The organism is Limnohabitans sp. 2KL-1, assembly GCF_003063435.1.
Classification (GTDB): domain Bacteria; phylum Pseudomonadota; class Gammaproteobacteria; order Burkholderiales; family Burkholderiaceae_C; genus Limnohabitans_A.
In genome coordinates this window covers 788,285-899,645 of the sequence record NZ_NESL01000001.1, presented here as the reverse complement: position 1 = coordinate 899,645, position 111,361 = coordinate 788,285, and the positions used below count along the sequence as shown (strand labels likewise).

111 protein-coding genes, 2 tRNA genes and 2 pseudogenes (2 of these 115 cut by a window edge) are annotated in these 111,361 nt (G+C 60.7%); 40 read left to right on the top strand and 75 right to left on the bottom strand.

Features of this window, described 5'->3' with window-relative positions:
- From B9Z47_RS04255 to B9Z47_RS04220, 8 genes are all read right to left on the bottom strand, one after another.
- Nucleotides 1-463, bottom strand: partial view of a DUF302 domain-containing protein gene (locus B9Z47_RS04255; protein WP_108329938.1) — the 5' portion only. The gene continues 110 nt to the left of window position 1, outside the view; only the first 463 of its 573 coding nucleotides appear in the window; it begins with the start codon at nt 461-463; its stop codon lies off the left edge, out of view.
- A 172-nt stretch (nt 464-635) separates the two neighbouring features.
- Nucleotides 636-959 (bottom strand): hypothetical protein, encoded by a 324-nt coding sequence (locus B9Z47_RS04250; protein ID WP_108329937.1) that lies wholly within the window; start codon nt 957-959, stop codon nt 636-638.
- 121 nt (nt 960-1,080) lie between these two features.
- Nucleotides 1,081-1,389: a c-type cytochrome gene (locus B9Z47_RS04245; RefSeq protein ID WP_108329936.1), complete on the bottom strand. Its 309-nt coding sequence runs from the start codon at nt 1,387-1,389 to the stop codon at nt 1,081-1,083.
- A 139-nt stretch (nt 1,390-1,528) separates the two neighbouring features.
- Nucleotides 1,529-1,909 (bottom strand): rhodanese-like domain-containing protein, encoded by a 381-nt coding sequence (locus tag B9Z47_RS04240; RefSeq protein WP_108329935.1) that lies wholly within the window; start codon nt 1,907-1,909, stop codon nt 1,529-1,531.
- Nucleotides 1,910-1,938: 29 nt separating this feature from the next.
- Complete coding sequence (locus tag B9Z47_RS04235; RefSeq protein ID WP_108329934.1) at nt 1,939-3,327, bottom strand: TolC family protein; 1,389 nt, start codon at nt 3,325-3,327, stop codon at nt 1,939-1,941.
- 18 nt (nt 3,328-3,345) lie between these two features.
- Nucleotides 3,346-3,555, bottom strand: a complete 210-nt coding sequence (locus B9Z47_RS04230) for a DUF2892 domain-containing protein (protein ID WP_108329933.1) — start codon at nt 3,553-3,555, stop codon at nt 3,346-3,348.
- Between the two features lie 43 nt (nt 3,556-3,598).
- Nucleotides 3,599-6,814, bottom strand: coding sequence for an efflux RND transporter permease subunit (locus B9Z47_RS04225; protein WP_108329932.1), 3,216 nt, complete (start codon nt 6,812-6,814; stop codon nt 3,599-3,601).
- A 10-nt stretch (nt 6,815-6,824) separates the two neighbouring features.
- Nucleotides 6,825-7,886 carry an efflux RND transporter periplasmic adaptor subunit gene (locus B9Z47_RS04220; RefSeq protein WP_108329931.1) on the bottom strand — a complete coding sequence of 354 codons (1,062 nt, stop codon included), beginning with the start codon at nt 7,884-7,886 and terminating at the stop codon, nt 6,825-6,827.
- A gap of 149 nt (nt 7,887-8,035) precedes the next feature.
- On the opposite strand from B9Z47_RS04220, the gene B9Z47_RS04215 reads away from it, so the two are divergent.
- Both B9Z47_RS04215 and B9Z47_RS04210 read left to right on the top strand, forming a co-directional pair.
- Nucleotides 8,036-8,371: a helix-turn-helix transcriptional regulator gene (locus B9Z47_RS04215; RefSeq protein WP_108330091.1), complete on the top strand. Its 336-nt coding sequence runs from the start codon at nt 8,036-8,038 to the stop codon at nt 8,369-8,371.
- 120 nt (nt 8,372-8,491) lie between these two features.
- Nucleotides 8,492-8,737 carry a metal-sensitive transcriptional regulator gene (locus B9Z47_RS04210; RefSeq protein ID WP_019430145.1) on the top strand — a complete coding sequence of 82 codons (246 nt, stop codon included), beginning with the start codon at nt 8,492-8,494 and terminating at the stop codon, nt 8,735-8,737.
- A 26-nt stretch (nt 8,738-8,763) separates the two neighbouring features.
- On the opposite strand, the gene B9Z47_RS04205 is transcribed toward B9Z47_RS04210, so the two are convergent.
- The 4 genes from B9Z47_RS04205 to B9Z47_RS04190 form a co-directional block, all read right to left on the bottom strand.
- The gene (locus B9Z47_RS04205; protein ID WP_233253639.1) at nt 8,764-9,735 is read right to left on the bottom strand and encodes an MBL fold metallo-hydrolase; all 972 of its coding nucleotides are present in this window, start codon (nt 9,733-9,735) and stop codon (nt 8,764-8,766) included.
- A 1-nt stretch (nt 9,736) separates the two neighbouring features.
- Nucleotides 9,737-10,186, bottom strand: coding sequence for an OsmC family protein (locus B9Z47_RS04200; RefSeq protein WP_108329930.1), 450 nt, complete (start codon nt 10,184-10,186; stop codon nt 9,737-9,739).
- A gap of 3 nt (nt 10,187-10,189) precedes the next feature.
- Entirely contained in the window at nt 10,190-10,543 is a 354-nt protein-coding gene (locus tag B9Z47_RS04195) for a carboxymuconolactone decarboxylase family protein (protein WP_108330089.1), read from the bottom strand.
- Nucleotides 10,544-10,720: 177 nt separating this feature from the next.
- Nucleotides 10,721-11,152, bottom strand: coding sequence for a rhodanese-like domain-containing protein (locus B9Z47_RS04190; RefSeq protein ID WP_108329929.1), 432 nt, complete (start codon nt 11,150-11,152; stop codon nt 10,721-10,723).
- A 209-nt stretch (nt 11,153-11,361) separates the two neighbouring features.
- Here B9Z47_RS04190 and B9Z47_RS04185 point away from each other — a divergent pair, with 209 nt between their 5' ends.
- Nucleotides 11,362-11,985 (top strand): cyclopropane-fatty-acyl-phospholipid synthase family protein, encoded by a 624-nt coding sequence (locus tag B9Z47_RS04185; RefSeq protein ID WP_108329928.1) that lies wholly within the window; start codon nt 11,362-11,364, stop codon nt 11,983-11,985.
- A 57-nt stretch (nt 11,986-12,042) separates the two neighbouring features.
- Here B9Z47_RS04185 and B9Z47_RS04180 read toward each other — a convergent pair whose 3' ends face one another.
- On the bottom strand, nt 12,043-13,320 hold the full coding sequence (locus B9Z47_RS04180; protein WP_108329927.1) for an NAD(P)/FAD-dependent oxidoreductase: 1,278 nt from the start codon (nt 13,318-13,320) through the stop codon (nt 12,043-12,045).
- Between the two features lie 149 nt (nt 13,321-13,469).
- Between B9Z47_RS04180 and B9Z47_RS04175 the strand changes: the two genes are divergently transcribed.
- Complete coding sequence (locus B9Z47_RS04175; protein ID WP_108329926.1) at nt 13,470-13,817, top strand: rhodanese-like domain-containing protein; 348 nt, start codon at nt 13,470-13,472, stop codon at nt 13,815-13,817.
- A 235-nt stretch (nt 13,818-14,052) separates the two neighbouring features.
- Here B9Z47_RS04175 and B9Z47_RS04170 read toward each other — a convergent pair whose 3' ends face one another.
- Both B9Z47_RS04170 and B9Z47_RS04165 read right to left on the bottom strand, forming a co-directional pair.
- Nucleotides 14,053-14,754 carry a Crp/Fnr family transcriptional regulator gene (locus B9Z47_RS04170; protein ID WP_108329925.1) on the bottom strand — a complete coding sequence of 234 codons (702 nt, stop codon included), beginning with the start codon at nt 14,752-14,754 and terminating at the stop codon, nt 14,053-14,055.
- A gap of 53 nt (nt 14,755-14,807) precedes the next feature.
- Nucleotides 14,808-15,305, bottom strand: a complete 498-nt coding sequence (locus B9Z47_RS04165) for a thioredoxin fold domain-containing protein (RefSeq protein WP_233253638.1) — start codon at nt 15,303-15,305, stop codon at nt 14,808-14,810.
- Between the two features lie 103 nt (nt 15,306-15,408).
- Between B9Z47_RS04165 and B9Z47_RS04160 the strand changes: the two genes are divergently transcribed.
- Both B9Z47_RS04160 and B9Z47_RS04155 read left to right on the top strand, forming a co-directional pair.
- A complete protein-coding gene (locus tag B9Z47_RS04160) occupies nt 15,409-16,473 on the top strand; it encodes a YeeE/YedE family protein (protein WP_233253637.1) in 1,065 nt (354 codons plus the stop codon).
- A 102-nt stretch (nt 16,474-16,575) separates the two neighbouring features.
- Complete coding sequence (locus B9Z47_RS04155; RefSeq protein WP_233253636.1) at nt 16,576-17,673, top strand: YeeE/YedE family protein; 1,098 nt, start codon at nt 16,576-16,578, stop codon at nt 17,671-17,673.
- Between the two features lie 30 nt (nt 17,674-17,703).
- Here B9Z47_RS04155 and B9Z47_RS04150 read toward each other — a convergent pair whose 3' ends face one another.
- From B9Z47_RS04150 to B9Z47_RS04125, 6 genes are all read right to left on the bottom strand, one after another.
- Nucleotides 17,704-18,324, bottom strand: coding sequence for a c-type cytochrome (locus tag B9Z47_RS04150; protein WP_233253635.1), 621 nt, complete (start codon nt 18,322-18,324; stop codon nt 17,704-17,706).
- 85 nt (nt 18,325-18,409) lie between these two features.
- On the bottom strand, nt 18,410-19,684 hold the full coding sequence (locus B9Z47_RS04145) for an FCSD flavin-binding domain-containing protein (RefSeq protein ID WP_108329922.1): 1,275 nt from the start codon (nt 19,682-19,684) through the stop codon (nt 18,410-18,412).
- 12 nt (nt 19,685-19,696) lie between these two features.
- Nucleotides 19,697-20,002, bottom strand: coding sequence for a c-type cytochrome (locus B9Z47_RS04140; RefSeq protein WP_108329921.1), 306 nt, complete (start codon nt 20,000-20,002; stop codon nt 19,697-19,699).
- Nucleotides 20,003-20,047: 45 nt separating this feature from the next.
- Nucleotides 20,048-20,458 (bottom strand): DsrE family protein, encoded by a 411-nt coding sequence (locus B9Z47_RS04135; RefSeq protein ID WP_108329920.1) that lies wholly within the window; start codon nt 20,456-20,458, stop codon nt 20,048-20,050.
- An 85-nt stretch (nt 20,459-20,543) separates the two neighbouring features.
- Nucleotides 20,544-20,876: a helix-turn-helix transcriptional regulator gene (locus B9Z47_RS04130; protein ID WP_108329919.1), complete on the bottom strand. Its 333-nt coding sequence runs from the start codon at nt 20,874-20,876 to the stop codon at nt 20,544-20,546.
- Nucleotides 20,877-21,130: 254 nt separating this feature from the next.
- A complete protein-coding gene (locus B9Z47_RS04125; RefSeq protein ID WP_108329918.1) occupies nt 21,131-22,015 on the bottom strand; it encodes an MBL fold metallo-hydrolase in 885 nt (294 codons plus the stop codon).
- A 168-nt stretch (nt 22,016-22,183) separates the two neighbouring features.
- On the opposite strand from B9Z47_RS04125, the gene B9Z47_RS04120 reads away from it, so the two are divergent.
- Nucleotides 22,184-22,259 (top strand) — tRNA-Lys (locus B9Z47_RS04120).
- A 206-nt stretch (nt 22,260-22,465) separates the two neighbouring features.
- Complete coding sequence (locus B9Z47_RS04115) at nt 22,466-23,980, top strand: acetyl-CoA hydrolase/transferase family protein (protein ID WP_108329917.1); 1,515 nt, start codon at nt 22,466-22,468, stop codon at nt 23,978-23,980.
- A gap of 45 nt (nt 23,981-24,025) precedes the next feature.
- Here the strand turns inward: B9Z47_RS04115 and B9Z47_RS04110 are convergent, their stop codons facing one another.
- Nucleotides 24,026-25,657, bottom strand: a complete 1,632-nt coding sequence (locus tag B9Z47_RS04110; protein ID WP_108329916.1) for an iron ABC transporter permease — start codon at nt 25,655-25,657, stop codon at nt 24,026-24,028.
- A gap of 136 nt (nt 25,658-25,793) precedes the next feature.
- On the opposite strand from B9Z47_RS04110, the gene B9Z47_RS04105 reads away from it, so the two are divergent.
- A complete protein-coding gene (locus tag B9Z47_RS04105) occupies nt 25,794-26,954 on the top strand; it encodes an ABC transporter ATP-binding protein (RefSeq protein ID WP_108330086.1) in 1,161 nt (386 codons plus the stop codon).
- A 137-nt stretch (nt 26,955-27,091) separates the two neighbouring features.
- Here B9Z47_RS04105 and B9Z47_RS04100 read toward each other — a convergent pair whose 3' ends face one another.
- The 6 genes from B9Z47_RS04100 to B9Z47_RS04075 all read right to left on the bottom strand — a co-directional run bounded on the left by B9Z47_RS04100 (nt 27,092) and on the right by B9Z47_RS04075 (nt 31,727).
- Nucleotides 27,092-27,829, bottom strand: coding sequence for a 1-acyl-sn-glycerol-3-phosphate acyltransferase (locus B9Z47_RS04100; protein ID WP_108329915.1), 738 nt, complete (start codon nt 27,827-27,829; stop codon nt 27,092-27,094).
- Nucleotides 27,830-27,929: 100 nt separating this feature from the next.
- Nucleotides 27,930-29,225 (bottom strand): dihydroorotase, encoded by a 1,296-nt coding sequence (locus B9Z47_RS04095; protein WP_108329914.1) that lies wholly within the window; start codon nt 29,223-29,225, stop codon nt 27,930-27,932.
- A gap of 10 nt (nt 29,226-29,235) precedes the next feature.
- Nucleotides 29,236-30,201, bottom strand: coding sequence for an aspartate carbamoyltransferase catalytic subunit (locus tag B9Z47_RS04090; RefSeq protein WP_108329913.1), 966 nt, complete (start codon nt 30,199-30,201; stop codon nt 29,236-29,238).
- 16 nt (nt 30,202-30,217) lie between these two features.
- Nucleotides 30,218-30,718, bottom strand: a complete 501-nt coding sequence (gene pyrR, locus B9Z47_RS04085; RefSeq protein WP_108329912.1) for a bifunctional pyr operon transcriptional regulator/uracil phosphoribosyltransferase PyrR — start codon at nt 30,716-30,718, stop codon at nt 30,218-30,220.
- Entirely contained in the window at nt 30,715-31,131 is a 417-nt protein-coding gene (gene ruvX / locus B9Z47_RS04080; protein WP_108329911.1) for a Holliday junction resolvase RuvX, read from the bottom strand. The genes pyrR and ruvX overlap by 4 nt, the downstream gene beginning before the upstream one ends.
- Nucleotides 31,128-31,727, bottom strand: a complete 600-nt coding sequence (locus B9Z47_RS04075) for a YqgE/AlgH family protein (RefSeq protein ID WP_108329910.1) — start codon at nt 31,725-31,727, stop codon at nt 31,128-31,130. Before B9Z47_RS04075 ends, ruvX begins: the two co-directional genes overlap by 4 nt.
- Nucleotides 31,728-31,801: 74 nt before the next feature.
- Between B9Z47_RS04075 and B9Z47_RS04070 the strand changes: the two genes are divergently transcribed.
- Entirely contained in the window at nt 31,802-33,280 is a 1,479-nt protein-coding gene (locus B9Z47_RS04070) for a deoxyribodipyrimidine photo-lyase (protein WP_108329909.1), read from the top strand.
- A gap of 37 nt (nt 33,281-33,317) precedes the next feature.
- Here the strand turns inward: B9Z47_RS04070 and B9Z47_RS04065 are convergent, their stop codons facing one another.
- The gene (locus B9Z47_RS04065) at nt 33,318-33,488 is read right to left on the bottom strand and encodes a rubredoxin (protein WP_108329908.1); all 171 of its coding nucleotides are present in this window, start codon (nt 33,486-33,488) and stop codon (nt 33,318-33,320) included.
- A gap of 102 nt (nt 33,489-33,590) precedes the next feature.
- Between B9Z47_RS04065 and B9Z47_RS04060 the strand changes: the two genes are divergently transcribed.
- The 3 genes from B9Z47_RS04060 to B9Z47_RS04050 are packed head-to-tail and all read left to right on the top strand — an operon-like array spanning nt 33,591 to nt 36,327.
- Nucleotides 33,591-34,535, top strand: a complete 945-nt coding sequence (locus B9Z47_RS04060; protein WP_108329907.1) for a bifunctional hydroxymethylpyrimidine kinase/phosphomethylpyrimidine kinase — start codon at nt 33,591-33,593, stop codon at nt 34,533-34,535.
- Nucleotides 34,536-34,552: 17 nt separating this feature from the next.
- Entirely contained in the window at nt 34,553-35,848 is a 1,296-nt protein-coding gene (hemL, locus tag B9Z47_RS04055) for a glutamate-1-semialdehyde 2,1-aminomutase (RefSeq protein WP_108329906.1), read from the top strand.
- A 5-nt stretch (nt 35,849-35,853) separates the two neighbouring features.
- A complete protein-coding gene (locus B9Z47_RS04050; protein WP_108329905.1) occupies nt 35,854-36,327 on the top strand; it encodes a hypothetical protein in 474 nt (157 codons plus the stop codon).
- Between the two features lie 19 nt (nt 36,328-36,346).
- Here B9Z47_RS04050 and B9Z47_RS04045 read toward each other — a convergent pair whose 3' ends face one another.
- The gene (locus B9Z47_RS04045) at nt 36,347-36,850 is read right to left on the bottom strand and encodes a TA system VapC family ribonuclease toxin (protein WP_108329904.1); all 504 of its coding nucleotides are present in this window, start codon (nt 36,848-36,850) and stop codon (nt 36,347-36,349) included.
- The gene (locus B9Z47_RS04040; protein WP_108329903.1) at nt 36,816-37,100 is read right to left on the bottom strand and encodes a hypothetical protein; all 285 of its coding nucleotides are present in this window, start codon (nt 37,098-37,100) and stop codon (nt 36,816-36,818) included. Before B9Z47_RS04040 ends, B9Z47_RS04045 begins: the two co-directional genes overlap by 35 nt.
- Before the next feature lie 137 nt (nt 37,101-37,237).
- Here B9Z47_RS04040 and B9Z47_RS04035 point away from each other — a divergent pair, with 137 nt between their 5' ends.
- The 5 genes from B9Z47_RS04035 (at nt 37,238) to B9Z47_RS04015 (ending at nt 42,432) form a co-directional block, all read left to right on the top strand.
- Nucleotides 37,238-37,564 (top strand): DUF6172 family protein, encoded by a 327-nt coding sequence (locus B9Z47_RS04035; protein ID WP_108329902.1) that lies wholly within the window; start codon nt 37,238-37,240, stop codon nt 37,562-37,564.
- Nucleotides 37,565-37,601: 37 nt separating this feature from the next.
- The gene (locus tag B9Z47_RS19180) at nt 37,602-39,575 is read left to right on the top strand and encodes a DNA methyltransferase (protein WP_108329901.1); all 1,974 of its coding nucleotides are present in this window, start codon (nt 37,602-37,604) and stop codon (nt 39,573-39,575) included.
- Between the two features lie 21 nt (nt 39,576-39,596).
- Nucleotides 39,597-41,429, top strand: coding sequence for a type IIL restriction-modification enzyme MmeI (locus B9Z47_RS19175; protein ID WP_108329900.1), 1,833 nt, complete (start codon nt 39,597-39,599; stop codon nt 41,427-41,429).
- Nucleotides 41,423-41,932, top strand: coding sequence for a hypothetical protein (locus B9Z47_RS04020; protein WP_108329899.1), 510 nt, complete (start codon nt 41,423-41,425; stop codon nt 41,930-41,932). The genes B9Z47_RS19175 and B9Z47_RS04020 overlap by 7 nt, the downstream gene beginning before the upstream one ends.
- A 287-nt stretch (nt 41,933-42,219) precedes the next feature.
- On the top strand, nt 42,220-42,432 hold the full coding sequence (locus tag B9Z47_RS04015; RefSeq protein WP_108329898.1) for a hypothetical protein: 213 nt from the start codon (nt 42,220-42,222) through the stop codon (nt 42,430-42,432).
- A gap of 359 nt (nt 42,433-42,791) precedes the next feature.
- On the opposite strand, the gene B9Z47_RS04010 is transcribed toward B9Z47_RS04015, so the two are convergent.
- Nucleotides 42,792-43,085 carry a hypothetical protein gene (locus B9Z47_RS04010; RefSeq protein ID WP_108329897.1) on the bottom strand — a complete coding sequence of 98 codons (294 nt, stop codon included), beginning with the start codon at nt 43,083-43,085 and terminating at the stop codon, nt 42,792-42,794.
- Nucleotides 43,086-43,279: 194 nt separating this feature from the next.
- Between B9Z47_RS04010 and B9Z47_RS04005 the strand changes: the two genes are divergently transcribed.
- Nucleotides 43,280-44,107, top strand: coding sequence for a symmetrical bis(5'-nucleosyl)-tetraphosphatase (locus B9Z47_RS04005; RefSeq protein ID WP_108329896.1), 828 nt, complete (start codon nt 43,280-43,282; stop codon nt 44,105-44,107).
- 40 nt (nt 44,108-44,147) lie between these two features.
- Here B9Z47_RS04005 and B9Z47_RS04000 read toward each other — a convergent pair whose 3' ends face one another.
- From B9Z47_RS04000 to B9Z47_RS03955, 10 genes are all read right to left on the bottom strand, one after another.
- Nucleotides 44,148-44,786: a Smr/MutS family protein gene (locus B9Z47_RS04000; protein ID WP_108329895.1), complete on the bottom strand. Its 639-nt coding sequence runs from the start codon at nt 44,784-44,786 to the stop codon at nt 44,148-44,150.
- 69 nt (nt 44,787-44,855) lie between these two features.
- The gene (locus B9Z47_RS03995; RefSeq protein ID WP_108329894.1) at nt 44,856-45,260 is read right to left on the bottom strand and encodes a group II truncated hemoglobin; all 405 of its coding nucleotides are present in this window, start codon (nt 45,258-45,260) and stop codon (nt 44,856-44,858) included.
- A 39-nt stretch (nt 45,261-45,299) separates the two neighbouring features.
- A complete protein-coding gene (locus B9Z47_RS03990) occupies nt 45,300-47,894 on the bottom strand; it encodes an ABC transporter permease (protein ID WP_108329893.1) in 2,595 nt (864 codons plus the stop codon).
- Nucleotides 47,895-48,055: 161 nt separating this feature from the next.
- Nucleotides 48,056-49,069 (bottom strand): inorganic phosphate transporter, encoded by a 1,014-nt coding sequence (locus B9Z47_RS03985; RefSeq protein WP_108329892.1) that lies wholly within the window; start codon nt 49,067-49,069, stop codon nt 48,056-48,058.
- Nucleotides 49,070-49,090: 21 nt separating this feature from the next.
- The gene (locus B9Z47_RS03980) at nt 49,091-49,738 is read right to left on the bottom strand and encodes a DUF47 domain-containing protein (RefSeq protein ID WP_108329891.1); all 648 of its coding nucleotides are present in this window, start codon (nt 49,736-49,738) and stop codon (nt 49,091-49,093) included.
- A 226-nt stretch (nt 49,739-49,964) separates the two neighbouring features.
- On the bottom strand, nt 49,965-50,453 hold the full coding sequence (gene folK / locus B9Z47_RS03975; RefSeq protein WP_108329890.1) for a 2-amino-4-hydroxy-6-hydroxymethyldihydropteridine diphosphokinase: 489 nt from the start codon (nt 50,451-50,453) through the stop codon (nt 49,965-49,967).
- Nucleotides 50,454-50,474: 21 nt separating this feature from the next.
- Nucleotides 50,475-52,040 (bottom strand): polynucleotide adenylyltransferase PcnB, encoded by a 1,566-nt coding sequence (gene pcnB / locus B9Z47_RS03970; protein WP_108329889.1) that lies wholly within the window; start codon nt 52,038-52,040, stop codon nt 50,475-50,477.
- Nucleotides 52,037-52,705 carry an HAD family phosphatase gene (locus B9Z47_RS03965; RefSeq protein ID WP_108329888.1) on the bottom strand — a complete coding sequence of 223 codons (669 nt, stop codon included), beginning with the start codon at nt 52,703-52,705 and terminating at the stop codon, nt 52,037-52,039. Before B9Z47_RS03965 ends, pcnB begins: the two co-directional genes overlap by 4 nt.
- Nucleotides 52,702-53,388 (bottom strand): DnaA regulatory inactivator Hda, encoded by a 687-nt coding sequence (gene hda, locus B9Z47_RS03960; RefSeq protein WP_108329887.1) that lies wholly within the window; start codon nt 53,386-53,388, stop codon nt 52,702-52,704. Before hda ends, B9Z47_RS03965 begins: the two co-directional genes overlap by 4 nt.
- Nucleotides 53,385-54,476 carry an AI-2E family transporter gene (locus B9Z47_RS03955; protein ID WP_108329886.1) on the bottom strand — a complete coding sequence of 364 codons (1,092 nt, stop codon included), beginning with the start codon at nt 54,474-54,476 and terminating at the stop codon, nt 53,385-53,387. The genes hda and B9Z47_RS03955 overlap by 4 nt, the downstream gene beginning before the upstream one ends.
- A 159-nt stretch (nt 54,477-54,635) precedes the next feature.
- Here B9Z47_RS03955 and purM point away from each other — a divergent pair, with 159 nt between their 5' ends.
- Nucleotides 54,636-55,691, top strand: a complete 1,056-nt coding sequence (purM, locus tag B9Z47_RS03950; RefSeq protein ID WP_108329885.1) for a phosphoribosylformylglycinamidine cyclo-ligase — start codon at nt 54,636-54,638, stop codon at nt 55,689-55,691.
- Between the two features lie 78 nt (nt 55,692-55,769).
- On the opposite strand, the gene B9Z47_RS03945 is transcribed toward purM, so the two are convergent.
- The gene (locus B9Z47_RS03945; protein WP_108329884.1) at nt 55,770-56,630 is read right to left on the bottom strand and encodes a SirB1 family protein; all 861 of its coding nucleotides are present in this window, start codon (nt 56,628-56,630) and stop codon (nt 55,770-55,772) included.
- 10 nt (nt 56,631-56,640) lie between these two features.
- Nucleotides 56,641-58,206: a murein biosynthesis integral membrane protein MurJ gene (gene murJ, locus B9Z47_RS03940; RefSeq protein ID WP_108329883.1), complete on the bottom strand. Its 1,566-nt coding sequence runs from the start codon at nt 58,204-58,206 to the stop codon at nt 56,641-56,643.
- Between the two features lie 172 nt (nt 58,207-58,378).
- On the opposite strand from murJ, the gene rpsT reads away from it, so the two are divergent.
- Nucleotides 58,379-58,687, top strand: coding sequence for a 30S ribosomal protein S20 (gene rpsT, locus B9Z47_RS03935; protein ID WP_108329882.1), 309 nt, complete (start codon nt 58,379-58,381; stop codon nt 58,685-58,687).
- 187 nt (nt 58,688-58,874) lie between these two features.
- Here rpsT and B9Z47_RS03930 read toward each other — a convergent pair.
- A tRNA-Met gene (locus tag B9Z47_RS03930) sits at nt 58,875-58,951 on the bottom strand.
- 125 nt (nt 58,952-59,076) lie between these two features.
- On the opposite strand from B9Z47_RS03930, the gene B9Z47_RS03925 reads away from it, so the two are divergent.
- Together B9Z47_RS03925 and B9Z47_RS03920 are read left to right on the top strand one after the other, a co-directional pair.
- The gene (locus B9Z47_RS03925; protein ID WP_108329881.1) at nt 59,077-59,868 is read left to right on the top strand and encodes a 2-keto-4-pentenoate hydratase; all 792 of its coding nucleotides are present in this window, start codon (nt 59,077-59,079) and stop codon (nt 59,866-59,868) included.
- Between the two features lie 3 nt (nt 59,869-59,871).
- A complete protein-coding gene (locus B9Z47_RS03920) occupies nt 59,872-60,885 on the top strand; it encodes an asparaginase (protein ID WP_108329880.1) in 1,014 nt (337 codons plus the stop codon).
- Nucleotides 60,886-60,895: 10 nt separating this feature from the next.
- Here the strand turns inward: B9Z47_RS03920 and B9Z47_RS03915 are convergent, their stop codons facing one another.
- The 3 genes from B9Z47_RS03915 to B9Z47_RS03905 form a co-directional block, all read right to left on the bottom strand.
- The gene (locus tag B9Z47_RS03915) at nt 60,896-62,077 is read right to left on the bottom strand and encodes an MFS transporter (RefSeq protein WP_233253634.1); all 1,182 of its coding nucleotides are present in this window, start codon (nt 62,075-62,077) and stop codon (nt 60,896-60,898) included.
- A 61-nt stretch (nt 62,078-62,138) separates the two neighbouring features.
- Nucleotides 62,139-63,116 (bottom strand): tripartite tricarboxylate transporter substrate-binding protein, encoded by a 978-nt coding sequence (locus B9Z47_RS03910; RefSeq protein WP_233253633.1) that lies wholly within the window; start codon nt 63,114-63,116, stop codon nt 62,139-62,141.
- Between the two features lie 36 nt (nt 63,117-63,152).
- Nucleotides 63,153-63,743, bottom strand: a complete 591-nt coding sequence (locus B9Z47_RS03905) for a carboxymuconolactone decarboxylase family protein (RefSeq protein ID WP_108330084.1) — start codon at nt 63,741-63,743, stop codon at nt 63,153-63,155.
- Nucleotides 63,744-63,975: 232 nt separating this feature from the next.
- Here B9Z47_RS03905 and B9Z47_RS03900 point away from each other — a divergent pair, with 232 nt between their 5' ends.
- Nucleotides 63,976-64,398 (top strand): cupin domain-containing protein, encoded by a 423-nt coding sequence (locus B9Z47_RS03900; protein ID WP_108329878.1) that lies wholly within the window; start codon nt 63,976-63,978, stop codon nt 64,396-64,398.
- Nucleotides 64,399-64,450: 52 nt separating this feature from the next.
- Here B9Z47_RS03900 and B9Z47_RS03895 read toward each other — a convergent pair whose 3' ends face one another.
- Nucleotides 64,451-65,107, bottom strand: coding sequence for a glutathione S-transferase (locus tag B9Z47_RS03895; protein WP_108330083.1), 657 nt, complete (start codon nt 65,105-65,107; stop codon nt 64,451-64,453).
- A 191-nt stretch (nt 65,108-65,298) separates the two neighbouring features.
- On the opposite strand from B9Z47_RS03895, the gene B9Z47_RS03890 reads away from it, so the two are divergent.
- Nucleotides 65,299-66,519, top strand: a complete 1,221-nt coding sequence (locus B9Z47_RS03890) for a polyhydroxyalkanoate depolymerase (protein WP_108329877.1) — start codon at nt 65,299-65,301, stop codon at nt 66,517-66,519.
- Between the two features lie 86 nt (nt 66,520-66,605).
- Here B9Z47_RS03890 and B9Z47_RS03885 read toward each other — a convergent pair whose 3' ends face one another.
- Entirely contained in the window at nt 66,606-67,670 is a 1,065-nt protein-coding gene (locus tag B9Z47_RS03885) for a VWA domain-containing protein (RefSeq protein WP_108329876.1), read from the bottom strand.
- Between the two features lie 55 nt (nt 67,671-67,725).
- On the opposite strand from B9Z47_RS03885, the gene B9Z47_RS03880 reads away from it, so the two are divergent.
- From B9Z47_RS03880 to B9Z47_RS03865, 4 genes are read left to right on the top strand one after another with little or no spacing between them, the layout of a single operon-like run.
- A complete protein-coding gene (locus B9Z47_RS03880; RefSeq protein WP_108329875.1) occupies nt 67,726-68,640 on the top strand; it encodes a S1C family serine protease in 915 nt (304 codons plus the stop codon).
- A gap of 35 nt (nt 68,641-68,675) precedes the next feature.
- The gene (locus B9Z47_RS03875; RefSeq protein ID WP_108329874.1) at nt 68,676-69,725 is read left to right on the top strand and encodes a MoxR family ATPase; all 1,050 of its coding nucleotides are present in this window, start codon (nt 68,676-68,678) and stop codon (nt 69,723-69,725) included.
- Nucleotides 69,694-70,773, top strand: a complete 1,080-nt coding sequence (locus tag B9Z47_RS03870; protein WP_108329873.1) for a DUF58 domain-containing protein — start codon at nt 69,694-69,696, stop codon at nt 70,771-70,773. Before B9Z47_RS03875 ends, B9Z47_RS03870 begins: the two co-directional genes overlap by 32 nt.
- Nucleotides 70,766-71,848, top strand: a complete 1,083-nt coding sequence (locus B9Z47_RS03865; protein WP_108329872.1) for a VWA domain-containing protein — start codon at nt 70,766-70,768, stop codon at nt 71,846-71,848. The genes B9Z47_RS03870 and B9Z47_RS03865 overlap by 8 nt, the downstream gene beginning before the upstream one ends.
- Nucleotides 71,849-71,906: 58 nt before the next feature.
- Here B9Z47_RS03865 and B9Z47_RS03860 read toward each other — a convergent pair whose 3' ends face one another.
- The 19 genes from B9Z47_RS03860 to B9Z47_RS03770 all read right to left on the bottom strand — a co-directional run bounded on the left by B9Z47_RS03860 (nt 71,907) and on the right by B9Z47_RS03770 (nt 92,503).
- A complete protein-coding gene (locus B9Z47_RS03860) occupies nt 71,907-73,163 on the bottom strand; it encodes a flavin-dependent oxidoreductase (protein ID WP_108329871.1) in 1,257 nt (418 codons plus the stop codon).
- Nucleotides 73,164-73,185: 22 nt separating this feature from the next.
- Nucleotides 73,186-74,166: a tripartite tricarboxylate transporter substrate binding protein gene (locus B9Z47_RS03855; protein ID WP_108329870.1), complete on the bottom strand. Its 981-nt coding sequence runs from the start codon at nt 74,164-74,166 to the stop codon at nt 73,186-73,188.
- A 29-nt stretch (nt 74,167-74,195) separates the two neighbouring features.
- Entirely contained in the window at nt 74,196-75,266 is a 1,071-nt protein-coding gene (locus B9Z47_RS03850) for an amidohydrolase family protein (protein WP_108329869.1), read from the bottom strand.
- Nucleotides 75,267-75,321: 55 nt separating this feature from the next.
- On the bottom strand, nt 75,322-75,807 hold the full coding sequence (locus B9Z47_RS03845) for a GNAT family N-acetyltransferase (RefSeq protein ID WP_108329868.1): 486 nt from the start codon (nt 75,805-75,807) through the stop codon (nt 75,322-75,324).
- On the bottom strand, nt 75,804-76,685 hold the full coding sequence (locus B9Z47_RS03840) for an oxaloacetate decarboxylase (protein WP_108329867.1): 882 nt from the start codon (nt 76,683-76,685) through the stop codon (nt 75,804-75,806). The genes B9Z47_RS03845 and B9Z47_RS03840 overlap by 4 nt, the downstream gene beginning before the upstream one ends.
- Nucleotides 76,682-78,109 (bottom strand): FAD-dependent oxidoreductase, encoded by a 1,428-nt coding sequence (locus B9Z47_RS03835; protein ID WP_108329866.1) that lies wholly within the window; start codon nt 78,107-78,109, stop codon nt 76,682-76,684. Before B9Z47_RS03835 ends, B9Z47_RS03840 begins: the two co-directional genes overlap by 4 nt.
- Nucleotides 78,110-78,113: 4 nt before the next feature.
- Nucleotides 78,114-78,716, bottom strand: a complete 603-nt coding sequence (locus tag B9Z47_RS03830; RefSeq protein ID WP_108329865.1) for a cysteine hydrolase family protein — start codon at nt 78,714-78,716, stop codon at nt 78,114-78,116.
- Entirely contained in the window at nt 78,713-80,785 is a 2,073-nt protein-coding gene (locus B9Z47_RS03825) for a hydantoinase/oxoprolinase family protein (RefSeq protein ID WP_108329864.1), read from the bottom strand. The genes B9Z47_RS03830 and B9Z47_RS03825 overlap by 4 nt, the downstream gene beginning before the upstream one ends.
- A complete protein-coding gene (locus tag B9Z47_RS03820) occupies nt 80,782-82,476 on the bottom strand; it encodes a hydantoinase B/oxoprolinase family protein (protein WP_233253632.1) in 1,695 nt (564 codons plus the stop codon). The genes B9Z47_RS03825 and B9Z47_RS03820 overlap by 4 nt, the downstream gene beginning before the upstream one ends.
- Nucleotides 82,477-82,481: 5 nt before the next feature.
- Nucleotides 82,482-82,985: a 3-isopropylmalate dehydratase gene (locus tag B9Z47_RS03815; RefSeq protein ID WP_108329863.1), complete on the bottom strand. Its 504-nt coding sequence runs from the start codon at nt 82,983-82,985 to the stop codon at nt 82,482-82,484.
- The gene (locus tag B9Z47_RS03810; RefSeq protein ID WP_108329862.1) at nt 82,982-84,262 is read right to left on the bottom strand and encodes a 3-isopropylmalate dehydratase large subunit; all 1,281 of its coding nucleotides are present in this window, start codon (nt 84,260-84,262) and stop codon (nt 82,982-82,984) included. Before B9Z47_RS03810 ends, B9Z47_RS03815 begins: the two co-directional genes overlap by 4 nt.
- Nucleotides 84,259-85,191 carry a tripartite tricarboxylate transporter substrate binding protein gene (locus tag B9Z47_RS03805; RefSeq protein WP_108329861.1) on the bottom strand — a complete coding sequence of 311 codons (933 nt, stop codon included), beginning with the start codon at nt 85,189-85,191 and terminating at the stop codon, nt 84,259-84,261. The genes B9Z47_RS03810 and B9Z47_RS03805 overlap by 4 nt, the downstream gene beginning before the upstream one ends.
- 108 nt (nt 85,192-85,299) lie before the next feature.
- Entirely contained in the window at nt 85,300-86,013 is a 714-nt protein-coding gene (locus tag B9Z47_RS03800; protein ID WP_108329860.1) for an ABC transporter ATP-binding protein, read from the bottom strand.
- Entirely contained in the window at nt 86,010-86,777 is a 768-nt protein-coding gene (locus B9Z47_RS03795) for an ABC transporter ATP-binding protein (protein WP_369911687.1), read from the bottom strand. Before B9Z47_RS03795 ends, B9Z47_RS03800 begins: the two co-directional genes overlap by 4 nt.
- On the bottom strand, nt 86,774-87,751 hold the full coding sequence (locus B9Z47_RS03790) for a branched-chain amino acid ABC transporter permease (RefSeq protein WP_108329858.1): 978 nt from the start codon (nt 87,749-87,751) through the stop codon (nt 86,774-86,776). The genes B9Z47_RS03795 and B9Z47_RS03790 overlap by 4 nt, the downstream gene beginning before the upstream one ends.
- Nucleotides 87,748-88,620, bottom strand: coding sequence for a branched-chain amino acid ABC transporter permease (locus tag B9Z47_RS03785; protein WP_108329857.1), 873 nt, complete (start codon nt 88,618-88,620; stop codon nt 87,748-87,750). The genes B9Z47_RS03790 and B9Z47_RS03785 overlap by 4 nt, the downstream gene beginning before the upstream one ends.
- Nucleotides 88,621-88,657: 37 nt before the next feature.
- A complete protein-coding gene (locus B9Z47_RS03780; protein ID WP_108329856.1) occupies nt 88,658-89,860 on the bottom strand; it encodes an ABC transporter substrate-binding protein in 1,203 nt (400 codons plus the stop codon).
- 20 nt (nt 89,861-89,880) lie between these two features.
- The gene (locus B9Z47_RS03775; RefSeq protein ID WP_199226256.1) at nt 89,881-90,684 is read right to left on the bottom strand and encodes a GntR family transcriptional regulator; all 804 of its coding nucleotides are present in this window, start codon (nt 90,682-90,684) and stop codon (nt 89,881-89,883) included.
- 259 nt (nt 90,685-90,943) lie between these two features.
- Nucleotides 90,944-92,503 carry an acyl-CoA synthetase gene (locus B9Z47_RS03770; RefSeq protein ID WP_199226241.1) on the bottom strand — a complete coding sequence of 520 codons (1,560 nt, stop codon included), beginning with the start codon at nt 92,501-92,503 and terminating at the stop codon, nt 90,944-90,946.
- A 108-nt stretch (nt 92,504-92,611) separates the two neighbouring features.
- On the opposite strand from B9Z47_RS03770, the gene B9Z47_RS03765 reads away from it, so the two are divergent.
- Nucleotides 92,612-93,151, top strand: coding sequence for a DUF2889 domain-containing protein (locus B9Z47_RS03765; protein ID WP_108329855.1), 540 nt, complete (start codon nt 92,612-92,614; stop codon nt 93,149-93,151).
- Between the two features lie 364 nt (nt 93,152-93,515).
- Here the strand turns inward: B9Z47_RS03765 and B9Z47_RS03755 are convergent, their stop codons facing one another.
- Together B9Z47_RS03755 and B9Z47_RS03750 are read right to left on the bottom strand one after the other, a co-directional pair.
- Nucleotides 93,516-94,208: an RloB family protein gene (locus B9Z47_RS03755; protein WP_108329853.1), complete on the bottom strand. Its 693-nt coding sequence runs from the start codon at nt 94,206-94,208 to the stop codon at nt 93,516-93,518.
- The gene (locus tag B9Z47_RS03750; protein WP_108329852.1) at nt 94,198-95,478 is read right to left on the bottom strand and encodes an ATP/GTP-binding protein; all 1,281 of its coding nucleotides are present in this window, start codon (nt 95,476-95,478) and stop codon (nt 94,198-94,200) included. The genes B9Z47_RS03755 and B9Z47_RS03750 overlap by 11 nt, the downstream gene beginning before the upstream one ends.
- A gap of 187 nt (nt 95,479-95,665) precedes the next feature.
- Between B9Z47_RS03750 and B9Z47_RS03745 the strand changes: the two genes are divergently transcribed.
- From B9Z47_RS03745 to miaB, 4 genes and pseudogenes are all read left to right on the top strand, one after another.
- On the top strand, nt 95,666-96,058 hold the full coding sequence (locus B9Z47_RS03745; protein ID WP_108329851.1) for a helix-turn-helix domain-containing protein: 393 nt from the start codon (nt 95,666-95,668) through the stop codon (nt 96,056-96,058).
- Nucleotides 96,040-97,302, top strand: a pseudogene (locus tag B9Z47_RS18830) (VIT and VWA domain-containing protein); the annotation flags it as partial. The gene B9Z47_RS03745 and the pseudogene B9Z47_RS18830, both read left to right, overlap by 19 nt.
- Before the next feature lie 576 nt (nt 97,303-97,878).
- Nucleotides 97,879-97,998: pseudogene (locus B9Z47_RS18825) on the top strand (cell division protein FtsZ); the annotation flags it as partial.
- A gap of 845 nt (nt 97,999-98,843) precedes the next feature.
- Nucleotides 98,844-100,181, top strand: coding sequence for a tRNA (N6-isopentenyl adenosine(37)-C2)-methylthiotransferase MiaB (gene miaB / locus B9Z47_RS03735; protein WP_108329849.1), 1,338 nt, complete (start codon nt 98,844-98,846; stop codon nt 100,179-100,181).
- 65 nt (nt 100,182-100,246) lie between these two features.
- Here miaB and ffh read toward each other — a convergent pair whose 3' ends face one another.
- Nucleotides 100,247-101,629, bottom strand: a complete 1,383-nt coding sequence (ffh, locus tag B9Z47_RS03730; RefSeq protein ID WP_108329848.1) for a signal recognition particle protein — start codon at nt 101,627-101,629, stop codon at nt 100,247-100,249.
- Between the two features lie 77 nt (nt 101,630-101,706).
- Between ffh and B9Z47_RS03725 the strand changes: the two genes are divergently transcribed.
- From B9Z47_RS03725 to B9Z47_RS03700, 6 genes are all read left to right on the top strand, one after another.
- Nucleotides 101,707-102,510: an inner membrane protein YpjD gene (locus B9Z47_RS03725; RefSeq protein WP_108329847.1), complete on the top strand. Its 804-nt coding sequence runs from the start codon at nt 101,707-101,709 to the stop codon at nt 102,508-102,510.
- Nucleotides 102,507-102,743 (top strand): PP0621 family protein, encoded by a 237-nt coding sequence (locus B9Z47_RS03720; protein WP_108329846.1) that lies wholly within the window; start codon nt 102,507-102,509, stop codon nt 102,741-102,743. The genes B9Z47_RS03725 and B9Z47_RS03720 overlap by 4 nt, the downstream gene beginning before the upstream one ends.
- Before the next feature lie 67 nt (nt 102,744-102,810).
- Nucleotides 102,811-103,410: a 1,6-anhydro-N-acetylmuramyl-L-alanine amidase AmpD gene (gene ampD, locus B9Z47_RS03715; RefSeq protein ID WP_108329845.1), complete on the top strand. Its 600-nt coding sequence runs from the start codon at nt 102,811-102,813 to the stop codon at nt 103,408-103,410.
- Nucleotides 103,411-103,845: 435 nt separating this feature from the next.
- Nucleotides 103,846-106,728: a ribonucleoside-diphosphate reductase subunit alpha gene (locus B9Z47_RS03710; RefSeq protein ID WP_233253657.1), complete on the top strand. Its 2,883-nt coding sequence runs from the start codon at nt 103,846-103,848 to the stop codon at nt 106,726-106,728.
- Nucleotides 106,729-106,869: 141 nt separating this feature from the next.
- The gene (locus B9Z47_RS03705) at nt 106,870-108,015 is read left to right on the top strand and encodes a ribonucleotide-diphosphate reductase subunit beta (RefSeq protein WP_108329843.1); all 1,146 of its coding nucleotides are present in this window, start codon (nt 106,870-106,872) and stop codon (nt 108,013-108,015) included.
- Between the two features lie 192 nt (nt 108,016-108,207).
- Nucleotides 108,208-108,708, top strand: coding sequence for a histone (locus B9Z47_RS03700; RefSeq protein ID WP_108330079.1), 501 nt, complete (start codon nt 108,208-108,210; stop codon nt 108,706-108,708).
- Nucleotides 108,709-108,801: 93 nt separating this feature from the next.
- On the opposite strand, the gene B9Z47_RS03695 is transcribed toward B9Z47_RS03700, so the two are convergent.
- The 3 genes in view from B9Z47_RS03695 to accC are tightly spaced (at most 30 nt apart) and all read right to left on the bottom strand, a layout consistent with a single transcriptional unit that may run on beyond the window.
- Nucleotides 108,802-109,653, bottom strand: coding sequence for a zinc-ribbon and DUF3426 domain-containing protein (locus B9Z47_RS03695; RefSeq protein ID WP_108330078.1), 852 nt, complete (start codon nt 109,651-109,653; stop codon nt 108,802-108,804).
- A 30-nt stretch (nt 109,654-109,683) separates the two neighbouring features.
- Nucleotides 109,684-110,571, bottom strand: coding sequence for a 50S ribosomal protein L11 methyltransferase (prmA, locus tag B9Z47_RS03690; RefSeq protein ID WP_108329842.1), 888 nt, complete (start codon nt 110,569-110,571; stop codon nt 109,684-109,686).
- Nucleotides 110,572-110,577: 6 nt separating this feature from the next.
- Nucleotides 110,578-111,361 carry the 3' portion of an acetyl-CoA carboxylase biotin carboxylase subunit gene (accC, locus tag B9Z47_RS03685; RefSeq protein ID WP_108329841.1) on the bottom strand. The gene runs 566 nt beyond the window's last position, so only the last 784 of its 1,350 coding nucleotides appear in the window; the start codon falls outside the window, past its right edge — the gene reads right to left on this strand; it ends in the stop codon at nt 110,578-110,580.

Here is a 111,361-nt window from a genome sequence, read left to right as displayed (position 1 = left end):
TGTCCATGTTGAGCGTGTACATCCAGAGACCGTCTTCTTTTTCAACCAACGAGATTCTGCAAGGGAGATATGCAGCCATGTGCGGGCTGAAGTCAACCATTCGACGCGCAGTTGTAGGCGTACAAAACGAATAAACCGTCAGAAGTTTTTGTTTCTGACCGGTCCGGGCTTCGAGTTCTTTGGACAAGGGCAAGGTGCCCACGTCTTTCATGTTGCGTTCGGTGGCCACTTGCTTGAGCACTTGCTCGACTTCACTGGCCGTGATGCCAGGCTTAACTTTGCGCTCCCATGTGGTGGCAATCGCGATATCACCCTCACCTTCGACCCACCTGTCCCACATGCGCCCGGCTTCGGCTGCTGCGCCGGCTTCGAGCTTGCCCATGGTGCTGATGGTGCCGCAGCCGGTCAGCCAAACTGAACTGGCCAAAACGGCCCATTTGATCCACGTGAAAGATTTGCGCATTGAATGTCTCCGGTCGTCATGCATTGATGTACTTTGGCTCGACACAAGCCTTGTGTCTTGCTGAGTTGATGCGCATCATCCATGACCCTGGAGAAATTAGGTATTGGCAGATACCCTATACCCTATGGGGTAAAGTATAAATTTGGCTCTTGCATGTAGAGACTGAAAGCATTCACTTGAACTTGTAATGATCCCGATTGAGCACGGCAGCCACCGCTTCCACCTCTTCAGGAAACATGCCCAAGTTCAATTCGGTGTTGCATTGCTCTACCATTCCTCGCAAAAATGCCGCCGTGTTGATGCGGCCTTGGGGTTTGTAAATGGCGCTGCCATTGCCCCCCACCTTGGAGACGTGACAGGCCACACATTGGTTGTCAGCAATCAACTTGACCCCCAACTGGAGGTCTGCGTTCTTGAAGATGTCCGGTTGAGCTTGCGCATGAAGCCCGACCAGAACCAGGGCCAGCATCAGGCCCGCAGCGTTGCGCAGTGTCATGGGGTTTTCCAGTCAAAAAAGCCGCTCAAAGGATCACCCTGGAGCGGCAAAAAAAGCCACGAGTACCCATCGTGCTTTCTACAAAATCATGTTTTCAAGCCCATCTACTCAGGCTTGGCATTTATTTGGCACCAGCCAAAATCCAGTTGGCCAAAGTCAAGGCGTCAGCATCGTTCAACGCGGCCTGGGCAGGCATGGGCACAGGACCCCACTTGCCAGCACCACCGGCCTTTATGCTCTTGGCCAAAGTGGCCGCAGCGTCTTTTTGCCCACTGTATTTTTTGGCAACGTCTTGGTAAGCCGGGCCCACCAGCTTCTTGTCCACAGCGTGGCACGCCATGCAGGCATTTTTCTTGGCCATGTCCAGGTTGGCAAAGGCTGGGGCACACGCCAAGGCCGAGACGGCAGCCACAGTCAGGATAAGTTTCATGAAGACTCCAAAGGGTTTTATATAATCGTTCGCTAATTTAACCTAAATCAAGCTGCTGTTCGTGCTACGGATAGCATTTGCGCATCAGGGATTTCACGGATAAACAGGGCGCGCGCAAGCCGTAGGAGTCCCCATGAGCTCATTCGAACGATGGTGACTCGGGCTTGACCACTGGCTTGCCTGCAGTGGCCCACGCATCATAGCCACCCGCAATCGACGTCACATTCAAATAACCCATGCTTTGCATGGCTTGCGCAGCCAAAGCTGCACGCCCGCTGGTTTTGCAGTAAACGACGACCTTCAGATCACGCGACGACAACGCAGGAGTGGCACTGAGCTTGAACTCCAGCAAGCCACGGGGGACCAGCACAGCACCGGGCAAGTGGCCTGCAGAAAATTCGTCGGCTTCGCGCACATCCATCAACACATCGGCTTGCTGAATGACCGCTTCTGCCTCATGCAAAGCCACTTCGCGGATGATGGATTTGGCTTGGGCGACCAGGTCGTGGGCTGTTTTCATGGTGGTCCTTGTGGTTCGAAAATGGGGTTTCAGGGGGTCAACTGGGCGTTCAAGGCCTGCAGGCTTTGGACCGACAAACTGCCAGTCAATGCATCCAATTGCAAGCGGGTGACCAGTAGCTCGGTCTGTGCGCGCAGCCAGGCCAGTTCAGCCTGGGCTGAGTCGTTTTCCGCTTGCAGCAACTCCAGCGTGGTGCGATCCCCCACTTGACGGCCCAAACGCGTGGCGTCCAGCCTGGCAGTGCTGGCTTTCCATGCGGCTTGCAAGGCCGACAAACGGGCGGGGCCGGTTTGCAAGGCCAACCAAACAGATCGGGCTTGCTGCTGGGTTTGCTGCATGGCCATCTCGTATTCGGCCTCGGCCTGCGCTTGCGCACTCACGGCCTCTTGCAGTTTGGCGCTGCGGTAGCCGCCTGTGTATAAGGGCACGTTCAGGCTCAGGCCCAGCATCTTCTGGTATTGCGTGTTGCTGGCAGGGCCAAAGTCGCCGTCGCCGCTCAGGCGTTCACGCCCGGCCTGGGCTACCAAATCAAGCGTGACACCCCCGCGGGCTTGGTGCTTGTTGACCTCTTGTCGAGCCACGTCCCACTGAGCTTTTTTCAATCGCAAGCCGGTGTTGGCTTCACGCACCCGGGCCAGCACCTGGTCCAAAGGGGGTGATGCAGTGACCGACACGGCGGATTGAGGAGCTTGGGGTTTGATGACCTCAGGCTGTATGCGTGTGGATTCGGCCAGCACCTGACGGGCCATTTGCAGTTCGCTCTCGGCCACCAGCAACTGCGCTTGCAAACCCGAGGCACGGGCCGCTGCTTCATGCGTGTCAGTCACCGGCAAATCGCCGATGGCAAAGCGGTCCTGGGCTTCAGCCAGAGAGCGCTGCACGGCAGCGTATTGGTTTTTCAAAACCTGTTGTTGTCGCTCGGTCAGTAAGACATTGAAGTAGCGCTGCACCGTCAGCAACATGAACTGCTGCTGAGCCTCATCGGCGCGCCATTCGGCCATGCCAGCAGATTGCTGCAGTTGCGTCTGCTGTGCCTGGCGTTCAGGGCTGTACAGGGGTTGTTTGGCTTGCAAGGACCAGCGCGTGGAGGTCGCGGCACTGGCCGAGGTGCCAAAAGACACGCCATTGGATTGGCCAAAACCGGGCGCAGAAAATTGGGCGCCTTGCATGCGGGTGTCTGCCGACATGGCCCCCACCGTGGCACTGCCCATCACAACGGGTCGCCACAGTGATTGGGCTTGCGCTTCGAAGGCTTGCACCGAGGAACGGGTGGCTTGCACCACCTGCATCTGCGGGTCATGCTGGCGCGCCTGCTCCCAAGTTTGCAGCAGGTCCAGCGCCTGCGCAGCGGGGGCGCAGAGCGCAGCGACCAATAGCGCGCCACTCAGGCGTTTAAGGTTCAATCGTGACGGGGTCATGTCGCGCTGGCCTTCTGATCAGCAGCCGCGCTCAACACCCAACTTGCTGAGGATCGTCTCCATCATGCACCACTTGGTCAGGGCACTTTGCAGCAAGTTGGCACCCACAAAAGCAGTGAAAGCCAACCACCATTCACTCACAAAGATGGGGCTACCCTGAATACCGAGTGCCAAAGACAACAAGATGAAGGTACCAGCGACCAAACGAACGATTTGCCAAGATTTCATGATGATTGACTCCTGTTGATGAAAAAGAAACGAAACAAGCTGGTCAAGCGCCGTACTTTTTGCGGTACGCCACGTAATACAAAGTCGGAATGACGACCAGCGTCAGCACAGTGGACACAAAAATGCCAAAGATCAGCGAGATGGCCAGACCATTGAAGATCGGGTCGTCCAGAATGAAGAAAGCACCGATCATGGCCGCTAGACCCGTCAGCATGATGGGCTGAGCGCGGGTGATGGCCGACTGCACGATGGCACGACCAAATGCCATGCCGCTTTGCACCTGCAGGTTGATGAAGTCCACCAGCAAGATCGAGTTGCGAACAATGATGCCGGCCAGCGCGATCATGCCGATCATGCTGGTGGCGGTGTACTGCGCGTGCAACAGTGCATGACCCGGCATGACCCCGATGATGGTCAACGGAATCGGCGCCATGATGATGAGCGGCGTGAGGTAAGAACCAAACTGAGCCACCACCAGCAAATAGATCAGGATCAGGCCCACACCGTAAGCCGCGCCCATGTCACGAAAGGTCTCGTAGGTGATCTGCGATTCGCCATCCCACTTGATGCTGTAGCCGCGCCATGCGTCGTCGGGCTGGTGGATGAAGTACTCCTCCACCTTTTGACCATCAGGTGCCTGGATCTGAGCCACATCGCCGCGCATTTTGAACAGGCCATACAAGGGGCTGTCCACCTTGCCTGCCATATCGGCCATGACAAAGTTCACCGGCAGCATGTCTTTGTGGATGATGGGCTGCTCGCGCAGCGTGTCGCTCACAGTGACCAACTCGCGCATGGCCACCACTTTGCCCGTGGCGCTTTTCACACCCAGCTGCAGCAAGGCGTCCAAGTCGCCATGCAGCTGAGCGGGCAACTGGATCAGCGCGGGCACCGGGTATTTGCTGCCATCGTGCAGATAGGTGGCGTCTTCGCCTGCCAAGCCCGAACGCAGAGTGGTCACGATGGCTTGCTGCGACACGCCGAGCACTGCGGCCTTGCGGCGGTCCACCAACAAGACTTTGCGCGGCGCATCGACAATCGCGCTTTCGTCCACATCGACCACGCCCTCGGTTTTCTCGAAAACAGCACGCACGGCCTTAGACACCTGGCGACGCCCTTCGGCGTCAGGCCCGTAAATCTCGGCCACGATGGGCGACATCACCGGTGGGCCTGGTGGCACTTCGACCACCTTGACGTTGGCGCCGTGCTTGCGGCCGATCTCTTGCAAAGCCGGCCGCACGCGGGTGGCGATCACATGGCTCTTGTCGCTGCGCTCGGACTTGCGCACCAAGTTGACCTGGATGTCCCCCAACTCAGAGCCTGCACGCAGGTAGTACTGGCGCACCAAACCGTTGAAGTTGATGGGCGAAGCGGTGCCGACATAGGCCTGGTAATGCGTGACCTCGGGCACGGTGGCCAGGTGACCGCCCAGCTCGCGCATGACGGCGGCTGTTTTTTCCAGCGGCGTGCCTGCGGGCATGTCCACCACCACCTGAAACTCCGACTTGTCGTCAAAGGGCAGCATCTTGAGCATGACCAAACCGGTGGCTGGCAAGACCAGCGACAAAGCGATCAAACCGGCAATGCCCAAACCCAGCAACTTGCGGTTGCGCCCGCCGAATTGGGGGTCAAGCAAGGGCTTGAAAACTTTCTCGAACAGCGGTTCGAGCTTGGCGCTCAGGCCGCTGTGGCCTCCAAGCGCGTCATGCGCATGACCGGTCAGGGGCTTCATCCACATGCCCGCCAACCAAGGCGTGATGACAAAAGCAATGGCCAGCGACAACAACATGCCCAAGCTCGCGTTGATCGGGATCGGGCTCATGTAAGGACCCATCAGGCCACTGACAAACGCCATGGGCAAAAGCGCCGCGATCACGGTGAAAGTGGCCAAAATGGTGGGACCACCCACTTCATCCACCGCACCAGGAATGATGTCACGCAAGGTTTTGCCGGGGTACAACTGCTGGTGGCGGTGGATGTTTTCCACCACCACGATCGCATCGTCCACCAAAATCCCGATGGAGAAAATCAGCGCAAACAGCGACACACGGTTGAGCGTGAAGCCCCAGGCCCAGGAAGCGAACAATGTCGCGGTCAGGGTCAAGATCACGGCCACGCCCACAATGGCGGCCTCGCGCCGACCCAGCGCCATGAACACCAGCGCCACCACCGACGCGGTGGCAAACAGCAATTTCTGAATCAACTTTTGCGCTTTGTCGTTGGCGGTTTCGCCGTAGTTGCGCGTCTCCACCACCTCGACGTTGTCGGGGATCACGGTGCCTTGCAGTTTGGCCACACGGTTTTTCACGCCATTGGCCACATCGATGGCGTTTTCGCCCGATTTTTTGGTAACGGACAGCGTGACGGCGGCGAACTCTTCACCCCCGTTTTTCGCGTTGTTGCCGTGCCAGACATAGCGTGCGGCGGGCATGGGTCCGTCCTGGACATCGGCCACGTCTTTCAAAAACACCGGCTTGCCCTGCACCACTTGGACCACCAGGTCGGCCACTTCAGAGGCCTGCGACAGGTGCGGCCCCGCGTCAATCGCCACGCTTTGGTTGCCACCCAACAAGTCGCCCACCGGCAAACCCAAGTTGGCCGACTGCAAAGCCATGCGCAGATCGTGCACCGTGACGCCCGAACCGTTCATGCGCTGCGGGTCTATTTGCACCAACACCGCACGGCGTGGTCCACCGATCGTCACCACATCGCGGGTGCCGGGCACACGCTTGATGTCGGCTTCGATGCTGTGCGCCACGCGCTCCAGATCAAAAGCGCTCACATCCGGTGTGCGGCCGTGCAGCGTCAGCGACACGATGGGCACATCGTCAATGCCCTTGGGCTTGATGAGCGGTTCGGGCAAGCCCAGGTTGCGCGGCAACCAGTCGGCGTTTTCTCGGATCGTGTCGTGCAACTTGACCAGCGCCTCGGTGCGCGGCACGCCCACCTTGAACTGCACCGTCATGATCGCTACACCGGGGCGAGAGACCGAGTACACATGTTCCACGCCCGCGATCTTGGACAGCACCTGCTCGGCCGGAATGGCCACCATTTGCTCCACGTCGCGCACCGACGCACCCGGGAAAGGCGCGATCACGTTGGCCATGGTCACGTTGATTTGCGGCTCTTCTTCGCGGGGGGTCACCATCACCGCAAACACGCCCAGCAAAAATGCCACCAGCGCCAACAAAGGCGTGATTTGTGCGCTTTGGAAAGCCGCTGCGATGCGGCCCGAAATGCCCATTTTTGGCTCGTTCATGGGGCTGCTTTCAAGGTTTGGTGGTGACCGTGGCGGGATCGGTCACGATTTTTTCACCCGTGCTCACGCCCGACAAAATTTCCACATTCTGGCCATTCACACGGCCCAAGCGCACCTGACGCAAGCGGGGCTTGCCTTGTGCGTCCATGACATACACCCCAGTCATTTCAGCGCGACGCACAATCGCCGACAGGGGCAAAAATACCGGTGTGACTTTTGCGTTCATTGCTGTGCTGGCTGTTTTGACGCCAGGCAGCCACACGCGGGCAAACATGCCGGGCACCAGGCCCTCGGTGCCAGCGGGCAGGTTCATCCGCAGTTGCGCAGTGTGCGTCACTGGGTCCACGGAAGGCAGCAGCTGAGCCGCGCCTGCAGCCGCTGGCTGGGCACTGTGGCCAGAAATCTCATAACGCACCACCGTCAACTGGTTGCGCACGCCCTCCAGCATCGATTGCGGCACAGACGCGCTCACACGCAAAGCCGACGGGTCATGCATGGTCAGCATGGGGCGGCCGGGCATGGCCATGTCACCCAAGGTCACGGCCACATCAGACACCACCCCGTTAAACGGGGCACGCACGCTGAAAAACCCGGTTTGTGTTTGCGCCGCGCGGGTCTGGGCCTGCTGGGCTTGCACCTGGGCACGAGCTGCTTCCCACTGGGCTTGGGCACGGTCGAGCGCACCTTGGCTGATGTATTGCTTTTGGAAGAGTTGCTTTTGACGATCCAGCTCTTTGCTGGCCACGTTCAGGTTGGCTTGCGCAGCTTCGAGTTGGGCGCTGCTGCCCGCCACCTGCTGCTGGGCGGCACTGGCGTCGATGCGCAGCAACTCTTGCCCGGCGCGCACGCGGTCACCGGCTTTGACATTCAGGCCCACGATGGTGCCCGCCACCTGGGTGGACAAAGTGGCTTGGCGGACTGCTTCGACCACGGCGTCTAGGCTGACCTCTGTGGCACCGGCCGTGTTGGTCGTGACTGCCACGATTTTGGGGGTGTCGGTGGTGGCCCACAGTGGCACCATCTGCAACGCAGCAAGGGTGAAGGCCGAGCCCAGAATTAAGCGTCTTTTCATCGAAATATCTCCGGCAAACCGTTGGTTGGCCAATGGCTGTCTAAATTTCAAATTTGCACAATTGCTTATTTGCATTATCACGCAATGATACAATCATTTCAAGCCTGGTGCTCTTCCATGGCAAAAATCCCTGTCTAATGGAGTTGACCATGAAAGACCTGCCAGACAAAGCCTTGGACCAGATCGCCGCCTATTTCCAGGCGTTGTCTGAGCCTACGCGCCTGAAAATTCTGAATTTGCTGCGCGAACATGAGCGCAATGTGGGCGATTTGGCCCAGCTAAGTGGCTATTCGGCAGCCAACGTCTCGCGGCACCTTTCTTACTTGGCGCAGCATGGCATGGTGGAACGCGAAAGCCGCGGCGTCAGTGTGTTCTACCGCGTAAGCGACCCCTCTATTTATGCACTGTGCGATTTGGTGTGCAGCAACATCGCCCGCCAGTACGCACAAACCTCCAGCGACCGCGCCGTGTTCACGCCCAGCTGATCCCCTCTGCGAGGGCTCCGCGCCCGCATCTTTCCCGCCACAAAACGGACAAAATCACAAAAAGCTATCATGGCCTTTGAAACGGTCCTCATTGTTGCCGAGGGCCTTCAGGAGACCTGCATGAGCCGCATCGTGAACGCCGAGAAAAAGAAAAACCTGTGTGCCCGCCTGGCCCGGATTGAGGGCCAGCTGCGTGGTTTGCAAAAACTGATCGAAGCCGATGCTGATTGCGAAAAAATTGCCCAGCAAATGGCCGCTGCACGCAAAGCACTGGACAAATCCTTTTTCTCCATGGTCGGCTGCATGATCGAGCAAGGCGATCAGTCACCGGAGCATGTGGCAGAAATGCTGACCAAATTCGCCTGATCTTTCACCCAGAAGACCAGCAGCTTCTAAGGGTTGGCCTCGAAATCCACAAAAACCCGGCTCATGTTGGCACGGTGGAGCTCGTCAAAGTTCTGCAAATGTAAAAAAGCGGGGGGCTGGGCCAGATTGTTCAAAGTCTCGCCCATGGGCTCCATGTCTCGTGCAGCGCTGCCCACTTTCTCAATCAGGAACGCGTAATAGTCCCCCGTCTCGCGCTTGGCCTGCGCCATGTCCGTCACGCGACCATGGCCGGGCACCAGATGCTGCGGCTGCAATGCCTGCAGCTTGGCAAAAGCAGCTTGTGCCAGGCGCACATTCGATTGCGGCAAGACACCCAACATCCGGTCCACGTACACCAAGTCACCCGCGAAGGTGAGCTTGTGTGCTGGCAAGTGGATCATCGTGTCGCCCGGGAAGTGGGCGTTGGTCGTGATCCACTGAATATGTACGCCATCGATTTCCAGCGTTTTTTCAGGACCGGGATGCACAGCGCTGGCATAACGGGGCACTGTGCCCTGCAGTTGATCTCCCAAAAAGCGCTGCAAACCTGTCACCTGTTGCGATGCAAAAGCCTGCTGAGTCTGAACCGTGCCCGCCAAGGCGTGGACCTCTGCCCCCTGTGCTGCAAAGTAGCCATTGCCCAACCAGCGGTGGTCTTGGGAACCCGTGTTCATCACCCATCGTATCGGTTTGGAGGTCACGGCCTTGACAGCCTGGGCCAGCAAAGCCGCACTGTGGGCACTGGCACCACTGTCGATCAGGATCACCCCATGGGTCGACACCACAAAACCGTAATTGGCATTGAGCCCAGCGTTGGCCGGACTGCGCTGCCCCAAAGGCCCCACGATGGCATAAACCGGACCCGTGACCTGCACAGCCCGAGGCACATAGAGCGTCTCACTGACCGGCTGAGCAAATGACTTCAAGGCCGCAAAACCCATCAGGCTCAAGGCCAACACACGGAAAATCTTTGAGCAGGATTTGTAAAAATTTTTCATATCAAGACTTGAGCAAGAGGCCATCGGCATCGAGCACACGAATCTGGATCGGGATGCCCTGCCCCACGCTTTGGGTCACAGTGCAAAAGTCCTCAAACTGACCCAGCACTCGCTCGATCTGATCGAGCTTGGCGGCACTCACGCCCAAGCGCAACGTGGCCACCATCGCCAGCACGCGCATGCGACCATCGGCGTTGCGGCCCACCTGGGCTTGCACCTCACAGCGCAAGGGCTCCGGTACTTGCTTGAATTTGCGCAAAGCAAACAACAGCGAATCGCTCAGGCAATTGCCAACGGCGGCACACAACAACTGCACAGGCGATGGCCCCAAGCCCGTGCCCAAAGGCGCAGGCTCGTCGCTGGTCAGCAACGGCATGCTGTCGTCAAAACGGATGTCGAAGCGGTAATCGTGCTGCTGGGTCAGCGTGACCGATATCAGTTTTTCGCTCATGACTCAATCCTGCGGCGCTTGCAAAGCATCCCAGGCCTTGACGGCCTCTGCGGCATACATCAAGGCCGGCCCGCCGCCCATGTACACACAGACCGCCAGCATTTCATCCAGCTCGGCCCGTGTGGTCCCGAGTTTGATCAAGGCTTTGACATGAAAACCAATGCAGCCTGAGCAGCGCTGCGTCACACCAATGGCCAAGGCCATCAGCTCCTTGTGTTTGGTGCTCAACGCCCCCTCGGCCATGGCCGCCTGGGCCAATTGGCCAAAGCCTTTCATCGCGTCGGGCTGGCTTTTGCGAAACGGCACCAAGCATTCGTTGATGTCTTGCATCAAGCCGGGATGATCAAAAGTGCTCATGGATTTCACCTTTCGTTTTGTGGCGACAAATTGGATGGGGCACAGACCCTGGTGACGCACAGGCCACACGGGTCATACATAAGCAAAAGTTTATAAGTACGCATTGACCACTGACTTGCCTTAGATCAAGACAAACACCTGAACAGATGCTGGATACCGCTCGTGATGCACCTCAGTTCAAAACTTGCCAGGAGCGAGCAAATTTTGTGGCTTGACCATGGGCCAGCCGCGCCGGGCCCACTCGCTCATGCCGCCGGCAACATAACGGACGTTGGTGAAACCTTGCTCGCGCAGCGCTTCGGTCACTGCCCGCGAACGGTTTTGGGTATTGCAGATCAGCAAAACCGGCTGGTCGGCTTGCTTGGGTATCTCGGCCATGCGCTGGGGCACCTGACTCATGGGCATCAAGCGCACGCCTTGGGCCACACCCGTGGCGTGCTCTTCGGATTCGCGAATGTCAATCATCAACACCCTTCCCGCCTCATGCTCGGCACGGGCCTGCTCCAGCGTGACCGCCTCTGCCATCACCTGCGGTGAGCAGGCCTGCACCCCCAGCACGCACGCGCCGATGAAAACAAAACGCCAAAATATGGATTGAGCAAACGACATGAAAACGCCTATAAAAACGGGTTAAAAACGGTGTGCTCTTCGCACAATGGTTCCACTCTTCAACGATTGAAATCAACGGTTCAGGACATCTTCACGACTACAGTCCGCAGGAGTTCCAAGGCACCGGGGTCAATGACGCCAATTTATAAGTCATTGCAAATATACTCACATTCACGGCCTCCTGGCCAACTCTTTTGAAGACCTCCAACATGACCACTTTCAACAACCCGCAAAACACCTGGAACCAGCGCTTTAACACCGAACACTATGTGTTTGGCGAAGCCCCCAACGCCTATTTGCAAGCGCAAGCGGCGCACCTGGTACCCGGTACGGCACTCGCACTGGCGGATGGTGAAGGTCGCAACGGCGTCTGGCTGGCCCGACAAGGCCTGCAGGTGGATGCATTTGATTTTTCAGACAACGCGCTGCGCAAGGCACAAGCCCTGGCCAGCAAGCACCAGGTCACGGTCAACATGGTTTGCAGCGACTGGCAGTCGTTTGACTGGCAAGCCGCCCATTACGACAACATCGTGGGCATTTTTTTCCAGTTTGCGACACCCGCCGAGCGAACCCAGTTGTTCCACCGCATGGACACGAGCCTGAAACCCGGCGGCACCCTGATCATTCAGGGCTACACCCCCAGGCAGCTGGACTTCAACACAGGCGGTCCCGGCAAACTGGCCCACATGTACGACGAGACCTTGATGCTGGACGCCTTTGGGCACCTGGACATCCTGGACCTGCGCACCTACGAGGCCGACATCACCGAAGGCACGGGCCACAAGGGCATGTCGGGCCTGCTGGGCTTGACAGCCCGCAAGCCTTTGGTTTGAACGCCTGAAACCCTTCAGTTCAAGCGTCGTGGCCTTGCAGGCGCCACGGCGAACGCCTCACTTTTTGTCCTTGAGCTTCACGATGCCCATCATGTCCATGACCATCTTTTCATAAAAAGGCTCTGAGGTGCCTTTTTGCATCTTGCGCATGAAGTATTTTTCGAAAGCCACTTTGGCGTAATGGACCCATTTGCCTTCGGCAAACCAGCTCACATTGCGGGGCGGGATTTGTGGCAGCGCCACAAAGGCTGCGCCCGTGTCGCCAAAATCGGCCAGACAAACCGTGTTCCATGTAGCCTTGTGACTCGGCTCACGACCGTCCAGCATGTCACGAATGTTGTGGGCGGCAGCGGTCACCATGGACTCGATCATGAAGCCCGTCTTGGGCGTGCCCACAGGAATCGGCGTGGGCTCCACAGGTGGAATCGCCACGCACACCCCCACGCTGAAAATGTTGGTGAATTTGACATTGCGCTGGTGTTCATCGATGGTGATGAAACCCCGCGGGTTGGTCAGACCTTCGATGCCAAACACCGCATCCACCCCTTTGAAGGCGGGCAGCATCATCGCGTGCTTGAACGGCAAGATGTGCTCTTTTTTGGGCTGACCATTCTCATCGTGCTCGGTCACGAACATCTGGCCCTCTTCAATCCTGGTGGTCTTGGCGTTGCAAATCCACTTGATGTGGCGCTCACGCATGGCCGATTCAAGCAAGCCCTTGGAATCGCCCACACCGCCCAAACCCAAATGACCGATGTAAGGCTCCGAGGTCACATAAGTCATGGGCACTTTGTCACGGATCTTGCGACGGCGCAGATCGGTGTCCATGATCATGGCGTACTCGTAAGCAGGCCCGTAACACGAAGCGCCTTGCACCGCCCCCACCACGATGGGGCCGGGATCGGCCGTGAAACGGTCCCAATTGAGCTTGGCCGTTTCGGCATGGGACACATGGCAAATCGATTGGGTAAAACCATCAGGCCCCAGACCCGGAATTTCATCAAACGCCAATTTAGGGCCTGTGGCAATCACCAGATAGTCGTAATCGACCTGGGTGCCATCAAGCAACTCGACCTGGTTGCTCTCTGGGTGGACACGCTTGGCCGCTTGCGCAATCAATTCAACGCCTTTGCGCTTGAGCGTCGGCTCAATCTCCATTTCAATGTCTTTGCGCTTGCGCCAATCGACCGCCACCCAGGGGTTCGAAGGCACGAAATGGAACCTGGACGATTCGCTGATCACCGTCACCCGGTCCTCGGGTCTTGCCTGCTCTTTCATTTCAAATGCCATGGGCATGCCGCCAATGCCTGCGCCAATGATCACGATGTGGGCCATGTCTGTCTCCTGTGAATGGAGGTGATCATGAAACAAGCACGCAAAATCAAATTGATGTGGATCAAATGCCCAATCAAATATTTACCATGGCTTATATTACACATTCAGACCCTTGAACATGCCGCCCACCAACTCACGCAAAAACACCCATGAAATTCATTCAGGACTATTGGCCCATGATGGCCTTGGCACTTTGGTTTGGCTACAAATGGTGGAATGCCCGGCGCGTCATGGCCATGCTGCCTCACCTGAAAAGCGAAGGGGCCATCTTGGTGGATGTGCGCTCTGAAGCCGAGTTCGCTGCGGGCAATGCGCCCGGCACCTGCAACATTCCCTTGAATGTATTGAGCCAGCGTTTGGGCGACATACCCACCTCTGCGCCCGTGGTGTTGGCCTGTGCCAGCGGCACACGCAGTGGCATGGCCAAATTGCTGCTGAAAAAGAACGGCTACAAGCAGGTTTACAACATTGGCACCTGGCGTAACTTCATGGCCTGACATTCATGCACAGCCACCAACAAGAGTTTCTACAAGCCACGACCTGGAATTCTGAAAGCCCCGAAGATCAGCCCAGCAACTGCGTGATCGCCTGCACATCTTCGGCAAACATCTGACCTTTTCAGCCAGCTGCAAACGGCCATCACGCCCAAGCAAAAGCGTGATCAGCAAGCCTTTGGGTTTGGGAAAAGCCTGACGCCATGCCGCCGGAAAAGGCTAGCCACGCTTAGCCAGGTCAGCGCAGCAAAATCCCTTCATTGGAAATTTCATACCGACGCCCTTGCTTGTCACATGGCTTCAAGGCACCGTCACGCACCAGGCTGCTGATTTCGCGACTCACGGTTTCCAGTTTGATGTCGAGCATGGCCCCCATGTCATCGCGGGCAAAGAACGAGGTGATGTTCGGCCGATCGGGGTCGCGCATCTTGAGCGCCAAAGCCGCCACGCGCTGGCGCGCTGAGCCGAAATTCAAATCAGCCAGCCAATCGTCGGCATCCTTCAATGCCTGCTGCCACTTTTGCATCAGGCGTTTGTGCAAGCGGGGCGAGTTCGCTGACAGATGGTGCAGCACCGTCAGTGGAATGCGGCACACATGGGCTTCCACCAGCGCGACGGCTTCGCTGTCATAGCGTGCGTTGGCCAATGCCTCCAGACCCACCACATCACCAGGGCGCAATACGCGCACGATGCGCTCACGACCGTCCGCAGTCGCACGCACCAGTTTGACCATGCCCTTGCGCAAGGTGAACACGCCCAAGGCCTTTTCACCTTCGGTGTACAGCGCCGCATCTGCGGCAAAAACCATGTCATCAATGGGTGTGTGAATCTCGTCAAAGTCCTGCTCATTCAGGTCGGCAAACAGCACCATGTCGCGAATGGCGCAGCTGCGGCAGTCCGAGGTGCCTTGCCAAGCCGAATCTATTTTGATGGGAATCATGCTTTTGAATTTAGCACGCGCGAGCCGGTCTTGACTGACGTGGCGTCATGGGCTCAAAAGGACTTGCGCGCCTGTGCCATGCGATCTTCCAGGTAGGGGCCATAAAAATCAGGCAGATAAGCGCCTTCCATGCGCTCGGCCACCTCTTTGCCACCGGGGCCAAAAAACAACAAGGTCGGCGTGATCGAGACCTTCCACAACCGACTCAGCTGGTCGTGGGTGGTGAGCTTGCCCGCAAAATCCAGCACCGGCTGCGGACTGCGCAAGTCCACTTGCACAATGACGGTACCGGCTTTGTCCATGGGCGAGAGGTGGCTTTGGCGGGCTTGCCGACAAAACACGCAACCTTCCAGGCTGACCATGACGATGAGCGGTTGTCTGTTTTTCAGGGCGCGTGCCAGCTCATCAGGCAGGGATTGGGCCGCAGGCAATGTGGCTGCGCCACCCGTCTGGGCCAGCGCATGAGGAACGCCCAAGGCCAGCCCCGCCAACAGCAACCACTCGCGACGACGCCATGCAGACGGGGGGATCAAAGTCGGGGAAGACACCATGGATAACAGACCGTGGACAATAGAGGGTTTTGCACCTGTCGGTGAACGATTCAAGTAGCACTGCTCTTGAATATAAGGAACCGATGAATTATTGGGGAAATCCGTGAATCTCGCAAGCTGGCTCGAAACCTGGGGTGACTCGAATGTTCTCGCCATGGCCGGTGCCTTGGTGGGCTTTATTTTTGGCATGGCGGCCCAACGCACCCGATTTTGCGCCCGCGCCGCCGTGATCGAATGCTGCGAGGGCCAGACTGGCGACCGCTTCAGCGTTTGGTGGCTGGCATTTGGTGCGTGTCTGGTGGGGGTGCAGGCGCTGGTGCTGGCGGGCTGGCTCAAGCCTTCGGATGCACGCTACATTGCCCAGCCCGGCAGTGTTTCGGGCGCGGTGCTGGGGGGCCTGTGTTTCGGTGCCGGCATGATCCTGACGCGCGGCTGTGCCAGCCGTTTGCTGATTTTGTCGGCCAATGGCAATTTGCGCGCCCTGCTTGCCGGACTGGTATTTGCGGTCACGGTGCAAGCCAGCATCGCCGGCTGGCTCGCACCCGCCCGACAAACCATGGCCTCCTGGTGGCCCATGGACGGCGGCCCTGCTCGCGATTTGCTACACGTGTCAGGCTTGGGCCCCGTCGGTGGATTGGTGCTGGCCCTGCTGGCCTTGCTGACCGGTTTTTATTTCTTTTTCAAAACCCACCAGCGCCGCTGGGGTCTGGCCCTGGGTGCGCTCACCACAGGGCTGACCATTGCGCTGGGCTGGGGGCTGACCCAGGCCATTGCAGCGCATTCTTTTGAGGCGGTGCAAATCCAGAGCCTGAGTTTCAGCAGCGCATCGGCCGAAATGCTGATGCGAGCCCTGTCAAGCGCCACCGCTCCCCGCTGGGGTTTTGATGCAGGCTTGTTGCCGGCCACCTTCCTGGGTTCTTTGCTCGGTGCGCTGGTGGGCGGCGAGTTCAAGTTCGAAGGCTTCAAGGAAGAAAACAAGCTGGGGCATTACCTCATCGGTGCCGTGCTGATGGGCTTTGGTGCCGTGCTGGCAGGTGGTTGCACCGTGGGTGCAGGCATGACAGGCGGCGCTGTGTTTTCGCTCACCGCCTGGCTGACGCTGATCGCCATCTGGCTGGGTGCGGGTCTTGCCTGGCGCATCAACCGCAGCATGGGCTGGCCCATCTGATGGTCAGGCTACAGCGCCGTCCTGCTTGATGTGCATCAATTCGAAGGTTTGGCAACAGCGTACCATTCATATCAGTAAACACTGATATGAATGGAGCTGGCCATGTCGATGGCGCATTGGTTGGAGAGTTACGGCAACGGCACCGTGCTGGCCGTCGGGGGCGGCCTGATTGGCTTGTCTTTCGGTTTTTTGGCTCAGCGATCCCGTTTTTGCCTGCGTGCGGCCGTGATCGAGTTCTGGCATCGCCGTTTTGGTGACAAGCTGTCGGTGTGGTTGCTGGCCTTTTCGTCGGCCGTCATCGGCGTGCAACTCATGGTCTTGATGGGCTGGCTGGACACGGGCACGGCTCGGCAAATTTCGGCCAAAGGCAGCATCTCCGGGGCCCTGATTGGTGGCTTGCTGTTCGGCGTGGGCATGGTCATGACACGCGGCTGCGCCGGCCGCTTGCTGGTGCTCTCAGCCAATGGCAATTTGCGCGCCCTGCTCTCGGGCTTGATCTTCGCCGTCACAGCCCAGGCCGCGCTGGCGGGGGCCTTGTCGCCCCTTCGAGCAGCCATCGGCAGCTGGTGGACCGTGGACGGTGGCCCCTCACGTGATTTGCTGGCCCTGACAGGCATGAACCACATGGCCGGCTTGGCCATGGGCGACGTCTGGCTGGCTGCGGCCTTGTTTTTTGCCCTGCGCAGCCCGCAACTCAACGTGTGGATGTGGCTGGGCGGTATTGGCAGCGGCCTCATGGTGGCAGCCGCCTGGGGCTTCAGCCAATGGGTGGCCAGCGAATCGTTTGACCCGGTACAAATTCAGGGCCTGACCTTCAGCGGCCCATCGGCCGAATGGTTAATGCGCGTTATGCACTGGCCTGCTCCAGCCATTGGCTTTGAATTCGGCCTGATGCCTGGTGTGTTTCTGGGCTCTCTGATCGGGGCCCTGATTGGGCGGGACTGGAAACTCGAAGGCTTTGGTGATGGCTACAGCATGCGCCGCTACATCGGGGGTGCGATGCTGATGGGCTTTGGCTCCATGCTGGCCGGTGGCTGTGCCGTGGGCGCGGGCGTGACCGGTGGTGCCATTTTTGCGCTGACGGCCTGGCTGAGTCTGGTGGGCATGTGGGTGGGTGCGGGCCTGGCCGACCGCTGGCTCGATGGGGGTGCTGCCCTGCTGGCCAACGTGCCGCATGCAGCGGGCTTCACACGGCCTTGAGGTGCTGCGCCCGTGCCGCATGGCCCATGGCTATTTGCCGCTCAAGTACTCGGCCACAGCGGCCATTTCAAGCGGTGACATCTTGCTGGCAATGGCGTGCATCACCGCGTTGTCGTTGGTGCGTTCACGCTGGTTGAACTGCTTGAGCTGGGTTTCAATGTAGCCCGCATATTGCCCCGCCAGACGCGGCAGTGCGTTGGTGCCCTTGGCCTCGGTGCCATGGCAGCTGGCGCATGCGGCCAGACCACTGAACTTGTTGCCGCTGTGGTAGATGTATTTGCCCACGGCGGCCAGACCGGCATCTTTGGGTGGCTCGGCTTCGACGGTTTTCTTTTCAAAAAATCGACCCAGCGCCACCATCTCGTCGGGCGTCAGTTTGGCCACCATGTCGGCCATGGCCGTGCTCTTGCGCTTGCCCGATTTGAAGTTTTCCAGCTGCTTGGCGGTGTATGCCCAGTGCTGGCCCGCCAAGCGGGGAAACACCTCGCTGGACGACTCGCCTTCGGCGCCATGGCACACAAAACAAACACCGCCCACAATTTTTTTGGCACGGGCTTCATCTGCTTGGGCCATAGCCGATGCAGCCATCCAGCCAGAGCACGCCACCAACGCCCATGACGCCAAGCGGCCTTTGGAAAAACCTGTCTTCATGATCACCCTCGGCATCTCAACACTGGAAAAATCAACGCGAAAAAACGCCGCAAGCCTGTCGGCTGCGGCGTTGAGAAAAATGGCCTCAGGCCAGCGTGTCGGCCCAGATGTTGCGCGCCCAAGCCAATGCGTAACGGCCTTCCAGCTCGTTGGCCGCGCTAGAGACACCGCCCGAACCTGGCACCGTCAGCATGGTCTTCTTCTCGGCGTCATAGCGGTGCACGCTGGCCACGTGGACCACGTCTTCCGAGCTGACAAAGCTGTAGCAGGTGTTGTTGTAGATGGGCATGGGGTTGACCTGCTTGCCCATCAACAACGCGATCACGGCCGCAGCACAGGTCTTGCCGTGCTGGTTGGCCATGTGACCGGATTTGGGCATGCCCGGGGCGATCTGGATCGCGTCGCCCAGCACATGCACATTCTTGGCCACCTTGGACTCGAACGTCAGGAAGTCCACATCGCACCAGCGCTTGTTGGCGGTGGCCAGGCCGGCATTGACGGCAACGTCACCGGCACGCATGTTCGGAATCACGTTGAGCACATCGGCCTTGATGTCGTCGTTGAATTCGAACTTGACGGTGTTGGTGGCCGCATCGACATCGGTCACGTTGTGCTTGTTGCGGTACTCGATGATGCCTTTGTAGCGCTCAGCCCAAGCCTTCTTAAACAACGGGCCTTTGGAGGTCACGTCGTCGTTGGCATCCAGGATCAGTACCTTGCTCTTGGGCTTGGCCTTGCTGAAGTAATCGGCCACCTGGCAGGCCCGCTCGTAAGGGCCGGGCGGGCAACGGTAAGGCGCCAAAGGAATCGACATGGCAAACACCCCGCCATCGGGCATGGCTTCGAGTTGCTTGCGCAGCGTCACGGTCTGTGCGCCCGCCTTCCAGGCGTGCATGACCTTGTCCTTGGCACCGGGCTTGCTCATGCCGGGCAAGGTTTCCCAGATGAAGTCCACGCCGGGTGACACGATCAGGCGGTCATAAGCCAGTTCGCTGCCGTTGGCCAGCTTGACGATACGCTTGTCGGCATCGATGCTGTTGACGCGGTCCTTGATCACCTGAACGCCATGGCGCTTGGTCAGGTTGTCATAGGGCGTGGTGATGTCGGCAATCGTTTTGCTGCCGCCAATCACCAAGTTGGAGATGGGGCAGGAAATGAAGGCATCGTTGGGTTCGACCAGCGTGACCTGGATTTTTTGCTCGGACCACATGCGCAGGTATTTGGCCGCCGTAGCGCCCGAATATCCCCCGCCGATGACCACCACCTTGGGGCCCGTGCCCCCAACCACGGTGGCACAACCCGAAACCAGGCCCATGGCCCCCAAAGCGGAGCCTGTCTGCAAAAAGTGACGACGTTGCATGGCGGTATTTCCTTATTTCTTTTGGGCGGCAAAGTAAGCGGCAATGGCTGTGATCTGCTCGTCCGAATAACCCTTGGACAGCTGATGCATGATGGTGGCAGGCTTGCGACCGGCCTTGAAATCGAGCATCTTCTTGACGATGTCGTCCTTGTTGACGCCGGCCAGCGACTCCATGCCAGGCTGTGCACGGCCATCGGTGCCGTGGCACGCTGAGCACGACGCCGCCCAGCTGCGCACTTGCAAAGGATCGACTTGGGCTTGAGCCAAACCAGAGGCGGCAAGCAGCGCCGCCGCTGTCAAAGCGAGTTGAATCTTCATGAGCTTATCCTCGTTAAAAACTGGCGCGTTCAAGGGTTCAAACCCTCAGGGACGCAGGTAGACAAAACCTTCTTTGGCTTGCAATTTGGCCACTTCGGCCACGCCCGCAGGCACCACTTTGGCCTCCATCAACAACTTGTCCGGCGAAATGTTGCGGGCCACCAAGGTGTTGCTGCACACCCGGAAATCGACCCCTTTGCTGACCAGATCGCTCACGCTGCCGGCAAAGGTCTGGCCTGCCGGGTTAGTGGCACCTTCGAGCAAAAAGTCGATGCCCTGCCCGTGCGTGACGACCACGATCTTGACTGTGGGGTCGGCCGCCAGGTGGTTGCGAATGTTCCCAATCGCACGAGACGCCTGGGGCAGTCCATCGGTCAGGTGATAAACCACCTTGATTTCTGCCCAGGACAGTGTGCAGGCCAGCACGCCGGTGATCAACAACATGGAACGTTTCATTCGTGACTCCTTATGGATGGATATTAGCCGGGTCAGGCCCTGAGCCATGCCCGTGAAAACCCGCCCTGATACTGACGGCAATATTTCAATCGACCTCGCTGGCAATCTCTACGCACATGGCTCGGCACAAGGTCACCACGCGGTCGTTCACGATACGGTAGTAAATTTGTACGCCATCTCTGCGCTTGCCCAACACGCCCGACTGGTAAAGCGTATTGAGATGCTGCGACATGTTGGGCTGGGTGGTATCGATTTCGGACAACAACTCACCCACATTTTTTTCGCCGTTGCACAAGGCACTGATGATGCGCAGACGCATCGGTGCAGACATGACACGGAAAATCTCGGCGGCTTTTTCAAAAACCTCTTCGGATTCGGTCAGGACATTGACCTGATCGGGGGGCGTTTTTTTGGCCATGGTTACTGTTTCATTGTTTGTCGAATGGCTGCACGATTGTCCAACAAAAGAGCGTACCTGCGTTCAGGGTACTGGCCAGGGCATTCAGACCGGCACAACCACTGACGCTCAATGAACAAAGTGAACATTGTGGCCACTTTCAGCCCCAATTCAAACCATTGATTGGTTGTTTGCTTATGCACAAATGCAGATAAGCCGGTGCGCTGCGCCACAAGGCGATGCGAAACCGCTGCGTCTGCCCCGAGCCGCCGGACTCAAAGTGAATTCAGTGGAATTTTGAGGTAAGCCACGCCGTTGTCTTCGGCAGGCGGCATCTCACCTGCACGGATGTTGATCTGAACGGCCTGCAGCATCAGCACCGGCATGGCCAACGTCGCATCGCGTGCGCTACGCAACTGAACAAAAGCAGCTTCGCTGATGCTGTCATTCAAATGGATGTTGTGCGCGCGCTGCGCTGCAACCGTGGTCTCGAATTGCACGGCACGGCCATCGGGAGGGTAGTCATGGCACATGAATAAACGGGTTTCAGGTGGCAGACTCAGGATTTTTTGCGCTGAGGCATACAAGGCCTTGGCATCGCCGCCCGGGAAGTCACAACGCGCCGACCCCACATCGGGCATGAACAAAGTGTCGCCCACCAGCACGGCATCGCCCACCTGGTACGCCACACAGGCCGGGGTATGCCCCGGCACCGACACAATGCGGATGCCAAGGCTGCCCAAGGGCAAGGTCTCGCCATCGCTGAGCAAATGGTCAAATTGACGGCCATCGACCGCAAAGTCAGGCCCCAGATTGAAAATGCCTTTGAAAACCTTTTGAACGGCCGTGATGTGCGCACCCATCGCGGTTTTGCCACCCAACTGGGCTTTCAGGTAAGGCGCGGCACTCAGGTGGTCGGCATGTGCATGGGTTTCCAGAATCCAGTGCACCTGCAAGCCCTGACTGCGCACAAACTCAACCACCTTGTCAGCCGAAGTGGTGCGGGTACGCCCCGACTTGGGGTCAAAGTCCAGCACAGAATCGATGATGGCGCAGGCCTGCCCGGCTGGCTCTTGGACCACGTAAGTGACTGTCCAGGTATCGGGGTCAAAAAAACCATGTACCAAGGGATTGAGGGATGGCGTCGAATGATTGTTCATGAAAAATCTTCTGATTCACGAGGCCTGCGCAGCCTTGATGGCGTGACGGGCAACATATCAGCAAGCCTTCCGTTCAAAGTTGGATGAGAAATTTTTAAAAAATACCTTCAAGATGCATTCGATGGTCAATTTCAAACGTTTGGCACTCTATAATTTACAGCTTAACGTGGGACCATAGCTCAGTTGGTAGAGCAGCGGACTTTTAATCCGTTTGTCGTGGGTTCGACCCCCGCTGGTCCCACCATTAGAAACCACGCTGTGCAATCGTACACCGTGGTTTTTTTTGGCCCGGACCCATCAAAGCTTGAAAGCTCCTGAGAGGATGCGCAGGGTCAAGCCAAGGGATTTTTCCTCCGCAAATCCCGATCTCGGCTGTTAGACTTTTCGTTTAAATGCCCAGTTGCTGGGCTGCATGCCACCCAGCAGCGCAGCGTGTCCCACGGAGTTCCCATGAGCCTTGCCGAACGCATCCAGAATGCCGCACTCCACGCCAAAATCATGTCTGCTGCTCAGGCAGCTCAGTTGATTCCCGTCGGAGCCAATGTCGGCATGAGCGGCTTCACGGGTGCAGGCTATCCCAAAGCCGTGCCGCAAGCACTGGCCCAACGACTGTCTGCGTTGCACAAAGCAGGTGACACCCATGCACGCATTGGCTTGTGGACCGGCGCTTCCACCGCGCCGGAACTCGATGGTGCACTGGCCCGCGCCGACGGCATCGAGATGCGACTGCCCTACCAGTCTGACCCCACCTGCCGCCAACTGATCAACGCCGGACAGATGCTCTACACAGACATGCACCTGTCGCATGTGGCGCAAGCGGCATGGTTTGGTTTTCTGGGCCACTTGGATGTGGCCGTGGTCGAAGTCGTTGGCATCTTGCCCGATGGTCAATTGATCCCGTCGACATCTGTCGGCAACAACAAGACTTGGCTCGATCAGGCCGACAAAATCATTCTGGAAGTGAACCTGCGCCAGAACCCCGCACTGGCTGGCATGCACGACATTTATTACGGCACACAACTGCCACCGCACCGCCAGCCGATTCCCTTGGTCAAAACCAGCGACCGCATTGGCCATCCTTATTTGAAATGCGATCCATCCAAGGTGATTGCGGTGGTCATCACCGACCAGCCTGACCGCAATTTGCCATTCGATGCCCCCAGCGACGTGTCGACCCGCATCGCTGCTCACCTCGTCGACTTCCTGCAACACGAGGTCAAAGCCGGTCGTCTGCCACCCGAATTGCTGCCACTGCAATCGGGTGTGGGCAACATGGCCAATGCCGTACTGGCCGGACTCAACCAAGGCCCTTTTGACAGCATGACTGCCTACACCGAAGTTCTGCAAGACGGCATGCTGGAGATGCTGCGCTCGGGCAAGCTGGCCTTTGCATCGGCCACGGCCTTGTCGCTCAGCCCCGAGGCTGCGAGCGAGTTCAACGGCAACATCGACTTTTACCGCCAGCGCATCGTGCTGCGCCCGCAAGAGATCAGCAACCACCCAGAACTGGTGCGCCGCTTGGGCGTGATCGCCATGAACGCGATGATCGAAGCGGACATTTACGGCAACGTCAATTCCACGCACATCATGGGCTCGGGCATCATGAACGGCATTGGGGGCTCAGGAGACTTTGCTCGCAATGCCTACCTGTCATTTTTCATGAGTCCTTCGGTGGTCAAGGACGGCAAAATTTCCTGCATCGTGCCCATGGTCTCGCACCACGACCACACCGAACACGATGTGCAAGTCATCGTGACCGAACAAGGCCTGGCCGATCTGCGCGGCCTGGCACCCAGCCAACGCGCCAAGCTGATCGTCGAGCGCTGTGCCCACCCGAGTTTTCGGCCGCAACTGCTGGACTACATGGAGCGCGCCCAACGCAGTGGCGCAGGTCTGCACACGCCACATTTGTTGGACGAAGCACTGAGTTGGCACAGCCGCTGTCTGAAAACCGGGCACATGTGAAAGCGGCCTGAACAGTCCAGCGCCTAGGCTGACTTGCAGCAGGGATCAGCTGCGTTGCCGCAAAGTCCGGCTGAGCAAAATCACTGGAATCAAACCCACCAGCACCAGCGCCAGCGAGGGCAGCGCGGCCTCGCCCAAACGCTCGTCGCGCGCCAGCTGGTAGGCCACCACGGCCAGCGTGTCGCTGTTGAAAGGGCGCAGCACCATGGTGGCGGGCAGCTCCTTCATCACATCCACAAACACCAGCAAGGCCGCAGCCATGGTGGTGCGCTGCAGCAGCGGCGCGTGCACGCGGCGCATCAGGCCCCAGCCGGTCACGCCCAGCATGCGGGCCGAATCGTCCAGACTGGCTGGTATGCGGGCATAGCCGCTTTGCACCGACTGCAGAGCCACCGCGCAAAAGCGCACCAAATAGGCCCACACCAAGCCCAAAGACGTGGCCGTGATCCAGGCACCCGCTGAAGAAGCGGGCCAGGTCTGTTGAATCCAGCCCACCGGCAAGAGCAAACCGACCACCACCACCGCCCCGGGAATGGCATAACCCAAACCCACCAGCTCAATCGCTGCTTGGCTGATGCGGTCGGCCCGGGTGCGCACGCTGAAAGCCAGCGCCAGCGCCACGCCAACGGCCAGCACCGCAGTGACCGCGCCCAAGCGCAAGCTGGTCCAGGCCCACTGACCAAAGCGATCCCAGGGCATCTCGGTCGTCTCGCCCACAAAAGCCCGCAGCATGATGAGCACCGGCAAGACAAAACCCAGCAACACCGGCAAGCCACACACCCCCCAGGCCAGCAAGCGGCGCATGCCGTGAAGCGGCACCGGCTGCGCCTCGGCTGAGCCTTGGCGCGAACCGCGCCCCTGGTTAAAGCGCATGCGCTTTTGGGCGCGTTGCTCCAGCTGCAGCAAGACCACCACCACCGCCAACAGCACCGTGGCCAGCTGGGCCGCGGCAATACGGTTGTCCATCGACAACCAGGCTTTGTAAATGCCGGCGGTGAAGGTCTGGATGCCGAAGTAGCTGGACACGCCAAAGTCGGCCAGCGTTTCCATGAGTGCCAGCGCCACGCCTGCGGCCACGGCCGGGCGGGCCAAGGGCAAAGCGATGTCGCGGATACGGCGGGACAAAGGTGCCCCCAGCAAGCGGGCCGCTTCCATCAAACCCGAGGCCCGTTCGACCAAGGCGGTGCGGGCCAGCAAATACACATAGGGATACAGCGACAACGTGAACACCAGCGCCGCGCCCCAGACGCTGCGCACATCGGGCCACAAACGCCCTTGCAAGCCCAGCGCCTCGCGCAAAGCCACCTGCAGCGGCCCGCTGAACTGCAAAAAATCGGTGTAGGCATAGGCCACCACATAAGCGGGCATGGCCAGGGGCAAGAGCAGCAGCCACTCGAACATTCCACGCCCCGGAAAGTCAAACAAAGTCACCAGCGCCGCCGTGGTCAGGCCCAGCACCGTCACACCCACCGCCACCATCAGGCACAGCCCCAGCGATGTGAGCGCGTAATCGGGCAGCACGGTGCGCGCCATCTCCAGCAAGATGTTGGCGCTTTGCCCACTCCACTGCAACCATGAGCCCAGCACGGCCAGCACCGGCAAGGCCAGAGCCAGTGCCAGCAAGGCGTAAAACAGGGAAGGAAGGCCCGATAGACGCCGGGCCAAATTAGACAACATATGCGGCTATTGTAGGAGTGCTCTGCGAGCGCAAAAGCCCACCGACAGGAAGACCTTCAACCCCTGCCCCGGCCTTGCCGGTCAGGGATTGCCCCACAAGACAAGCCCCGCTGACAACCTGCCTACAATGGAAAGCATGTTTCTAGAACTGCGCCAACTGGACATCCAATACCCCGGCAGCCCCACGCCTGCCGTGCGGGGGGTCAACCTCGGTCTGCGCTCGGGTGACATCGGGGTGCTGATCGGACCATCGGGCTGTGGCAAAACCACCTTGCTGCGCGCTGTGGCGGGGCTGGAGCCGGTCACGGGCGGACAGATTTTGCTGTCCAACCGGGTGGTCAGCGAGAAAGGCCACACCGAACCCGCCGAACGCCGCCGCATCGGCATGGTGTTTCAAGACTACGCGCTGTTTCCACACATGGATGTCGGCCGCAACGTTGGCTTTGGTCTGGAACACCTGCCCAAAGCCGAGCGCCAAGCCCGTGTGGCCGAAGTGCTGAAGCTGGTGGGTCTGGAAGGCGCGGAAAAGCGCTTCCCGCATGAACTCTCCGGCGGCCAACAACAACGCGTGGCCCTGGCCCGTGCGCTGGCCCCCAAGCCCGACCTGCTGCTGCTGGACGAACCGTTTTCCAACCTCGACATCGACCTGCGCGAACGCCTGGCGCATGAGGTGCGCAACATCCTCAAAGCCGCCAAGGCCACCGCCTTGCTGGTGACGCACGACCAGCTTGAGGCCTTTGCCATAGGTGATGTGATCGGCGTCATGAACGAAGGCCAGTTGCACCAGTGGGACGATGCCTACAGCCTCTACCACCGCCCCGCCACCCGCTTTGTGGCCGACTTCATTGGCCACGGCGTCTTCACGCCCGCCACGCTGCGCGAAGTGGATGGACACATCTTGGTCAGCACCCCGGTGGGCGAGCTGCGCGACGTGGCCGAATGTCCCCTGCCCTGCGCCTTTGAAGGCGGCCAATGCGACGTGTTGCTGAGAGCCGACGACATCGTCCACGACGACCATGCGCCGGTGAAAGCCCAAATCATCCGCAAAGCTTTTCGGGGCTCGGAGTTTTTGTACACCCTGCGCCTGGCCACAGGCGAACAACTGATGGCCCATGTGCCCAGCCACCACGACCACAAGCTGGGCGAATGGATCGGCATCCGCGCCGAAGTGGACCACGTCGTCACCTTCAACCGCGCCTGCCCGGTCACCGACCGCGAGCTGTGCCAGATGCCTTGCGCCAAAGCTGCGGCCTGCGAACACACCGAACCGCAGTACCAGCCGGTCAAGTTCGTTTAAGGACGGCCCGATAGGCAAAGCCAGCCCCAGAATCGGCTCAGCCACTCGCCCGGTGCATCAGGGATCAACGCGCCTTGATCGGCCAACCCAGGCGGGCGTGTGCGTCGGCGAACGAGCCGACATGGATGGGGGAGGCGTCAGGTATCGCGCAAGCGAATGATGTCTTGCCGCAAATCCTGCGCCCAAGCGCGGCGGTCGCGGCCGTTGGCGGCTTGAGGTTCGCCAAAGTGGACAACGGCCTCGATGCGGTGGGCTTTGAGGGTGCGCCACATGGAGCCGATCAAGGTGTCGTCCCCGATGTAGCACGGGGCAAAGCTGGTCAGGCCGGTTCGAGCGTCGATGAATTTCAGCGACAAAGGCTGCACCGGGGCTTCGGCTTGTATGGCGGCCTGAATCAGATTGGCGTGAAAAGGCAGCAATTCGCGCCCGTCGCTGGTCGTGCCCTCGGGGAAAACCGCCACCACATCGCCGTTTTTCATGGCCTCGGCCATGTCCTTGACCATGCGCAGCGCGTCCTTGCGGCTGGTGCGCTCGATGTAAAGCGTGCCTGCGCCGGTGGCCAGCACACCCACCAAAGGCCAGTCGCGGATGTCGGATTTGGAGACAAAGCGGCAGTGCCGCGCCGCATGGATGACCAAGATGTCCAGCCATGAAATGTGATTGGCCACCATGAGCGCAGGGCCGTTTTGCACCGGTTGGCCCAGCACCCGCAAATGAATGCCCCACAGCGCCAGAAACTGCAGCGCCCAGGCTTGCACCCGCATTTCGCGCTGCTCTGGTGTGAGCTGTGGAAAGCGCACGTAGATGGCCCACATGCCCATCAGCACATGCCACAGGCCGCGCAAGAATTTCCAGATGGCGTTCAGGCTTGTCATGCGAAAACGAAGGCATCGGTCGGCATGGTCTTGTTCAACAAAACAGGCCTGACATCGCACACGGCAAGAACGTCCACACGATGGCTCGCAGGAAAGAACGTCACTTGGCTTCAAACACCACATGCCCGCCCACCAGGGTGGCCAGCACGCGGCCGGGCAGCTCGTAACCCGAAAACGGGGTGCTCTTGCCCTGGCTGCGCAGCGATGCTTCGGTGACAGGCCAGTGGCCGTCGGCCGACAGCACGCACACATCGGCCGCACCGCCCACTGCCAATTGGCCCACCGAGTCTTGCAAGCTGCCCAGCACCGTGCCCAGCACGCGGGCGGGATGGGCCGTGATGCGCGAGAGCACTTTGACCAGATCAACGCCGTCGTCCTGCCCCCACTTGAGCGCCAGGCTCCACAGCAGTTCCATGCCGGTGGCACCGGGTTCGGCTTCGGCAAAAGGCAGGGCCTTGGCATCGGCGTCAACCGGGGTGTGGTCCGACACCAATGCATCGAGCGTGCCATCGGCCAGACCGGCACGCAGGGCATCGCGGTCGCGCTGCTGGCGCAACACGGGCGTCAGGCGCGCACGGCTGTCAAAGTAGCCCATGTCGGCATCGGTCAGGTGCAGCGAGTTGATGCTCACGTCAGCCGTGACCGGTAGGCCCTCGGCCTTGGCCTGGCGGACCAGTTCCACACCTTGGGCACTGCTGATGCGGCACAGGTGCACGCGGGCACGGGTGCTGCGCACCAACTCAAAAATCGTGTGCAGGGCAATGGTTTCGGCGGCCACCGGCACGCCCGACAAGCCCATGCGCGTGGCCAGTGCCCCGCTGGCGGCCACGCCTTTGCCCAGGTAAAACTCTTGCGGGCGCAACCAGACGGTGAAGCCAAACGAGCTGGCGTATTGCAAGGCGCGCTGCACCACCTGGGTGTTGGCCAGCGCCACTTCGGCCTGGCTGAAACCCACGCAACCGGCTGCTGTCAGCTGGCCCATTTCGGTCAGCACATCGCCTTTCAAGCCCACCGTGAGTGCGCCCAGGGGCAGCACGCGGGCCTGGTGCAATTTTTCGGCGCGGTAGCGCAGCATCTCGACCAGACCGGGCTCGTCGAGCACCGGTTCGGTGTCGGGCGGGCAGACCAGGCTGGTCACGCCACCGGCCACAGCAGCGGCCATTTCGCTCTCCAGCATGCCCGCGTGCTCCTGGCCGGGTTCGCGCAAGCGCGCCGCCAGGTCCACCAGACCAGGGGCGACGATGCAGCCCTGGGCATCGATCACCCGGTTGGGCGTGAAGTCGGCAGGTGCCTGGCCCATGGCCACGATGCGCCCGGCGGCAATGGCCAGGTCGGCGGTTTGGTCAAAACCGCTGGCGGGGTCGATGACGCGGCCGTTTTGAATCAGGATCTTCATGTTCTTGTCCTTATGCCTCGTTGCCCGCGACGATGCTCATCACCGCCATGCGCACGGCGATGCCGAAGGTCACCTGCGGCAGGATCACGCTTTGTTGGCCGTCCACCACGGCGGAATCGATCTCGACCCCCCGATTGATCGGGCCAGGGTGCATGACGATGGCGTCGGACTTGGCCAGCTGAAGCTTCTCAGGCGTCAAGCCAAAGCTCTCAAAGTATTCCTGGCTGGAGGGCAGCAGCGCGCCGCTCATGCGTTCGTTTTGCAGGCGCAGCATGATGACCACGTCGCAGCCCTTGATGCCTTCTTCGAGGTTATTGAAGACGCGCACGCCCATCTGGGCCATGTCAGCAGGTACCAGCGTTTTGGGGCCGACCACACGCACTTCAGCGCAGCCCAGCGTGGTCAGCGCGTGGATGTCTGACCGCGCAACCCGCGAGTGCAGCACGTCGCCGACGATGGCCACAGTGAGGTTGGAGAAGTCTTTTTTGTAATGCCGGATGGTGAACATGTCCAGCAAGCCCTGGGTGGGGTGGGCGTGTCGGCCGTCGCCCGCGTTGACCACATGCACATGGGGCGCGACATGCTGGGCAATCAGATACGGCGCGCCCGATTCGCTGTGGCGCACCACAAAGATGTCGGCGGCCATGGCGCTCAGGTTGGCGATGGTGTCTAGCAGCGACTCACCTTTGCTGGCCGACGAACGCGCAATATCGAGTGTGTAGACATCGGCCGACAGGCGGGTGGCGGCGATGTCGAAGGTGGTGCGGGTGCGGGTGCTGTTTTCAAAAAACAGGTTGAACACGCTCTTGCCGCGCAAAAGGGGCACCTTTTTCACCTCGCGGTCGCTCACGCTGACAAAGCTGGCCGCTGTGTCGAGGATGTGGGTGAGGATGTCCTTGGACAGGCCTTCGGTGGAGAGCAGGTGGATCAGCTCGCCGTTTTTGTTGAGTTGGGGGTTGTTGCGTTTGTAGAGCATGTTGTTTTCACCTCGATCAGGCTTTGTTCTCCACGTCAAAACTGAAAGTGCCCGCTGCATCGCGGGCCAGCGCCAGCGATTGCGTTTCAGGCAGAGCCACGCGGGCGGCGGCAAAGTCGGCCTGGATGGGCAGCTGACGCCCGCCCCGGTCCACCAGCACCGCCAGTTGCACCCGGGCCGGACGGCCATAGTCGAAGATTTCATTGAGCACGGCGCGGATGGTGCGGCCGGTGTAGAGCACATCGTCGAGCACCAGAATGTCCGCACCGTCGACCTCAAACGGCAAGTGGGTCTGCCCACCCGCCGACAGGCCGCGCTGGGCAAAGTCGTCGCGGTGCATGAGCGAAGACACGCGGCCCGATTCACCACTCAGACCCAGGTCGCGTTGCAGGCGCTCGGCCAGCCAGGCCCCGCCCGAAGTGATGCCCACCAAGCGGGTATCCGACTTGCACAGGCTGCGCACACCGCGCAGCAGTTCCGGGTACAAGGCTTCGGCATTGAGGGCGAGTGCGCTCATGGGATATTCCTTAAAAATTGGTCAAGAATGATCGCCGCCGCTGCGGCATCGGCGTCTTTGGCACCGTAGGAATGGGCCTCGGTGGTGGTGTAGCGCTCATCCACCTCGTACACCGCCAGACCAAAGCGGCCACGCAGCTGGCGGCCGAATTTGCGGGCGCGCAAGGTGTTTTCGTGCTCGCCGCCATCGGGATGGGTGGGCACGCCGATCACCAGCGCATCGGGTTGCCACTCTTTGATGCGTTTGGCAATGTGCTCAAACCGGGCATCGCCCTCGGCGGCAATCGTGCCTTGCGGGGTGGCGGTTTTCATGAGCCGGTTGCCCACGGCCACGCCTGTGCGCTTGAGGCCATAGTCAAAAGCCAGAAAACTCTGGTGGCTGGCGGGCACCGCCACGTCGTTAGCGCCGCTCATGCGTGCCCCGCGTCGGGCGAAAGCATCCAGCTTTTAAGGCCCAGCAGGTCCAGGGCGCGGTCGTAACGCTCGGCCATGGGCACCTCAAACACCAGATCGGCCGATGCGGGCACCGTGAGCCAGGTGTTTTCACCCAGCTCCGATTCAAGCTGCCCTTCACCCCAGGACGCATAGCCCAGCGTAACCAGAACCCGGCGCGGGCCTGCGCCCGAAGAGAGGGCTTCCAGCACATCGCGCGAGGTGGTCATCTCCAGACCGCCGGGCACGGTGAGGGTCGAGGCGTAAATCGAGCCGCCTTCCTGTTCAGACTTGTCAACGTTCAGCGGATCGTGCAGCACAAAGCCGCGCTCGGTTTGCACCGGGCCGCCTTGACCCACCGGGTTTTCCAGCAGGTCTTCACGGCGCAGCGGCAAATCCACCTTGTCAAACAGGTGGCGCATGCTGATGTCAGAGGGTTTGTTGATGATCAGGCCCATGGCCCCTCGCGGGCCGTGCTCGCACATGTAGATCACGCTGCGGGAAAAAGTCTCGTCTTCCAACCCGGGCATGGCGATCAGGAAATGATGCTTGAGGTCGATGGAGGCACAATCTGTCATGCGCCGATTTTAGCGGTCTGGCCCCTGCGGGTTGGGCTGAAGGTGCCTTGATTGATCCAACCTGGCAAACCCTGATGGAAACCCCTTTTTCTTGTGGTCTGGTCTGGCTGCGGCGCGACCTGCGCGTGAGCGACCATGCCGCCCTGCACCAAGCCCTGAAACACTGCCAGCGCGTGCATGTGGTGTTCGTGTTCGACACCGAAATCCTGAACGCCCTGCCCCGCGCCGACCGCCGGGTCGAGTTCATCCGCGAGTCGCTGGTCGAAGTCGATGCCCGTTTGCGCGAACTGGCGGGCCACCCCCAAGCGGGCCTGATCGTGCGTCACGGCGTGGCCAAGGACAAAATCGTCAAACTGGCCCAGCACCTGCAAGCACAGGCGGTGTTTGCCAACCACGACGACGAGCCCCAGGCGCTGGCACGCGACATCCAGGTGCGCGGACACCTGGCCGACCACGGCATCGTGCTGCACACCTTCAAGGACCATGTGGTGTTTGAGCGCAACGAAGTGCTGACCCAGATGGCCAAGCCCTTCAGCGTGTTCACACCCTACAAAAACGCCTGGCTCAAAAAAATCACCCCCGAGGACCTGCAGGCTTTCGACGTGGCCCCACTGGCCAAACGCCTGGCCCCGCGCCCCGACGATCTGGCCCACCCGGTGCCCAGCTTGGCAGACATCGGCTTTGAGCCGACCAACCTGCAGGCCTTGAAAATCCCGACGGGTGAATCCGGTGCCCAGGCTTTGCTGCAGGACTTTCTGACCCGCATCGACCACTACGAAGACACGCGCAACTTCCCGGCCATCAAAGGCCCCAGCTATCTGAGTGTGCATTTGCGATTTGGCACCGTGTCGATCCGGCAGCTGGCCCGCGAGGCCCATGCCCGCATGCTGGCGGGCAGCGTGGGGGCGAATGTGTGGCTGTCCGAACTCATTTGGCGTGACTTTTATGTGCAGGTGCTGCACAACTTCGCGCATGTGGGCCACAGCAAAAGCTTCAAACCCGACTACGACGCCATCCACTGGGAGCACGGCCCCCACGCCCACAAACTGTTTGACGCTTGGTGCGAAGCCCGCACCGGCTACCCTCTGGTGGACGCGGCCATGCGCCAGCTCAACCAAACCGGCTACATGCACAACCGCCTGCGCATGGTGGTGGCCAGCTTTTTGTGCAAAGACCTGGGGGTGGACTGGCGCTGGGGCGAAAAATACTTCGCTACGCACCTGAACGACTTTGACCTGTCGGCCAACAACGGCGGCTGGCAGTGGGCCAGCTCCAGCGGTTGCGATGCGCAGCCGTACTTCCGCATCTTCAACCCCATCAGCCAAAGCGAAAAATTTGACCCCGAAGGCAAATTCATCCGCCGCTACGTGCCGGAGCTGGCGACCTTGCCCACGGCCGCGCTGCACGCACCCTGGCTGGCCAAGCCGCTGGAGTTACAAGCGGCCGGGGTGGTCATCGGCAAGACCTACCCCGCACCCGTTGTAGACCATGCCGAAGCCCGCGACAAAACATTGGCACGGTATGCAGTGGTCAAGAAAAAGCCGTCTGAATAAGACGGCCTGAGCAAGGGCAGTCTGCGCTCTGATGAGATCAGATCGCCACCATCTCGAAGTCTTCCTTGCGGGCCGCGCACTCGGGGCAAGTCCAGTTCATGGGGACGTCTTCCCATTTGGTGCCGGGCGCAATGCCATGCTCGGGGTCACCCATGGCTTCGTCATAGATCCAGCCGCAAATCAGGCACATCCAAGTTTTGTGTTCCATCACAGTGTCGCAATCAGAGAGTCGAATAGAATGATTTGATTGTATCGGGCGAGCCGAGTGCCCGGCTGAAGACCTTCCGAAGCACCCTGCAATTCGCATTTCATGACCGATCACAAGCCCGAACTGCCAACCGAAACCGATGCGCTGGATGCCGAAGATGCTGCCGGCTTGGCCTGTGTGCTGTCGTTCAATGCCAACGACCCCAGCGGCGCGGGTGGCCTGACGTGTGACGCCACGGCCATGGCCTCGGTCGGCGCACATTGCATGCCGGTGTGCACCGGCGCTTATGTGCGCGACACCACCAGCATCACCGATTTTTACCCTCTGGACGAAGAAGCCGTGCACGACCAGGCCCGCGCCGTGGCCGAAGATGTGCCGGTGCAGGTCATCAAGGTGGGCTTTGTTGGCACGCCCGAGAGCCTGGCCGTGATTGCCGAGCTGGCCGACGACTACGACGGCGTGCCGGTGGTGGCCTACATGCCCAATTTGTCCTGGTGGGAAGACGACAAGATCGACGCTTATCTGGACGCGTTCCGGGAATTGCTGCTGCCCCAAACCAGCGTTCTGGTGGGCCACCACAGCACGCTGCGCCGGTGGCTCCTGCCTGAATGGACAGGCGAGCGCAACCCCGGGCCGCGCGACATCGCCCATGCCGCCGCTGAGTTGGGCGTGCCGTACACCCTGGTGACTGGCCTGCCCTTGCCCGACCAACACATCGACAACGTGCTGGCCTCACCCGAAACGGTCTTGGCCCATGAAAAGTTCGAACGCATTGAAGCGGTGTTTGCCGGTGCAGGTGACACCCTGACCGCGGCTCTCGCCGCCTTGCTGGCCACCGGCATGGACCTGACCGAAGCCGCCAGCGAGGCCCTGCACTACCTGGACCGCTGCCTGGACGAGGGCTTTCGGCCCGGCATGGGTCAGGTCATTCCGGACCGCCTGTTTTGGGCGCTGCCCGAAGGTGAAGAAACCGACGAAGAAGCAGGCCCCGAAGTTCACCCCGGCGCTGATTACTTTGAAGTGCCATTCAACGAAACCAAACACTGAAGCCAGAGACAAACACGATGACCGACCGCAACCAAACCCTTTTTGACCGCGCTGCCCAGGTGATCCCCGGGGGGGTCAATTCACCCGTGCGCGCCTTTCGCGCCGTGGGCGGCACACCCCGCTTTGTGCAACGCGCCCAAGGCGCTTATTTTTGGGACGCCAACGGCCAGAAATACATCGACTACATTGGCTCCTGGGGCCCCATGATCCTGGGCCACAGCCACCCCGCCGTGCTCGAAGCGGTGCAAAAAGCCGCCCTCGACGGTTTCTCGTTTGGTGCCCCCACCGAGCGCGAGATCGAGCTGGCTGAAGAAATTTTGAAACATGTGCCCTCGATGGAAATGGTGCGCCTGGTCAGCTCGGGCACCGAAGCGGGCATGAGCGCACTGCGCTTGGCACGCGGCGCCACCGGTCGCACCAAGTTCATCAAGTTCGAAGGCTGCTACCACGGCCACGCCGATGCGCTGCTGGTCAAGGCAGGGTCAGGCCTGGCCACCTTTGGCAACCCCACCAGCGCGGGCGTGCCGCCCGAGGTGGTGCGCGACACCTTGGTGCTCGAATACAACAACATCGCCCAACTGGAAGAAGCCTTTGCACTGCACGGCAAAGAATTGGCTTGCGTGATGATCGAGCCGATTGCGGGCAACATGAACTTTGTGCGGGCCAGCGTGCCCTTCATGACACGTTGCCGCGAGCTGTGCTCCGAGCACGGTGCGCTGTTGGTGTTTGACGAAGTGATGTCCGGTTTCCGCGTGGCCCTCGGTAGCGCACAAAGCGTTTATGCCCAATTGATCCCCGGCTTCAAGCCCGACATGACGGTGCTGGGCAAAGTGATCGGCGGCGGCATGCCACTGGCTGCTTTTGGCGGCCCCCGCGAGATCATGTCCAAATTAGCCCCCACAGGCCCGGTCTACCAAGCAGGCACGCTCAGCGGCAACCCGGTGGCCACGGCCTGCGGCCTCACAACGCTGCGCGAAATTGCCAAACCCGGCTTTTTTGATGCCCTGAGCGCTCGCACCCAAAGCCTGGTCGATGGCCTGACGGGTGCCGCCGCTGCGGCGGGTGTGCCCTTTGTGGGCGATTGCCAAGGCGGCATGTTCGGCTTTTTCCTGCTGCCCGAGCTGCCGCAAAACTACGCCAAGGTCATGACCAGCGACAGCCCCAAGTTCAACAAGCTGTTCCACGGTCTGCTCGATGGCGGCGTCTACATCGCCCCCGCGCTGTACGAAGCCGGTTTTGTGAGCGCAGCCCACACCGAAGCCGACATCGCAGAGACCGTGCAGGTGGCGGCAGACGTGTTCAAAACCCTCTGAGCCCCATGAAACGCCTGGCCTGCCTGATGAGCGCCTGCCTGGTCGGGCTGAGCGCTGCAGCGCAAACCGACTTCGACAGCAGCCGCCTTTGGGTCAACGCAGGTTTTTACTCAGCCCACTTTGACACCGACAAAGGCCTGCGCAACGCCAACCCGGGGCTGGGGTTCGAATACAAACTGGACGACGACTGGAGCGCCACCGCCGGGCGCTTCATCAACAGCGACAACGCCCACTCCAGCTACATCGGGGCGTATTACCAACCCTGGCGTGTAGGGCCAGTCAAGCTGGGTGTGGTGGCCGGGGCGTTCAATGGTTACCCCAAAGCGTTTGACGGCGGCTGGTTTCCGGCCATCATCCCGACCGCCAGTTTGGAAAGCGGGCATTGGGGCCTGAATGTGGCGCTGGTGCCACCGCTCAAAGACCGGCTCTATGGCGCGGTGAGCTTTCAGCTCAAGTACCGGTTTCAGTCGGGGCGCTGACCGGCCGGGGCCAAGGGGCTCACGCCCTTTGCAAAATCAGGCAACGCGCCAGCCCGAAACGCTCGAAATCACGGTCAAAGGTGACCATGCGCAGGCCTGCACTTTGGGCGGTGGCCGCCAGTCCCAAATCGGTCCACAAACGGACAGGCTGCGGTGCCCCCCGACACCCCAAAAGCTGTTCAATCGCATCATCCAAACCGGCCGGATCGGCCAGTAAGCCAACAGCAGGCGTGTCCAGCCATTGCCGGTACAGGGTCATGGCTTGCGTCAAATTCAAAGCATTGGGGCCCATTGCACGGGGCTGGGACAGCACCCGCACCAAGCCCATCATGGTGGTGCGGCAAAACCACAAAGGCGTTCCAGCCTCGCAAGCCGATTGCCAATAGCGCATGGCCGCCGCATGAAACGGGTGCGCTGCGCTGCACAGCCCCACCCAGACATTCACATCGGGCAAATCGCCCGGTGCCAGGCGCCAATTGGCAGAGGCCTCAGCCACGCCCCAAGAGCTGGATGGTTCGCTCATCGTCTTCCTCGTTGATCAATTCATACAAATCGGCATTGGTCAATTTGCTCAGATCCAGCTGCAATGGCCCCTGGTTTGGAATGACCGGGGGCCTGGCTTCAAACCGCTTTTGCGGGTCCACCACCTCGCGGGCGGTCAAACCCCGCTCGACCAGCTCAATGACCAGGTCGCGCAGGGTTCGACCTTCTTGGGCGGCCCGGGTTTTGAGGTGCTTGAACAGCGGATCGGGGATGTCAAGTGAAGTACGCATGTCTGCATTTTTGCATGAATGCATCAATATGCACAAGCAACTCAACCCAACAGCGCCAAGCCGCCAGGACAAACCGGCATAATTCGCCCCTGCATTCACGTCCGGACCGGGCGCTTGCCTATACCCCTGGACTCCCCATGAAAAAGAACTTCCCCCTGCAAGCCGAAGGCAAGCACCCCGACCGCGTGCTCGAAGCCGTCAAGCACGACATCCGCAAATACTTCAAACGCGAGCGCAACCGCGACGTGCCCAAGGGCGTGGACTTTTGGGACTTTGACTGCAAGGTCGGTCTGACCGCCGACACCGCCGAAGTGGTGCGCGTGAGTGGTGTCATCGAAGCCGTGGACGCAGCCGCCCAAACAGGTGCCAGCTCGGTGTATGTGGAAATTTTGAGCAAGCACGGCATGCGCGTGATCAAGGCGCAGGACGACTACGAAGACCCGACACAAGACGCTCAGTATTGAAAACAAAATAGCTATTTCAAGGTCTATGATATGAATCATGGACCTGACAAATACAGCAGACGAGCGTACCGAAAAATTCATCCAGCGCTGGGCAATCAGCACGGCCAGCGAACGAGCCACATCGCAAAGCTTCATCATTGAACTGTGCGAACTGCTGGAAGTGCCCAGACCGCACGCCACCGCAGACCGCGACTACATGTTTGAACGCGCTTTGAAAGAAGCGCATGCCGACGGCCAGGAATCCGACCGGTATGTGGACTGCTACAAACGCGGCCACTTCATCCTCGAAGCCAAAAAAGTCAACATTGGCAGCCACACCAAAAGCTACAGCAAAACGCTGATCGGCGCACACGCCCAAGCGCAAAACTACGCCCGCGCCCTGCCCGCCGCCGAGGGCCGTCCGCCCATCATCATGGTGGTCGACGTGGGTCAGGTCATCCAGCTGTTTGCCGAATTCAGCCGCACGGGCGGCAACTACATCCCCTATCCCGACCCCCGCAGCCACCAGATCAAGCTGCAAGACCTGCGCGACGAGAAAATCCGCCAGCGTCTGCGCCTCGTCTGGACCGACCCCATGGCGCTGGACCCCAGCCGCGCCAACGCCAAAGTCACCCGCGAAGTGGCCAGCGTGCTGGCCGCCGTGGCCAAAAGCCTGGAGGCCGATGACCACCCAGCCCACCAAGTGGGCGCTTTCCTCACCCGCTGCCTGTTCAGCATGTTTGCCGAAGACGTGGGCCTGCTGCCCGCCAGCGAAAAGGGTGAAGGTAAAAGCGAAGGCAAAGGCGCCTTCACCGAACTGCTGCAAACCCACCGCACCCATCCGCCCACCCTGCAACGCATGCTGCAAGCCCTGTGGGCCGACATGGACCGGGGCGGCTTCAGCGCCGCGCTGGCCCGCGAAGTGCGCAAGTTCAACGGCAAACTTTTCAAGGCCTCACAGTCCGAAGGCTACGCCCTGCTGCTGAACACCAGCCAAATCGACGGCCTGCTGACTGCCGCCAAAGCCAACTGGACCGAGGTAGAGCCCGCCATCTTTGGCACCCTGCTCGAACGCGCCCTGGACCCCGACGAACGCCACGCCCTGGGCGCGCACTTCACACCCCGCGCCTATGTGGACCGCTTGGTCATCCCCACCGTCATCGACCCCCTGCGGGCCGAGTGGAACGACACCCAGGCCGCCACCATGGTCCTGATGGGCGAACACGAAGCCCTGAACGCCGAGGCCGATCGACTGTCCGATGCGCTGGCCCTCAAACAAAAAGCCCAGCGCGAGGCCAACCACAAAGTCAGAGAAGAACTGAAAGAAATCGACCATCTGCGCGCCGACGCCCGCGCCAAAAAGCGCGAAGCCATCCAGACCGTCCAAGCCTTTCACCACCGCCTGTGCAGCGTGCTCGTGCTGGACCCGGCCTGCGGCAGTGGCAACTTTTTGTACGTGACGCTGGAACACCTCAAACGCCTGGAAGGCGAAGTGCTCAACCTGCTCGAATCACTGGACGCAGGCCAAAACAGCCTCAACCTCGAAGGCGAAACCGTCAGCCTGCAGCAACTGCAGGGGATTGAGCTGAACAGCCGCGCTGCGGCCCTGGCCGAGCTGGTGCTGTGGATTGGCTACCTGCAGTGGCAAGCCCGCACCGTGGGCGTGGGCAACATCGCCGAGCCGGTGGTGCACGACTACGGCAACATCCAAAACCGCGACGCCGTGCTGGCCTATGACAGCACCGAGCCCCTGAAAGACGAAGCAGGCCGCATCGTCACCCGCTGGGACGGCAAAACCGTCAAGCCGCACCCGGTCACCGGGCTGGACGTGCCCGACGAATCTGCCCAAGTGGTGCAAATGCGCTACATCAACCCGCGCAAAGCGCAGTGGCCGCAGGTGCATTTCATTGTGGGCAACCCGCCTTTCATTGGGGCCAGCACCATGCGCTCGGCCTTGGGTGACGGCTATGTAGACGCCCTGCGCAGCAGTTGGCCCGAGGTGCCCGAAAGCGCAGACTTGGTCATGTACTAGTGGCACCAGGCCGCGCAAACCGTGAGCGCAGACAAAGCCCAGCGCTTTGGTTTCATCACCACCAACAGCATCAAACAAACCTTCAACCGCCGCGTGATGCAGGCGGCGCTGGACGGGTCTTGGAACCCCACTGACGCTGAGACTGTCGCTGGCAAGGCAGCAGGGCGCAAGGCCGGGGGCCTCATGCTGCCAAACGCGCAGAAATCGGCCCCCAGCCTTGCGCCCCCCAGCCTGAAACCCATCTCGCTTGTTTTCGCGGTGGCAGACCACCCCTGGGTGGACGGCGCCAACGGCGCGGCCGTGCGCATCGCCATGACCGCCGCGCAAGCGGGCGAGCACACCGGCCGCTTGCTCACGGTGCAAAGCGAAACCCCGCAAGACGATGGCGAAGTGGCCGTTACCCTGAGCGAAGCCCAAGGCCTGCTGCACGCGGACCTGCGCATTGGGGCGAATGTGGCGGCGGCCAAGCCGCTGAAATCTACTTTTGGAATTTCCAATCGCGGGTTCGAGTTGGGTGGTGCTGGCTTTATCGTGACGCGTCCAGAGGCATCCCAACTTGGCCTCGGCGCTGTCACTGGAATTGAAAAGCATATTCGCGAATATCGCAACGGTCGCGACCTCACGGGAACTCCACGGGATGTGATGGTGATTGACCTTTTTGGTCTGACAGCAGACCAAGTACGAGAAGAATTTCCCTCTGTCTATCAATGGGTCTTGGAGCGCGTCAAGCCAGAAAGAGATGTCAACCGCAATGAACTGTTGAGAACTCGATGGTGGCTGCACCGCCGTTTGCGGGAAGATTTGCGAATGGCACTTGACGGTTTGCCTCGCTACATAGTCACTGTGGAAACCGCGAAACACCGGGTCTTTCAATTTCTCAATGACACCGTTCTGCCAGACAACAAACTGGTGGCGATTGCGCTGCAGGACGGACTGCAATTGGGCATTTTGAGCAGCGAAATACACGTGACTTGGACTCTCGCTGCCGGAAGCACGCTGGAAGATCGCCCCGTCTACGTCAAAACCACCTGCTTCGAAACCTTCCCCTTCCCCGCCGAAGACACCGGCCTCACGCCTGCGCTGACCGAGCGCATCCGCCTGCTGGCCGAGCAACTCGACGCGCACCGCAAAACCCAACAAGCCGCACACCCGGACCTCACGCTCACCGGCATGTACAACGTGCTGGAAAAACTGCGCAACGGCGAAGCCCTGACCGCCAAAGACAAAACCATGCACGAGCAAGGCCTGGTGTCGGTGCTGCGCACGCTGCACGACGAACTCGATGCCGCCGTGCTGCAAGCCTATGGCTGGAGCGACCTCGGCCCCGTGCCGCACCAGAACGACGCCGCCCACGCCGCCTGGACCGACGCCCTGCTGCTGCGCCTGGTGGACCTGAACACCCGCCGCGCTGCCGAAGAAGCCAGCGGCACCATCCGCTGGCTGCGCCCCGATTACCAAAACCCGGCAACACCCAAAGCGCCCCCCGTGGCCCAACAAGCCAGCCTGGACATGGACCACGACACGGCCACACAGTCAGGAACAAAGACCAAAACAAAGCAAAGCACGAAGAAAAACTCGGGCATCGACACAGCCGATGCCGAAGACACCGAAAACGCCAGCCACGCAGCCACGGCCAAGCCCGCCAGTCAACAAGCCTGGCCGACCACCGTGCCCGAACAAATCAAAGCCGTGGCCGCCGTGCTCAGCGCCACCCCCGTCCCGCTGGACATGGACGCCATCGCCGCCCACTTCAAAGCCAAAGGCCGCTGGCGCGACCGCCTGCCGGTCATCCTGGACACGCTGGTGGCCATTGGCCGGGTGCGCCAACAGGGCGAGACTTACGCGTCATGCTGAAGATCAACTACACATTGCGCGGTGTCGGTTGGGCACGCTGCGAAGTCCGGCACGAAGAACAAGTCCGTGTGCTACGGGTGTCTTATCTGACGCATGGACTGGCCCAACTGGTGATGATGGCCAACGCCGCTTTGATGGGTGCAAGAGCCATGTCCGTTGACCTGATCGATGAACCCGGCACCTACCGCTGGTCATTCAGCCCCATATCCGGCGGCATTCAAGTGGGCATCACGGCTTACGAAGACATGTCCATGTTCGGTGACCCCGGTGAAACCGAATGGCAAATGACCTTCGACACCGATCGATTGGAGTTTGCACAAGCCATTGCCGACGCGGCAACAACGGTGCTCCAGACTCACGGGGAAGCCGAATACAAGCGGCTTTGGTCAATGGCAGAGTTTCCGTCGCTCGCCCTGCAGCTGCTTCAGCACAACATCAACGAAAGCACACGGGCAGCCGACGAAGATGATGACGACGAGGAACTGTTGAATTTAGAAGACTGAGATCGGCTTGGCGCTTACATTTGGCCGATTCTCAAAAAGGTGCACCGGGTCCCCAACCTTTACGTCCGAAACGGACCAGAATCAAAATCCAGGAGCTGATGTACCCCCGGCACGCGCTGATTTTAATCACGCAAAGGTACTTTGGTATTGCTTTATGATTCCCACGGGCTGGCGGTTGTTTCCAATGGGAAGGGTTAGGGGCCTCGGTCGCTATTATCCGGTTCGAATCCGGCATCGCCAGCTTCTTTCGCACTGCCCCTCAGTCAGAGATCATCTCAAGGACAGCGATGACCACACCCTATTTGCATGTACCCCGCAGCGCCTGCATACCGCTGATCGTCTTTTCGCTTTTCATGCCACGACCGATCACTATCGCATTGTGGGTGCTGGCGACATGCATTCTGCTCCAAGAAGTCATTGCTATGTTTGCCCTGTTGGTCGATTTCGTCTTTGCAATTTTTATGGACTATTGGCGTAAAATAAAAAATTTACCCCAATGAATTTCAACGATGCATCCGAAGTGATGAAAGCGGGCAGTTTGTGTGATTCTTGTTTCCCATAGGAAGGGTTAAAGGCCAATCAAGTACAAAGACTTGACACGGAACCATTCGCCACGATCAACTAGTTCATTCAACCGCATCCACCAAGAGGTGTGCCGGGACCCCAAAAACAACGTCCGAAACGAACCAGATTCTCAATCCAGGATTTGATGCACCCCGGCACGCGCTGATTTCAATCAAGCGCAGGTACTTTGGTATTGCCTTATGATTCCTGCGGGCTGGCGGTTGTTTCCAATGGGAATGGTTAGAGGTTTTCGGACATCTATTATCCGGTTCGAATCCGGCACCGCCAGCTTCTTTCAGTCTTTGTCTGGGGTGGCCAGTGCATAACCCAGTACGGCCCCTGCGGCCAGCAGCAGCGCTTTGTCTTCTGGCAAGCTCAGCGCCAAGTCTTCACTCCAACTGTTTTGCTGTGTCCATGTGGGTGGCGCTTTGCCGCGCAGGGCAGCGCCCATTCGGGTCAGGCCTTTGATTGGGGTGACGATAAAAATGCTACCCAACAAGCCGACCAACAGCACCGCACTGGCCAGCAAGCTGGCACCGATCAGCAGCGCCATTGCGGCCAAAACGATCCAGATCAGCATTTCCAGCATGGTAGGTCTCCGATTTTTAAATGAAAACAATGGTTGTATTTTAGGGATGGCTTGCTGGTCTTGCTCGCTGTGGCGACCCCATCCTTTTTTTGCACGGCCACTCCAGGGTCCGTCCTGACTGGCCCCACGCCCATCGTCCACAATGCCACCCTGGCCCGTTCAGGGCGACGTGATGGACAAAAAGGGGCAACAACATGGCGATTTACTGGGTCGGTGACATTCAAGGCTGCGACGCGCCCTTGGCGCGCTTGCTGGACGAGGTGGCGTTTTCGCCCAGCCGTGACCAACTGATTGTTTTGGGTGATCTGGTCAATCGGGGCCCCGATTCTGTGGGCGTGCTGCGCCGCTTGATGGCGCTGCAAGGCAGTGTGCAGTGCCTGCTGGGCAACCATGACTTGCATGCTTTGGCCGTGGCTTTGGGTCACAGCCACACCAAGCGACTGGACACGCTGGACGGGCTGCTGCAAGCGCCCGACCGTGAGGCCTTGATCGGCTGGCTGCGCCAGCAGCACCTGGCCTTGTGGTCTCATGGCGTGTTGTCGGTGCATGCGGGGGTCTTGCCCGGCTGGACCCTCGCGCAGACCTTGTCTTTGGCGGACGAGGTGCAGGCCGTTTTGCGCGGGCCGGATTTGCCCTATTTTTTGGCCCACATGTATGGCAACGAGCCAGCCGCCTGGCGCGACGATTTGACGGGTCTGGCGCGTTGGCGTGTGGTGGTCAACGCCTTGACGCGGCTGCGCTTTTGTGCGGCCGATGGGACCATGGAATTTGCCACCAAGGACAGTGCCGCGCTGGCCCCGGCAGGCTTCATGCCTTGGTTCGATGTGCCGGGTCGGCGCACGGCCGACATCACGGTGGCCTTTGGCCATTGGTCCACGCTGGGCCGGCCAGACCGCAGCAATGTATGGGCTTTGGACACAGGTTGTGTCTGGGGTGGCTGCCTGAGCGCCATGCGCCAAGCCGATGACGGGCATCGCAGCTTGGTGCAGGTGGTTTGCGAACAGGCACAAGTGCCCGGCTGAATGCAGCCACCGCACGATCTCGCGAGTCCCGATGGGGCCTTCAGCCGCCGGGTTTGAGCAAAACCACCAAGGCACCTGCACCGCCCTCGGCGGGCTTGGCCTGCACAAAGGCCATGACCTGGTTTTTTTGGACTAGCCAGCTGTGCACCTTGGACTTGAGCACCGGGGTTTTGCCAGGTGAGCCCAGGCCTTTGCCATGGACCACGCGCAGGCAGCGCAGGCCTTGGCGGTGTGCCAGGCGGATGAATTCGGCCAGCGCCGCCCGTGCTTCTTCGCTGCGCAGGCCGTGCAGATCAATCTCGCGCTGAATCGACCAGTCACCTTTGCGCAGTTTGTGGATCACGTCGCGCCCGATGCCGGGTCGTCGAAAGCTCAGGGCGTCGTCGGTGTCCAGCAAGGTGCTGGCGTCGAATTCGTCGCTCAGGCAATCGCGCAGCACCGCTTCGTTGTCCTTGAGGCGCTGGTGCGCGATGGGGGCTGGGCTGGGTCCGTCCAGGCTGACCTGGTCGTGTGTGGGCAGACGCTGCACCGCACCCACGGCGCGGACAAACAGATGGCGTTCAGCCTCACGCTGGCGCACGGCCAGCGCTTGGGCAGCGGCTTGGGCCTGGGCCTGCGCATGGGCCTCGGCCAGCTGCTGGCGCACTTTTTTCAGGTCTTGCAGCGCGTTGATTTTCACGTGGGGCTCCTGGCTGGGCGATTCAAGGGATGGTTTCGAAACAGGGGGCTGGATGGCGCACAAGGCGCATCAAGCACCCCGGTTGCGCATCCAATCGGCGGTTTTGAAAAAACTGTCGTTGAGCCGTTGCCGCAGCACGGTGTCAACCTGCAGCTCGGTCATGGCCTGGTCCATGCAGGCCAGCCATTGATCGCGCTCCAGAACCCCGATGGAAAAAGGCATGTGGCGCATGCGCAAACGCGGGTGACCAAAGCGCTCGGTGTAATGCGAGGGACCGCCCAACCAGCCGCACAAAAACCAGAACAGTTTGTCGCGGGCATCCTGCAAGCTGCTGCCATGCGCTGCGCGCAAGGCCTGGTAAGCTGGCTCCAGGTCCATCAGGTCATAAAAACGGTCGGTGAGTGACCGCACGGTCGCTTCACCACCGATCCACTCAAAAGGGTTGTCGGCCGGAGACTTTTCTTCGATGTTCATAGGATTCGATTGTGCAATGTTCGGGGCCATCTCAGGTCATCATTGCGCAGCCTGACGCAATGTCTGCACCACAGGTTGGCGCAGCACCCCGGCCAGGCTCAAGCTGCCCGCTGCCCAAGCCAGCAAGGCACCAGCCAGCCCCCCGGCCAGCGGTGCCCACAGCGGCGGCTGCCAGACAAACTCAAAAGCGTAGCGGGCCAATGCCCAGCCCACCACCAAGGCCATGGCACTGGCCATGAAGCCCGCAAGCCAGCCAATGCCCAACAACTCGGTGCGTTGCACCTGGGCCAGCAAGCCGCGTCCGGCCCCCAGCGCTCGCATGATGGCGTATTCGCGTTCACGCGCCTGGCGGCTCGCCCCCACAGCGGCCAACAACACCATCAGGCCTGCGGCCAGGGTGAAAGCAAACAAAAACTCCACCGCACGGATCACCTGGTCCATCACGCGCTGCACCTGGGCCAGGGTGCTGCGCATGTCCACGCTGGTGATGTTGGGAAAGGCATTGACCATGGCATTTTCAAAACCCGGCACGTTGTCGGGCGAGCGAAAGGCGGCCATGTAAGTCATGGGCCAGTCGGGCAAGCTCGAGACCGGAAACAACATGAAAAAGTTGGCCCGCATCGACGCCCAGTCCACCTTGCGCAAAGAGGTCACCTGCGCCTCGTGCATCTGACCGGCAATGTCAAAGCCCAGGCGGTCACCCAGCTTCAGGCGCAGCGCCTCGGCCATACCCTGCTCCACACTGACCCCACCAGGCTCTTCGGCCTGCCAGCGTCCAGCCACCAAAGGGTTGTGGGCGGGCAATTGAGCAGTGTGTGACAAATTGATTTCACGGTCGATCAGCCGCTTGCCGCGATCCGCCACGATGTCCTGGGGCCCCACGGGACGGCCATTGATGGCCACCAAGCGGCCCCGAATCATGGGAAACCAGTCGGGCGACTGCACGCCCGCAGTTTTCAGATGCGCCAAAAAGGCCTCGGCCTGCTCGGGCTGCACGTTGATGACAAAGCGGTCGGGCGCGTTCACAGGCGTGGCCTGCCGCCAGCTGGCGATCAGGTCGGTGCGCAACAGCACCAGCAAAGCCAGCGCCAGCAAACCCACCGACAAAGCACTGACCTGCACCACCGCAAACACCGGTCGTGCGGCCACCTGCCGGGTCGCCAGGCGCAGCCAGCGCGGGGCGGTCTCATCGGGCACCGCGCGACGCAGCAAATACAAAGCCGCTGCGGCCAAACCGGCAAACACCAACAGCGCCAGCGCAAAACCGCCCACGGTGATCAGGCCGAGCGTCAGGTTACGGCTGACCATGAGCAAAGTGAGCGCAAAACCCAGCAAACCCATGACCAGCACCAGCCCCGAACGCACCTGGACGTTACCCAAATCACGCCGGATCACACGCAGTGGCGGCACCTTGGCCAGCTGAAGCACCGGTGGCAGACCAAAGGCTACCAGCAAGGTCAGGCCCATGGCCATGCCCATCAGCGCAGGTTGCAGCGTGGCTGAAGGCAAATTCGCGTCCACCAGACCAATGAGCAGTTGCACAAAACCCAAGTGCACCAGATAACCAGTACACACCCCCAACACGCTGGCCACCAAGCCTGCACCCAGAAACTCCAGACCGTAACTCAATGTGAGCGTGCGCTGGCTTTGACCCAAAACCCGCAGCAAAGCACAGGCATCCAGCTGACGCTCCGCGAAACTGCGGGCCGCCAAAGCCACGGCCACGGCGCACAACAATGCTGCCAGCAAAGCCACCAGGTTCAAAAACTGCGAAGCCCGGTCCAGGGTCTGGCGCATTTCGGGCCGACCGCTGTCGAGCGACTCGATTTTGACCCCGCGCACATTGGCCTGGTCGGCCTCGGCCTGCGCCCACGGTAAAAAGCGGGCAACGGCCGCATCGTTGCCCGCCACGGCCATGCGCCAGCTGACGCGGCTGGCGGGCTGCACCAGGCCAGTCGAGGCCAAATCGGCCATGTTGATCATCACGCGGGGCGCAAAACCCATGAAGCCCGCGCCCCGGTCTGGTTCACGGGTGATGGTGGCACCGATGCGCAAGTTGCGTTCACCCAAGCCCAGCATCTGGCCCACTTGCAGATTCAGGGCATCCAGCAAAGCCACATCGACCCAGACCTCGCCTGCGGGAGGGATGCCGCTGGCGGCATCGAGGGCTGGTGCCGTGGTGGTGTTGTGAGGTGCTTGGGCCGCGATGTCGAGACGGCCGCGCAGCGGGTAGCCGGGCTCCACCGCTTTCAGGGCCACCAGGCGGGTGGCGGGGGGTGGGGTTTGGGCGCTGAAACCCGCTTGCCCAGCCGCATGGGATGCGGGCACCATGGCCCGGGCCATGGTGGGGAAACTCACATTGGTGTTGATCTGCAAGCCCGCATCGCGGGCCTGCTGGACAAAGGCTTCGGGCGTGCGCTGGTCGCTGACCACCACCGCATCGCCGCCCAGCAGCTGGCGCGCATCGCGCCACAAGCCGGACTGCATCCGGTCGGCCAGAAAACCCACCGCAGTCAAGGCGGCCACAGCCAACGCCACCGACACCATCAAAAGCCGCAACTCGCCCGCCCGCAAGTCGCGCCACAACTGGCGAGCGCCAAGCTTGAAACCGTGCATCCAGGATTGATTGTTCATGCCCTGACCTTACCGCAGACTCAGAGGTCTGACAGGCCAAAGGACTTGCGATCAGGCTCCGTCCTGAACCGAAAATCGCCCACCAAGCACATTAAAAAAAAAGCCGCCTGACTTGTTCCATCAGGCGGCTTGGACGCCGCAAGGCAGGGCCAGCCCGGGGTTCAGTCAAAAATCTGGAAGCTGACCCAATAGGCCATGGCCGCCACAAAGGCACTGGCTGGAATGGTCAAAACCCAGGCCCAGACGATGTTGCCCGCCACGCCCCAGCGCACGGCGCTGGCACGTTGGGTGGAGCCCACACCCACAATGGCCCCGGTGATGGTGTGCGTGGTGGAGACGGGAATGCCCAGCGTGGTGGCCAGGAACAAGGTCATGGCCCCACCGGTTTCGGCACAAAAACCGCCAACGGGTTTGAGCTTGGTGATTTTTTGACCCATGGTTTTGACAATGCGCCAGCCGCCGAACATGGTGCCCAAGCCAATCGCCATGTAGCAGCTAACAATGACCCAAGTCGGTGGCGAGGCGTCAGCCGTCGTGGCATAGCCCGTGGCGATCAACAACAGCCAAATGATGCCGATTGTTTTTTGCGCATCGTTGCCACCATGCCCCAGGCTGTAAGCCCCGGCAGACACCAGCTGCAGGCGGCGGAACCATTTGTCCACCTTGGAAGGCCTGGCACGTCTGAAGATGTGGGCGACCGCCACCATCATCAAGGAACCGAGCAAAAAGCCCAGCAAGGGCGACACAAAAATGAAGGCCACGGTCTTCATGATGCCGGTGGAAATCAAAGCGCCCGCCCCGGCTTTGGCGATCACTGCGCCCACAATGCCGCCGATCAAGGCATGCGAGGAGCTACTGGGGATGCCGTAGTACCAGGTGATGACGTTCCAGGTGATGGCCCCCACCAGCGCACCGAAGACCACATGCGTGTCCACAATGCCCGGCTGGACGATGCCTTTGCCCACCGTGGCCGCCACACTCAGGTGGAAGACAAAAATGGCAATGAAGTTGAAAAAGGCAGCAAAGATGACCGCCTGACCAGGCTTGAGCACGCCCGTGGACACCACGGTCGCGATCGAGTTGGCGGCATCATGAAAGCCATTCATGAAGTCAAAAATCAGCGCCAGGGCGACCAGCAAGGCCACCACCCACAAGGCCGCTTGTACGGTTTCCATAGTCAGGATTCCCGGTTCGGATCAGGAGTTTTCGAGGACGATGCCCTCGATCTGGTTGGCCACGTCTTCACACTTGTCGGTGATGGTTTCCAGCAGTTCGTAAATGGCTTTGAGCTTGATGATTTCACGCACATCGGGTTCGTCGCGGAACAATTTGCTCATGGCACTGCGCATCACGCGGTCCGCATCGGACTCCAGGCGGTCGATTTCCTCGCAGGTCTTGAGGGCTGCCTCGGCCACCGAAGGCTCACCAATCTTGGCCAGCAACTTGACCGCATCCTGCACCCGCTCGCAGCACTTGACCGACAAATCGGTCAGGCGGGTGATTTCTTCGGTCATGTGGCGCACGTCGTACAACGCCATGGTTTCGGCCGAGTCTTGGATCAAATCGGCCACATCGTCCATCAGGTTGATGAGGGCGTGGATTTGTTCGCGGTCAATCGGGGTGATGAAGGTGGTGTGGATCAGGCGGTTGACCTCCTGGGTCACACGGTCGGCGGCGTGTTCGGCGTTGTCCACATCGCGGTTGTACTTCTCGCGCAAATGCACATCGTTGTAATTGGCCACCAGATTGGAAAAGGCCCGAGCCGCTTCCACAATGCGCTCTGCGTGTTGGTTGAACAGTTCGAAGAAGTTGCCTTCTTTGGGCAGCAATTTGCCAAACAGCATGGGGTAGCTCCTGATGACGGAAAGTGAACGAATGTGACGATTTCGTGACAGCGGCAAGTTTAACCGCTGGATACAGCCAGATCGACAACACCCCGGTCAGCCGCTGCGGAAAATGAAATAAACCGCCCCCACCATGCACAAGGCGGCCCACAGGTAATCATGAACACATGGCTGGCCAGCAAGAGCAACACCGTCTGCAAAGAGACCGGCAAGCTGCCAAAGGCATTCATGACACCACCGGTGGCAAACGTTCAATGGCCTGCCCCGCAACACGGGTCAGGTCCTCATCGCTGACGCGCTCCGGCGCCACATCGGCCAAGGGGTAAAGCACAAAAGCCCTGTCTCGCCAGCGTGGGTGCGGCAGCATCAGGCGCGGGCTGTGCATTTGGGCATCGCCGTAAAACAGCAGGTCCAAGTCCAGCGTGCGCGGTGCGTGCATGTAGGGGCGCAAGCGCCCCGCCTGATGTTCGAGGGCCTGCAGCGCGTCCAGCAAATCGGGGGCGGTCAAACGGGTTTCGAGCCGCGCCACCGCGTTGATGAAGTCCGGACCTTGCGCTTGTTGGGGTGCCGTGCGGTACAAGCGTGAGTGGGCGATCAACCGTGAACCGGGCAAACTCGACAGCGCCTCCAGGGTCTGCCGCACCGTTTGAAGGGCGTCGCCCAGATTGGCCCCGAGCGCCACATCCGCGATCACGGGATCTCGCACCGTTGACATCACCTGGCTGCGGTCACCGATTTAGTCGGCACTGTCCGCAGCGCCCGCCTGATCGGGACCAGCACCGGGCTTGCGACGACGCCGACGGCGTTTTTTAGCAGCACCATCATCGGCGCTGGCTGGCTCGGCGGGGGCCGCGCGAGACTCAGCCCCCACGGACGCAGGGGCGCCTTCAGGCCGAGGGGCTCGGCGCACGCGGGGCTTGGCCGCTGCTTGCAAGGCTTGCTGCTCTGCTTTGGCCGCCTGCACCAGGTCCTCACGCTCGGCATCGCTGGCCATGCTGAACTCCTGCCACCAGTCGGCCAGGCGCTCGTCGACTTCGGCGATGTCAGCGCGCAGGCGCAGGAAATCGAAGCCAGCGCGAAAACGCGGCTGCTCGACCAAACCAAACGGCGTGCTGCCCACGCGCTTTTCAAAGCGCGGCTGCATCATCCAGATTTCACGCATGTCGGCCGCCAGCTTGCCCCGGCCGGACACATCGCCAATGCGGGCGTCAAACACCTCATCGATCGCGTCTTGCAAAGCCGGGTGCGGGTGTTCCTTGCGCGCCAGGCGGGCCGCCCAGCCCTCGCGCACATCGGCCCACAACACGCAGGCCAACAAAAAGCTGGGGGCCACGGGCTTGCCTTCACCCACACGCCGGTCGGTGTCGGCCAAGGCCACTTGCACAAAAGCGCTGTCAGCCCGCTCCACCACCACATCCAGCAAGGGGTAGATGCCCGTGGCCAAGCCCAGGTTCTTCAACTGCGCGATGGACGCCAAGGCGTGCCCGGTTTGCAACAGTTTGAGCATTTCGTCAAACAGGCGGCTTTGCGGCACATCGGCCAACAAGGCCGCAGACTGTGTGAGCGGTTTGGCGGTCTTGGCTTCAAGCTTGAAGCCCAGCGGGCTGAGCTTGGCGGCAAAACGCACCGCACGGATGATGCGAACCGGGTCTTCGCGGTAACGCGCCACCGGGTCACCGATCATGCGCAGCACGCGCTTTTTCGAATCCTGAATGCCGCCGTGGTAATCCACCACGATCTGCGACTCGGGGTCGTAGTAAAGGGCGTTGACAGTGAAGTCGCGGCGGGTGGCGTCTTCGTCCTGCGGGCCCCAGACGTTGTCGCGCAGCACACGGCCTGTCGAATCCACCGCGTGGTGCATGCCTTCGAGTTGCCGCTTGCTGGTGCGCTCATTGCCTTTGACCTGCTCGGCCGCAGCGTTGTCCAGATGCGCACGGAAAGTGGACACCTCGATCACCTCGTTGTCACGCCCCCGGCCATAGACCACGTGCACGATACGAAAGCGCCGCCCGATGATGAAAGCGCGGCGAAACAGGTTTTTGACCTGCTCAGGTGTGGCGTCGGTGGCCACGTCGAAGTCTTTGGGGCGCAGGCCCAGCAACAGATCGCGCACAGCACCGCCCACGATGTAGGCCTCAAACCCGGCTTGCTGCAGGGTGTGCGTCACGTTGATGGCGCGCTCGTCCACCAGGTTCGGGTCGATGCCATGCACCGATGCGGGGACTTCTGTGCGGCGGCCAAAATTCGGCTTGTTGCTTTTGGGCGATTTGCCCATCAGCTTGGTGATGAATTGTTTGATCATTCTTGAAACAGTTCGAGGATGCGCCAGCCACGCTCAGTGGCCAGTTGACGCAACCGAGCGTCAGGGTTCGTTGCCACCGGATGGTGGGCCTTTTCCAAAAGCGGCAGGTCGTTCATGGAGTCCGAGTAAAAGCTCATCTCCACATCGCCCCAGTCCAGCCCTTGCTGGGCCAGCCACTGGGCGACACGGGTAACCTTGCCCTCCCGAAATGACGGCGTGCCCTTGATTTCGCCAGTGATCCAGCCCGAAGCGTCACGCTCAAGCTCCACGGCAATCAGCTCGCTGACGCCGAACGCCTGGGCAATCGGGCGGGTCACAAACTCGTTGGTGGCGGTCACGATCATGACCGTGTCACCCGCATGTTGGTGCGATCGTACCAGCGCCAGCGCTTCGGGCGTGATGCGGGGGCGGATCACTTCGTCCATGTAACGGGCATGGGCATGGGCCGCCTCGGCTGCGCCGCGCTCGCGGGCAGCGCGGGTGGCAAAGCGCACGTAATCGTGGATGTCCAGCGTACCCGCCTGGTAGTGGGCATAGAACTCATCGTTGCGTTGGCTGAACACCGCCGGGTCGGTCCAGCCCATCTCCGTGGTGAACACGCCCCAGGTGTGGTCAGAGTCCAGCGGCAGCAAGGTGTGGTCGAGGTCAAACAGCGCGAGTTTCATTCGTTCTCCAGCATCGCGCGCACCAAGGGAATGGTGAGGGCGCGCTGCGTTTGCAAAGCATAGTGGTCCAGGTGATCGAGCAACTGCATCAGGCTGCCCAAATCACGCGAAAAGCGCTTGAGCATGTAGGACATGACCTCATCGCTCAAAAACAAGCCCCGGGCATCGGCCTCTTGCCGCAGCACAGCGCGGCGCTCGGGCTCATCCAGCACATGCAGCGCATGGATGTGGCCCCAACCCAAGCGGCTGCGCAAATCGTCGCGCAGCTTCAAATCGGCTGGCGGCAAAGCGCCGGCGGCCAACACCCAACGCGGCGTCCCGCTGCGGGGCGTGAGGGCATTCACAAACCAATTGAACGCCGTGTGCTGCTGCTCCGAGTTGTACAGGTGCACATCGTCCATCAGCACTGCGGCCCAGCTGTCGTTGAACTCGGGCGGGTCCATGGTGTGGGCATCGAGCCAACCCACCTGAGCACCTTGCTCTTTCAGGGCGTGGTGCACAGCGTGCAGCAAATGGGTTTTGCCCGAGCCGCTCTCGCCCCACAGGTAGCTGGGCACTGGCGATCGGTTGTGAGATGCCGTCCACAAACGCAGATGGCTCAAAGCGGCCTCGTTTGGGCCTGCAAAGAAATTGTCCAGCGTGGGCGTTGTCGCCAAGCCGATGTCCAAAGCCAGTTGCTTCATGCCTGACCAGGTCCTTGCTCGGCAGCACCCGAACCGCTTTTTTGGTACAGATCGCTTTGCAGGTACTGGTGGCGTAAACGGCGCAGGCCCACCAACAAAACCGCGCTCGCCGGCAAGGCCATCAGCACCCCCACAAAGCCCAGCACCTGCCCGAACGCCATCAACGCCAAAATGACGGCCAATGGGTGCAAACCAATGCGCTCGCCCACCAGACGCGGGGTCAGCACAAAGCTCTCGATCAACTGCCCCAAACCATAGACCACCGCCACCATGACCACGGCATGCGCCGATCCGAACTGCAGCAAACCCGCCAGCAAAGACACCGCCAGCCCCAGACCAAAGCCCAGATAGGGCACAAACACGGCCAGGCCGGTGAATACACCAATGGGCAAGGCCAGATCCAGACCAAACAAACTCAGGCCCACCGCATAAAACACGGCCAAGGCCAGCATCACCAGCAATTGCCCCCTCAGGTACTCGCCCAGCACCCGGTCACTTTCGGACATGAAGCTGTCAAAACGGTCGCGCCAGGCGGGCGGAACCAACTCGACCACGCTGTTGACCAAGCGTGTCCAGTCATGGAGCATGTAAAACAAGGCCACCGGCACCAGCACCGAGTACCCGACCAGGGCCAACGTCACGCTGCCGCCCAGCCTGAGCGAGAACATCAGCGGTGCCCACCAATCTTCACGGTTGGCGCTGAAGTAAGCCACCAGCTGTTTTTTCAAATCACCCAAATCGAGCGAGACATTCAAGCCCAATTGGGCCAACAGGGGGTTCAGGCCGTCGCCCAGACGATCAAGCAGCAGGGGCAATTGCTGCTTCAGCAAAGGCCACTCGCGCACAACGATCGGCACCAGCAACAAAAACAATCCCAGCAGGGCCAACAAAGCCAGGACCTCGACCAACAACACCGCTAAAACGCGAGGCAAGCGACCCGAGGCCACCGCCTCGACACGCAGCACCAGAGGATGCAAGACATACGCCATGACCGCCGCGATCACAAACGGGGCCAAAACGGGAGCGAGCAACCAGAAAACCAGCACGCCGACCAAGGCCACACCCAGCCAAGCGGCCAGGCGGGTCATCAAAAATGGGAGAGGTGCTTGCAAGGGGGGGTCTCGTGTTTTGCAGATGGTCGCCTGAAATGCTCAGGGCTAACCCTTAAAATAAGCACTGATTTTAGTCTGCCAGCCCGTTTATTGGCTCCCGCTCCCCCATTTACATGCCCCTTTTGGGTCCAAACCATGAGTCAAACTCCACTTTCCTACAAAGACGCCGGTGTCGACATCGTCGCAGGCGATGCCTTGGTCGAGCGCATCAAGCCCTTGGCCAAGAAAACCATGCGTGAAGGCGTGTTGGCGGGCATTGGCGGCTTTGGTGCGTTGTTTGAAGTGCCCAAGCGTTACAAAGAGCCCGTTTTGGTCAGTGGCACAGACGGCGTGGGCACCAAGCTCAAGCTGGCGTTCGAGTGGAACATGCACGACACAGTGGGCATCGACCTGGTCGCTATGAGCGTCAACGACGTGCTGGTGCAAGGTGCCGAGCCCTTGTTCTTCCTCGACTACTTTGCCTGCGGCAAGCTGGATGTGGACACTGCCGCCGCTGTGGTCGGCGGCATTGCCAAGGGCTGCGAATTGTCAGGCTGCGCCCTGATTGGCGGTGAAACGGCCGAAATGCCCGGCATGTACCCTGCGGGTGAATACGACCTGGCAGGTTTTGCGGTCGGCGCGGTCGAAAAATCCAAAATCCTCACCGGCCAAAACGTCAAAGCGGGCGATGTGGTGCTGGGCCTGGCCTCGAGTGGTGTGCACTCCAACGGTTTTTCTCTGGTGCGCAAGTGCATCGAGCGTGCAGGTGCCAACGCTCCCGCCACCCTGGATGGCAAGCCTTTCAAGCAAGCCCTGATGGAGCCCACCCGGCTGTACGTGCTGAACGTGCTGGCGGCATTGGCGGCGCATCCCACGGCACCAGATTCGTCTTCCGGCATCAAGGCGCTGGCCCACATCACCGGCGGCGGTTTGCTTGAAAACATCCCCCGCGTGCTGCCCGAAGGCCTGGCCGCCCACTTGCAAAAAGGCAGCTGGCCCCAGACCGAGCTGTTTGCCTGGCTGCAAAAGACCGCAGGCATCGACGATGTCGAGATGAACCGCACCTTCAACAACGGCATCGGCATGGTGGTGGTGGTGAGTGCCGCTGAAGCCGAGGCATGCGCGGCCACATTGAGCAGTCTGGGTGAAATGGTCTACACCATTGGCCACATCGCGCAGCAAGGCGAAGGCGCACAGGTGGTGGTGGCCTGAGCCTTCTTGTCTGGCGCGCTTGGCCCGACTGAGTCTCTGGCTCAGATCCACCACGCGCCAAGCTCGGCCTGCGGGCCGTCAAAGCCCCGAGAGCTCGCTCACCCGGTTTCTCAGGGCCACCGTGTCAGGCGCTGACGGCACGGCCTCCAAATACAGCCTCAAGTCCTGCAAGGCTTCATGCACATGGCCCAACTCGGCGTGCACCAGACCTCGATCGCGTCGTTCTGTCCAGACCTCGGGCAACAACACCACCAAACGATCCAGCACCTGCAGCATGCGCCGCCAATCCTCTTGCGAACGGAAAATTTCTTTCAGGTTGCGCAGCATGCGGGCCAGCACATCCCGGGCTGGGCAGGCTTGCAAATACAGACCCAGGGGGGTTTCCCCTTCATCCAGGTCTGGCGCTGCCGTGCGGTCTGCAGGGTCGCGGTAAGGCCCCAAACGCTCGGCGAGCGTGTCCACCCCCAAAGATTCGCCCGTGAGCGGGTCCAGCACCACGAGCCCGCCTTCAAGCGTGACCTTGACCAGGAAATGGCCAGGAAATGAAACACCCTGCGCCTGCAAATCCAGCGCCTGGGCCAGCTCCAGCCAGATCACAGCCAAGGAAACCGGGATGCCCCGGCGGGTTCGCAAGACCTCATTCAGGTAGCTGTTTTCCGGCGCGTAATAATCGTTGGCATTGGCCCCAAAGCCCAGGTCCTTGTGAAAAACCTGGGTCAATATGGCCAGCCGGGTCAGATCATCGGCCTCATCGGGCAAACGCGCTGTGACCCTTTTGAGCAAGCGTGCCACATCGTCCAGCACCTGCTGCACATCCAGTGTGGGCTCTTCGTCCTGGGCCAAGCTGGCGGCTGCCTCCAACAAGGGCAAGTGCTCATCGCTCTGGACCAGACTGGCGAAGTAGCTCAACGGGGTAGGAGGTGAAAGATTCAGGGTCATGCGTGCTCCATCAACGCTTGAGGAAAGCCTTGAGCCTCAGACCCGTTGCCCACAACACACCAAAATAAAGCAGGGCCGAAGACGATAAAACCAGGGTCATCCAGCCGATGCGCAGCCAGGCGTCCTGGCGCATGGTCACCCAAGGCAGATACTGGGCAGCCGACCAGAGCAAGCCTGTCAGCAAGCCTGTGGCCAGCAACACCTGCAGACCAAAACGCCACCACCCCGGTTGAGGTTTGTAACTGCCCCGGCGCAGCAGACCCACCAGCAACCACAAGGCGTTGACCAAAGCGCCCAGGCCAATCGACAACGCCAACCCAGCATGGGCGAGGTACGGCACCAGCAACACGTTGAAAACTTGTGTCAGCACCAGCACCACAACAGCAATGCGCACCGGCGTGCGGATGTCCTGGCTGGCGTAGTAGCCGGGTGCCAGCACCTTGATGGCCACCAGGCCCAACAAGCCCACACCGTAGCCCGTCAAGGCCAAGGTGGTTTGCTGCACGTCGCGGTCAGTGAACGCCCCATAGTGATAGAGCACCGAGACCAGTGGCTGAGAAAAGACCAGCAAGGCCGCCGCACAGGGCAAAGCCAACAAGAGCACCAGACGCAACCCCCAGTCCAGCATGGCTGCGTAGCGCTCGCCATCCCCCGTGGCTTTGGCTGCGGCCAGTTGCGGCATCAACACCACGCCCAACGCCACGCCCAAAAGGGCGGTCGGAAACTCCATCAAGCGGTCGGCATACGTCAGCCAACTGACGCTGCCCGGCGCCAGATGCGAGGCGATCTGCGTGTTGATCAGCAAGGAAATTTGCGCCACCCCCACGCCCAACAAGGCCGGCCCCATGAGGCGCAAGATGTTCAGGGTTGCCGGGTTCGTCCAAGCTTTTTTCAAAGTGGCGGGCACCAAACCCAAACGCGGCAGCAAGCCCAAGCGGCTCAATGCAGGGATTTGGACCGCCAATTGCAAAACCCCGCCCAACATCACGCCCGCAGGCAACGCATAAATGGCTTCCAGGCCTTGCCGGTTCAGCCACGGCGACAACCACCAGGCTGCTGCGATCACACTCACATTGAGCAACACGGGCGTGGCCGCTGGCACGGCAAAGCGCTTCCACGTGTTCAGAATACCTGCCGACAGGGCCACCATCGACATGAACGCAATGTAGGGAAACATCCACCGGGTCATATGGACAGCAGCACCGTAACCTCGGGCATCTTGCTGCAAGCCGCTGGCCAGGGCCCAGACCAGCCAAGGTGACGCCAACACCCCCAGCACGGACAAAGCCAGCACCGACCAAGCCAAGGCGGTGGCCACACTGTCGATCACCGCTTTGGTGACCTCTTCACCGTGTTGGGCACGGCTCGCGGCCAATACCGGCACAAAAGCCTGGCTGAAGGCCCCTTCGGCAAACAAACGCCGAAACAAGTTGGGAATCCGAAAGGCCACATTGAAGGCATCGGTCAAGGCGCTCGCACCGAACATCGAGGCGATGAGCAATTCACGCACCAAACCCGTGACCCGGGAGGCCAAGGTAAAAATCGACACGACAGAGGCAGAACGGAGAAGGCTCACAACGGGCGAGTGTAGCGGTCTCCGATCCCAGCGCTGAAAGCGATTCACATTCAAATAAGCCCTCGCACGCACCTGCTGCGCCTTTCTGGTGGATCAGCCCAAGAGCCGCATCGGATCTGCTAGAATGCCCGGTTCGCCGGACATCATCCTCAGACACTGAAAGAACTTATATATGGCATCCGCTAAACCCAAAAAGAAAAACCCCCGTCTTGCTTCCGGCCGTAAACGCGTCCGCCAGGACGTCAAAATCAACGCAGCAAACTCTTCGCTGCGCTCCAAATACCGCACTGCTGTGAAAAACGTCGAAAAAGCCGTTGCAGCAGGCGACAAGACCAAAGCCACCGAGCTGTTTGCCAAAATGCAAACCGTGGTGGACATCATTGCCGACAAAGGCATCTTCCACAAAAACAAGGCTGCTCGCGACAAGAGCCGCCTGAGCGCCAAAGTCAAGACTTTGGCCCTTGCCGCCACAGCAGCCTGATCCGCTCCACCAGATCAACAGCCCGGCAGGGCCCTGCCCTTGCCGCCGTTTGAAACGGGTGCGCTGTCCGCGAAAACTGAACCGCCCAGGTGAAAGCCTCGGCGGTTTTTTCATTGTGCGCCCAGCATGGGCGCACAATGAAAAAGGCCGTTCACTGGATGTCAGTGAACGGCCTTGGATCATGTCTTGGTGGTGATAGGTGGATTTGAACCACCGACATCAGCATTATGAATGCTGCGCTCTAACCAACTGAGCTATATCACCTGAATTTTCTGACGATGTCGTCAAGCCAAAAATTATACACAAGATTTTGGAAGATTCGAGCCACTTGGCGTAACAATTGACGGATGAGTCTGCAAATACCCGCCTCAGCCAGTCCTGAGTTTCAAATGGCCAAGCAAGCTGCCCAAGCGATTTGGGACCATTGGCATACGGGCCAGGTGCTGAGCGCCCTGCCCCCAACATGCCAGCCAGTCACGGCCGCACAAGGCTATGCCGCACAGGCGCAATTGCCTGTCGTGTCGGGCCGCACCTTGCTGGGCTGGAAGATCGCCGCCACCAGCGCCAATGGACAAGCCCACATCAACGTGGGTGGGCCACTGGCCGGACGTTTGCTGTCAGGCATGGTGTTTGACAGCGGTGCCACGGTCCCTTCAGCGGGCAACCGCATGCGCGTGGCCGAGCCAGAATTTGCCTTCACCATGGCCACGGACCTGCCGCCGCAAGCCTTGCCCTACACCCCACAAGAGGTCATGGCCGCTGTGGCCAGCTTGCACCCCGCCATTGAAGTGCCAGACTCCCGGCTGGAACCCTTCACACAGGCCGGAGAGGCCCAGTTGCTGGCCGACAACGCCTGTGCCCGCCATTTTGTGCTGGGTCCGGCCGCACCCGAGCTGTGGCGCGAACTGGACTTGAGCACCTACCCCGTGCACGCCCGCGTGGACCACGGCAGCACGCTGAAGTACACACGCGAAGGCACAGGCGGCAACGTGCTGGGCGATCCGCGCACCGCCCTGACCTGGCTGGCCAACCAGCTGTCCAGCTTGGGCATCCCCTTGCAAAAGGGTCAGGTGATCACCACCGGCACCTGCATGGTGCCGCTTGAACTGGAACCCGGCGACTGTGCCAACGCCGATTACGGCCCGCTGGGCTGCGTCCACATGATTTTTTCGGAGACTTGAAACATGACAAAACCCCATTTGGCCTTGATTGGCACCGGCGGCACCATCGCCGGCGCGGCCAGCGCCGCCTCGGTCAGCACCGATTACAAACCCGCCAGCCTGAGCCTGGCTGCGGTGATCGACACCGTGCCCGAGTTGCGCCAGCGCTACGACATCGATGTCACACAACCCCTGCAGCTGGCCAGCTACGACGTGCGGCCCGAGCACTGGCTTGAGCTGCATGCCGCTGTGATGCAAGCCGTCCACAACCCCGATGTGACGGGCATCGTGGTGACGCATGGCACCGACACACTGGAAGAAACCGCGACGTTTTTGCACCTGAGCGTGGACAGCGACAAACCCATCGTTGTGGTGGGTGCCATGCGCCCGGCCACGGCCTACTCGGCCGATGGCCCGGCCAATTTGCTCGATGCCTGCAGTGTGGCCGCCTGCCCCGGTGCGCGCGGACATGGCACTTTGGTGGTGATGAACGGGCGCATCCACTCGGGCCTGTGGGTCACCAAACGCCATGTGAGCAGCGTGGAAGCCTTTGACAGCCCGCTGGCCGGGGCCGTGGGCGAAGTGGCCGACCAGGCGGTGCAGTGGTTCCGCGCAGCCGGGCGTGCCCCGACTGTGGCCTGGCAAACGCCTGCCGATTGGCCAACGCCTGCGACCTGGCCTCGCGTGGACATTGCCGTGGCCTATGCGGGTGTGGACGAGACCGCGATGCGCGCCTTTGTGGCTGCCGGTGCGCAGGGCATTGTGCATGCCGGCTTGGGCAACGCCAACACGCCCACAGCCTACCGGGCGTTCATCCAGGCCTTGCCCAGCCAGGGCGTGCTGGTAGCCCGATGTGCCCGTTTCATCACCGGCAGCGTGACGCGCACCAGCGTTTACAACGATGCCGCCCACGGACTGTTGACCGCAGGCCCTTTGCCGCCGCACAAAGTGCGCATCATCATGCTGCTGGGGCTGGCGCACGGCATGAACGGCACCGCACTGCAGCACTGGATCGACCAAATTTTGCAGGCTGCTTGAACGCCCGACTTCAACGGGCAGGCCGCTGGCTCCAGAACAACACGGTGCCACTGACACTGGCCATGACCATCAGGCCCGCAAACCCCGCGCGGTAAGTACCAAACAGACTGGACAGGACACCGAACATGGGGGGCCCCACCACCACCCCCAAAAACGTGAACGCCAAAGTCCCGCCTGTCGCCATGCTGGCCATGCCTGGCGGGGCACGTCGGGCCACTTCGGCCAGGTACACCCCGTTCCAGCCGATGGCCGAAGCACCAAACGCCACCAGAATCACCACCACCACGCTCTGCGGCGTGTTGGTGGTCAAAAAGGCCGAAGCCAGCGCACCAAGCGCCATCAGGCTGGCCAAAAGCAGCAGCATGCGCCGGGCACCCAGCCAGCGGTCGGCCACATAGCCCCAAGCGATGCGCCCACCAATGCCCCCCATTTGCGTGACCGACAAGGCCAGGCCCGCAGCCACCAGGCCATACGACAAGTCCTCATGCAAAAAAGTCACCAAGTAAGTGGTCAGCGACAGTTGCACCATCGAAAACATGAACGAGCAGGACGCCATGGTGAGCAAGCTGCGATGCGCCAGCACCAACCGAATGGGCTGAACCAAACTACCCCAGCGGATGGGGGTGGCAGGCTGGCGGTCAGTGTCCAACTCGGCCCGCAAACCTTGCGACACCCCAGCACACAACAGGCACGCCCCGGCCACTGCCAGCAGACTGATTTGCCAGTTGGTCAGCAAGGCCAAGGGCGGCACCATGGCACCGGCCAGCATACTGCCCAAAGGCACGCCGGTTTGCTTGATGGAAAACACCAGCGACATCTGGCTTTGGGGCGTCGTGCGGGCCAGCAGGTGCGAGCTGGCCGGGGTGATCGGCCCATAACCCAGGCCAATCAACACCGCCCCCAGCACCATGGCTGGAAACCAGGGCACGGCGCACAAAAGCAAACCTGCCGCGCACAAGAGCAGACCCCATTGGCTCACGCGGATGGCACCCATCCGGGCCACCGTGGCACCCCCCATCAAAGTAGAGACCATGGCCCCGGCATAGGTCACCGACACGTACAGCCCCACCAGCGCGGGCGAGACCTGCATGGCCTCAGCCACCACGGGTGCCATCACGGGCAAGGTCAGCAAGGCCATGGCCACCATCGCCTGGATCACCAAAGTCAGCAGCAAGGGCCACCAGTTTTTCATCATTTCATCTCCCGTACAGGCGAGACTGACACCTCAAGGCCCCAGCACGCAGCGGCCACCTTCAATTCGCTTTGACACCCGCCTTGACCAACAAACCGCCCAAGGTGTCGATTTCGTTTTTCAAATGGGAACGCAAAGCCTCAGGCCTTGCCAATTCGGCGCTCACAGCCGAGATGCCCATGGCCTCCAGACGCTGGCGCACTTCGACATCGCCCACGGATTTTTGCAAGGCCGAGGTCAATGGGTCCAGCACCGACTTGGGTGTGCCTTTGGGGGCATACAAGCCAAAGGAAATGTTGATGTCAAAACCCTCCACCCCCGCCTCCGAAATGGCAGGCACCTCGGGCAATTGCGGCAAACGGGTTTTGCCTGCCGACGCATAAGCCTTGATCTTGCCGCTCTTGACGGAAGGGACGGTGCCTGAGGTCTGGTCGCACAGGATGTCCACCTGGCCGCCCATCAGATCGGTCAGGGCGGGGCCGGTGCCCTTGTAAGGGATTTCATTGAACTTGACGTTCAGCGCGTTCATCATCATCAAGCCGCACAGGTGCGAGGCCGAACCCACACCCGCGTGCGCCAAGCTGACCTTCGCGGCATTGGCCTTGACGTAGGCCACAAACTCGCCCAGGTTCCTGGCCGGGAACTCGTTGCGCGTGACGATCACCATCGGACCACTGGTGGCTCGGCCGATCGGCTCGAAATCGTCCACCGGGTGGTAGGGCAGGCTTTTGTACATCGCCAGATTGGTCGCATGGCTGACGTGGATCATCAACAAGGTGTAGCCATCGGGTTTGGCCCGTGCCACCTTGGCCGTGCCGATCGAGCCCGAAGCCCCTGCGGTGTTGTCCACCACGATCTGCTGGCCCAAATGCTTTTGCATGGCCCCGGCGAAGACACGGGTGATGGTGTCACCCGGGCCACCTGGTGCATAAGGCATGACCATGGTGATGGCGCGGTTGGGGAAATCTTGCGCCGGGGCTTGGACAGCGGCGGCTGCCAGCAGTACCGCCAAAGCGGCGCGAATGAAACGGGGGTCCATGAATGTCTCCTTATTTGAATCTGCCAGTGTGACGGATCAGGCCAGCAAACGCTGGCGAATCTCCAGAGGGCTCAGCACCTGCAGGGGTTCGGCACCACCGCCCGGAATGCCCACCTGCGTGGCATTCAGCAACATGGACACCATCACATACGTGCCTGACAAAACCGTCAGGTCTACCACCGCCTGCTCGCCCATTTTCATCACGGCTTCTTGCCACAGATCGTCAGGAACGCGGTGATTCAAAGACAACTGAATGCAAAAATCATAGACAAGGCGTTCATCGTCTTGCATGCCGTTCGGGCGGCTGCATTGCTGCAAGTCGCGCATGACCGCATCGGACAAGCCTGCCTTGCGGGCAATTGGCTCGTGCGCCCACCATTCGTATTGCGCATTCGAGATGCGCGCCTGGATCAGGATGGCAAACTCGTTCAGTCGCTTGTTGACCGAGGTCTTGAAGCGCAGATAGTCCAGAAAATCAAAGGCACGGCGCGCCATGTCGGGGCTGCGCAACAGCGCGTTGTAAGGCCCGCCCAGCGCGGCGCTTGACACCTTGAGGATGTCATCGGCCAAAGGTCGCACGTCGGCAGGCAAGGCGTCGTAGGTGATCTGAGAGAGTCGCTCGGTCATGGTGGTTCCAGCAATATGGCGTGGGTGGACAAAACAGCGCGCAAAGGTAACAACAAGCCCCCAGCCCCACAGTCGCCCAAATGACTGGTGCACACACGGCACAGAGCGGTGCACCCGCGGCTTGCCATGCACCAGCACCGAGCGCCACAGGCGGTGAAAACAGCGCCAGCGCTGGCACATGGCTTGCAGTACCCCAGCGAAGCCATCTGGCTTCGCCTTCAAGGAGTACTGCATGCTGGACAAAACCGGGACCCTCTTTTCGCACCTCAAAGCCACCGACAAGCCTTATGCCTCGGGTGGCCTGCGCGACTTTTTCCTCTACCGTGACCTGGGCATTGCCGAGGCCACGCACGGCCAAGTGATTGCACATCTGGTCAAAGCCAACATGGCCCCCGAAAAAGGCACGGGCTGGCACCGCCACGAGGCCGACTTCCAGATCGTGATCATGGTCAAAGGCTGGGCCAAGTTCATGTACGAAGACCAGGTCACCCTGGTCGAAGCGGGTGACTGCGTGCACCAGCGCCCGGGCATCCAGCATTACCTGTTCGACTACTCACCCGACATGGAGTACCTGGAAATCGTGTCACCGGCCGACTTCAAGACCATCGAGGTCGATCCTGTGTGCGCCATTCCGGCCACTACGCCCTGGAACTGAAGTACGTCAAAACGGCGCAAATCCTGCGCCGTTTTGACCCACTCTTGCAACTTCAAAACTCGGCATCCAGCTCGTCAATTTCATCGGGCTCCGCCAGCGCCGAAGTCACCCACTCCTGCATGTCGGGCAAGGCCATGATGGCATCGCTGTAAGCCTGACAAGCGTGATCGAGCTTCACGTCGTAAGTGCGAAAACGGGTGACCACAGGCGCGAACATGGCATCGGCCAGGCCAGGCTTTTTGCCAAACAAATAGGGGCCACCGTACTGAGCCAGACATTCCTGCCAAATGACCACAATGCGGTCGATGTCGGTTTGCGCGCGCGACCAAATCTTGAAGCCCGGGAAATGTGCCTTGATGTTCATCGGCAAGGATGCCCGCAGCGCACTGAAACCCGAATGCATCTCGCCACAAATGGCGCGGCAATGCGATCGGGCAGCACGGTCTGCGGGCAGCAAACCCGCCTTGGGCTTGACCTCGTTCAGGTATTCACCCATCGCCAAGGTGTCCCACACATGCACACCCTCGTGGTCCAGCGAGGGCACCTGCATCGAAGCCGACAGCAAAAGCATTTCGGCCCGCATGCTGGGGTCGTCGGGCGAGATGACTTTTTCGATGAAATCGAGCCGTACCAGTTTGGCCATCAACCAGCCGCGCAAGGCCCAGGCCCCGTAATTTTTGCTGCTGAGGGTAAGGATGGCTTTGGGCATGAAGATCTCCAGAACGTTGAACAAGCGGATGTGGGCTGTGAATTTCACAAGCGCGTCATGCAACTGCACGATGCTCATGGTTTGGATGCAAGGGCCATGCCACACATCCACCGCTGCAGGCACCACCGCAGTGCCTGGGCACTGGCCCGTAACTTGCGTCCATCGCTGCATCTCCACACTGAAGGCACGCCATGCTGTACCAAGCCTACCAACTGCAGTCCGACTTGAGTTCACCCTGGCGGTTGCTGGCACAGCACTGGGGTGCCCCCGCCTGGCTTCCAACCCAAGAACACCGCGCCCTGCGCATGCCCATGGCCGCTTTCGACGTGCTGGCCCGCATGCGCCTGACGCACAGCCGACCGTGCTACCAAATCGACACCGTGGAGGTCGCAGGCAACACCTTTGAAATACAGGAAGAAGTAGCGCTGAGTCTGCCTTTTGGCACCTTGCTGCATTTCAAGAAAATGCAGGCCCAGCACCTGCCCTACCAGCCCCCCGTGCTGCTGGCCGCACCGCTGTCGGGCCACTTCGCCACCTTGCTGCGCGAAACCGTGCGCACCTTGCTGCAAGACCACGACGTTTACATCACCGACTGGCACAACGCCCGCGACATCGGTCTGTGGCACGGCGGCTTCGGCCTGGACGATTACATCGGCTACCTGATGCAGTTCATGCGCGCCATCGGCCCGGGTGTGCACATGGTGGCCGTGTGCCAGCCCTGCGTGGCGGCGCTGGCCGCCACCGCCCTCATGGCCGAAGACCACGACGCCGCACAACCGCGCAGCCTGACCCTGATGGCAGGCCCGGTCGATTGCAGGGTCAACCCCACCGGGGTGAACGAATTGGCCATCAGCCAACCCATCGAGTGGTTCGAAAAGAACCTGATCAGCCATGTGCCCTTGCCGCATGTGGGCTTCATGCGCAAGGTGTACCCGGGCTTTGTGCAACTCTCGGCCTTCATGAGCATGAACATGGAGCGCCACAAAGAGGCTTTCAAACACCTCTATGAACATTTGCGGGACGGGCGCGTCGAAGAAGCGGCATCGATCCGCAAGTTTTATGACGAGTACCTGGCCGTGAATGACCTGCCGGCCGAGTTCTATCTGGAAACCGTGCGCAAGGTTTTCCAGACCTACGACCTGCCGCTGGGGAAACTCACTTACAGAGGCCGCGCCGTGAACCCTGCAGCCATCCACCGCACCGCCTTGATGACCGTGGAAGGCGAGCGTGACGACATTTGCGCAGTGGGTCAAACCGTGGCGGCACAGGACTTGTGCACCGGGATCCGTCCCTCTTTGAAAACGCACCATGTACAAACCGGCGTGGGCCATTACGGCGTTTTCAGCGGCAAAAAATGGCACCAGCAAATCTACCCTCGCGTGCGTGACGCCATCCATGCCAGCATCCACTGAAGCAGCAACCGCCACATTGTCAAAGCCGGGGCGCAATCAGAGCGACCCCGCCCCTTGGCGCGCGGTGAAATGCCAGGTGAACGCGCTCAGCGCCGGTACCAACGCATCGACAACCCCAGCGCCAGCAGCGCCAACAGACCCGCGACAGCCACCAGCAAGGCGGTGATTTCGGTGTCACGCCGCTCCAGCGTGAACTTGGATGACAGGTGCTGGTAAATGGACGCAAGATCGGTGGCGTTGCTGGCCCTGAAAAATTCGGCCCCTGTCGTCTCGGCCACTTTTTGCAACGCCTCTTCGTCCACCCGGGCGTAAAAGGAGAAACCTTCATACCCCGGAATGAAGCCATTAGGCGTCCCAAAAGCCACGGTGTACACGCGCACCCCCTTGGAAGCCGCCCACTTGGCCACCTCGACCGGATCGGGGCCGGTGGTACGGCGCCCATCGGACAACAAGATCACCGCACCGGCCGAATAGGAACCCACAGGCATGGGCTTGGCGGCCTGTGGTGCTGCACGCTGGTCGAGCGAACGCCCTGCGGCAGAGCCAGCCTGGGGACTCAAGCTGCCGGACTTGAACTCAGCGCCATACAGCACCGACTCCAGATCAACAGCCGACTCGGGCAGCAAGGTGTTGAGTGCCACCAGCAAACCGCTGCCCGTGGCCGTGCCGCGCTGCAACTGAAAGCTGTCGATGGCGGCCAACAAAGCGTCTTTATGGTCCGTCACGCCCTGCACCAGCTGGGCGTTGCCCGCAAAAGACACTACGGCCACGCGCACATGACCGGGCAGTTCCTGAAGAAAGGTTTTGGCCGCTTGCTGGGCCGCGACGATGCGGCTGGGCGGCACGTCTTCGGCCAGCATGCTGCGCGACACGTCCATGGCCAGCACCAAGGTCAGGTAGTCGGCAGGCAAGGTGACCCTCGCACTGGGCCGGGCGGTGCCCAGCAACACCAGAGACAAAGCGCACAACAGCAAAGCGGGCGGGATGTGCCTGCGGATCCGGTGCCCCGGACCCAACGCCGGCCGGATCAGGTCCAGGCTGGGGTAATGCACAACCGCAATGCGTTTGCGGCGCAAAGCCCGGATGTACCCCACCACCAACAGGGGGATCAACAGCAATAGCCAAAGCAGCTCGGGCCAGATAAAGTGCATGTTGTGTGGCGTGCGATGAAGTCCGGCCACTGTATCACCGAAGGCCTCCACAACGATGAAACGCGCCGCACTCTACAGCCGAAAGCCCACTGCACAAGAGGCAGACCGACGGTTTTCAGCAGCGGCAAGCGCGGCCGCCACCCATCCCCCACGCACGGCTTCACGCATCGCCACCCAGCCCTTTCAGCGTCTGCCACTTTGGGCCGCTTTGCTGCTGTGCGCCCTGCTCACCGCAACGCTGACTTGGGCCCTGACCCGACAGATCGGCACACCACAACGGCTGACACAGGACGACATCAACGCGGCAGTGCTGCACACCCTGAACACGCAGGACCTGCCCTCGCGGGCCGCCCGCGCAGCGCAACTCATCGCCCCCTCGGTGGTGCGAGTGCGCACCCAGGACGAGGACAAGAAAAATCCGCAAGGCGAGTTGCAAGACAGCGGCGTGGGCTCGGGTGTGGTGATCTCGGACGAAGGCGTCATCCTGACCAACTTGCACGTGGTGCAGGGTGCCAAACGCATCCAGGTCACCTTTGCCGATGGGTTGGAATCCGAGGCACAAATCATTGGCGTGCAACCCGAAAACGATCTGGCCGTGATCAAAGCCAAACGCCTGCCCGACGACCTGCAGCCCGCCACGCTGGGCAGCAGCCAGAACCTGCAACCGGGCGACGAAGTGGTCGCCGTGGGCTTCCCCTTTGGCATCGGGCCTTCGGTCTCGGCTGGCGTGGTCTCGGGCCTGAACCGGCAGTTCGGCTCCGAGGACAAAACCATGATGCGCGGCCTGATCCAGGCCGATGCCGCCGCCAACCCCGGCAACTCGGGCGGGCCGCTCATCAACATGGCGGGCGAGGTGGTGGGCATCGTCACCGCCATCCTCAACCCCACCTCGGCCCGCACCTTCATTGGCATCGTGTTTGCCGCCACCATCGAAAGTGCGGGCGGCGGCATGGGCATGCCGCCGTTCTGATTTCCTGACCCACCCGATCCTGAAAGGCTTTGTGCATGAACCCCTCTGAATTGGCATGGAACCAGGGCCAAGTGCCCCCAAGCGCCACCACCAACGCGGCCTTGATGGAACGCGTGCTGTACGAAGTCAAACGCGTGGTGGTCGGGCAAGACGCTTTCCTCGAACGCATCTTGGTGGCCATCTTGGCGCAAGGCCATTTGCTGATCGAGGGCGTACCGGGCCTGGCCAAAACCCTCACCGTCAACACCCTGGCCCAAGCGGTGCGCGGCAGCTTCAAGCGCATCCAGTTCACGCCCGACCTGCTGCCCGCCGACCTGGTGGGCACCCGCATCTACAACCAAAAAAGCAGCGAGTTCAGCACCGTGCTGGGACCGGTGTTTGCCAACTTGCTGCTGGCCGACGAAATCAACCGGGCTCCTGCCAAAGTGCAAAGCGCCTTGCTCGAAGTGATGCAGGAAAGGCAAGTGACCATCGCGGGCGAAACCCACCCCGTGCCTCGACCCTTTTTGGTGATGGCCACCCAGAACCCGATCGAGACCGAGGGCACCTACCCCCTGCCCGAGGCGCAGCTGGACCGTTTCATGATGAAGGTGCTGGTGGGCTACCCCACCGAAGAAGAAGAGTTCGTGATCGTGCAGCGCGTGACCGGCATGCCCGCCACCGCAGCGGCCGTGGCCGACACCGCACAGCTCATGGCGCTGCAAGCGCAATGCCGCCAAAGCTATGTCGACCCGGCCCTGGTGCAGTACGCGGTCAAGCTCGTGGCCGCTACGCGCGATCCGGTGCGCTGTGGCTTGCCCGAACTGGCCCCTTATTTGACCTTTGGTGCCAGCCCGCGTGCCACCATCAGCCTGATCGAAGGTGCACGCGCTTTGGCCTTCCTGCGCGGGCGGCCTTATGCCTTGCCGCAAGACCTGATCGACCTCGTGCCCGATGTGCTGCGCCACCGCCTGGTGCTGTCGTACGAGGCCCTGTCTGACGGCATGACGGCCGATGCGCTGATCCTGAAAATTCTGCAGGCCGTGCCCGCGCCCAACAAGCCCCTGGACCGCCATGTTCAGCTTCCTGCGCAAGAAGCGAACTGAGGCCACGGCCGAAGCCGGCGAGGGCCAACCGAAGGCTCCTGCGTCTGAAGCGGCCGACACCCCTACGCCCCTGCCGAATGCAGCGCAATGGCTGCAGCGGCTGGAATGGACCGTGCTCAAACGGCTCGATGGCCAGCTGCAAGGCGACTACCGCAGCCTGTTTCGCGGCAGCGGCCTGGTGCTGGCCGATCTGCGCGAATACCAGGCCCATGACGACGTGCGCCACATCGACTGGAATGTGACCGCCCGCATGCAGACCCCGTATGTGCGCGAGCACCAGGAAGACCGTGAAATCGCCGCCTGGTTTGTGGTGGACCTGTCCGCCTCGGTGGCTTTCGGCTCGGGCCACACCAGCAAACGCCAACTGGCCTGCAGCGCCGTGGCCGTGCTGTCCAAACTGCTGTCGCAACACGGCAACCGCGTGGGCCTGATGCTGTTCACCGGACAAGACCGCGCCCACAGCGTGGTGCCCGCCCGCTCCGGCAGGCGGCACCTGCTGCACATCGTGCACCAGATGCTGCAGGCGGGCCAAACCCCAACGTCCAGCCCAAGCAACGCCGTGCAGACCAGCGCACTGGGGCCATGGCTGGCGCAAGCCCAGTCGGTGCTGCGGCGTCGCTCGGCGGTGTTTGTGGTGTCCGACTTCATCAGCCCGCCCGGCTGGGAAAAACCCTTAGCCCAGCTGGCCAGACGCCATGAAGTGGTGGCGGTGCGCCTGCGCGACCCGCTGGAGATGGCCTGGCCCGACAACACCGGCATGCTGCTGGTGCAAGACGCCGAATCTGGCGAGCAACTGCTCGTGGACGGCAACGATGCGGCGTTTCGCCAGCGTTTTGCACAGCAGGCCCAAGACCGTGAAGCAGCCTTGCTGGACGGCTTGGCACAAGCCGGTGTGGATTGCCTGGAGCTGAACACCGACGAAGCGCTGGACCAAGCCCTGCTGCGTTTTGCACAACTGCGCAAACGCGCCAGCCAGTTGAGCACCGGTGGGCGAGCGACCCCGATGAGCACCGCTCGGCCCACTCAAACCAGGAGTCCTCATGCCTGAATGGCACTCGATCCAGTTCGTCTGGCCACGCTTGCTGTGGCTGCTGGCCGCATGGCCCCTCTGGTTGGGCCTGTACCTCGCATGGCAAGGCCGCAGCGTGCAACGGGCATGGCCCTCCAAGAGCATGGCCAGCGGTGTCGCGCCTCGCTTCACACGCCATGCCCCTGCGCTGCTGGTGCTGCTGGGCCTGGCAGGTTTGTTGGTGGCCATCGCCAGGCCACAAGCCATCTTGCTGTTGCCCAGCCGCATCGACACCGTGATGCTGGCCATCGACAGCTCGGGCAGCATGCGGGCCAGCGACGTGCCACCCAGCCGCATCGAAGCTGCCCAGGCGGCCGCCAAAAGCTTTGTGCTCGGCCAGCCGGGCCAGGTCAAATTGGGCGTGGTCAGCGTGGCGGGGGCTGCTGCTCTGGTGCAAGCCCCCACCGACCAGCGTGACCTGGTGCTGCAAGCCATCGACAACTTGAGTCTGCAACCGGGTTCGGCACTGGGCAGCGGTCTGGTCATCGCCCTTGATGCCATGCTGCCAGGCTCGGGCCTGGATGTGCGCGGACTGATTGAAGGCCAGGACCGCCCCGGCACGGGTGCCCCTCTGCCCGGCTCATCCAGCGGCAGCGCGGGCACAACGGCCAGCGCTCAGACCAAAACAGTGACTTTGCCCAAGGTGCCAGCAGGCTCCAACACGGCGGCCGCCATCGTGTTATTCAGCGATGGCCAGGGCAATATCGGGCCTGACCCCCTCAAAATGGCCCAAGTCGCCGCCGATCTGGGTGTGCGCGTTTACACCGTGGGCGTGGGCACCGTGCAAGGCACGGTCCTCAAAGCACAAGGCATGCAAATGCGCGTCAAACTCGACGAAGACAGCCTTCAGAAAATAGCCGACATCACGCGCGGTGAATACTTTGGCGTCCACAAGGCCCAAGATCTGAAAAAAATCTACACCTCACTCAGTCACCAAATCGTCCTGAAGAAGCACCGGCAAACCGAAGTGACCGCCCTGTGCGCTTTGCTGGGGATGCTGCTGCTGACCGCAGGGTGCGCACTGGCTTGGTGGCGTCAGGGCCGCATCATCTGAGCACCCACGCCACGCGCTGGCAAAGCCTGCCTGCCCCGAGCGACGGCGTCTGTGAATTTCAGACCGGGCTCGACAAGGCTTCAAGCGAAAAGCCGGCGATCTTTTTGTAATCGTCCGAGATTTTTCGCAGCTCGTCTTGGCTGATCACATCGTCGATGTGCCTGAACGGTTGACCGTGCGTCAGTTCATCCACCTTGATGTTGATGAAATCCGGCGGGGTGCTGCGGTTGGTCAAGACCACCTTGGACGTGAGCGGTCTGCGCACGGTCTCGTAGCGGTAAAGCGCAGGCACCAGATCACCGCCTGCGGGCGTTGCAGCCAACTCATCGGCCAGTGTGCGCGCATCCACCAGGGCTTGCGCTGAACCATTGGAGCCTCGCGGGTACATGGGGTGGGCCGCATCGCCCAGCAAGGTCACGCGACCAAAGGTCCATTGGGGAATGGGGTCCTTGTCAACCATGGGGTATTCCAGAATTGATTCCGCGTTGGCAATCAAGGCCGGCACATCCAGCCAGTCGAAGGCCCAATCCTTGAACAAGGGCAACACGTCATCCACCCGACCTTGGCGGTTCCAATCGTTTTGCGTCAGCCCCTCCATGCGGATTTCGGCCATCCAGTTGATCAACTGCCTGCCTTGCTCATCCACTTGATCGACGATCGGGTAAATGACCATCTTGCCGGTTTCAATCGATCCAATGCGCATGTAGGTCTTGCCAGACAGGATCGGGGCAAAACGTGTCACACCACGCCAGGTGTTGATGCCGGTGAACACCATTTTCTCTTCCGGGTAGAAAATCCGGCGAACCGCCGAATTGACGCCATCGGCCGCAATCAACACCTGACTTTGGACCGGCGGCAAAGCCTGTCCTTGAGGGTCTTGGAAGTGAATTGCCACATGGTCGTCGCTGTGCGTGATGCCCACAAAGCGATGGCCGGTGTGAACATGCTGGGCCCCCAAACGCTGCACGGCCGCATCAAACAGGATTTTGTGCAATTTGCCACGGTGGATGCCGATCTCAGGCACCGGATAACCGGCATGGCGGCCACGCAGTTCACGGTAAATGAACTGGCCGTGACGGTTGTAGAAAGCACTTTCGAGATTTTCAATGCCTGCCGCTTCAATGGCCGACTGCAATCCGAGCGCGGCCAATTCACGCATGGCGTGGGGCAGCAGCGTGATGCCCACGCCCAGCTCGCGGACTTCAGCAACCGCCTCAAAGACATCACAGGCCACACCTCTTTCATGCAAGTGCAAGGCCAGTGCCAGACCGCCGATGCCACCACCGACGATCGCAATGTTTGTTTGTATGCTCATGCTGCACCCCTCTCGTTGGCCGTCAATCGGCAGAAATTTGTTTGCTGCGAATCACCTTGCCCCAGCGGGGGTAGTCTTTCGCCACAATGCTTGTCAGCTCGGCCGGTGTGGAAGCCGAAGCGTCCATGCCGGCCTTGCCCAAAATGTCTTTGACATCGGTTTGACGCAAGATCGCGGCCATTTCCGTGTTCAGTTTGGTGACCACTGCTGCGGGCGTTTTGCTGGGCACAAAAAAACCATACCAAAGGTCCACGTCCACGCCTTTGACACCGACCTCTTCAAAGGTGGGCACCTCAGGGGCCACCGGATGCCGCTTGGGACTGCCCACCGCCAGCGCATTGAGCCGACCGTTTTTCACAAAACCCTGAGCCACATGGACCGGCAAAAACCCGACGTTGAGTTCGCCCCCCAACAAGTCCTGTGTGTAGCCTGCCGACCCCCGGTAAGGCACATGCAGCATGAAGGTGTTCGACTCCAGCTTGAACAACTCCATGGCCATGTGGTGAGGCGTGCCCACACCGGGTGAACCAAAACTGATACCCCCGGGCCGGGCCTGCGCCTGCTTGACCAGATCAGGCAAGGACTTGATGCCGGTTTTAGGGTTCGCCACCAGCATCAAGGAGCCATACGCGGCCATCGACACCGGTGCGAAATCCTTGACCGGGTCAAAGGCCGCGTTTTTGTACATCTGCGAAGCCATCAACATGGTGTTGGCCCCCATCAACACCGTGTGTCCGTCTGCGGTGGATTTGGCCACCGCCTCGGCACCGATGTTGCCACTGGCACCGGGCTGGTTTTGCACCACCACGGATTGCCCCAAACGCTCGCTCAAACGTGGGGCCACCACGCGCGCAATCGTGTCCATGCCCGTGCCCGGCGTGAAGGGCACAATGATTTTGATCGCCTGGGTGGGATAACTGGTTTGCGCAGAAACGCCCAAACTCACACAAGCGATCAACGCGCTGGTGAGCACAAGTGCTTGTCGACGGAAAATGAAAGCCATGTCTGGATCTCCTGGGTGGGGTTGAGCAATCAAACGGCCTGGGCGGCGGCAGGAATTTTGAACAAACGCTGCGCGTTGTCCTGGAAAAATGCTTGACGCACCTGCGGTGCCATGTCCAAATTTTCCAGCATGGCCACTTCTTCAGGCACATATTGGTAGGGGTAGTCCATCGCGTACAGCACACGGTCTGGCCCCATGAAATCCTGGGTGAACTTGAGCGCAGCGCCCCATGCCACACCGCTGTTGGTGATGTGGAAATTCTCACGCAGGTAATCGCTGGGTTTGCGCTTCAAGGGCTGCACGCTGGGGTAGCGCTGTGAGCGCACGGTTGCAGCGTGCATGTAATCGAGGCGATAAGCCCAGAACGGCAAGGCCTCGCCCATGTGCCCGAGAATGACCTGCAACTTTGGAAACCGGTCAAACACCCCTGAGGTGATCAACCGCAAAGCATGCAAACCGGTCTCGACACCAAAACCATAAATGGCACCATCAAGACCCGCCTCAATGAAGTGCTGGATCATGCTGGCCGGCATCGCATTCGGATGCAAATAGATGGGTGTATCCATCGCCTCGGCGGCTTCAAAAATCGGCCAGAACTTGGTATCGGACAGGTACTCGCCTTGCGTGTGCGAGTTGATGACCACCGAATGCATGCCCAGTTGGTTCACACCGCGCTGGATTTCCCTGGCTGCGGCTGCAGGATCTTGTGGAGCGACAGCGATCATACCCACCAGTCGATCGGGGTGGCGGCGCATGGCGTCCGCCAAGATGTCGTTGGCCACTGGCGCAAAAGCCACCGCCGTGTCTTTGTCCATGATCTGCACGCCCGGCGAAGTCAAGCCAATGACTTGCACATCCACCCCAGCCGCATCCATGTGCTGCAAACGCAATTCATCAAGGTCCACCAGGCAACGCATGATGTGCTGCGCACGCTCGCTGGGGCTGCTCATGTAAAAGCCCATCAGGTGTTTGAAACCCACGTCAACATCCTCTTTGGCCAGGATGCGCTTGTAAATTTCCAGCATTTCCGGTGGAGAAAATGCCTCTTCGGTGGCAATGCGCCGATAGGGCCGCTGGGGCAAGTTGTGTGTGTGGCTCATGTATCAGTCTCCGGTTTTGATTTCAAAAATTTGAGTTCCATGGTCGACAGCGGCTTTACAAATCCAGCGCCCAATACTGTCCGACCAAATCGTGGCCAAAAGAATGGTGCCGCTCTTCAGACACCTGCACGAACCCTGCTTGCTGGTAAATGCGGCGGGCTGCATGGAGGATGTCATTGGTCCACAAAGTGAGCTTGACGTAACCCTTGGCTTTGGCAAACGCGATGCACGCTTCGGTCAAGCGCCGTCCCAGGCCTGCGCCGCGGGCATCGGGCTCCACATACAGCAAGCGCAGTTTGGCTTCTTCATCGGACACCTTGACCAGAAACACCGAGCCCACCACCTGGCCGTCGCGTTCCGCGATCCAGGCGTTCTCCCATGCGGGGTCAAAGTTCTTCACAAACTGCGCCGCGATCTCGGCCACCAGGGCCTCGAACGTGCCATCCCAACCGTATTCCTGCGCATACAAAATGCCCTGGCGGTGTGCCACCCAGCCGATGTCCCCGACTTGCAAGGGGCGCAAAACAATGGCGGAGGTCATGACTGGCCCCCAGCTTCATAGCGTTGGCCCAGTGCCAGCAGCTGCGGCGTTTCAATGACCGCGTTCAGGCCATCAAAATCGAGCATTTTTTCTTGCCAGGGCCGCGTGGTCTGGTGCGTGTGCAAGCTGGCGTAATAGCCTTGCAAGGTGTGCAGCACCGCCCGCGCCGTGCCGCCCGGAAAGATCACGATCTTGAAGCCGCGCTGGCCCAGCTCGGCCGCGCTTTGCACCGGCGTCTTGCCGCCTTCCACCATGTTGGCCAGCAGGGGCACGCGCTTGGCGAACTGGGCACAGGCCCGGTCCATTTGCTCGGGGGAGCGCAAGGCCTCAATGAACAGCGCATCGACACCACACTCCAGGTAGCGCTCGGCTCGCTCCAGCGCGGCGTCCAGGCCCTCGACCGCCACCGCATCGGTGCGCGCCAGGATCAGGGTGTTGGGGTTGTGCCGTGCGTCCAGGGCTGCGCGCAGCTTGCCCTGCATCTCGGCCACCGGCACCACGCCCTTGCCGTCCAGATGGCCGCAGCGTTTGGGGAAAGTCTGGTCTTCGATCTGGATCATGGCAGCCCCGGCCCGCTCGAAATCGCGCACCGTGCGTTGGGTGTTGAGCGCGTTGCCAAAGCCGGTGTCGGCGTCCACGATGACCGGGATGTTCATCCGGTCGGTGATGTGGGCCAAGGTCTGCGCCACTTCGGTGGCGGTGGTCAGGCCGATGTCGGAGCGGCCCAGCCGGGTGTAGGCGATCGATGCACCCGACAAATAGACCGCCTCAAAGCCCGCCTGCTGGGCCACCAGCGCGGTAAGCGCGTCGTACACGCCGGGGGCAAGCAAGGCCTGGTCTTGTTGCAGACGCTGTGCCAAATTGTGCGGCTGATTCATGGTGCCGAATCCTTCAAATGTTGTTTTGCCTTATTGGCGACCGTATGCGCAGCAATGTGCCCACCGGCGATGGCACTGAGCAAACCGTTGCCCGACAGATAGCCCCAAACCGCCTGACCCGACACGCCCCGCGCTGCGCCGCCTGCGGCCAGCAAATTGGGCAAGGGTCTGCCGTCTTGGCGCAACACGCGGGTTTGCGCGTCGATGTCCAGACCGCCCTGGGTGTGGAACAAGGCGCCTGTCACCTTGATGGCGTGAAACGGCGCTTGCAGGGCGCGTTTGAACGTGCGGCCTGTGGCCGGATCGGTGCCCGGCTGAACTGCGTTCAAAGCGGCTTGCAAGGCCTCGGGCGGGCAGCCGATCAGCTGGGCGAGCGCCTGTGCATCGGCGGCGTGTTGCACCGCACCCGCGCCCTGTGCCGCCACAAAATCCGGGAACTCTTGCGCGAAAGTCAGCAGCGCATCGTCGAACACATTCCAGGCCACACCACCCGGCTGCGCCAGCACATGCACTGCCGCCTCCGAATAGCCCTGGGTTTCGTCGTGAAAACGCTGGCCTTGGGCGTTGATTTGCACACCGCCTTCCATCATCAGCGCCCACGAGATCAAAGCCCCTTGCGGCACGGCCCAAGAGCCGTGCCCTTGGTAAGCACCCAGGTCGGCCAATCGCGCACCCAGTTGTTGGCCCCAGGCGATGGCACTGCCATCGTTGCCCACATGGCCCGCATAAGTGGCCTCGGCCATCTCGGGCAGCAGCTCTTTGACCATGGCCGCTGCCCCGCCAAAACCGTTGCAGGCCAACAGCACCGCATCGCAGCGGATGCGCTCGGTCTGGCCATCGGGCCGCACAAAACCCACCCCATGGATGCGCCGCGCATCGTCGGCCCACAGCTCGGTCACCTGCGCCTGCGTGAGCACCACCACCCCTGCGGCGTCGGCAGCCGCTTGCAGGCGGCTCATCAGACCGGCCCCGGTTTTTTCGGGCACGGCGTGCATGCGGTGGGCGCTGTGGCCGGGGTACAAAAAATTGTCCAGCACCTGCCAGGGCAGGCCGTGGTGCTGGGCCAGCGCATCGAGCGCCGGGCCAATGTGGCTTGCATAGGCTTGCACCAGATGCGGCGCGGCCTGGCCATGGGCTTTTGCCTGGATGTCTGAGGCAAACAAATCCACGCTGTCGGTGATGCCCTGGGCCTGCTGCGCATGCGTGCCAGGTGCAGGTATGAAACCCGACGACAAGGCGGTGGAGCCCGCTGCAAACGCATCGCGCTCCAGCACGACGCACTGAACGCCCAAGCGGTGCAAGGCCAGCGCGGCCGTGAGGCCACAAGCGCCAGCGCCCACGATGACCACTGGCGTGTGGTCCTCGGCGTGCACATCGGCTGGAAATTCGGCAGCCCGGCAAACTTGCGGCAGCGGCGCGCTCATGGCTTCAGCCCAGTTGTTTCAAAAAAGCGGCGCTGTCCATGACCTCGGCCACCGAGCCCATGTCGGCCAGCGCGGCCTGGTGCGCAGCTTCGCTGAAGGCGGCGCAACCATCCGACAACACGATGACGTGGTAGTCGCGCACATGGGCATCGCGCACCGTGCTGGCCACGCCACCGTTGGTGACGATGCCGCACACCACCAAGGTGTCGATCCCCGATTTTTTGAGCACCCAGTCGAGCTGCGTGTTGAAGAAAGCCGAATACGCCACCTTGAACACCGACACATCGACCAACGGTGCGAGCAAATCCACATTGGCCTGCCCTCGGCTGCCCGGCGCAAAGTCGCCCTTACGCAAAAACGGGCGACGCTCTTTGAGGTGCGCCGAGATCATGGGTTCGCCCTGCGCGTTGGGCCACAGCGTGAACAGGCTGGCCGTGACCAAGCCGCCAAGCCCCTTGATGGCACGTGCTACCGGGGCCATGCGCTCGGGCAGTTTCACCGCCTCGGCACTCAGGGTGTTGCCCCGGGCATAAGCGCCATCGGGCGCGAGAAAATCGTTTTGCAGGTCCACGATGACCATGCCCAGCTTGGCGGTCTTCAAGTTCATGCGCTGCGCTCCACCAACAGGTTGCCCAGTTTGTCGACCCGCCCTTCAAAGCCGGGTTCGAGCCAGACGGTCGTGTCGGGCTGCTCCAAAATCGCGGGGCCTTGCACCACGGTACCCACGGGCAGGCTCAAGCGTTCGTAACGCTGCGCCGTCCACCACTGGCCCTGGTGGTAGACCTGCTGCTCGCCCACCGGGGCGGTACGGCCTTCGCCTTGCGGCGCCAGCACCGCCAGGTCGAACTTGGGACGACGCCCAATGCGGGCATAACGCAGGTTCATCACGCGGATCACCGGGCCTTGCAGCACACGGCCAAAGGCATGTTGGTAAGCCGCCTCAAACGCGGCCAGCAATCCTGCTGCGTTCAAAGCTTCGCGCTTCAGGGGCACTTGCAGGGTGTGTGTCTGGCCCATGTAGAGCATGTCAAAGCTGATGACTTCATCTACCCGCACAAAGTTCACCCCGGCGGAATCGAGGCGCACCTGGCAAGCCTCAGCCAGACCATCCACCCGCTCCAGCAAGGCAGGCCAAGCCACATCGGCCAAGGCGACGTTGAGGGTCTGCACCGCGTCGTGGCGCATGTCGGCCATCACACAGCCCAGCGCCGATGTCACGCCCGGATAACGCGGCACGATGCCGGTGGTCACGCCCACCTCGCGCATCATGGCGCACACATGCAGGCCGCCGCCGCCACCAAAGGGCATGTAGGCGAACTGGCGCGGATCGTGGCCGCGCTCGATCGACACCACGCGGATCGCGCCCGCCATGCGGGCATTGGCCACCGTCAAAATCGCCTCAGCTGCGGCCAGCGCCGTCAGGCCCAAAGGCTCAGCCACATGCTGGGCAATGGCTTGTTCGGACAAGCCCGAATCGAGCTTTTGCAGCAAGCCGCCGCCCAAAGGCCGGTCGGCCGCAATGCGGCCCAAGAGCACGTTGGCATCGGTCACGGTGGGGCGGGTGTTGCCGCGCCCATAACAAGCTGGGCCAGGAATGCTGCCGGCCGACTCGGGGCCGACCTGCAGCATGCCGCCCGCATCGACCGAAGCGATCGAGCCGCCACCAGCACCGATGGTCTCGATCTGGATCATGGGCGAGCGCACCACCAAGCCAAACTCAATGGACGTTTGCGCAGCGAGTGCCGCTTCGCCCCCCGCCACCAAGGACACGTCAAACGAGGTGCCGCCGATGTCGCCGGTGATGACGTTCTCAAAACCCGAAGCGCGGGCGATTTCGGCGCAGGCCATCACGCCGGCCGCAGGCCCGGACAGCGCGGTGCGCACCGGCACATCACAAGCCGTCTGGCGCGACATGACGCCTCCATTGCTTTGCACAATCAGCAATTCACCGCCAAAGCCCTGGGCGCGCAGGTCGCCATCGAGGCGCTGCAAATAGCTGCCCACCACGGGCTGCAAAGCAGCATTCAGGGTGGCTGTGGAGCAGCGCTCGAACTCACGGATTTCGGGCAGCACTTCACTGGCGGCCGTCACATAGCTGTTGGGCCAGATCTCGCGCACGGCCGCCACAGCGGCTTGTTCGTTACCTGGGTTGGCATAGGCGTGCACAAAGAACACACACACCGCCTCGCAGCCTTCGGCCAGCAGAGCGCGAGCTTGTTCGCGCACCTGATCCAGATTCACGGGCGTGTGCAACTGCCCATCGGCCAACACGCGCTCGTCCACTTCCAGACGCCAGGCGCGGGGCACCACCGGGGTGTAGCTGCCGCGCAGGCCCCAGGTTTGCGGACGGTCGCGGCGGCGCATCTCCAACACGTCGCGGAACCCGCGTGTGGTGATGATGCCGGTGCGGGCGATCTTGCGCTCCAGCAAGGCGTTGGTGCCCACGGTGGTGCCATGCACGATGGTGGCGATGTCTTTGGCACCATCGGCGCCCGTGTTGCCCGTCACTTTGGCGATGCCGTTCATGAAGCCCCGGGCTTCTTCGCCCCGGGTCGAAGGCACTTTGACGATGCGGGCTTGGCCGGTTTTTTCGTCCAGCACAAACAGGTCGGTGAAGGTCCCGCCCACGTCCACGCCGACCACCCAATGCGGTTGGTTCAATGCTGCCTCGCTCATGCTTGTTCCTTGGTGTAACCCAGTGCGCTGTCTTTGGCACGGTCTTGCGCCGATCGCTCTGCGGGCGATCCCCAGCCGCCGCCGCCCGGGGTTTGCAGGCGCACGCGGTCGCCTTTTTTCAGGTGAATGCCCAGCATCTTGGACACCATGGGTGGCGTCTTCCATTCGCCGTTCTGGCAATACTCAAACACATTGGGCAACGCAGGCTGGCCGCCGTGGATGCCTTTGGGGGCCGACTTGCCACGCTCGCCAAAAATGAAAGCCTCGGCGCTGTCTTCAAGCAATTCGATCTCGTAAATCGCACCCAGACCGCCCCGGTGCTGGCCGTCGCCGCCCGAGCCGGGGCGCAAGGCCCACTGCGTGAAGCGCACCGGATAGGCCGCTTCCAAAATTTCCATCGGTGGGATGGTGGCGGTGGAGATCGGCGCATTGCCGTGCGACAGGCCATCGCCATCCGAGTGGCCACCGTGGCCACCGCCAAAAAAGCTGAACATCACCCAACGCTGGCCCTTGCGCTTGTCGTCGGTGCGGTGCCCTGCGATCGACAAGGCGTTGATGGTGCCGTAAGCATGGGCCACGGCCCGCTGCGGGTCGGCCAAGGCCGTGGCGCTGAAGATCACGTCGATCATGCGCAAAATGGTTTCGGTGTAGCCACCCACCGGGCGCGGACGCGAGGCGCTGATGACCAGGCCGTCGGGGATCACAAAGTCCACCGCGTCCAGCACACCCGCGTTGGCCGGCACATCGGGGAAGACATGCTTCAAAGCCACATAACAAGCGGCGACCGCTGTGGCGCGTGAAATGTTCACCGGCCCGGCGCATTGCGCCGAGGTACGCGAAAAATCCAGCGTCAGCCGATCGCCAGCCACGGTCATGTCGAGCGCAATGGTGAGCAGCTCGTCTTTCACGCCGTCGTTGTCGAGCACGTCTTCAAAGCTGTAGCGGCCATCGGGCAGGCTGGTGATGTGCGAACGCATCAGGCGCACGGCGCGGGTACGCAGCTCCACCAGGGCCTGAGCCACTTTGGCGTCGCCGTATTCGTCAAGCAGGCCGTCCAGGCGGCGGGCGCCCAATTCGAGCGCAGCCAGCTGGCCGTTCAGGTCGCCCCACAGGCTGTCGGGCAGGCGGGTGTTGGCGCGCAAAATGGCCAGCACGTCGTCGTCGAGCACGCCGCCGCGCAAGATGCGCACCGGCGGGATCTGCACCGCTTCTTGCCAGCACTCGGTGGCCGCCGGGTTGTAGTTGCCGGGCACTGCGCCGCCCACATCGTGCCAATGCGCGGCCGAGGCCAAAAAGCAATACAACTGCCCATTGCGAAAGCAGGGTTTGACCAGCTTGAAGTCGTTGGCGTGGGTGCCGCCTTCGTAGGGGTCGTTGAACAGCCACACATCGCCCGGCTGCATGCCGCCGCGCTCGGCCGCCACGCGCATGGCCGCCCGCACGGCAAAGGCCATGGCGCCCACAAACACCGGCAGACCTGACTTGCCCTGGATCAGGGTGTCGCCGGTGATGGCGTCGTACAGGCCGTGGCAAGCGTCGTGCGCCTCGGCAATGATGGGGTTGAAGGCGCTGCGGTAGAGCGTCGCGTCCATCTCGTCGGCGATTTGTTCCAAGCGGCCGCGCAGCACGGCCAAAGTCACGGGGTCCATCACCGGGTCCAGGGTGGCCGGGTTGTGTGAAGCTGAAACCATCGGGTTCATCCTTGCTTTTGTTGTTTGAGCAGCGGCAACAAGCCACCTGCGTCGACCATGTCCATCAGAAATTCGGGGATCGGTGCGCAAATCAGGCGCTGCCCGTTGGTTCGCAACACCACTGGCGTGTCCCCTTCAAACTGCAGCGCCAGGCGCTCGCCTTCTTCAATCTTGCTGGCCTCGGGGCAGGTCAACAGCAACAACCCGAGGTTGAAGGCGTTGCGAAAATACAAGCCGCTGTAGGACGGTGCGAGCACCGCCGCCAGGCCGAGGTGCCGGAGCACGCCCGCTGCCTGCTCGCGCGATGAGCCGATGCCGAAATTGGCCCCAGCCACGATCACATCGCCCTCGCGCACGCCCGAGGCAAAGTCGCTGCGCACCGCCTCCAGGCAATGCCAGCCAATCACTTCCAGACCGTGCTTCATGTAGGCACCAGGGGCCAGCGCATCGGTGTCCACATCGGCCCCGACCCGCCAGACGCGGGCATTTTGGAAGATGCGATTTTTCATGCCAGCACCTCACGCGCATCGCTGATGTGACCGCGCAAGGCCGAAGCCGCCACGGTGTAGGGCGAGGCCAGATACACGTTCACGCTGGCCGGGCCCATGCGGCCCTTGAAGTTGCGGGCGGTGGTCGAGATCACGGTAGAGCCCTCGGGGAAAGTTGCACCGTAGCCCGCACACGCGCCACAGCTGTTGGGCAACACGGTGGCCCCGGCATCTTGCAGGATTTGCATCACGCCTTCTTGCGTGGCTTGCGCTTGTTCTCTGGCGCTGGCGGGTGCCACCATGAGCTGCACACCAGCGGCCACACGCTGGCCCTTGAGCACAGAAGCGGCGGCCCGCAGGTCTTCGAGTTTGGCCCCGGTGCAGGCGCCGATGTAAGCGATGCTGGGTGTGACTTCTGAAAATTCAGCCACGTCACGCGTGTTGGCCGGGCTGTGCGGTGCCGCCACTTGGGGACTGAGACTGGAAGCATCAAACGTGTGCTGCTCACACTCGGCATCGTCGTCGGTGAACCATTGTTCGGCACCCGCCAACGACTCGGGGGCAACACCGATACCGCGCAAGTACCTCAAGGTGGTCTCGTCTGCCGCAATCAGACCGACCTGCGCGCCCATCTCGGCGCTCATGTTGGACAGCGTCATGCGCTCGGCCATGGACAGCGCCTGCACGGCAGACCCCGCAAATTCCACCGCTTGGTATTGCCCACCGTTCATGCCAAAACGGCCAATCATGTGCAGCATCATGTCCTTGGCCGACACGCCCGCTTGCAGGCGGCCCGACCAGTGCATGCGCAAAGTGCGCGGCACCTGCACCCAAATCTGGCCGGTCACGCACACGCCCAGCATCTCCGTCGCACCAATGCCGAACATGTAGCAACCAAAGGCACCGCCCGTGGGCGAATGCGAATCGCCGCCCACGCAAAACATGCCGGGCTTCAAATGCCCGCGCTCGGGCAGCACCACATGGCAGATGCCCTCGCTGTCAATGACATGTGGCAGCTTCCATTGCTTGGCCGTGTCGCGGGTAATTTGCACAATTTGCTGCGCATCGGCGTCCTGGGCGGGCACATAGTGGTCCAGCACCAGCACCACTTTGTTTTTGTCCCAGATGTCTGCGCCCAACTCATCCAGCATGGGTTTGAGTCGTCTGGGACCTGACGAGTCATGGAACATGGCCAAGTCGACATTGCAGGTGACCACCTCGCCCACGGCCACATGGGCACGGCCCGCCGCACGGGCGATGAGTTTTTGCGCCAGGGTTTGCGAAGGGGTAGCACTCATTCTGGTTTGGCTCCGGCGTATTGCACGACTTTGCGCCAGCGCACAATCTCACTGTCTACAAAGTTGGCAAATTCTTGCGGGCTGCTGCCCACAGGCGTGGCCCCTTCGCTTTCAATGCGGCGCTTGACATCGGGCGAATGCACCGCGGCGCGGGCTGCATCGGCCAGCTTTTTGGTCACATCGGGGCTCATGCGGCCTGGGCCAAACAGGCCAAACCAGGCGCTGGATTCATAGCCTGGCAAGCTCTCGCCCACCGCAGGCACCTCTGGAAAAGCCGCCAGGCGCTTGGCGCTGGTCACGCCCAGCGCCTTGAGCTTGCCCGCCTTGATGTGCGACTGCACATTGCCCACCGCCGCAAACATCAGATCGACCTGACCGGCCAGCACGTCTTGCACCGCAGGGGCTGTGCCCCGATAAGGGATGTTGACGATGTACACACCCGCCTGCATCTTGAACGCATCACCGGCCATGTGCAGCGACGAGCCCAAAGCGCCAATGGCGAAATTCAGCTGCCCCGGCTTGGCTTTGGCCAGCGCCATCAACTCTTTCACGTTGTTCACCGGCAGCCTGGGGTGCGCCACCAAAATGGACGGCGAGGTGGACACCATGGTCAGCGGCGTGAAATCCTTGACCGGGTCAAAAGGCAAGCTGGGGTAGAGCGAGGCGTTGATGGCGTGGCTGGTGAAACTCATCAACAAGGTGTTGCCGTCAGGCACGGCCTTGGCTACGGCGTCTGCTGCCAGATTGCCGCCTGCACCGGGCTTGTTTTCTACCACCACACTGCGGCCCAGCTGCGTACCCAAGACTTGCGCCAGCGTACGGGCCATGGTGTCGGTGGTGCCGCCCGCAGGTGCGCCCACCAGAATTTTGATGGGCGACTGCGATTGGGCCAGTGCGGGGAACACCAGTCCACCCAAGCTCAGACACATCGACGACAGGAAAATTCTGAGCGGTGAAGGTATTTGGGATGTCATAAAAAAACGATCTTGGAATCAATGCACCTGAATCACGAAGGCCCACCATGTGCCCGGCATGCCTTACATGCCCAAATAGGCCTGGCGCAGCGTGTCGCTGGCCAGCAGATCTGCCGGGGTGCCGGTGAAACGGATCTGCCCGTTTTCCATCACATACGCCCGGTCCGCGATGTCCAGCGACTGGCCGACGTTTTGCTCGACCAGCAAAATGGCCAGGCCGCCACTGCGCAGTTGCGAGATCAGGCCAAACATTTCTTCGACCAGCAGGGGCGACAAACCCAGCGAGGGTTCGTCCAGGATCAGCAAGCGTGGCTCGGCCATCAGGCCCCGGCCGATGGCCAGCATCTGTTGCTCGCCACCACTCAAAGTGCCCGCCAACTGCGCCACCCGCTCTTTCAGGCGCGGAAAGGTCTGGTACACCTTGTCCAAATTCTGGGTTCGGCGCTCGCGGCCGCGGGTGAAGGCCCCCAGCTCCAAGTTCTCGTGCACGCTCAGGTTGGGGAAGACCTTGCGGCCTTCGGGCACCTGAATCAAACCGTGCGTGACCACCTGTTTGCTGTGCTGGCCCGTGAGGTCGTGGCCGTCAAACTGCACCCGGCCTGCCCGCGTGGCCACCAGGCCACTCAGGGTGTGGTTCAGTGTGGTTTTGCCTGCGCCGTTGCTGCCCAGCAGCGCCACCAGCTCGCCCGGCATGACCTGCACATCGACACCGCGCAGCACTTCGACCGCGCCATAGCCCGACTTGAGGCCTTGCACATCCAACAATGCGCTGCTCATGCCTGCACCTCTTTTTGACGAGCCGCGTTCTTTTGCAGCCGTTCGGCCGTGCCGTGACCCAGATAGGCCTCGACCACGGCTTGGTTGTTTGTCACCTCGGCAGGTGTGCCATGGGCGATCAGCTGGCCCTGGGCCAGCACCCACACTTCTTGCGCCAGGCTCATCACCGCCTGCATGACGTGCTCGATCATCAGCACCGTCACGCCGCTTTGGGCAATGCCCTGCACCACCGGAATCATCTCGGCAATCTCCTGCGGGTTCAGGCCTGCCAGCACCTCGTCGAGCAGCAACAGGCGCGGGCGCGTGGCCAGCGCACGCGCCAGTTCCAAGCGCTTGCGCCCGGCCACCGTGAGGTCACTGGCCAGTTTGTCCAATTGCGGGGCCAAACCCACTTGCTTGGCCACCGACTCGGCAAATTCGAGCGCCTGCGAACGGCCCGGCAAATGCAGGTGCGCACCGACGGCGATGTTTTCGCGCACAGTTTGCGCCGCAAAAGGCTGCACGATCTGGAAGGTGCGGGTCAGGCCCATGCGGGCGTTCAGGTGCGGTGCCTGGCCGGTGATGTCCTGCCCAGCAAAAGCCACACGGCCGGTGTCAGGCACCAAAAAGCCCGACATCAGCGCAAACAAAGTGGTCTTGCCTGCGCCATTGGGGCCGATCAGGGCGCTCAGGCGGCCTTCGGTCACCGAAAGGCTCACGTTTTGCACGGCTTTGAGGCCGCCAAAGGATTTGCCCACGCCGTCAATTTGCAGCAGCGTGCTCATGATTTGTCTCCATCAGACTTCTGACCACGCAGCCACTGCAGCGGCGTGATGGTGCCCAAGCCAGCGATGCCACGCGGCAAAAACATCACGATCAGGATCAGCACCACGCCATAAATGACCATGTTGATGCCGGGCAGCTGGCCAAACAGGTTGCGCGTGAGGTCGGCCAGGATGTGCAGGCTGATGGCCCCCAGAAGCGGGCCCCACAGCGTGCCCAAGCCGCCCACAATCGCGCCCACCAAAGCCTCGACCGAGGTGTGCGAGCCAAAGGCGATGCCCGGGTCGATGTACTGAAAGACCTGCACATAAAACGCCCCGCCAGCGCCCATGAGGCCGCCTGACAGGATCGTGGCGATCAACTTGACGCTGAACGGGTTCACGCCAATGGCGCGGGCCGCGTCTTCGTTGTCACGCACCGCCTGCAAATAAGCGCCAAAGCGCGAGTGGCGCAGCCAGGCCGTGACGCACAGCGCCAGCGTGACCAAGCCCAGCATGAGCCAGATGAAACCCGCACGGCTGCCAAACTGCATGTTGGCAGCCGACTCCTTGAGCGGCAGCATCAGACCCACACCGGCACCGGTGAAGGGCACCGAGGTGGCCACGATGCGGAACACCTCGGCAAAGGCCAGCGTGACCAGCGCAAAGTACGAGCCCTTGAGGCCGTAGCGGAAAGAGGCAGCACCGACAAAGGCGCCCACGCCAGCCGCAAAAGCCATGGCCAGCGGCAAAGCCACCCAGGGGCTCAGGCCCCACTGCATTTGCGCAATGGCCTGCACATAAGCGCCGGTGCCAAAAAACAGCGCATGGCCGAACGAAAATTGCCCGCCAAAGCCGCCCAACACGTTCCAGGCTTGCGAGAGCAGGCAGGCATACAGTGCGGTCATGACAAAGTTGAGCGCTACGCCCGACTGCGTGAACAGGGGCACCGCCCCCACCAGCAGCGCAAACAGCGCAATGTGGCGAAAGTCTTTCATGCTTTCGCTCCAAAAAATCCTTGCGGCCTGAGCATCAACACCGCAATGAAGATCACAAAAATACCGACCTGCCCCAGCGACTCGCCCAGCAGCAAACCGCCCAACGACTCGACCACACCAATCAGCAAACCACCCAGCAAAGCCCCGGCAAAACTGCCCATGCCGCCCAGCACCACGATGGTGAAGGCCACCAGCACGAAGCCGTTGCCCACCTGCGGGTTGACGTAATAAGCGGGCATCAAAAAGCAGGCCGCAGCGCCCAGGCTGGCCATGCCCAGCCCGAAGCACATGGCGTACACATGGTCCACATCGATGCCCATCAGGCGGGCACCTTGTTTTTCTTTGGACACGGCGCGGATCGCGCGGCCCAGATCGGTCTTTTGCACGATCAGCAACATCGCGGCCGACACGACCAGCGCCCCGGCAAAAGCCACCAGCTTGGGCAAGGCGATGAAGGCCGGGCCGATCTCGACCGTGGTCAAGGTGTAGGCCGTGTCAATGCTGCGCGTATCGGACTTGAAAAACAGCAGCGCCAGGTTTTCCAGCACGATGGACACGCCCAGCGTGACCAGCAGGATGTTTTCATCCTTGCCGTGGCTGGCCCGGTTGATCACGCCGCGTTGCAGCGCATAACCCAGCACGAACATGGCGGGCACCATGATCGGCAGCGCCAGATAGGGGTCGACCCCGAGCTTTTCCTTGAGCATGTACACGCCATACAGCGCCACCATCAAGGCCGCGCCGTGCGCGAAATTGATGATGTGCAGCACGCCATAAATCAGCGTGAGGCCCAGCGCGATCAGTGCATAAACGGCACCGGTGGTGATGCCGTTGAGCAGTGAAGGAAACAGGATGTTCAAGTCGAGCATCGGGGGTCTTTCAATTCAGCGCAAGAGCAGTGGCGTTTCAGCCCTTGAGCGGGAAGATCGGCTCAATTTCGCGGTAGTCGCGTGGCACGATCACCTTGATGTCGCCCTTGTGGACTTGCGTCATCAAAGGCTGCGCGCCCATGTTCTGGCCATTGACAAACTGGGTCGGGCCGTACGGCATGATGTGGTTGGCGAACTTGCTGGAGGCCAGCGCATCAGTGATGGCGGCGCGGTCGGGCGACTTGGCACGCTCGATGGCATCGGCCAGCAGCATCATGGCGGTGTAAGTCATGAACACTTCGTAGCTGAAGAACTGGCCTTGCGCTTCGACACGCTTTTTGAGTTCGGCCGAGCGCTTGTCCTTGGGGTTGAACCAGTGGTTGCAATCGATGATGCCGTTGGCCGCTTCCGGGAATTCCTTGACGAACTTGTAGCTCGACGCCGCGCCACCCAGCACCGAGTAGATGGCCTTGGGTGTGATTTTTTGCTGCTGCAAGGTGCGCACCAACAGGGCGTATTCGTTGTAATAGTTGGCCGGGATCAGGATGTCGGGGTTGACCTGCTTGATGCGCAGCGCGATGTTGTTGAAGTCACGCGTGGGGTTGGCGTGCTTGATGATTTCTTTGACTTCGTAGCCATAGCCGGGCAGCTCTTTGGCCAGCAAGTTGGCGGTGCCGGTGCCAAACAGCGATTCTTCGTGAACGATCATCACGGTGCGGGCGGGCTTGCCTGCGGCGGTGTTGAGGGCGTGCAGGCTGGCGACAGCCACTTCAGCGCACTTCTTGTAGCCAGGACCAAAGCGGAAGGTGTTTTTCAGGCCGCGCTCGACGATCTGATCGGCCACGCCCACGTCCACCACATGGGGCAGGTTGTATTTGGCCGCCGCTTGCGTGGTGGCCAAGCAAATGGCCGAGGCGAAGGCCCCGACCACCGCGCTCACACCGGCTTCGTTCATCTTCTCGATTTCGGCCGTGCCCGCTTGGGGGCTGGACTGCGCATCGCCCAGCATGGCTTCGATCTTGGCACCGCCGAGCGACTTGATACCGCCGGCCTTGTTGATGTCGTCAATCGCCATCAAAGCGCCCAGGCGGCATTGCTGGCCCGAATAAGCCAGGGCACCGGTGACGGGGTGCAAGACCCCCACCTTGACGGGCTTGGGCTGGGCCCCGCTCACCAAAGGAAACGCGAGTGCCGAGGCCGCAGCTGCGGACTGGCCCATGAAAGTGCGACGTGAGGTCATGAGAACATCCTTTAAGTTGGTCAGTGAAAGTTGGCGGACAGCTCTTGGTTTACCCACACCTTGGCATCGATGCTGCCAACGCGGGACAACTGCATCTGGTATTCGTACCGGTCCGGGCGGTACAAACCATGCAGCCATTGGATAGGACGGTCTTCTTCGTCATAGATCAAGCGCCGCACGGCCAGCAAGGCCGAGCCTACGGACACATCGAGGTGCTGGGCAATGACCACGTCGGCCAGGCGGGCAGAGATGGTTTGCTCGGCACGGCCCACCTTGACGCCCGACTCTTCGAGCAGCACAAGAATGGGTTTTTGGGCCAGTTCGCGTTTGCCAAAACCCGATGAAATCGCATCGGGCACCCAAGTGGTGATGTGGGACAGTGGGCCTTGGGGCGTGCTACGGACGCGTTCGGCTTTTTGCACCCAGGCTGTGCCAGGCAATTGAAGCGCCGCAGCCACATCCACAGGGGCGCGCATGCGCTCGACCGACAACACCTTGGCTTGGGTGCGCAAACCCATGGTCACCAGGTTCTCCAACAAGCCTGTCAGACGCGCCTGCTGGCCCATGGCCATGGTGGATGCCTGCATTTGCACTTCTTGTGCACGCGAAGACACAGGGCGCGTACCACGTCCGGGCTCACGCTGGATCAAGCCTTCTTCAGCCAGTTGCGACAAAGCCCGACGCACCGTGACACGGGCCACACCAAACTGCGCCATCAAGGCCAGTTCGCCGGGCAAGCCACCGTCAAAACGGCCTTCGCGCAACTGCTCGCGCAGCACCAGATAAATCTGGTGGTATTTGGGCAATGGCAAATGTGCGTCCATGACCCCATGGTGAAACAGTCCCATTGTCCTGTCAATAGGACATTCAAGTCTTGTTCATGGGACATTTGATCGGGGATTTCCCTTGGTCAACGCGCTTGTTGACTTGTGTCCCCCGGCGCGAACGCTCAACGCTCAACGCTCAACGCTCAACGCTCAACGCTCAACGCTCAACGCTCAACGCCCAACGCCCAACGCCCAACGCCCAACGCCCAACGCCCAACGCCCAACGCCCAACGCCCAACGCCCAACGCCCAACGCTTCACGCGTAGCGCAGACGCAAATCCCGTTTGAGCAATTTGCCGCTGGGGTTCTTGGGCAACGCATCGGTGAACACCACCCGCTTGGGGCATTTGAAACCGGCCATGTGCTGCGCGCAGTGCGCGATCACCGCCGCCTCGTCCAGCGTCAGCCCGGCCTTGACCACGATCACCGCCGTCACCGCTTCCACCCACTTCGGGTCAGGCAAGCCAATCACCGCGACTTCGCTGACCTGCGGCAGGCGGTAAATCATCTCTTCCACCTCGCGGCTGGCCACGTTTTCGCCGCCAGACTTGATCATGTCCTTCTTGCGGTCCACCACGGTGATGTAGCCCTCTTCGTCGATGATGCCAAGGTCGCCGCTGTGGAACCAGTCCCCCTCAAACGAGGCTTTCGTGCGCTCGTCGTCGTGAAAGTAGCCCAGCATCAAATGCGGCGAGCGGTGCACGATTTCGCCCACCTCGCCTACGGCCACGTCCTGCATGTCGTCGTTCACCACCCGGGTCTCGACGTTGCGCACGGCCTTGCCGCACGAACCTGGCTTGCGAAGTTGGTCTTCGGGGGACAGCATGGTGGCCAGCGGCGCGATTTCGGTTTGGCCGTACAGGTTCCACAGCCGGACATTGGGCAGGCGCGAGGCCAGCTCTTTGAGCACCTCGACCGGCATGATGGAAGCGCCGTAGTAGCCCTTGGCCAGTTTGGCGAGTTTGTCGGCGTCCATGAATGGCGAGCGCAGCAATGCAATCCACACCGTGGGCGGCGCAAAGAAGCTGGTGATGCCGAACTTTTCGAGCATCGGCAACAGGTTGTCGGGCGTGGGCTTGGACGTGATCACGTTGGTGCTGCCCATGTAAATGGCCGGGCCAAAAAACACATCAAGCTGAGCGCAGTGGTACAGCGGCAGCGCGTGCAGAGCCACGTCGGCCTCCGCAATTTCGGCGTCGATCACGCAGCTGACGTATTGCCACATGACGGCGTCGTGAGTGAGCTGCGCGCCTTTGGGCGACGACTCGGTGCCGCTGGTGTAGACGATCTGCGCCACATCGTAGCTGCCCAGGCGCAAATCGGGCAATGGATCAGTGCAAGCGGCCAGCACGTCAAAGTTGTGCATGCCCGCCACGCTCTGGCTCGGGTCTTCGGAGGGCAGCCAGATGAACTGCTCGACTTTCGTTTCCAGTTTTGACGCAGCCTGCGCCAGCTCGGCCAAACCGCTGTCGGTGGCCAGGGTTTTGGCACCCGCGTGGCGCAGGATGTAAGCCACCTCGTCGGCCTTGAGCATGAAATTGATCGGCACCATGACCGCGCCACGGCGGGCCAGCGCAAAGCGCAGCGCCGCAAAACCGTGCGAATTGCGCGCCAGCACCGCCACCTTGTCGCCCTCGGCCACGCCGATGCTGGCCAGGCCTGCGGCCAGGCGACTCACCAGGGCATCGAACTCGGCATAGGTCCAGGTGGTGGCACCACACACGATGCCGGTTTTGGCAGGCAAGCGGATCGCGGTGCGGCGCAGGGCATCGGCAATGGTCTGGCGGCGAACGGCGGGGTGGATGGCGGTGGACATGTTGAGAACTCCTGCGTGGCTATGATTGAGCGATTCAACATCAGCCCCGCGAGATTTCCATTGGCACTTTCACCACCCTCCCCCCGAAAACTGTCACATACGCGAACCGTGGTGTACCAAGGCTTTGACCGTGAAGATGGCCTGTGGGACATCGAAGCCGAATTGACCGACGTCAAAACCTATGGTTTTCAGGTGCCCAACGAACGCCCCTTCCCGGCCAACGAACCCATCCACGGCCTGAAAATCCGCGTCACGCTGAACAACAAAATGGTCATCCAGGACATCGTCACGGCGATGGACGACATCCCCCACCCCGAATGCGCTGGCGCACCGCACGGCATGCACAAACTGATCGGCCAGACCATGGGCCCCGGCTGGCGCAAGGTCATCAACGCACACATCGGTGGCACCGAAGGCTGCACCCACCTGCGTGAACTGCTGTTCAACATGGCGACCGCCGCCTACCAAACCCTGCCCGCAGGCCAATGGCAGCGCCGCGAACAGGCTGGCCAGCCCCAACCCGAAATCACCCAACCGCCCTACCACCTGGGCCAATGCCACAGCTGGGCCTATGACAGCCCGACAGTGCAGAGGGCGTATCCGATGTTTTTCAGGCCGAAGGTGGTTGAGGGTTCCAATGAATCTTGAGAAAAAGTTGCAACCAATCCAGTCGTCCCCCCAGCACCATGCCGACTTTCTGACGCGTGGTCTTACCGCGATTGGAGACACTATCCAGTCTGGAAGTGGCGTGCCAGTAGAACTTGTAATGGCCACACTGGATACCAAATTGGCGATAGCTCGTGAACAGTTGCCGAATATTAAAAACCGTCAATCCCTAGAAGAGTCTCGATAAGCCTCAAGCCGCAGCCCGGTGCCTGAAGTCATCCAGCACCTGAACCAACTGAGTTACCTTGGCGGGCGGGAATATGCCCAAGCCTTGGCTTCATCAATCAAGGCTTTTGAGCCACCTGCCGCCAACTGCATCTTCTCCGGTCGTTCGGGTCTGTTGGCATCAACGCTTCAAGCCTTCGATGTACTGCACCAATTCATCCACATTGGTCCAAGGATTGGCGTGAATCTGGGGGTCTTGGTTTTGGGTTGTCGCTGCGGACTGCCGCAACTTAGTGGCGTGCTTGGTGGCTGCTGCCAACTTACCTTGCAGCTGCGCCGCCATTCCTTTTTGCGCCTTCCCGTATTGCGCCAAACCCGCTTTGGTTTTGAACTGGCTGACCACCACGTCGCCGACCGATTTTTTACCGGCCTTGGCAAATGGCGCATCGGAATAGCCAAAATGCAGCAAAAACCAAAACTCAAAGCACGGCGTTGAGGTGATGGCTTTGAAAGGTTTTCCGTTGGACGCCAACTCGCGTGTACGCTGAACAGCCGAGCTGAACGTGGGGTGTGCATCGCGGTCGAAGACGCAAAAAACCTGGTCAAAACTGTCGCCCATTTGAGCGTCTTCGGCATACAGTTTCTCGGCCGTCTGCACTACACGGTCTGGCGACGAACCCTCACTGGGCTTGATGTTCACCCATGAATGTGGAATGCCCCACACCTCGCGCAACTCGGCCAGGTCATGCGGCTCGGTCTTGCTGCCTTCACAGACGATCAAGCAGCGTGGGCTCTGCGCCCGCTGCTGCTGCTGCCTGGCCAGGGCGTTGCTGGCCCTGGCCTTGCGCTTTTTGAACAGATCGTCAGACCCCATAAAAGTCCAGATCCTTCAAAAACGGAATACCGCCATAACGGCCATTCAGATAACCGCGCTCAATCGCTTCGTTCTCGCGCGGGCTGAAGTCAGACAAGGGGTACAACTTGGAGGCCCGTTGTGCGTCTTTTTCCATGAACCACACCTGGTCACGCCGCAGAATTCTTTGGCTCAGCAGCGTGGTGTCGTGCGTCGTGAAAATCAACTGCGCCTTGGAGTTCTCCAAGTGCAAACGCTTGACCAGGTAATGGACCAGCATCGGGTGCAAGCTGGTATCAAGCTCATCCACCACCAGCACACGGTTGTTTTCGGTCACATCCAGCCAAGGCCCGGCAAAAGCAAACAAGGCGCGGGTGCCGTCTGACTCTTCCTCTTCTGCAAATTCCACACCCTCCCCTGTGACCACGTCTTGGTGCACGAACTTGACCGATGTGATCTTCTTGCCATCCAAGTCCTTGGCAATTTGATCGCGCACAGCAGACGGCATGCCTTTGGGCAGCTGGTCAACTGCAAACGTGGACTCTTCAAGCCGAAGGTCTGCAATGCACAGGTCTGCCATGTTCATGAACTCAACAATCCGCTGCCGGTCGGCGGCGTTTTTGCAGCGTTGCATCGTGTAGCCCACGCTCAGACTGTGCGGCGCGTCCACCACGCGCAAGCGGTCTTTGAACCAATCAAACACGAGGCGAAGTTGCTCTTGCTTGTTTTGAACTGCTTTCGAGAAATACAGCGTGTTCTCCAAGGTTTCATCCGCCCAGTCCTGGCGTTTACGCCCGCCCACAAACTGGGCGCTGAACTTGTAAACGTCTTTGCCTGCCTCGGCATCCCAGGCACGGTGGAACCACTTTTGAGCACGGCCTTGCGGGTAGGCGAACAGCCACTCTTCGGTCACCCGCACGGCGTTGCAGCGAACGCCGTATTCATAGCGCACACCACCTTCCATAAAAGTGATTTCAAACTCGCTGTCTTCGGCCCGGGACTGGGGAGACAGCTTGAAAGGAACCACGTCAAGTGCGTCACCCGCCTGGTGCTGGTGCGAACGCAAGACCAACTCTTGCAGGAAATTTAGCGCAGCAATGAGCGTGCTCTTGCCTGAAGCATTGGGTCCGTACAACACTGCCGAACGCACCAAACGCGGCAAGCTGCCGCCCGCACTAACTTCAAACGTATTCGACGCCAGCAGCTCGTCATACGCAGAAGCAGCCGCCATGCTCAGGGTCTGGCGTTGGTGGATGGAGCGGTAATTGCTCACTGAAAATTCAATCAACATGGATCAAATTATGCATCAGATGCATTTTTTTGCACGTTATACGCAAAAATTATGATGGAAATTTAATTTATGTGATATTACGTGAACCACAACCCCAGCATGTTTTGAAACGCCCAACTTAAGGACAGGGTAAGGCTCGCTTTATTAAAGACAGTTATTGCAACAGTGTTTATGTCACAATAACCCCATGACCACCACCTACTCCATAGACCAGCTCTGCGCGCTGACCGACTTGCCCAAGCGCACGGTCCGCTATTACATGCAGTTGGGGTTGGTGGACCGCCCCGTGGGCGAGACCCGGGCAGCGCACTACACGCCCGTGCATCTGGGCCAGCTCATGCAAATCCGCAAGCTGGCCGATGCAGGGGTGTCGTTGGAGCGCATCCGAGAAGTCTTGGCCGGTGGTGAATCGCCCGTGCCTGACCGCCAACACCAGCCCGGCGCCATCAGCGTGCGCAGCCATGTGTTCATCGCGCCAGGGGTGGAATTGCAAATCGACCCTCAAGAAGCGGGCTTGTCACCCGAACAACTGCGCGCGTTTGTGCGCAGCGTCATGACCGAATGGGAGAAAACAAAATGAACAATCAAGTGATGGGCCTCAAAAGCCGCCATGACGGTCAAGCCGTGGCCCTGCAATCGGTGCAGGCCCAGGGTCAACTGCAAGGCCTGATGCTGCGCATGAAGCTGCGCCAGGTCTACCGCAACACCACCAGCGACAACTTGGAATGCGTCTACACCTTCCCACTAGCTTGGGACGGCGTGCTGCTGAGCATGGCGGTCGAACTCAACGGCAAACGCATGACCGGCACCGTGGTCGAAAAGAAAGAAGCCGAAACCACCTACGAAAAAGCCATCCAGTCCGGCGACTTGCCCGTCATGCTGGAGCGCTCGGGCAAAGACCTTTACACCGCCAACCTGGGCAACATCCTTCCTGGCGACGAGGTGGTGATCGAGATGGAATATGCCCAACTGCTCAAGCTGGAAGGCGGCATGCTGCGTTTGAGTCTGCCCACCACCATCGCGCCACGTTATGGCGACGAACACAGCCAGGGCGGCCTGGCACCGCACCAGACCGCCGCCAGCAGCGCTCTGGCCGAATACCGCCTGCATGTGTCGCTGGACATTGCCAACCCCTTGGCCAAAGGCACCATCACCAGCCCATCCCATGGCGTGCAACTGGTCAAACACCAAAACGGCGTGATGGTCAAACTGCAAAACAAAGCATGGCTGGACCGCGACTTTGTGCTGACCATTCACGGTCTGAAAGACATGGTCTTTGCCATGGCCAGCGCCGATGCCACGCAACCCGGCCAATACACCCTGCTGACCAGCGCTACAGCCCATTGGGATGCAGCAAACACCGCGCCTGCCAAGCTGCGCATGAAAGTGCTGGTGGACGGCTCTGGCTCCATGCAAGGCGACAGCAATGAACAAGCCCGCGATGCGCTGGACTGGCTGTTCCATCAGCTGAACACGGACGATGAAGTGTCCATGACGCGCTTTGGCACACGCCCCTTGCATGTGCTGCCACGGCTGCAACCCTGCACAGAGGCTTATCAGCGCCGCCTGCGTACGGAAGCCCGCAACATCAACGCCGACTTGGGCGGCACCGAAATGGACAGCGCACTTGAAGCTGTGATTCGGATTACGCCAGAAGACGAGTGCCCAGTTGAAGCGGCCAGCATCCTGCTCATCACCGATGGCGAAGTCTGGAACATTGAACACATCGTGGCCACTGTGCGCCAGTCTGGCCACCGCTTGTTTGCGCTGGGCGTGGGCAGCGCCCCGGCCGAAAGCCTGCTGCGCGAACTGGCCGAGGTCAGCGGCGGCGCCTGCGAAATGGTCAGCCCCAAGCAAAGCATGCAACAAGCCGTGGCCCGTTTGCTCGGGCGCATGCGCCACGCCTGTGCCATCCAGTGCAGCGTGGAAAGCGATGCCGAACTGATCTACCAGTCGCCCAGCCCACGCGAAATCAGCCAGGGCGACACCGTACACCAATGGGCACAAAGCAGCCGCAAGCCGTTGGCCGCCCCCCGCCAGCGCTGGACACTGTCTGGTCAAACCCTCATTCACCAAGCCGAACAACTGCTGTGGGACACCGACGGCGTGCTGCCGCGCCTGTGCGCCGCGCAACGCCTGCTGGACACCACCGACGCCCAGCGCCAGCGAGCGCTGGCGGTGCAATACCAACTCGTCACGCCCCACACCAACTTCATCTTGGTGCACCCACGCGCCGAAGCTGAAAAAGCGCAAGACTTGCCTTTGCTGCAACAAGTGGCGCAGATGCAGGCGGCAGGTTTGGGAGGGAATGGGACGGTCAAGCATGGCGGAGAAGAGGTCAACTTCAGCGTGCCAGACAACTTGATGATGCGGGTGGCATCGACACACCGTCATGTCCCCATGAACACACCTGCTGTCTGGCGATCCAGCCGCACCCACGCAGCCACCAAGGTCGATGGCATGGCCAACGCGGGCATGGACGACATCGAGATTCCAGCCTTCTTGCGCAAAGCCGCAGACGGCGCGGATACGCCAGCGTTCCCTTCACCTGCCCCAATGCCCATCATCAAAGCCTACAGCCCGCCGACAGACACCACCGAGTTGACAGCGGTGCCCAAGCCCGTGCACACCCCAACGCCCGCGCTCACCCAGCAGGCCCTGCCACCGGACTATTGGCAACAACAACGCCAGCGCACCTACAGCAACACCTTTACCCAACTGAGCGTGGTGCTGCAAAGCCTGGACGCCCCCAACAATCCACTGGTGGACCTGCTGCAACAGTTCAACACCCAAGCCTACGGCAAACGCAGCTTCCGCGCCGCCCTCTCGGCAAGCCTGGGCACCGCACGCACCGCCTTCATGGCCGACTTTGTGCTGCACCACGCCAAAGCCCTGGGCAGCCCTGCCCTGGTCTGGGCCGTGCTGCTGCTGTGGCTGGCCGACGAAAAAGGCTTGCCGCTGGACCGGCATGCGCGGCGCTTGCTGGAGGCCGAATTGGCCAACGTGGACAGCGCCGCCAAGACCGGTTTGATCACGGGCTTGGAGGGGGCGATGAGTTCGAGGGGGGAGGACAAGGCGGCGTGACAGAGCGCTGTGCATCTTTCAATCGGCCAAAAATCCGATACTTTGGGGTCTTAAGCGCAAAGCAAACAGGCTGCCTCTGGGTAGGAGCCCAACCCTTTAGCCTAGGGTGCCGACTGCATAACGCAACTGGAACGCCTGCCATAATTCACTTCCCCAGCGTCCTAAGCGCTTCCCCTCAACAGCCTCTGGATCTACACCATGAACCGCTGCACTTTGGCCCTTCGCGGGCGTGCTTTGCTTTGCCTTGACTTCATCTCCTCCCTTGAATCCGTGGAGGCCACATGAGCAAGAAGGTCTTCATCAAAACATTTGGCTGCCAGATGAACGAGTACGACTCGGACAAGATGGCCGATGTGCTGGGCGCGGCCCAGGGCTATGAGCCCACGCAAGACGTGGACGAGGCCGATCTGATTTTGTTCAACACCTGCTCGGTGCGCGAGAAGGCGCAAGAAAAAGTGTTCAGCGATCTGGGCCGGGTGCAACACCTCAAAGCCAAGGGCGTGCTGATTGGCGTGGGCGGCTGCGTGGCCAGCCAGGAGGGTGCCGAGATCATCAAACGTGCGCCTTATGTGGACGTGGTGTTTGGCCCGCAGACCCTGCACCGCCTGCCCGAGTTGCTTGCCGAGCGCGAGCGCGAGCAGCGCCCGCAGGTGGACATCAGCTTCCCCGAGATTGAAAAGTTCGACCACCTGCCGCCCGCCAAGGTGGACGGTGCTACGGCCTTTGTGTCGATCATGGAAGGCTGCAGCAAATATTGCAGCTACTGCGTGGTGCCCTACACCCGGGGCGAAGAAGTGTCACGCCCGTTTGACGATGTGCTGGTCGAGGTGGCGGGCTTGGCCGCGCAGGGCGTGAAAGAGATCACGCTGTTGGGCCAAAACGTGAACGCTTACCGGGGCAAGATGGGGGGCACCTCAGACATTGCAGACTTTGCGCTGCTGCTCGAATACGTGGCCGACATGCCCGGCATTGAGCGCATCCGCTACGTGACCAGCCACCCGAACGAATTCACGCAGCGCCTGATCGACGCGTATGAAAAGATTCCCAAACTGGTGAGCCATTTGCACCTGCCGGTGCAGCACGGCTCGGACCGCATCTTGATGGCCATGAAGCGCGGCTACACCGCCATGGAATACAAGAGCACGATCCGCAAGCTGCGGGCGATCCGCCCTGACATGTCGCTCAGCAGCGATTTCATCGTGGGCTTCCCCGGCGAGACCGAGGACGACTTCAACAAGATGATGAAGCTGATCACCGACGTGGGTTTTGACACCAGCTTCAGCTTCATCTTCAGCCCCCGCCCCGGCACGCCTGCGGCCAACTTGCCCGACGACACGCCACACGAAGTGAAGCTGCGCCGCCTGCACCACCTGCAAGCCACCATCGAAGAAAACGTGCAACGCATCGGCGAAAGCCGCGTGGGCACGGTGCAGCGCATTTTGGTGGAGCGCCCTTCACGCAAGGACGCCACCGAGCTGGCCGGCCGCACCGAGTGCAACCGGGTGGTCAACTTCCCCGGCGGCCCCCACATGGACCGCCTGATCGGTCAGATGGCGGATGTGCGCATCACGCAAGGCCTGTCGCACTCGCTGCGCGGCGAGTTGGTGATCAAGGACTGATGTAGGCATGTCGGAGCTGAAGCTCCGACCTACGGGGCGTCGGCGTGGTGATGATCAAAGGCGCTTCAACGCGGCATGCCAGGAAAGCCCCCGCCGCCCATCATGCCTTTCATGGCCCCCATGCGCTTCATCATCTTCATGAGGCCACCGCCCTGCATTTTTTTCATCATGTCCTGCATTTGCTCAAACTCTTTGAGCATGCGGTTGACGTCGTGCACCTGAACACCCGCACCAGCGGCTATGCGGCGCTTGCGGGTGGCCTTGATCAGCTCGGGTTTGCTGCGCTCTTTAGGTGTCATGCTGTGGATGATGCCTTGCTTGCGGGCGATGTCTTTTTCGACCTTGTCCATGTCCATGGCACCGGCCTTGGCGGTCAGCTGGCTGGGCAATTTGTCCATCAGGCTGGACAAGCCGCCCATTTGCTTCATTTGCTGGATCTGCGCCAAGAAGTCGTTCAGATCAAAACCGCCACCGCTTTTGACCTTGGCGGCCAGCTTTTGCGCGGCTTCCATGTCCACACCGGCGGTGACCTGCTCCACCAGCGCCACGATGTCGCCCATGCCCAAAATGCGGCCGGCATGGCGCTCGGCGTCGAACACTTCAAGGCCGTCAATTTTCTCGCTGGTGCCGGCAAATTTGATGGGCGCACCGGTGATCTGGCGCACCGACAGGGCCGCACCACCGCGTGAGTCGCCGTCGAGCTTGGTCAGCACAATGCCCGTGAGCGGCAGCGCTTCGCTGAAAGCCTTGGCGGTGTTGGCCGCGTCCTGGCCTTGCATGGCATCGACCACGAACAGGGTTTCGACGGGCTTGAGTTCGGCGTGCAAGGCCTTGATTTCGGCCATCAGGACTTCGTCAATGGCCAGGCGACCGGCGGTATCGACCAGCAGCACGTCAAAAAAGTGTTTACGGGCGTAGTCAATCGCTGCGCGGGCGATGTCGATCGGTTTTTGGTCGGGCGAGCTGGGGAACCATTCGGCCCCGGCCTGAGCGGTCACCGTCTTGAGCTGTTCGATGGCGGCAGGGCGGTACACGTCGCCCGAAACCGTGAGCACTTTCTTTTTGCGCTTTTCGATCAGGTGCTTGGCCAGTTTGGCGGTGGTGGTGGTTTTACCGGCACCTTGCAAACCGGCCATCAAAATCACGGCGGGGGGCTGCGCCGCCAGATTGATGTCGGCCACGCCTTCGCCCATGGTGGCGGCCAGCTCGCGGTTGACCACGCCCACCAAGGCCTGGCCGGGCTTGAGCGAGCCCATGACTTCCTGGCCCAGGGCTTTTTCTTTCACCCGGGCAATGAAGTCGCGCACCACGGGCAGGGCCACGTCGGCCTCCAACAGGGCCATGCGCACTTCCCGCAGCATGTCCGCCACGTTGGATTCGGTGATGCGGGCCTGTCCGCTGATGGTCTTGACGAGGCGCGAGAGTTTGTCGGTCAGAGCGGAGGCCATGGGAAAATCCAGAAATATCCGGCCCAGCTTGATGGCGAAGCCCCTGTGGCTGCGCCTGAAAGGCTAAACTCGGAGTCATGATTTTAGCGAGTGTGTCCCCATGGACATTGCCCTTCTCGGTATTGGCCGCCTTGGCCTATGTGCTGCCTGCCTTGGCACCGCAGCGCCTGAGTGACCAGCCCGCACGGCGTCTGCTGTGGCTGGCTTGGGGTCTGCACGCCGGCAGCCTGCTGCTTTTGCTGATGGGGCCTGTGCGTTTTGGCTTTGCGCCCGCCCTGTCAGTGACGTCCTGGTTGGTGGTGACCGCTTACATGATCGAGACCCAATTCTTTCCCAAACTCAAGGCACGCTGGGCCGTGGGCAGCCTGGGAGCCATCACCGTGGTCCTGGCTTGGGTCTTTCCTGGTACCCCCTTGACGCCTCAGGCCTCGGCTTGGTTACCACTGCACTGGGCACTGGGCCTGTCGGCTTACGGCATGTTTGCCGCTGCCGTGGTCCACGCTTGGTTGATGACACGCACCGAACACGACATTCGCCTGGCCCAGGAAGGTGCCGGTGGCTTGCCCTTGCTGACGTTGGAGCGGCTGACTTTTCGCTTTGTGACCGCCGGTTTTGTGCTGTTGACCGCGACCCTGATCGCAGGCGCCTTGTTTGGTGAAGCCCTGTATGGGCAAAGTCATGGTCCATGGCGCTGGGACCACAAAAGAGTCTTTGCCGTTTTGTCATGGCTGACATTTGCCACTTTGCTGGTTGGACGCAGCCAATGGGGCTGGCGAGGCCGCCGTGCCGTGCGCGTGCTCTATATGGGCGCTGGCTTGCTGTTGCTGTCTTATGCCGGTTCACGTTTCGTGCTCGAAGTCTTGATTGGACGCGCTGGATGAAATACCTTTTTTTACTTTTGGTCATTCTGGTGGTCATCTGGGCCATCAAGCGCAGCCGCATTGGCGATACCCCGAACCCGAAAAACGATACCCCAGCGGCTACGCCTTCGAACATGGTCATCTGCGCCCACTGTGGCATCCACCTGCCACAGGAAGAGGCCGTCTCGGGGGTCAAGGGTACCTATTGCAGCACGGAGCACCGTTCAGCTGCGCAGGATCGCAACCCGGCCTGATGCAGGCCCGCCCATTGCGCCGCATGGGTGCACATGTCCCGGCCTGAGCAGTTCCGGACCCCTCGCGATGATCACACGCCCCTTTGAAGATAAAAGCCTTTGGCATCAGGGCTGGTACATGCCCGCCATACGACTGGAGTCGCCCAACTTTGGCCCAAGACCCGAAGGGGCCTGCATCGACCTGTTGGTGCTCCACTCGATCAGCTTGCCGCCAGGCCAATACGGTGGTGGGCAGGTGCAAGACCTGTTCACCAACCAGCTCGACTGGGGCGCCCACCCTTATTTTGAGCAAATCAGGGGCCTGCAGGTGTCATCGCACTTTTACATCCGGCGTGACGGTGCTTTATGGCAGTTTGTCAGCGCCGATGACCGTGCCTGGCACGCCGGGCAGTCCGAATACCGGGGACGCACCAACTGCAACAACGACTCCATTGGCATAGAACTCGAGGGTCTGGAGGGCGATGTGTTCGAAGACGCCCAATACCTGCAGCTGGTCAATCTCTGTCAACATTTGCGCCATCGGTACCCGATTGCCCATATTGCCGGCCATGAACACATTGCACCGGGCAGAAAACTGGATCCCGGACCGGGTTTCGACTGGCATCGACTGAAGTCCTTGTTGCCATGCCCAGCGGGCGTTTTTCCCGAGTCCGACACGCCCATTTAAAAATATTTTTCATTACATTTTTTACACTTTTATCATTTGAAACCTTCTGAAATAGGACGACCCCAAGTCTTTTCCTGAAAACACAACCCGATCAGGGCCAAAGTCTCCTGCAAGCCGCAACGGCCTTGATTTTGAATCTCAAAATGCCCTTGTCATCGGGCTTCCAGGCCACTGCATTTGTGCGGCCAAGCGCAAAAACAATGACACCTCCAAACTTGGCCACCTCGTCCACATCGCCTGCAGGTGACCATCTCAAGATACACTACAGGTAGTGGCTTGCCTTGCACTCAGACACCATATATAGTGTCTTTTACAAATTCTCACAATTAACGCGCAACGGCATTTTTCCTTTTGATTGCACCCACTTCAAGCAGAAATTCCAAAAAAATGACCCTCCACACAGAACCCACGACCACGCCCGCTTTATCCAGCCTGATGAAGCCTTCCGAAACCGACCATGCAGGCTCTGCGACCTTGCAGGCCTTGGATCACTACCAAATCATTCGCCGCAACGGCGCGGTCGTGCCCTTTGAGCCCAACAAAATTGCTGTGGCCATGATGAAAGCCTTCCTGGCAGTTCACGGGACACAAGGCGCGGCATCTGCCAGCGTGCGAGAAGTGGTCGAAGAATTGACCCGAAACGTGGTGCGCGCCCTGATGCGTTCACGCCCGGGCGGCGGCACCTTTCATATCGAAGACGTGCAAGACCAGGTCGAGCTGGGCTTGATGCGCAGCAGCAACCACGAAGTGGCACGCGCCTACGTGCTCTACCGTGAACGCCGCGCCCAGGAACGCACACAGCAAACCCAGGCTGTTGCCCCTGTCGTTCAGGAACCCTCGCTGCATGTGATCGACCAAGGCCAGCGCGTGGCGCTGGACCTGAACAAACTCAAAGCTCTCATGATCAACGCCTGCGACGGTTTGGGCAAAGACGTGAGCGCAGAGCCGATCATGGTCGAAACCATGCGCAACCTGTACGACGGCGTACCCATGGAAGAGGTGTACAAAGCCTCCATTCTGGCTTCGCGCACATTGATCGAAAAAGACCCGGACTACACCTACGTCACGGCCCGTTTGTTGATGCACACCATCGCCAAGGAAATTCTGGGCAAGGACGTGACGCAAGAACAAATGGCCGAGGAGTACATCAACTACTTCCCGCAATTCATCAAAAAAGGCATCGACAACGACCTGCTGGACGCCAAATTGGCTCAGTTTGACCTCAAAAAACTGGCCCAAGCACTGAAGCCCGAGCGCGATCTGCAATTCGATTACCTGGGCCTGCAAACTTTGTACGACCGTTATTTCCTGCACGTGCGCAAGCAACGCATCGAAATGCCTCAGGCCTTCTTCATGCGGGTCGCCATGGGGCTGTCGCTGGGTGAAGCCGACCGTGAAGCGCGAGCCATCGAGTTTTACGAGGTCTTGTCCTCGTTCGACTTCATGTCCTCCACGCCCACCCTGTTCAACAGCGGCACCTTGCGCCCCCAGTTGTCCAGCTGCTACCTGACCACCGTGCCAGACGATTTGGACGGCATTTATGAATCCATCAAGGAAAACGCCCTTCTGTCCAAATTTGCAGGCGGCTTGGGCAACGACTGGACGCGTGTGCGCGCCATGGGCTCGCACATCAAGGGCACCAACGGTGAATCCCAAGGTGTAGTGCCTTTCCTCAAAGTGGTCAACGACACCGCCGTCGCCGTCAACCAGGGCGGCAAGCGCAAGGGCGCGGTCTGCACCTACCTGGAAACCTGGCACCTGGACATCGAAGAATTCCTGGAGCTGCGCAAGAACACCGGCGATGACCGCCGCCGCACCCACGACATGAACACGGCCAACTGGATTCCCGACCTGTTCATGCGCCGCGTCATGGAAAAAGGCGACTGGACCTTGTTCTCGCCTTCGGACTGCCCCGACCTGCACGACAAGTTTGGCGCCGACTTTGAAAAGGCCTACACCGCCTACGAAGCCAAGGCCGAACGTGGCGACATCAAGCCCAGCAAAAAAGTACCTGCCAATGACCTGTGGCGCAAGATGCTGTCGATGCTGTTTGAAACCGGCCACCCCTGGATCACCTTCAAGGACGCCTGCAACGTCCGCTCGCCCCAGCAACACGCTGGCGTGGTGCACTCCTCGAACCTGTGTACCGAGATCACACTCAACACCAGCGACACCGAAACCGCCGTCTGCAACCTGGGCTCGGTCAACCTGTCACGTCACCTCAAGGACAGCGCCAACGGCAAAGTGCTTGACCACGACAAGCTGAAAAAGACGATTTCGACCGCCATGCGCATGCTCGACAACGTGATCGACATCAACTATTACGCCGTCAAAAAAGCGCGCGACTCCAACATCCGTCACCGTCCCGTGGGCCTGGGCCTGATGGCCTTCCAGGACGCGCTGTACGAGATGCGCATCTCCTATGCCTCGCAAGCGGCTGTGGAGTTTGCTGACCAGTCTATGGAAGCGATCTGCTACTACGCGTATTGGGCCTCCACCGATCTGGCCAAAGAGCGTGGTCAATATTCCAGCTACCAAGGTTCTTTGTGGGACCAGGGCATTCTGCCTCTGGACACCATCGACTTGCTGGCGCGTGAGCGCGGTGGCTATGTGGAAGTGGACCGCTCATCCACCCTCAATTGGGACGCCTTGCGCCAGAAAATCAAGGCCGACGGCATGCGCAACTCCAACTGCGTGGCCATCGCCCCCACCGCCACCATCTCCAACATCATTGGCGTGGACGCGTCCATCGAACCTTGCTTTGGCAACCTGTCGGTCAAATCCAACCTGTCGGGCGAATTCACCGTCATCAACAGCTACTTGGTACGTGACCTCAAACGCCTGGACCTGTGGGACGATGTGATGGTGATGGACCTGAAACACTTCGACGGCTCACTGCGCCCGATCGACCGCGTGCCGCAAGACATCAAGGCTTTGTATGCCACCGCCTTCGAAGTTGAAACCACTTGGTTGGTCGAAGCTGCAGCACGTCGCCAGAAATGGATTGACCAGGCCCAATCGCTCAACATCTACATGGCAGGTGCCTCCGGTAAAAAACTGGACGACACTTACAAGCTCGCTTGGTTGCGCGGCCTGAAAACCACGTACTACCTGCGCACCTCCAGCGCCACGCAAGTTGAAAAGTCCACCGTGAATGCGGGCTCACACAACGCAGTGTCTTCATCCGGTGCACCCCAGGCCAGTATGAGTGCCGTGGAGACGACCGCTGCTGCATCGCAAGTTCTGATGAGTGCTGTGCCCGCTACCGACGTCAAGTTCACCGCGATTGATGATCCTGGCTGCGAAGCTTGCCAGTGATGAATGGCGCATCGTGCCGTGTCTGACGGCACACAGTACGATGCAATTGAACAACACTTCAAGTGTGCCTTGCGCCATAAAGCGATTCACCGCTTTGCAATTTGTTGGCATGCTTTCATAATTTGAGAACTGGAATTTTTTATGCTGTCCTGGGACGATCAAGTCAAACCTGCGTTGCAACCTGCAATGCCTTCTTTTGCTGGCGCAGACACCGCTGCCGCTACAGCATCGCCGTCTTCACCCGTTAACCCATCTGCACCGGCCACACCTCGCCGCATGACTGCCGCCGACAAGCGCATCATCAACGGCCAGACCGACGTCAACCAGCTGGTCCCTTTCAAATACAAATGGGCTTGGGAGAAATACCTGGCCACCTGCGCCAACCACTGGATGCCGCAGGAAGTGAACATGAACCGCGACATCGCTTTGTGGAAAGACCCCAACGGTCTGACCGAAGACGAGCGTCGCATCGTCAAGCGCAACCTCGGCTTTTTTGTCACCGCCGACTCGCTGGCGGCCAACAACATCGTGCTGGGCACTTACCGCCACATCACAGCCCCCGAGTGCCGTCAGTTCTTGTTGCGCCAGGCCTTCGAAGAAGCCATCCATACCCACGCGTACCAATACATTGTGGAATCGCTGGGTCTGGACGAAAGCGAAATCTTCAACGCCTACAACGAAGTCCAGTCCATCCGCGACAAGGACGAGTTCCTGATCCCGTTCATCAACGTGATCATGGACCCGAACTTCCACACCGGCACGCTGCAAACCGACCAGACCTTGCTCAAGTCGCTGATCGTGTTCGCTTGCCTGATGGAAGGCCTGTTCTTCTACGTGGGCTTCACGCAAATTCTGGCGCTGGGCCGTCAAAACAAGATGACCGGTGCTGCCGAGCAATACCAATACATCCTGCGCGACGAATCCATGCACTGCAATTTCGGCATCGACCTGATCAACACGGTGAAACTCGAAAATCCACAACTGTGGACAGCCGAGTTCAAGGCCGAAATCAAGGCCCTGTTCCTCAAAGCGGTGGAACTGGAATACCGCTACGCCGAAGACACCATGCCGCGTGGCGTACTGGGTATGAACGCCTCCATGTTCAAAGGCTATCTGCGTTACATCGCCAACCGCCGCGCCACCCAAATTGGCCTGGAAGCACTCTTCCCCAATGAAGAGAACCCCTTCCCCTGGATGAGCGAGATGATTGACCTGAAAAAAGAACGCAATTTCTTTGAAACCCGCGTCATCGAATATCAAACAGGCGGGGCTTTGTCCTGGGACTGATCTTCTGAGCCCCTCTGCAATGAAACCCCACTTCAAGCCACGCGCCGCAATGCCTTCGGGCCTTGGGCGTCGTGGGTTTCCCGCGTTCATGGTGTTGGGGGTTTCCTCAGTGCCATGGATCGCTTTGTGCAATCCAACAAGCACCAAGCGTTCCCTTTCCGTTGAGTTCTCAACTTGATCAAGGAGAAAATCATGGCAACTGCAAAAAAAGCAGCAGCAAAAAAAGCTGCTCCAGCGAAAAAGGCCGCTCCGGCCAAAAAAGCGGCTCCAGCTAAAAAAGTAGCCGCAGCCAAGAAACCAGCCGCCAAAAAAGCAGCTCCCGCTAAGAAAGCCGCTCCTGCCAAAAAAGCAGTCGCAGCCAAAAAGCCAGCCGCCAAAAAAGCAGCTCCCGCTAAGAAAGCCGCTCCCGCTAAAAAAGTAGCAGCAGCCAAAAAAGCGGCACCCGCCAAAAAAGCCACTGCAAAGAAAGCAGCAGCCCCAAAAGCGGCACCAGCGAAAAAAGCAGCTCCAGCCAAAAAAGCAGCAGTCAAGAAAACTGCAGCCAAAAAGCCAGCCGCCAAAAAAGCCGTTGTGAAAAAAGCCGCCAAAAAACCAGCAGCAAAGAAGGCATCCAAAGCGCCCGCTGCCCCAGCTGCGCAAACGACTTTGAATCCTCAAGCAGCATGGCCGTTTCCTTCGGCCGCCAAGCCCTGATTCAGACGTCAGTCGCTAGCAACCAAGCCCGTCACTGGCAACAGTGCCGGGCTTTTTAAATTGGACAGGCTACTCGGCCATGGCCGAATGAACTCATGGGTAAAAACTCAGCAGGCGGTAATCGCTGATCGGCTGTGCTGGATCCACCTCGACCTTCAATTCGCCGGACCAAGACTGTCCTGGCCCCAAAACATCCGGCGCTCCCACATCCGAGGGAAGAAGAACACGGCGCAACCAGACCATTTTTTGGGCATCATTCAAACTCAACTCCAAAGCGGTCATTCCCAACGGATGCTCTGAAATATTGCGCACGGTCCAGCTCAAAAAGTGGTCAGCACCACGCTGAACCAAATCAGAACCCTCAATCACCATGCCGTCTTGATCAGACAAGGGATTCAGGGCACATCCCAATGACATGCACACTTGCCGAACAACGGTGCCTGCTGCAGGCCAATGAGCCGCAATGGTCTGTCTTTGGACAAACACCAGTTGAACAATCAAGACCAATAACAGCACCCAAGCCATCACATGGCGACCTGAAAAAACAGGCGAACGCCAACCCGACACAACCTCACCGGCATCGTTCGAAGAGGGGGGCGCAGCGGGCGTCAAGTCATCCCGTATCGGCTTGAAACTGGACAACGCTTGCTCAAAAGACAGCAAATCGGAACTGGCCGGCTCATCACTGAGCGATGTGGATGCGCCATTGCTCGGCAACAAGTCCTCTATGGGGATGCGCTTGACTTGTGCGGGACTTGAAGAGGCTATGGCATCGGCAGACGGGGGCGCGGATCCCTCAGCAGGCGCCCAAAGCAAAACCAAACCCGTGCTGTCAAAAATATGCTGGCATTGACCACATTGCAGCCAGCCATGGGCAGCCTGGAGATGTTCAGATCCGACTTGATAGACCGTGCTGCATGAGGGACATCGGGTGATCCTGTTCATGCAAGCATTGTAGTCAGGCGGCACGACACGTCATCTGGACGCTGCAGCCGTCATCAGAATCCAGCCGTCTTCGCTGTCAGTCACTTCCAGCGCGACCCATGGGGCATAAGCGGCTTTGAGTTCATCGGCCTGACGCTCCAAAATGCCCGCCAACACCAGCGAGCCGCCCGCCGCCACATAAGAACACAGCAAAGGTGCCAGCACTTTGAGCGGCGTGGCCAGGATGTTGGCCAGCACCGTCTGGTACTGCCCCTGCGCCTTGTCAGGCAAGCCCGCTTGCAAGCGGACATGGTTGGCCTCGGCATTGAGCTCGGTTGCGGTCACAGCGGCATCGTCGATGTCCACCGCATCGATCTCGCTCGCACCGTATTTGGCGGCGCCAATGGCCAGAATGCCCGAGCCGCAACCGTAATCGAGCACGCGCTGACCTTGCACGCCATGCTGCGCAATCCAGCGCAAACACATGCGGGTGGTCGGGTGCGTGCCCGTGCCAAACGCCAGACCGGGGTCCAGACGGATGATCTGCCGTGCTTGCGCAGGCGGCTCGTGCCAGGTCGGCACGATCCAGAAATCGGGTGTGATTTCCACCGGCGCAAACTGCGACTGCGTCAGACGCACCCAGTCCTGATCGGCCACCGCCTGAATGCCCAGCAAACGGCAACCATCAAAGAAATCCTGCACGCCCAAAAGCTGCGCGGCCTCTTTGGCCGCCGCCTCTTGCGCGAACAGCGCCACCACGCGCGAACGCTGCCAGCCGTCTTTGGGCGGCGGCATGCCCGGTTCGCCAAACAAGGCTTGCTCGGCCGGGGTCTGGGCATCGGCGTCTTCGACCGACACACTCAAGGCATCCAGGGCATCGAGCGCGTCGCTCATGACATCCACCCGTTCTTCCGGGCACAGCAAGCTCAGTTCAAACATACGGTCTCAGCGTTTGTGCTGGCTCAGCCAGTGTTCCAGATAGTGGATGTTGGTGCCGCCTTGCATGAACTTGGCGTCCACCATCAGCTCGCGGTGCAGCGGGATGTTGGTGTTGATGCCCTCGATCACCGTCTCGTTCAAGGCCGTCTGCATGCGGGCCAAAGCCTGCTCGCGGGTGTCGCCATGAACAATCAGTTTCCCGATCATCGAGTCGTAGTTCGGGGGCACGAAGTAGTTGTTGTAAACGTGCGAGTCCACCCGCACACCCGGCCCACCGGGCATGTGCCAGGACGTGACGCGACCGGGCGAGGGCGTGAACTTGAAGGGGTCTTCGGCATTGATGCGGCACTCGATGGCATGACCGCGGATCTGGATTTGACGCTGCGTGAAAGGCAATTTCTCGCCCGCAGCCACCATGATCTGGGTCTTGACGATGTCCACACCGGTGATCCATTCGGTCACAGGGTGCTCGACCTGCACACGGGTGTTCATTTCAATGAAATAGAACTCGCCGTTTTCAAACAAGAACTCAAAGGTGCCCGCACCGCGGTAACCGATCTTCTTGCAGGCGGCCACGCAACGCTCGCCGATCTTCTCGATCAGCTTGCGGGGAATGCCCGGTGCCGGTGCTTCCTCGATCACCTTCTGGTGACGCCGCTGCATGGAGCAGTCACGCTCGCCCAGATAGACCGCATTCTTGAACTTGTCGGCCAGGATCTGGATTTCGATGTGGCGCGGGTTCTGCAGGAACTTTTCCATATAGACCGCAGGATTGCCGAAGGCAGCCCCC

Excerpts from the sequence above, each read along its gene's own strand:
- B9Z47_RS04250 (WP_108329937.1), bottom strand. The coding sequence starts at position 959 with ATGACACTGCGCAACGCTGCGGGCCTGATGCTGGCCCTGGTTCTGGTC.
- B9Z47_RS04245 (WP_108329936.1), bottom strand. The coding sequence starts at position 1,389 with ATGAAACTTATCCTGACTGTGGCTGCCGTCTCGGCCTTGGCGTGTGCC.
- B9Z47_RS04240 (WP_108329935.1), bottom strand. The coding sequence starts at position 1,909 with ATGAAAACAGCCCACGACCTGGTCGCCCAAGCCAAATCCATCATCCGC.
- B9Z47_RS04235 (WP_108329934.1), bottom strand. The coding sequence starts at position 3,327 with ATGACCCCGTCACGATTGAACCTTAAACGCCTGAGTGGCGCGCTATTG.
- B9Z47_RS04230 (WP_108329933.1), bottom strand. The coding sequence starts at position 3,555 with ATGAAATCTTGGCAAATCGTTCGTTTGGTCGCTGGTACCTTCATCTTG.
- B9Z47_RS04225 (WP_108329932.1), bottom strand. The coding sequence starts at position 6,814 with ATGAACGAGCCAAAAATGGGCATTTCGGGCCGCATCGCAGCGGCTTTC.
- B9Z47_RS04220 (WP_108329931.1), bottom strand. The coding sequence starts at position 7,886 with ATGAAAAGACGCTTAATTCTGGGCTCGGCCTTCACCCTTGCTGCGTTG.
- B9Z47_RS04215 (WP_108330091.1), top strand. The coding sequence starts at position 8,036 with ATGAAAGACCTGCCAGACAAAGCCTTGGACCAGATCGCCGCCTATTTC.
- B9Z47_RS04210 (WP_019430145.1), top strand. The coding sequence starts at position 8,492 with ATGAGCCGCATCGTGAACGCCGAGAAAAAGAAAAACCTGTGTGCCCGC.
- B9Z47_RS04205 (WP_233253639.1), bottom strand. The coding sequence starts at position 9,735 with ATGAAAAATTTTTACAAATCCTGCTCAAAGATTTTCCGTGTGTTGGCC.
- B9Z47_RS04200 (WP_108329930.1), bottom strand. The coding sequence starts at position 10,186 with ATGAGCGAAAAACTGATATCGGTCACGCTGACCCAGCAGCACGATTAC.
- B9Z47_RS04195 (WP_108330089.1), bottom strand. The coding sequence starts at position 10,543 with ATGAGCACTTTTGATCATCCCGGCTTGATGCAAGACATCAACGAATGC.
- B9Z47_RS04190 (WP_108329929.1), bottom strand. The coding sequence starts at position 11,152 with ATGTCGTTTGCTCAATCCATATTTTGGCGTTTTGTTTTCATCGGCGCG.
- B9Z47_RS04185 (WP_108329928.1), top strand. The coding sequence starts at position 11,362 with ATGACCACTTTCAACAACCCGCAAAACACCTGGAACCAGCGCTTTAAC.
- B9Z47_RS04180 (WP_108329927.1), bottom strand. The coding sequence starts at position 13,320 with ATGGCCCACATCGTGATCATTGGCGCAGGCATTGGCGGCATGCCCATG.
- B9Z47_RS04175 (WP_108329926.1), top strand. The coding sequence starts at position 13,470 with ATGAAATTCATTCAGGACTATTGGCCCATGATGGCCTTGGCACTTTGG.
- B9Z47_RS04170 (WP_108329925.1), bottom strand. The coding sequence starts at position 14,754 with ATGATTCCCATCAAAATAGATTCGGCTTGGCAAGGCACCTCGGACTGC.
- B9Z47_RS04165 (WP_233253638.1), bottom strand. The coding sequence starts at position 15,305 with ATGGTGTCTTCCCCGACTTTGATCCCCCCGTCTGCATGGCGTCGTCGC.
- B9Z47_RS04155 (WP_233253636.1), top strand. The coding sequence starts at position 16,576 with ATGTCGATGGCGCATTGGTTGGAGAGTTACGGCAACGGCACCGTGCTG.
- B9Z47_RS04150 (WP_233253635.1), bottom strand. The coding sequence starts at position 18,324 with ATGAAGACAGGTTTTTCCAAAGGCCGCTTGGCGTCATGGGCGTTGGTG.
- B9Z47_RS04145 (WP_108329922.1), bottom strand. The coding sequence starts at position 19,684 with ATGCAACGTCGTCACTTTTTGCAGACAGGCTCCGCTTTGGGGGCCATG.
- B9Z47_RS04140 (WP_108329921.1), bottom strand. The coding sequence starts at position 20,002 with ATGAAGATTCAACTCGCTTTGACAGCGGCGGCGCTGCTTGCCGCCTCT.
- B9Z47_RS04135 (WP_108329920.1), bottom strand. The coding sequence starts at position 20,458 with ATGAAACGTTCCATGTTGTTGATCACCGGCGTGCTGGCCTGCACACTG.
- B9Z47_RS04130 (WP_108329919.1), bottom strand. The coding sequence starts at position 20,876 with ATGGCCAAAAAAACGCCCCCCGATCAGGTCAATGTCCTGACCGAATCC.
- B9Z47_RS04125 (WP_108329918.1), bottom strand. The coding sequence starts at position 22,015 with ATGAACAATCATTCGACGCCATCCCTCAATCCCTTGGTACATGGTTTT.
- B9Z47_RS04115 (WP_108329917.1), top strand. The coding sequence starts at position 22,466 with ATGAGCCTTGCCGAACGCATCCAGAATGCCGCACTCCACGCCAAAATC.
- B9Z47_RS04110 (WP_108329916.1), bottom strand. The coding sequence starts at position 25,657 with ATGTTGTCTAATTTGGCCCGGCGTCTATCGGGCCTTCCTTCCCTGTTT.
- B9Z47_RS04105 (WP_108330086.1), top strand. The coding sequence starts at position 25,794 with ATGTTTCTAGAACTGCGCCAACTGGACATCCAATACCCCGGCAGCCCC.
- B9Z47_RS04100 (WP_108329915.1), bottom strand. The coding sequence starts at position 27,829 with ATGACAAGCCTGAACGCCATCTGGAAATTCTTGCGCGGCCTGTGGCAT.
- B9Z47_RS04095 (WP_108329914.1), bottom strand. The coding sequence starts at position 29,225 with ATGAAGATCCTGATTCAAAACGGCCGCGTCATCGACCCCGCCAGCGGT.
- B9Z47_RS04090 (WP_108329913.1), bottom strand. The coding sequence starts at position 30,201 with ATGCTCTACAAACGCAACAACCCCCAACTCAACAAAAACGGCGAGCTG.
- pyrR (WP_108329912.1), bottom strand. The coding sequence starts at position 30,718 with ATGAGCGCACTCGCCCTCAATGCCGAAGCCTTGTACCCGGAACTGCTG.
- ruvX (WP_108329911.1), bottom strand. The coding sequence starts at position 31,131 with ATGAGCGGCGCTAACGACGTGGCGGTGCCCGCCAGCCACCAGAGTTTT.
- B9Z47_RS04075 (WP_108329910.1), bottom strand. The coding sequence starts at position 31,727 with ATGACAGATTGTGCCTCCATCGACCTCAAGCATCATTTCCTGATCGCC.
- B9Z47_RS04070 (WP_108329909.1), top strand. The coding sequence starts at position 31,802 with ATGGAAACCCCTTTTTCTTGTGGTCTGGTCTGGCTGCGGCGCGACCTG.
- B9Z47_RS04065 (WP_108329908.1), bottom strand. The coding sequence starts at position 33,488 with ATGGAACACAAAACTTGGATGTGCCTGATTTGCGGCTGGATCTATGAC.
- B9Z47_RS04060 (WP_108329907.1), top strand. The coding sequence starts at position 33,591 with ATGACCGATCACAAGCCCGAACTGCCAACCGAAACCGATGCGCTGGAT.
- hemL (WP_108329906.1), top strand. The coding sequence starts at position 34,553 with ATGACCGACCGCAACCAAACCCTTTTTGACCGCGCTGCCCAGGTGATC.
- B9Z47_RS04050 (WP_108329905.1), top strand. The coding sequence starts at position 35,854 with ATGAAACGCCTGGCCTGCCTGATGAGCGCCTGCCTGGTCGGGCTGAGC.
- B9Z47_RS04045 (WP_108329904.1), bottom strand. The coding sequence starts at position 36,850 with ATGAGCGAACCATCCAGCTCTTGGGGCGTGGCTGAGGCCTCTGCCAAT.
- B9Z47_RS04040 (WP_108329903.1), bottom strand. The coding sequence starts at position 37,100 with ATGCGTACTTCACTTGACATCCCCGATCCGCTGTTCAAGCACCTCAAA.
- B9Z47_RS04035 (WP_108329902.1), top strand. The coding sequence starts at position 37,238 with ATGAAAAAGAACTTCCCCCTGCAAGCCGAAGGCAAGCACCCCGACCGC.
- B9Z47_RS19180 (WP_108329901.1), top strand. The coding sequence starts at position 37,602 with ATGGACCTGACAAATACAGCAGACGAGCGTACCGAAAAATTCATCCAG.
- B9Z47_RS04020 (WP_108329899.1), top strand. The coding sequence starts at position 41,423 with ATGCTGAAGATCAACTACACATTGCGCGGTGTCGGTTGGGCACGCTGC.
- B9Z47_RS04015 (WP_108329898.1), top strand. The coding sequence starts at position 42,220 with ATGACCACACCCTATTTGCATGTACCCCGCAGCGCCTGCATACCGCTG.
- B9Z47_RS04010 (WP_108329897.1), bottom strand. The coding sequence starts at position 43,085 with ATGCTGGAAATGCTGATCTGGATCGTTTTGGCCGCAATGGCGCTGCTG.
- B9Z47_RS04005 (WP_108329896.1), top strand. The coding sequence starts at position 43,280 with ATGGCGATTTACTGGGTCGGTGACATTCAAGGCTGCGACGCGCCCTTG.
- B9Z47_RS03995 (WP_108329894.1), bottom strand. The coding sequence starts at position 45,260 with ATGAACATCGAAGAAAAGTCTCCGGCCGACAACCCTTTTGAGTGGATC.
- B9Z47_RS03990 (WP_108329893.1), bottom strand. The coding sequence starts at position 47,894 with ATGAACAATCAATCCTGGATGCACGGTTTCAAGCTTGGCGCTCGCCAG.
- B9Z47_RS03985 (WP_108329892.1), bottom strand. The coding sequence starts at position 49,069 with ATGGAAACCGTACAAGCGGCCTTGTGGGTGGTGGCCTTGCTGGTCGCC.
- B9Z47_RS03980 (WP_108329891.1), bottom strand. The coding sequence starts at position 49,738 with ATGCTGTTTGGCAAATTGCTGCCCAAAGAAGGCAACTTCTTCGAACTG.
- folK (WP_108329890.1), bottom strand. The coding sequence starts at position 50,453 with ATGTCAACGGTGCGAGATCCCGTGATCGCGGATGTGGCGCTCGGGGCC.
- pcnB (WP_108329889.1), bottom strand. The coding sequence starts at position 52,040 with ATGATCAAACAATTCATCACCAAGCTGATGGGCAAATCGCCCAAAAGC.
- B9Z47_RS03965 (WP_108329888.1), bottom strand. The coding sequence starts at position 52,705 with ATGAAACTCGCGCTGTTTGACCTCGACCACACCTTGCTGCCGCTGGAC.
- hda (WP_108329887.1), bottom strand. The coding sequence starts at position 53,388 with ATGAAGCAACTGGCTTTGGACATCGGCTTGGCGACAACGCCCACGCTG.
- B9Z47_RS03955 (WP_108329886.1), bottom strand. The coding sequence starts at position 54,476 with ATGACCCGCCTGGCCGCTTGGCTGGGTGTGGCCTTGGTCGGCGTGCTG.
- purM (WP_108329885.1), top strand. The coding sequence starts at position 54,636 with ATGAGTCAAACTCCACTTTCCTACAAAGACGCCGGTGTCGACATCGTC.
- B9Z47_RS03945 (WP_108329884.1), bottom strand. The coding sequence starts at position 56,630 with ATGACCCTGAATCTTTCACCTCCTACCCCGTTGAGCTACTTCGCCAGT.
- rpsT (WP_108329882.1), top strand. The coding sequence starts at position 58,379 with ATGGCATCCGCTAAACCCAAAAAGAAAAACCCCCGTCTTGCTTCCGGC.
- B9Z47_RS03925 (WP_108329881.1), top strand. The coding sequence starts at position 59,077 with ATGGCCAAGCAAGCTGCCCAAGCGATTTGGGACCATTGGCATACGGGC.
- B9Z47_RS03920 (WP_108329880.1), top strand. The coding sequence starts at position 59,872 with ATGACAAAACCCCATTTGGCCTTGATTGGCACCGGCGGCACCATCGCC.
- B9Z47_RS03915 (WP_233253634.1), bottom strand. The coding sequence starts at position 62,077 with ATGAAAAACTGGTGGCCCTTGCTGCTGACTTTGGTGATCCAGGCGATG.
- B9Z47_RS03910 (WP_233253633.1), bottom strand. The coding sequence starts at position 63,116 with ATGGACCCCCGTTTCATTCGCGCCGCTTTGGCGGTACTGCTGGCAGCC.
- B9Z47_RS03905 (WP_108330084.1), bottom strand. The coding sequence starts at position 63,743 with ATGACCGAGCGACTCTCTCAGATCACCTACGACGCCTTGCCTGCCGAC.
- B9Z47_RS03900 (WP_108329878.1), top strand. The coding sequence starts at position 63,976 with ATGCTGGACAAAACCGGGACCCTCTTTTCGCACCTCAAAGCCACCGAC.
- B9Z47_RS03895 (WP_108330083.1), bottom strand. The coding sequence starts at position 65,107 with ATGCCCAAAGCCATCCTTACCCTCAGCAGCAAAAATTACGGGGCCTGG.
- B9Z47_RS03890 (WP_108329877.1), top strand. The coding sequence starts at position 65,299 with ATGCTGTACCAAGCCTACCAACTGCAGTCCGACTTGAGTTCACCCTGG.
- B9Z47_RS03885 (WP_108329876.1), bottom strand. The coding sequence starts at position 67,670 with ATGCACTTTATCTGGCCCGAGCTGCTTTGGCTATTGCTGTTGATCCCC.
- B9Z47_RS03880 (WP_108329875.1), top strand. The coding sequence starts at position 67,726 with ATGAAACGCGCCGCACTCTACAGCCGAAAGCCCACTGCACAAGAGGCA.
- B9Z47_RS03875 (WP_108329874.1), top strand. The coding sequence starts at position 68,676 with ATGAACCCCTCTGAATTGGCATGGAACCAGGGCCAAGTGCCCCCAAGC.
- B9Z47_RS03870 (WP_108329873.1), top strand. The coding sequence starts at position 69,694 with ATGTTCAGCTTCCTGCGCAAGAAGCGAACTGAGGCCACGGCCGAAGCC.
- B9Z47_RS03865 (WP_108329872.1), top strand. The coding sequence starts at position 70,766 with ATGCCTGAATGGCACTCGATCCAGTTCGTCTGGCCACGCTTGCTGTGG.
- B9Z47_RS03860 (WP_108329871.1), bottom strand. The coding sequence starts at position 73,163 with ATGAGCATACAAACAAACATTGCGATCGTCGGTGGTGGCATCGGCGGT.
- B9Z47_RS03855 (WP_108329870.1), bottom strand. The coding sequence starts at position 74,166 with ATGGCTTTCATTTTCCGTCGACAAGCACTTGTGCTCACCAGCGCGTTG.
- B9Z47_RS03850 (WP_108329869.1), bottom strand. The coding sequence starts at position 75,266 with ATGAGCCACACACACAACTTGCCCCAGCGGCCCTATCGGCGCATTGCC.
- B9Z47_RS03845 (WP_108329868.1), bottom strand. The coding sequence starts at position 75,807 with ATGACCTCCGCCATTGTTTTGCGCCCCTTGCAAGTCGGGGACATCGGC.
- B9Z47_RS03840 (WP_108329867.1), bottom strand. The coding sequence starts at position 76,685 with ATGAATCAGCCGCACAATTTGGCACAGCGTCTGCAACAAGACCAGGCC.
- B9Z47_RS03835 (WP_108329866.1), bottom strand. The coding sequence starts at position 78,109 with ATGAGCGCGCCGCTGCCGCAAGTTTGCCGGGCTGCCGAATTTCCAGCC.
- B9Z47_RS03830 (WP_108329865.1), bottom strand. The coding sequence starts at position 78,716 with ATGAACTTGAAGACCGCCAAGCTGGGCATGGTCATCGTGGACCTGCAA.
- B9Z47_RS03825 (WP_108329864.1), bottom strand. The coding sequence starts at position 80,785 with ATGAGCGAGGCAGCATTGAACCAACCGCATTGGGTGGTCGGCGTGGAC.
- B9Z47_RS03820 (WP_233253632.1), bottom strand. The coding sequence starts at position 82,476 with ATGGTTTCAGCTTCACACAACCCGGCCACCCTGGACCCGGTGATGGAC.
- B9Z47_RS03815 (WP_108329863.1), bottom strand. The coding sequence starts at position 82,985 with ATGAAAAATCGCATCTTCCAAAATGCCCGCGTCTGGCGGGTCGGGGCC.
- B9Z47_RS03810 (WP_108329862.1), bottom strand. The coding sequence starts at position 84,262 with ATGAGTGCTACCCCTTCGCAAACCCTGGCGCAAAAACTCATCGCCCGT.
- B9Z47_RS03805 (WP_108329861.1), bottom strand. The coding sequence starts at position 85,191 with ATGTGTCTGAGCTTGGGTGGACTGGTGTTCCCCGCACTGGCCCAATCG.
- B9Z47_RS03800 (WP_108329860.1), bottom strand. The coding sequence starts at position 86,013 with ATGAGCAGCGCATTGTTGGATGTGCAAGGCCTCAAGTCGGGCTATGGC.
- B9Z47_RS03795 (WP_369911687.1), bottom strand. The coding sequence starts at position 86,777 with ATGAGCACGCTGCTGCAAATTGACGGCGTGGGCAAATCCTTTGGCGGC.
- B9Z47_RS03790 (WP_108329858.1), bottom strand. The coding sequence starts at position 87,751 with ATGAAAGACTTTCGCCACATTGCGCTGTTTGCGCTGCTGGTGGGGGCG.
- B9Z47_RS03785 (WP_108329857.1), bottom strand. The coding sequence starts at position 88,620 with ATGCTCGACTTGAACATCCTGTTTCCTTCACTGCTCAACGGCATCACC.
- B9Z47_RS03780 (WP_108329856.1), bottom strand. The coding sequence starts at position 89,860 with ATGACCTCACGTCGCACTTTCATGGGCCAGTCCGCAGCTGCGGCCTCG.
- B9Z47_RS03775 (WP_199226256.1), bottom strand. The coding sequence starts at position 90,684 with ATGGACGCACATTTGCCATTGCCCAAATACCACCAGATTTATCTGGTG.
- B9Z47_RS03770 (WP_199226241.1), bottom strand. The coding sequence starts at position 92,503 with ATGTCCACCGCCATCCACCCCGCCGTTCGCCGCCAGACCATTGCCGAT.
- B9Z47_RS03755 (WP_108329853.1), bottom strand. The coding sequence starts at position 94,208 with ATGGGGTCTGACGATCTGTTCAAAAAGCGCAAGGCCAGGGCCAGCAAC.
- B9Z47_RS03750 (WP_108329852.1), bottom strand. The coding sequence starts at position 95,478 with ATGTTGATTGAATTTTCAGTGAGCAATTACCGCTCCATCCACCAACGC.
- B9Z47_RS03745 (WP_108329851.1), top strand. The coding sequence starts at position 95,666 with ATGACCACCACCTACTCCATAGACCAGCTCTGCGCGCTGACCGACTTG.
- miaB (WP_108329849.1), top strand. The coding sequence starts at position 98,844 with ATGAGCAAGAAGGTCTTCATCAAAACATTTGGCTGCCAGATGAACGAG.
- ffh (WP_108329848.1), bottom strand. The coding sequence starts at position 101,629 with ATGGCCTCCGCTCTGACCGACAAACTCTCGCGCCTCGTCAAGACCATC.
- B9Z47_RS03725 (WP_108329847.1), top strand. The coding sequence starts at position 101,707 with ATGATTTTAGCGAGTGTGTCCCCATGGACATTGCCCTTCTCGGTATTG.
- B9Z47_RS03720 (WP_108329846.1), top strand. The coding sequence starts at position 102,507 with ATGAAATACCTTTTTTTACTTTTGGTCATTCTGGTGGTCATCTGGGCC.
- ampD (WP_108329845.1), top strand. The coding sequence starts at position 102,811 with ATGATCACACGCCCCTTTGAAGATAAAAGCCTTTGGCATCAGGGCTGG.
- B9Z47_RS03710 (WP_233253657.1), top strand. The coding sequence starts at position 103,846 with ATGAAGCCTTCCGAAACCGACCATGCAGGCTCTGCGACCTTGCAGGCC.
- B9Z47_RS03705 (WP_108329843.1), top strand. The coding sequence starts at position 106,870 with ATGCTGTCCTGGGACGATCAAGTCAAACCTGCGTTGCAACCTGCAATG.
- B9Z47_RS03700 (WP_108330079.1), top strand. The coding sequence starts at position 108,208 with ATGGCAACTGCAAAAAAAGCAGCAGCAAAAAAAGCTGCTCCAGCGAAA.
- B9Z47_RS03695 (WP_108330078.1), bottom strand. The coding sequence starts at position 109,653 with ATGAACAGGATCACCCGATGTCCCTCATGCAGCACGGTCTATCAAGTC.
- prmA (WP_108329842.1), bottom strand. The coding sequence starts at position 110,571 with ATGTTTGAACTGAGCTTGCTGTGCCCGGAAGAACGGGTGGATGTCATG.